The 115343-nt window shown below is 36.2% G+C and carries 108 protein-coding genes and 1 pseudogene (1 of these 109 running past the window's edge); 1 reads left to right on the top strand and 108 read right to left on the bottom strand.

All coding sequences use genetic code 11. The features are described from left to right. From GGQ92_RS01460 to GGQ92_RS01365, 21 genes and pseudogenes are all read right to left on the bottom strand, one after another. Positions 1 to 200, bottom strand: the beginning of a protein-coding gene (locus GGQ92_RS01460) for a UvrD-helicase domain-containing protein (RefSeq protein WP_184243836.1). It extends 2992 nt beyond the left edge of the window; the window shows 200 of its 3192 coding nt (coding positions 1-200); it begins with the start codon at positions 198 to 200; its stop codon lies beyond the left edge, outside the window. Next, a complete protein-coding gene (locus tag GGQ92_RS01455; RefSeq protein WP_184243834.1) occupies positions 193 to 3189 on the bottom strand; it encodes a PD-(D/E)XK nuclease family protein in 2997 nt (998 codons plus the stop codon). Before GGQ92_RS01455 ends, GGQ92_RS01460 begins: the two co-directional genes overlap by 8 nt. Positions 3190 to 3452: 263 nt before the next feature. Beyond that, a complete protein-coding gene (locus GGQ92_RS01450; RefSeq protein ID WP_184243832.1) occupies positions 3453 to 4310 on the bottom strand; it encodes a replication-relaxation family protein in 858 nt (285 codons plus the stop codon). Next, positions 4307 to 4784 (bottom strand): annotated as a pseudogene (locus GGQ92_RS16325) (IS4 family transposase); the annotation flags it as partial. The pseudogene GGQ92_RS16325 and the gene GGQ92_RS01450, both read right to left, overlap by 4 nt. A gap of 291 nt (positions 4785 to 5075) precedes the next feature. Next, entirely contained in the window at positions 5076 to 6356 is a 1281-nt protein-coding gene (locus GGQ92_RS01445; protein ID WP_184243830.1) for an McrC family protein, read from the bottom strand. Between the two features lie 6 nt (positions 6357 to 6362). Beyond that, the gene (locus tag GGQ92_RS01440) at positions 6363 to 8669 is read right to left on the bottom strand and encodes an AAA family ATPase (RefSeq protein ID WP_184243828.1); all 2307 of its coding nucleotides are present in this window, start codon (positions 8667 to 8669) and stop codon (positions 6363 to 6365) included. Between the two features lie 567 nt (positions 8670 to 9236). Beyond that, positions 9237 to 10568 carry a type I glutamate--ammonia ligase gene (gene glnA, locus GGQ92_RS01435; protein ID WP_184243826.1) on the bottom strand — a complete coding sequence of 444 codons (1332 nt, stop codon included), beginning with the start codon at positions 10566 to 10568 and terminating at the stop codon, positions 9237 to 9239. A 256-nt stretch (positions 10569 to 10824) separates the two neighbouring features. Continuing rightward, a complete protein-coding gene (locus GGQ92_RS01430; protein ID WP_184243824.1) occupies positions 10825 to 12054 on the bottom strand; it encodes a methionine gamma-lyase family protein in 1230 nt (409 codons plus the stop codon). Next, positions 12023 to 13294 (bottom strand): GTPase HflX, encoded by a 1272-nt coding sequence (hflX, locus tag GGQ92_RS01425; protein ID WP_343068755.1) that lies wholly within the window; start codon positions 13292 to 13294, stop codon positions 12023 to 12025. The genes GGQ92_RS01430 and hflX overlap by 32 nt, the downstream gene beginning before the upstream one ends. A 137-nt stretch (positions 13295 to 13431) precedes the next feature. Next, a complete protein-coding gene (hfq, locus tag GGQ92_RS01420; RefSeq protein WP_184243822.1) occupies positions 13432 to 13656 on the bottom strand; it encodes an RNA chaperone Hfq in 225 nt (74 codons plus the stop codon). A 37-nt stretch (positions 13657 to 13693) separates the two neighbouring features. Beyond that, positions 13694 to 14629 (bottom strand): tRNA (adenosine(37)-N6)-dimethylallyltransferase MiaA, encoded by a 936-nt coding sequence (gene miaA / locus GGQ92_RS01415; protein ID WP_184243820.1) that lies wholly within the window; start codon positions 14627 to 14629, stop codon positions 13694 to 13696. 44 nt (positions 14630 to 14673) lie between these two features. Further along, positions 14674 to 16512: a DNA mismatch repair endonuclease MutL gene (mutL, locus tag GGQ92_RS01410; protein WP_184243818.1), complete on the bottom strand. Its 1839-nt coding sequence runs from the start codon at positions 16510 to 16512 to the stop codon at positions 14674 to 14676. A gap of 5 nt (positions 16513 to 16517) precedes the next feature. After that, positions 16518 to 19124, bottom strand: coding sequence for a DNA mismatch repair protein MutS (mutS, locus tag GGQ92_RS01405; protein ID WP_221437188.1), 2607 nt, complete (start codon positions 19122 to 19124; stop codon positions 16518 to 16520). A 247-nt stretch (positions 19125 to 19371) separates the two neighbouring features. After that, on the bottom strand, positions 19372 to 19929 hold the full coding sequence (gene cotE, locus GGQ92_RS01400) for an outer spore coat protein CotE (RefSeq protein WP_184243816.1): 558 nt from the start codon (positions 19927 to 19929) through the stop codon (positions 19372 to 19374). Positions 19930 to 20155: 226 nt separating this feature from the next. Then, positions 20156 to 20578 (bottom strand): YlbF/YmcA family competence regulator, encoded by a 423-nt coding sequence (locus GGQ92_RS01395; protein ID WP_184243814.1) that lies wholly within the window; start codon positions 20576 to 20578, stop codon positions 20156 to 20158. Then, positions 20579 to 22156 carry a tRNA (N6-isopentenyl adenosine(37)-C2)-methylthiotransferase MiaB gene (gene miaB / locus GGQ92_RS01390; RefSeq protein ID WP_184243812.1) on the bottom strand — a complete coding sequence of 526 codons (1578 nt, stop codon included), beginning with the start codon at positions 22154 to 22156 and terminating at the stop codon, positions 20579 to 20581. It abuts the gene before it with no gap. A gap of 74 nt (positions 22157 to 22230) precedes the next feature. Continuing rightward, the gene (locus GGQ92_RS01385) at positions 22231 to 23148 is read right to left on the bottom strand and encodes a dipeptidase (protein ID WP_184243810.1); all 918 of its coding nucleotides are present in this window, start codon (positions 23146 to 23148) and stop codon (positions 22231 to 22233) included. A gap of 92 nt (positions 23149 to 23240) precedes the next feature. Continuing rightward, complete coding sequence (locus tag GGQ92_RS01380; protein WP_184243808.1) at positions 23241 to 23501, bottom strand: stage V sporulation protein S; 261 nt, start codon at positions 23499 to 23501, stop codon at positions 23241 to 23243. A gap of 121 nt (positions 23502 to 23622) precedes the next feature. Beyond that, positions 23623 to 24420 (bottom strand): TIGR00282 family metallophosphoesterase, encoded by a 798-nt coding sequence (locus GGQ92_RS01375; RefSeq protein WP_184243806.1) that lies wholly within the window; start codon positions 24418 to 24420, stop codon positions 23623 to 23625. Positions 24421 to 24633: 213 nt separating this feature from the next. Next, the gene (rny, locus tag GGQ92_RS01370; protein ID WP_184243804.1) at positions 24634 to 26196 is read right to left on the bottom strand and encodes a ribonuclease Y; all 1563 of its coding nucleotides are present in this window, start codon (positions 26194 to 26196) and stop codon (positions 24634 to 24636) included. 245 nt (positions 26197 to 26441) lie between these two features. Next, the gene (locus GGQ92_RS01365; RefSeq protein WP_184243802.1) at positions 26442 to 26873 is read right to left on the bottom strand and encodes an RrF2 family transcriptional regulator; all 432 of its coding nucleotides are present in this window, start codon (positions 26871 to 26873) and stop codon (positions 26442 to 26444) included. Between the two features lie 163 nt (positions 26874 to 27036). Here GGQ92_RS01365 and hmpA point away from each other — a divergent pair, with 163 nt between their 5' ends. Continuing rightward, a complete protein-coding gene (hmpA, locus tag GGQ92_RS01360) occupies positions 27037 to 28254 on the top strand; it encodes an NO-inducible flavohemoprotein (protein WP_184243799.1) in 1218 nt (405 codons plus the stop codon). Positions 28255 to 28334: 80 nt separating this feature from the next. On the opposite strand, the gene recA is transcribed toward hmpA, so the two are convergent. From recA to rplS, 87 genes are all read right to left on the bottom strand, one after another. Further along, positions 28335 to 29378, bottom strand: coding sequence for a recombinase RecA (gene recA / locus GGQ92_RS01355; protein WP_184243797.1), 1044 nt, complete (start codon positions 29376 to 29378; stop codon positions 28335 to 28337). A gap of 250 nt (positions 29379 to 29628) precedes the next feature. After that, positions 29629 to 30876, bottom strand: coding sequence for a competence/damage-inducible protein A (locus GGQ92_RS01350; protein ID WP_184243795.1), 1248 nt, complete (start codon positions 30874 to 30876; stop codon positions 29629 to 29631). Next, positions 30873 to 31457, bottom strand: coding sequence for a CDP-diacylglycerol--glycerol-3-phosphate 3-phosphatidyltransferase (gene pgsA / locus GGQ92_RS01345; RefSeq protein ID WP_184243793.1), 585 nt, complete (start codon positions 31455 to 31457; stop codon positions 30873 to 30875). The genes GGQ92_RS01350 and pgsA overlap by 4 nt, the downstream gene beginning before the upstream one ends. Before the next feature lie 33 nt (positions 31458 to 31490). Continuing rightward, on the bottom strand, positions 31491 to 32393 hold the full coding sequence (locus GGQ92_RS01340; RefSeq protein ID WP_184243791.1) for a helix-turn-helix domain-containing protein: 903 nt from the start codon (positions 32391 to 32393) through the stop codon (positions 31491 to 31493). Positions 32394 to 32747: 354 nt separating this feature from the next. Continuing rightward, positions 32748 to 33005 (bottom strand): DUF3243 domain-containing protein, encoded by a 258-nt coding sequence (locus GGQ92_RS01335; RefSeq protein ID WP_184243789.1) that lies wholly within the window; start codon positions 33003 to 33005, stop codon positions 32748 to 32750. A gap of 116 nt (positions 33006 to 33121) precedes the next feature. Next, complete coding sequence (gene ymfI / locus GGQ92_RS01330; protein WP_184243787.1) at positions 33122 to 33841, bottom strand: elongation factor P 5-aminopentanone reductase; 720 nt, start codon at positions 33839 to 33841, stop codon at positions 33122 to 33124. Positions 33842 to 33856: 15 nt separating this feature from the next. After that, positions 33857 to 35134 (bottom strand): EF-P 5-aminopentanol modification-associated protein YfmH, encoded by a 1278-nt coding sequence (gene yfmH, locus GGQ92_RS01325; protein WP_184243785.1) that lies wholly within the window; start codon positions 35132 to 35134, stop codon positions 33857 to 33859. Beyond that, entirely contained in the window at positions 35124 to 36410 is a 1287-nt protein-coding gene (yfmF, locus tag GGQ92_RS01320; RefSeq protein ID WP_184243782.1) for an EF-P 5-aminopentanol modification-associated protein YfmF, read from the bottom strand. The genes yfmH and yfmF overlap by 11 nt, the downstream gene beginning before the upstream one ends. Before the next feature lie 175 nt (positions 36411 to 36585). Beyond that, on the bottom strand, positions 36586 to 37308 hold the full coding sequence (locus tag GGQ92_RS01315; protein ID WP_184243780.1) for a GntR family transcriptional regulator: 723 nt from the start codon (positions 37306 to 37308) through the stop codon (positions 36586 to 36588). Between the two features lie 153 nt (positions 37309 to 37461). Then, positions 37462 to 39762 carry a DNA translocase FtsK gene (locus GGQ92_RS01310; RefSeq protein ID WP_184243778.1) on the bottom strand — a complete coding sequence of 767 codons (2301 nt, stop codon included), beginning with the start codon at positions 39760 to 39762 and terminating at the stop codon, positions 37462 to 37464. Positions 39763 to 39904: 142 nt separating this feature from the next. Continuing rightward, positions 39905 to 40117 carry a YlzJ-like family protein gene (locus GGQ92_RS01305; RefSeq protein ID WP_184243776.1) on the bottom strand — a complete coding sequence of 71 codons (213 nt, stop codon included), beginning with the start codon at positions 40115 to 40117 and terminating at the stop codon, positions 39905 to 39907. Next, complete coding sequence (locus GGQ92_RS01300) at positions 40114 to 40842, bottom strand: ClpP family protease (RefSeq protein WP_184243774.1); 729 nt, start codon at positions 40840 to 40842, stop codon at positions 40114 to 40116. Before GGQ92_RS01300 ends, GGQ92_RS01305 begins: the two co-directional genes overlap by 4 nt. A gap of 161 nt (positions 40843 to 41003) precedes the next feature. Further along, entirely contained in the window at positions 41004 to 41879 is an 876-nt protein-coding gene (gene dapA / locus GGQ92_RS01295) for a 4-hydroxy-tetrahydrodipicolinate synthase (protein ID WP_184243772.1), read from the bottom strand. Positions 41880 to 41986: 107 nt separating this feature from the next. Beyond that, positions 41987 to 43201 (bottom strand): aspartate kinase, encoded by a 1215-nt coding sequence (gene dapG / locus GGQ92_RS01290; protein WP_184243770.1) that lies wholly within the window; start codon positions 43199 to 43201, stop codon positions 41987 to 41989. 11 nt (positions 43202 to 43212) lie between these two features. Beyond that, positions 43213 to 44265: an aspartate-semialdehyde dehydrogenase gene (asd, locus tag GGQ92_RS01285; RefSeq protein ID WP_184243767.1), complete on the bottom strand. Its 1053-nt coding sequence runs from the start codon at positions 44263 to 44265 to the stop codon at positions 43213 to 43215. 97 nt (positions 44266 to 44362) lie between these two features. After that, positions 44363 to 44947: a dipicolinate synthase subunit B gene (locus tag GGQ92_RS01280; RefSeq protein WP_184243765.1), complete on the bottom strand. Its 585-nt coding sequence runs from the start codon at positions 44945 to 44947 to the stop codon at positions 44363 to 44365. A 73-nt stretch (positions 44948 to 45020) separates the two neighbouring features. Further along, a complete protein-coding gene (gene dpaA, locus GGQ92_RS01275; RefSeq protein WP_184243763.1) occupies positions 45021 to 45893 on the bottom strand; it encodes a dipicolinic acid synthetase subunit A in 873 nt (290 codons plus the stop codon). Between the two features lie 302 nt (positions 45894 to 46195). Beyond that, complete coding sequence (locus tag GGQ92_RS01270) at positions 46196 to 46435, bottom strand: YlmC/YmxH family sporulation protein (RefSeq protein ID WP_184243761.1); 240 nt, start codon at positions 46433 to 46435, stop codon at positions 46196 to 46198. 10 nt (positions 46436 to 46445) lie between these two features. Beyond that, positions 46446 to 47669 (bottom strand): insulinase family protein, encoded by a 1224-nt coding sequence (locus tag GGQ92_RS16505; protein ID WP_184243759.1) that lies wholly within the window; start codon positions 47667 to 47669, stop codon positions 46446 to 46448. 166 nt (positions 47670 to 47835) lie between these two features. Continuing rightward, on the bottom strand, positions 47836 to 49941 hold the full coding sequence (gene pnp / locus GGQ92_RS01260) for a polyribonucleotide nucleotidyltransferase (protein ID WP_184243757.1): 2106 nt from the start codon (positions 49939 to 49941) through the stop codon (positions 47836 to 47838). A gap of 282 nt (positions 49942 to 50223) precedes the next feature. Continuing rightward, on the bottom strand, positions 50224 to 50493 hold the full coding sequence (gene rpsO, locus GGQ92_RS01255) for a 30S ribosomal protein S15 (protein ID WP_184243755.1): 270 nt from the start codon (positions 50491 to 50493) through the stop codon (positions 50224 to 50226). Positions 50494 to 50639: 146 nt separating this feature from the next. Continuing rightward, a complete protein-coding gene (locus tag GGQ92_RS01250) occupies positions 50640 to 51590 on the bottom strand; it encodes a bifunctional riboflavin kinase/FAD synthetase (protein ID WP_184243753.1) in 951 nt (316 codons plus the stop codon). 100 nt (positions 51591 to 51690) lie between these two features. After that, positions 51691 to 52587: a tRNA pseudouridine(55) synthase TruB gene (gene truB / locus GGQ92_RS01245; RefSeq protein WP_184243751.1), complete on the bottom strand. Its 897-nt coding sequence runs from the start codon at positions 52585 to 52587 to the stop codon at positions 51691 to 51693. A 162-nt stretch (positions 52588 to 52749) separates the two neighbouring features. After that, on the bottom strand, positions 52750 to 53106 hold the full coding sequence (gene rbfA / locus GGQ92_RS01240) for a 30S ribosome-binding factor RbfA (protein WP_184243748.1): 357 nt from the start codon (positions 53104 to 53106) through the stop codon (positions 52750 to 52752). A gap of 35 nt (positions 53107 to 53141) precedes the next feature. Continuing rightward, positions 53142 to 53420: a DUF503 domain-containing protein gene (locus GGQ92_RS01235; RefSeq protein ID WP_184243746.1), complete on the bottom strand. Its 279-nt coding sequence runs from the start codon at positions 53418 to 53420 to the stop codon at positions 53142 to 53144. Next, entirely contained in the window at positions 53420 to 55513 is a 2094-nt protein-coding gene (gene infB / locus GGQ92_RS01230; RefSeq protein WP_184243744.1) for a translation initiation factor IF-2, read from the bottom strand. The genes GGQ92_RS01235 and infB overlap by 1 nt, the downstream gene beginning before the upstream one ends. Positions 55514 to 55517: 4 nt before the next feature. Further along, the gene (locus GGQ92_RS01225; RefSeq protein ID WP_184243742.1) at positions 55518 to 55832 is read right to left on the bottom strand and encodes a YlxQ family RNA-binding protein; all 315 of its coding nucleotides are present in this window, start codon (positions 55830 to 55832) and stop codon (positions 55518 to 55520) included. After that, on the bottom strand, positions 55832 to 56101 hold the full coding sequence (gene rnpM, locus GGQ92_RS01220; RefSeq protein WP_184243739.1) for an RNase P modulator RnpM: 270 nt from the start codon (positions 56099 to 56101) through the stop codon (positions 55832 to 55834). The genes GGQ92_RS01225 and rnpM overlap by 1 nt, the downstream gene beginning before the upstream one ends. Positions 56102 to 56117: 16 nt before the next feature. Next, positions 56118 to 57260: a transcription termination factor NusA gene (gene nusA, locus GGQ92_RS01215; RefSeq protein ID WP_184243737.1), complete on the bottom strand. Its 1143-nt coding sequence runs from the start codon at positions 57258 to 57260 to the stop codon at positions 56118 to 56120. Between the two features lie 14 nt (positions 57261 to 57274). Then, positions 57275 to 57745 (bottom strand): ribosome maturation factor RimP, encoded by a 471-nt coding sequence (gene rimP / locus GGQ92_RS01210; RefSeq protein WP_184243735.1) that lies wholly within the window; start codon positions 57743 to 57745, stop codon positions 57275 to 57277. A 375-nt stretch (positions 57746 to 58120) separates the two neighbouring features. Further along, on the bottom strand, positions 58121 to 62404 hold the full coding sequence (locus GGQ92_RS01205) for a PolC-type DNA polymerase III (protein ID WP_184243733.1): 4284 nt from the start codon (positions 62402 to 62404) through the stop codon (positions 58121 to 58123). 92 nt (positions 62405 to 62496) lie between these two features. Next, on the bottom strand, positions 62497 to 64194 hold the full coding sequence (locus tag GGQ92_RS01200) for a proline--tRNA ligase (RefSeq protein WP_184243731.1): 1698 nt from the start codon (positions 64192 to 64194) through the stop codon (positions 62497 to 62499). Between the two features lie 15 nt (positions 64195 to 64209). Continuing rightward, a complete protein-coding gene (rseP, locus tag GGQ92_RS01195; protein ID WP_184243729.1) occupies positions 64210 to 65466 on the bottom strand; it encodes an RIP metalloprotease RseP in 1257 nt (418 codons plus the stop codon). Between the two features lie 17 nt (positions 65467 to 65483). Then, positions 65484 to 66632, bottom strand: coding sequence for a 1-deoxy-D-xylulose-5-phosphate reductoisomerase (dxr, locus tag GGQ92_RS01190; protein WP_184243727.1), 1149 nt, complete (start codon positions 66630 to 66632; stop codon positions 65484 to 65486). A gap of 24 nt (positions 66633 to 66656) precedes the next feature. Continuing rightward, positions 66657 to 67433 carry a phosphatidate cytidylyltransferase gene (locus GGQ92_RS01185; protein WP_184243724.1) on the bottom strand — a complete coding sequence of 259 codons (777 nt, stop codon included), beginning with the start codon at positions 67431 to 67433 and terminating at the stop codon, positions 66657 to 66659. A gap of 13 nt (positions 67434 to 67446) precedes the next feature. Further along, complete coding sequence (uppS, locus tag GGQ92_RS01180; protein ID WP_184243723.1) at positions 67447 to 68211, bottom strand: undecaprenyl pyrophosphate synthase; 765 nt, start codon at positions 68209 to 68211, stop codon at positions 67447 to 67449. Between the two features lie 100 nt (positions 68212 to 68311). Continuing rightward, positions 68312 to 68869 carry a ribosome recycling factor gene (frr, locus tag GGQ92_RS01175; protein WP_184243721.1) on the bottom strand — a complete coding sequence of 186 codons (558 nt, stop codon included), beginning with the start codon at positions 68867 to 68869 and terminating at the stop codon, positions 68312 to 68314. Continuing rightward, positions 68869 to 69594 carry a UMP kinase gene (pyrH, locus tag GGQ92_RS01170; protein ID WP_184243719.1) on the bottom strand — a complete coding sequence of 242 codons (726 nt, stop codon included), beginning with the start codon at positions 69592 to 69594 and terminating at the stop codon, positions 68869 to 68871. The genes frr and pyrH overlap by 1 nt, the downstream gene beginning before the upstream one ends. Before the next feature lie 204 nt (positions 69595 to 69798). Further along, positions 69799 to 70686, bottom strand: a complete 888-nt coding sequence (gene tsf, locus GGQ92_RS01165; RefSeq protein ID WP_184243717.1) for a translation elongation factor Ts — start codon at positions 70684 to 70686, stop codon at positions 69799 to 69801. Between the two features lie 168 nt (positions 70687 to 70854). Next, positions 70855 to 71625 carry a 30S ribosomal protein S2 gene (gene rpsB / locus GGQ92_RS01160; protein ID WP_184243715.1) on the bottom strand — a complete coding sequence of 257 codons (771 nt, stop codon included), beginning with the start codon at positions 71623 to 71625 and terminating at the stop codon, positions 70855 to 70857. Positions 71626 to 71765: 140 nt separating this feature from the next. Then, positions 71766 to 72302 carry a DUF6115 domain-containing protein gene (locus GGQ92_RS01155; RefSeq protein ID WP_184243713.1) on the bottom strand — a complete coding sequence of 179 codons (537 nt, stop codon included), beginning with the start codon at positions 72300 to 72302 and terminating at the stop codon, positions 71766 to 71768. A 127-nt stretch (positions 72303 to 72429) separates the two neighbouring features. Continuing rightward, positions 72430 to 73806, bottom strand: coding sequence for a FapA family protein (locus GGQ92_RS01150; protein WP_184243711.1), 1377 nt, complete (start codon positions 73804 to 73806; stop codon positions 72430 to 72432). Then, a complete protein-coding gene (locus GGQ92_RS01145) occupies positions 73806 to 74594 on the bottom strand; it encodes a FliA/WhiG family RNA polymerase sigma factor (RefSeq protein ID WP_184243709.1) in 789 nt (262 codons plus the stop codon). Before GGQ92_RS01145 ends, GGQ92_RS01150 begins: the two co-directional genes overlap by 1 nt. A gap of 15 nt (positions 74595 to 74609) precedes the next feature. Continuing rightward, a complete protein-coding gene (locus GGQ92_RS01140) occupies positions 74610 to 75101 on the bottom strand; it encodes a chemotaxis protein CheD (protein WP_184243707.1) in 492 nt (163 codons plus the stop codon). Continuing rightward, positions 75098 to 75715 carry a chemotaxis protein CheC gene (locus GGQ92_RS01135; protein WP_184243705.1) on the bottom strand — a complete coding sequence of 206 codons (618 nt, stop codon included), beginning with the start codon at positions 75713 to 75715 and terminating at the stop codon, positions 75098 to 75100. The genes GGQ92_RS01140 and GGQ92_RS01135 overlap by 4 nt, the downstream gene beginning before the upstream one ends. Next, positions 75708 to 76175: a chemotaxis protein CheW gene (locus GGQ92_RS01130; RefSeq protein ID WP_184243703.1), complete on the bottom strand. Its 468-nt coding sequence runs from the start codon at positions 76173 to 76175 to the stop codon at positions 75708 to 75710. The genes GGQ92_RS01135 and GGQ92_RS01130 overlap by 8 nt, the downstream gene beginning before the upstream one ends. A 14-nt stretch (positions 76176 to 76189) precedes the next feature. Next, complete coding sequence (locus GGQ92_RS01125) at positions 76190 to 78226, bottom strand: chemotaxis protein CheA (protein ID WP_184243701.1); 2037 nt, start codon at positions 78224 to 78226, stop codon at positions 76190 to 76192. Positions 78227 to 78237: 11 nt separating this feature from the next. Beyond that, on the bottom strand, positions 78238 to 79278 hold the full coding sequence (locus GGQ92_RS01120; protein ID WP_184243699.1) for a protein-glutamate methylesterase/protein-glutamine glutaminase: 1041 nt from the start codon (positions 79276 to 79278) through the stop codon (positions 78238 to 78240). A gap of 5 nt (positions 79279 to 79283) precedes the next feature. Next, the gene (locus tag GGQ92_RS01115; protein WP_184243697.1) at positions 79284 to 80141 is read right to left on the bottom strand and encodes a MinD/ParA family protein; all 858 of its coding nucleotides are present in this window, start codon (positions 80139 to 80141) and stop codon (positions 79284 to 79286) included. Next, the gene (flhF, locus tag GGQ92_RS01110; protein ID WP_184243695.1) at positions 80134 to 81264 is read right to left on the bottom strand and encodes a flagellar biosynthesis GTPase FlhF; all 1131 of its coding nucleotides are present in this window, start codon (positions 81262 to 81264) and stop codon (positions 80134 to 80136) included. The genes GGQ92_RS01115 and flhF overlap by 8 nt, the downstream gene beginning before the upstream one ends. Then, positions 81261 to 83294, bottom strand: coding sequence for a flagellar biosynthesis protein FlhA (gene flhA / locus GGQ92_RS01105; RefSeq protein ID WP_184243693.1), 2034 nt, complete (start codon positions 83292 to 83294; stop codon positions 81261 to 81263). The genes flhF and flhA overlap by 4 nt, the downstream gene beginning before the upstream one ends. Positions 83295 to 83413: 119 nt before the next feature. Then, complete coding sequence (gene flhB, locus GGQ92_RS01100) at positions 83414 to 84493, bottom strand: flagellar biosynthesis protein FlhB (protein ID WP_184243691.1); 1080 nt, start codon at positions 84491 to 84493, stop codon at positions 83414 to 83416. 1 nt (position 84494) lies between these two features. Continuing rightward, positions 84495 to 85265, bottom strand: a complete 771-nt coding sequence (gene fliR / locus GGQ92_RS01095; protein ID WP_184243689.1) for a flagellar biosynthetic protein FliR — start codon at positions 85263 to 85265, stop codon at positions 84495 to 84497. 1 nt (position 85266) lies between these two features. Next, positions 85267 to 85536, bottom strand: coding sequence for a flagellar biosynthesis protein FliQ (gene fliQ / locus GGQ92_RS01090; RefSeq protein ID WP_184243687.1), 270 nt, complete (start codon positions 85534 to 85536; stop codon positions 85267 to 85269). Between the two features lie 77 nt (positions 85537 to 85613). Beyond that, positions 85614 to 86288 carry a flagellar type III secretion system pore protein FliP gene (gene fliP / locus GGQ92_RS01085; protein ID WP_184243685.1) on the bottom strand — a complete coding sequence of 225 codons (675 nt, stop codon included), beginning with the start codon at positions 86286 to 86288 and terminating at the stop codon, positions 85614 to 85616. Then, complete coding sequence (locus GGQ92_RS01080; RefSeq protein WP_184243683.1) at positions 86285 to 86917, bottom strand: flagellar biosynthetic protein FliO; 633 nt, start codon at positions 86915 to 86917, stop codon at positions 86285 to 86287. The genes fliP and GGQ92_RS01080 overlap by 4 nt, the downstream gene beginning before the upstream one ends. Beyond that, positions 86889 to 87251: a response regulator gene (locus GGQ92_RS01075; RefSeq protein WP_184243681.1), complete on the bottom strand. Its 363-nt coding sequence runs from the start codon at positions 87249 to 87251 to the stop codon at positions 86889 to 86891. The genes GGQ92_RS01080 and GGQ92_RS01075 overlap by 29 nt, the downstream gene beginning before the upstream one ends. A 27-nt stretch (positions 87252 to 87278) precedes the next feature. Continuing rightward, on the bottom strand, positions 87279 to 88481 hold the full coding sequence (gene fliY / locus GGQ92_RS01070) for a flagellar motor switch phosphatase FliY (protein ID WP_184243679.1): 1203 nt from the start codon (positions 88479 to 88481) through the stop codon (positions 87279 to 87281). Then, positions 88471 to 89478 (bottom strand): flagellar motor switch protein FliM, encoded by a 1008-nt coding sequence (gene fliM / locus GGQ92_RS01065; protein ID WP_184243677.1) that lies wholly within the window; start codon positions 89476 to 89478, stop codon positions 88471 to 88473. The genes fliY and fliM overlap by 11 nt, the downstream gene beginning before the upstream one ends. Positions 89479 to 89504: 26 nt before the next feature. Further along, positions 89505 to 89918 carry a flagellar basal body-associated FliL family protein gene (locus GGQ92_RS01060; protein ID WP_184243675.1) on the bottom strand — a complete coding sequence of 138 codons (414 nt, stop codon included), beginning with the start codon at positions 89916 to 89918 and terminating at the stop codon, positions 89505 to 89507. A gap of 395 nt (positions 89919 to 90313) precedes the next feature. Next, the gene (gene flgG / locus GGQ92_RS01055) at positions 90314 to 91240 is read right to left on the bottom strand and encodes a flagellar basal body rod protein FlgG (RefSeq protein ID WP_184243672.1); all 927 of its coding nucleotides are present in this window, start codon (positions 91238 to 91240) and stop codon (positions 90314 to 90316) included. A gap of 85 nt (positions 91241 to 91325) precedes the next feature. Beyond that, positions 91326 to 91691 (bottom strand): TIGR02530 family flagellar biosynthesis protein, encoded by a 366-nt coding sequence (locus GGQ92_RS01050; RefSeq protein ID WP_184243670.1) that lies wholly within the window; start codon positions 91689 to 91691, stop codon positions 91326 to 91328. Positions 91692 to 91711: 20 nt separating this feature from the next. Further along, positions 91712 to 92155, bottom strand: coding sequence for a flagellar hook assembly protein FlgD (gene flgD / locus GGQ92_RS01045; protein ID WP_184243668.1), 444 nt, complete (start codon positions 92153 to 92155; stop codon positions 91712 to 91714). Between the two features lie 9 nt (positions 92156 to 92164). Next, positions 92165 to 93469 carry a flagellar hook-length control protein FliK gene (locus GGQ92_RS01040; protein WP_184243666.1) on the bottom strand — a complete coding sequence of 435 codons (1305 nt, stop codon included), beginning with the start codon at positions 93467 to 93469 and terminating at the stop codon, positions 92165 to 92167. A gap of 32 nt (positions 93470 to 93501) precedes the next feature. After that, on the bottom strand, positions 93502 to 94086 hold the full coding sequence (locus GGQ92_RS01035) for a MotE family protein (protein ID WP_184243664.1): 585 nt from the start codon (positions 94084 to 94086) through the stop codon (positions 93502 to 93504). Between the two features lie 4 nt (positions 94087 to 94090). Beyond that, entirely contained in the window at positions 94091 to 94537 is a 447-nt protein-coding gene (fliJ, locus tag GGQ92_RS01030; protein WP_184243662.1) for a flagellar export protein FliJ, read from the bottom strand. After that, on the bottom strand, positions 94538 to 95854 hold the full coding sequence (gene fliI, locus GGQ92_RS01025; protein ID WP_184243660.1) for a flagellar protein export ATPase FliI: 1317 nt from the start codon (positions 95852 to 95854) through the stop codon (positions 94538 to 94540). After that, positions 95823 to 96599, bottom strand: a complete 777-nt coding sequence (gene fliH / locus GGQ92_RS01020) for a flagellar assembly protein FliH (RefSeq protein WP_184243658.1) — start codon at positions 96597 to 96599, stop codon at positions 95823 to 95825. Before fliH ends, fliI begins: the two co-directional genes overlap by 32 nt. Then, the gene (fliG, locus tag GGQ92_RS01015; RefSeq protein ID WP_184243656.1) at positions 96592 to 97602 is read right to left on the bottom strand and encodes a flagellar motor switch protein FliG; all 1011 of its coding nucleotides are present in this window, start codon (positions 97600 to 97602) and stop codon (positions 96592 to 96594) included. Before fliG ends, fliH begins: the two co-directional genes overlap by 8 nt. 14 nt (positions 97603 to 97616) lie before the next feature. Next, positions 97617 to 99212, bottom strand: coding sequence for a flagellar basal-body MS-ring/collar protein FliF (gene fliF, locus GGQ92_RS01010; RefSeq protein ID WP_184243654.1), 1596 nt, complete (start codon positions 99210 to 99212; stop codon positions 97617 to 97619). Positions 99213 to 99252: 40 nt separating this feature from the next. Then, positions 99253 to 99564, bottom strand: coding sequence for a flagellar hook-basal body complex protein FliE (gene fliE, locus GGQ92_RS01005; RefSeq protein WP_184243651.1), 312 nt, complete (start codon positions 99562 to 99564; stop codon positions 99253 to 99255). A 19-nt stretch (positions 99565 to 99583) separates the two neighbouring features. Beyond that, positions 99584 to 100039: a flagellar basal body rod protein FlgC gene (flgC, locus tag GGQ92_RS01000; RefSeq protein ID WP_184243649.1), complete on the bottom strand. Its 456-nt coding sequence runs from the start codon at positions 100037 to 100039 to the stop codon at positions 99584 to 99586. Between the two features lie 2 nt (positions 100040 to 100041). Then, positions 100042 to 100434 carry a flagellar basal body rod protein FlgB gene (flgB, locus tag GGQ92_RS00995; RefSeq protein ID WP_184243647.1) on the bottom strand — a complete coding sequence of 131 codons (393 nt, stop codon included), beginning with the start codon at positions 100432 to 100434 and terminating at the stop codon, positions 100042 to 100044. A 496-nt stretch (positions 100435 to 100930) separates the two neighbouring features. Further along, positions 100931 to 101707: a GTP-sensing pleiotropic transcriptional regulator CodY gene (gene codY, locus GGQ92_RS00990; protein ID WP_184243645.1), complete on the bottom strand. Its 777-nt coding sequence runs from the start codon at positions 101705 to 101707 to the stop codon at positions 100931 to 100933. Positions 101708 to 101724: 17 nt separating this feature from the next. Further along, positions 101725 to 103110, bottom strand: a complete 1386-nt coding sequence (hslU, locus tag GGQ92_RS00985) for an ATP-dependent protease ATPase subunit HslU (RefSeq protein WP_184243643.1) — start codon at positions 103108 to 103110, stop codon at positions 101725 to 101727. An 18-nt stretch (positions 103111 to 103128) separates the two neighbouring features. Further along, entirely contained in the window at positions 103129 to 103671 is a 543-nt protein-coding gene (gene hslV / locus GGQ92_RS00980; RefSeq protein WP_184243641.1) for an ATP-dependent protease subunit HslV, read from the bottom strand. Continuing rightward, the gene (gene xerC / locus GGQ92_RS00975) at positions 103672 to 104589 is read right to left on the bottom strand and encodes a tyrosine recombinase XerC (protein ID WP_184243639.1); all 918 of its coding nucleotides are present in this window, start codon (positions 104587 to 104589) and stop codon (positions 103672 to 103674) included. A gap of 303 nt (positions 104590 to 104892) precedes the next feature. Next, complete coding sequence (gene topA / locus GGQ92_RS00970) at positions 104893 to 106968, bottom strand: type I DNA topoisomerase (RefSeq protein ID WP_184243637.1); 2076 nt, start codon at positions 106966 to 106968, stop codon at positions 104893 to 104895. Positions 106969 to 107101: 133 nt separating this feature from the next. Beyond that, positions 107102 to 107989: a DNA-processing protein DprA gene (gene dprA, locus GGQ92_RS00965; RefSeq protein WP_184243635.1), complete on the bottom strand. Its 888-nt coding sequence runs from the start codon at positions 107987 to 107989 to the stop codon at positions 107102 to 107104. A 68-nt stretch (positions 107990 to 108057) separates the two neighbouring features. Continuing rightward, positions 108058 to 108960 carry a succinate--CoA ligase subunit alpha gene (sucD, locus tag GGQ92_RS00960; RefSeq protein ID WP_184243633.1) on the bottom strand — a complete coding sequence of 301 codons (903 nt, stop codon included), beginning with the start codon at positions 108958 to 108960 and terminating at the stop codon, positions 108058 to 108060. Positions 108961 to 108997: 37 nt separating this feature from the next. Next, entirely contained in the window at positions 108998 to 110164 is a 1167-nt protein-coding gene (sucC, locus tag GGQ92_RS00955) for an ADP-forming succinate--CoA ligase subunit beta (protein ID WP_184243631.1), read from the bottom strand. Positions 110165 to 110277: 113 nt separating this feature from the next. Next, positions 110278 to 110559 (bottom strand): EscU/YscU/HrcU family type III secretion system export apparatus switch protein, encoded by a 282-nt coding sequence (locus GGQ92_RS00950; RefSeq protein WP_184243629.1) that lies wholly within the window; start codon positions 110557 to 110559, stop codon positions 110278 to 110280. Continuing rightward, positions 110556 to 112295, bottom strand: coding sequence for a hypothetical protein (locus GGQ92_RS00945; protein ID WP_184243627.1), 1740 nt, complete (start codon positions 112293 to 112295; stop codon positions 110556 to 110558). The genes GGQ92_RS00950 and GGQ92_RS00945 overlap by 4 nt, the downstream gene beginning before the upstream one ends. A gap of 16 nt (positions 112296 to 112311) precedes the next feature. Continuing rightward, positions 112312 to 113073 (bottom strand): ribonuclease HII, encoded by a 762-nt coding sequence (locus GGQ92_RS00940; protein WP_184243625.1) that lies wholly within the window; start codon positions 113071 to 113073, stop codon positions 112312 to 112314. A 62-nt stretch (positions 113074 to 113135) separates the two neighbouring features. Beyond that, a complete protein-coding gene (gene ylqF, locus GGQ92_RS00935; RefSeq protein WP_184243623.1) occupies positions 113136 to 113990 on the bottom strand; it encodes a ribosome biogenesis GTPase YlqF in 855 nt (284 codons plus the stop codon). Between the two features lie 26 nt (positions 113991 to 114016). Further along, on the bottom strand, positions 114017 to 114577 hold the full coding sequence (lepB, locus tag GGQ92_RS00930) for a signal peptidase I (protein ID WP_184243620.1): 561 nt from the start codon (positions 114575 to 114577) through the stop codon (positions 114017 to 114019). Between the two features lie 291 nt (positions 114578 to 114868). Continuing rightward, positions 114869 to 115210, bottom strand: a complete 342-nt coding sequence (gene rplS, locus GGQ92_RS00925; protein WP_184243618.1) for a 50S ribosomal protein L19 — start codon at positions 115208 to 115210, stop codon at positions 114869 to 114871. Between the last annotated feature and the right edge of the window lie 133 nt (positions 115211 to 115343).

Raw genomic sequence — 115343 nt, 5'->3', positions numbered from 1 at the left:
AATTCATCGGCTGCTTTTCTCGTAAATGTGATAGCAACGATTTTCTCAATAGGGCAAGTACCTGAATAGATTAAGTTAACCATTCGCCCCACTAAACTTGTTGTTTTACCAGAGCCTGCACCCGCTTCTATTAAAAAATTCGTAGTAAGATTATTCTTTATTTTATCGCGTGCTTCTTGATCAACAATTGATTTACTCATAGGCCCTTACCCCCTTAAATTTTTGTACTCCTTCTGCAAGACTATCCATTTGTTTTTGTTTCAAGGTCTCTTGTGGATAAAGTTCTCGACGACAAACTGCTTTGAAATCACAAAACGTACAGTCATCCGCATTATCTGTCATGGAAAAATGTCCATGCTTAATGACATCAATCAATTTCTCTAAAATATCAAGTCCATTAGTCCTTAGCACATTATCCTGATTTCGAACATATCTTTCTCCTAATCCTTTCACACTTGGAAAGTAGTAGGAACTTTCTTTCACTGTTCCCGCCTCTAGTTTTAAATGCTCTTCAATGGCTAATGCATAGATAAAATGCTGCAGCTGTCTTCCTCCACGGAATTGATTCTTATCATGGTAGTTATAAGTACTACCTGTTTTATAATCAATAATGTGAAAATGTCCATCGTTGGACTGATCCACTCGATCAACGATTCCCCTTACTTGGATTGTTTCTCCTGCTGGCAAAGTAATTGTTGCTGGTTCAGCTCCATTCAATCCAAAAGCATGTTCAAAGTATTTTGCTTGATAGCCTTCTGAATAACTCTCCTCTTCCTTTAAGAAAATTCGACAGCATTGATAGATATCGTTCATTTCTCTTTCCAACACCCGCTCACTAGGAGGTGGTTGAATCGCTTTTTGTTCATCTATTTTTTTCTTTGCAATAGTCAAGATAGTTTCCAGGTGTTTCTTATAAGTAGGCTTTTCGCCATCCAATGTTTTATAATAAGATTCAAAAATGCTATGAAGCAAACTACCTCTTGTAGGTGCATCTAACCATGAATAAGGGTCAAACTCTGTTTCTTCAATTGGTTTTAATTTCAAGATGTTTTCTAGAAAATACGAATATGGACATGTTGCCAATCTTTCTAATCTCCCAGAAGAAAGTACTAGCTTTTCATTTTGTCGAGGATCAAAGAGATCTCTGTCAATATTGACCTTTCCATCAAAATGTGTAAATTCACCTTCTGTTCTTGCTTCTTCAGCCTCTTCACCGAACACTAAGTTTTGATAGGAATTTAATAGTTCCTGTTCTAAGCGAATATTTGCATCTTTTTCTAACAACTGATTCCAGTAATCTTTCGCCTCAAACGTAGCCGGTGATGTCAGCGGAGACTCTAGCTTTGCTAATTCTTCAAAATCAGCGTTAGGATTTTCCGTTATCATTCGATATCCTTGCAGAAAGATATGTGCAGGATTGACAGTTCGATTATCGTTAATAGAAAAAGTACAATAACTAAAAAAAACGTTTCCTTGCGTTTGCGCTAACAACTGTAGCATCGCAAATAAATTGTTAGTGCTATTCTCCTGAAGTATTGGCATAAATCCATTAAGCTGTTTTCTTTCTTTATCTAATATAAGTGGATCTTCGTTTGATTCGCCTGGAAATGCATGATTGTCGAGTCCAACAATAAAAACATTTTTACGATTATGATAGATTCCATTATAATAGGAACCAACATGTAAATAACCTGGTTTTGGTCCTGACTTATGAACCCGTAGCATGAAGAGGAGTTCTCTTACCTTTTGAAACGCTTCAAACGGACGTAACGTTTCATTGGCATATGGGAAGATGGCTTCCATTTCTTCGATGAGCTCTGCCTTAGCAAGCTCATCTAGGATGGAAGTAGTTTTGGCGTGCTTTTTGACCATAGTAGATATACCTTGTAAAATGTCTTGATAGTTTAACTCTGAACCTACTATTGGTAGACTTCTAAATAATCTTTGAAACCACGTTTTAAGCCAAGTTATATCATTAACCTGTTTTTGATAATATTCCTGTAGTTCTTCGTTTTCAGCTTTTATTTGTTTTTGTTGCATTTGAATCTTCAATTGTTCCAACTGGCGACTATATCGAGATTGGCTCCATCCAACCTTAGCATCGCGAAGATACTTGGAGATTTTACTTTTGGAAGGTGCTTCTTCTGGCAGTTCTATTAACCCTTCATTCATCATTTCAATAAAGGTTCGAACATTGTAGTCTTCCTTCAACCATTTGATTAATCCTGCAACTAATCTACCTGGCTGACTATAAAGAATCGACAGACCGTCTTCAAAAGTAACTGGAATTTGATATTTTTCCGATAGCTGATAAATAGTCGTTATATACGGTTCCGCTTTCGGATAAAAAATGACGGTATCATCCAGCGCAGCCTCCGATTGCTTGATTTGTTGCAACACTTGCTTTATCTCTACTTCTTCTGTTTTTGCTGTAAATAATGTAATGTTAGGCTTTTTAGGAAGCTCCTCTACATGATATAAATAACTAAATGCGGTTGGCGCACTCCATTCGATCGAACGTAAATCCTTTTCCTCGTGTTCTGGAATAGAAACACCGTAAACAGCCGGTAACGGGAGCTTGAATACATTTTTTGATAAAAATTGCTGCAGGAAATCATGTGATAATTGGGTTAACGTAAGGTTGGATTGCATAATAAATACAGCATTGTTTTGCGGTCGAGCTAGGTTACTTGCTTCACGAAACAAATGAGCTTTATCCATGAATTGATACTGTCTCAGAGCCTCTTCATAGCGATTCATGATTCGTTGGAAGTCATCTGCTTTTTCTGAAGAAATAAATGCTTCTTTCTTTAGGGTGTCTTTTGTATAACCAGCAAGTCGCAATTGAGAGATACTTTGATGAATACTACTACTAAAAGATGGAGTCACTTCTAAGTCTAGAAAATAAGAAAGTTCTTTATTTTCATTCAAATCTTTAAGTATATGATAAATAAATTGCGTCCCAATGGACTGTTCTATGAGTGGTAATACATGATTAGATTTTTGGTTCATGACATCTACAGCTAAATTGTGCACTGTATTCGTTTTTAACTGAATCACATGACCATACTCATTTACATATGCCTGTTTAATCTCTTGGCCAATTGAATGAGTATCGACTATTAGTATTTTTTCTTTTAACGGATATTCTTTACAAATGTTGTGAAGTTTATCTATTAACGCGTTCATAATACCGCCTCCTTGCAATTTTCTTCAGAATGAACATATTAGACTCTCTTTTATATTTGGGTTATATCACTCAGGTCTATTATACTATCTATATCGACTTAATTTCATTGAATTATGCATTAAATAGTAACTTATTTTTCCAATCTATTATTTCGAACGCAAAAAAGCTATAGTACATTACATACTAAAGCTTCACTATTGCCTCTTCTAAGTTTCTTTAATATTTTCTGTAATATTAAGTTTTTCCCACTTCCCAAATGGTCCTAAGTTTGCCTCAGGGAATTCCACACCATAGTGAAAAAATGCCATATGCCAAAAGACAATTCAGTATCAGTCTCATATACAGCACAGTGTGGTAAATCCTCTACATTCGGTATCTCAGTGGTTGTCCATAAAATTGGAACAAAGTGTTTTACGACTAAATTTTTATGTGTATCAAATTTTAACCAATGTAATATCCTATCATACCGAACCCTACCTTCATCAGCAGGACGATTAGCAGCCCAAAATGCCACAGCTCCTTCTACTCCCATAAATGTATCCTTGTATGGGAAATCACTTGAGTCTTTCATGTTATAAACAGAGTTATCGGAGTCTATTTGCACAGCAAACTTTCCAGTAAGTTCCTCACTATAATAATAGTCTTTAATAAACGAAGTTAAATCACTAATTGAAGTAACGTACAAATCTATAGAACGAACATAATCACCCATTGTTTCAAGCCAACTATCTATAATAGTTTGTGTTCTTCTCTTATTCCATGAAGACTCTAAGACAAAAAGAATAGTTTTAGGAATTCTATCCTGCTGTTCTTTCTGTTTAAGATGATCAAAATAACTAAAATAGCCTCTAAATTTTTCTTTCAGCATACTACTACTTTCAGTTGCACGATCTGCTTCTATGGAAACAATTTTATCGTTAATAAACAACTCTGCGTCTGGCCTATATTTCGATTTCTTACCCTCTTGAACCTGCCATACTACAGCAGCATATCTATTATCTCTCCATTTAATATCATCTTTAATTGTGCTGTTAAAAGTATTAACATGAACATAAGTTTCTGCTAATAAAGTGTGAAGATAAAGGAATTTTTTTGATGGTGGTTTTATTAACTGACTCAACTTTCGCAGTCTAAAACTGGCATGATACCTTGATATAGTTAGGCAAACCCGCAATCCATTGTTGTAGTTGATTATTTATTATTTTTTTGAATTTTTTGTTGGTTGTTTTAGGGTATCTTTAAGAAGCTCGATCAATTGCTGTAGTGCCACAGCCCAATCAAGTTCATTTATTTCATCGCACAACTCAAAAAACATACCACCTAAAGTCCGGTCATCGGTACTGCACCAATTTTGCCATGAAAGAACGATATATCTTGTAAATACAATAGTTGTATGACTGATAAGTGCATCATACGAACGGCTCTGAAACTCTTTTTCTAGCTTTAAAAGGGACTTCGTTGTTTTGAAAAAGACTTCAATGTCCCCGCGCATACCATAGATACGAATGATTTCTTGATCACTCAGGGTGCAATCCGTACTCAGAATGACAAGCCAATCACTTTTCTTATTTCTATTACGTACGAAAACAATCTTACAAAGTATATAATACTAATATCCATGTGTAATAAATGTGTAAAATTATTTCAAATCTAACCTTTTTAAGCCTTTTTCCCGCAAAACAAAAAACACCTACAAACATTGATGTATCAACATTTGCGAGTGTTATATCGTTTCTTAATTTAAATCGTTGTTACCTTAATAAAAGTGACAGGCACCACCTGTGGAAAAATGTAAATTTGAAGTGCCTGACGCTTTGAACCTGAGGCAATATCATATTAACCACTCGCTAGTTCGCTTAGCTTAAGAGGAAGAGATCCTGGAAAATCATTCCTGTCCCCATGCCCCACCCTCTCTCACTATTCTCCCGAGCTCGTCTGCTCCAAGTCCTTCTTCATGGATATACATTTGAACGACTGTAATTTTGACTTCACAATCTCCCATCACTGGTATCTGATATTCGGCAATTGGATTTTTCATTGTATGATGGCCTTTGAACTTCGGATAGATTAGATACACTTGGCTACAATTATACCTAGCCGCATATGTGACCATTTGATATAAGTCCGCTTCTCGAACCGTTACTTCACTGCCTTGAAAAGGGTTCTTATATTTTGCATCTACAATGACCTTAATTTGACCATTATTTGAAACTGTTATATCTGGTTTCAAGCGATAGCCGACATTAGGAACAAGGTCTTTTTGTGGGGCCTCTTTTCTTACGCTCCATCCTTCTAAACGATCAAAATGACCCTTGAAGGCAGTAAAAACGGTATGCTCAAACAATTTATGGACTGGCACAAGGAAAGTTAATGTAGTCGGATCTCCCTTCATCATTCCAGGCTGTCGTTTCAACACAAAAGCCTTTGCTAATTCTACAATTGGTTTATAAGACTCATTTAATCGATTGAACCGCACCTTTTTGAAAGTATGCTCCGACAACCAAATCATCTGAACATCTTCTAAGTAAATAAGCCCCTTCTTCAACAAAAACTTATTTTCTTTCCGCTTTGTTACCTTTAATAAGTGGGTAATAACTGTTTTAATAATTTGATTTATGATTGTATTTTTCGTAAAGTGATTGTATTCGACTACATGGGTATGAAGTAAGCCATGACTTGCTTTAATACTTTCGTTGAATAAAATTTTCCCTTTTATTAGCCCAGATTTCTCTATTATACTTTCATAATTCCGATGAACATTGCAGTTATATAAAGCAAGAAACCTCTTGATAAAGATTGAAATAAATATTTCCAAGATGTCACTATCGAAGTTTGCTACTGTCTGAGCATCAGGTATTTCTTTTACATTTATAAACCCAGAGTAAAATAACATGCGAAATAGTAATGCAATTGATTCTTTCTGTTCCTGCTTTTCATCCATTATACTCGTATATTGATATACTTTTGGTAGTGTCTGAATCTGAAGGTTTTTTGTTGCTACAAAGCCAACATAGTGCTTCATGAGTAGTTTATTATCTGCTCTAAACAGCAAGTTTTGTTTGCCCCACAGCGGTTCTAATGACAGTAATTCTTCCACTTCACTTCCCGATAGCTCCACATTGGAATATCTGTCTTCAAAAATAGTAATCATTCGCTTGCTATACATACGATTTTAGGACCCTTCATAAATGTTAACGAGAGCTTGTTCAAATTCTGACGGTTCATCTCCTGATCTACGATGATTTAAAAAGTGGATACTTCCTGTGTCATTAAAAAATGATGTCCCTACTAATTGCTTAATCGTATCGTAGTCATTGTAAAAATACTCACTGATCAAAGGTAAAACCTTGTAATACCACGTAAAAAATAAATCATCCACTGTTATCACACCCATGAAATAAGAATGACCAATTCGGTGGTCCCGGTCCAATAGTTCAGTAATATCTCCATTAACTGCATCTAGTAATTTGCCTAAGTGAACAGCGCCTACTTTCAACGCTACATCCAGATGCGCTTTCGAAAAAACATTACTGTCCGGTTCAAGCTCCACAAAACTAAAGCGCCTTCTTAGTGCAGTATCTAGCATGGCAATCGAACGATCAGCAGTATTCATCGTGCCAATAAGGTATAAATTACTAGGAAGCTTAAATGGTTTATTGGAATATGGTAGAGTGATTGACAGTGTTTCCCGCTTATCTTTTTCGATTAAAGTAATCAATTCTCCAAAAATCTCAGAAATATTACCGCGATTAATTTCGTCAATAACTAAATAATAAGGACGGTCTTTTGGCTCTTCCTGCTCTACCTCATTGTTAGACTCCACGAGCACCTGCACATCGGATATATCAAGGCGATTAAGCTCATAGACTGTTTTCATCGTTAAGTTTACTTGACCATTTTGTTCGTAAATGGAAACGGGTTCTTCAAATTCTTTAAGCCAAACTACATCCCGAGTATGGTGGTAATTCATGTTTGGGTTAAACTTGTATTTACTTTTAATAACACCAACATCACGTATGGTTGTCGGACTATCATAAATAAGAACAATGTCGCCCTCTTTCATTTCATTGACCAAGTTATTTAGACTATTCGCATCATTACTTGGATTAGGTGCATCGTCCCCACGCTCCGCTTTAAATTTTTCGAAAAAGTCTTGTTTTGCAAAACCTTTGCTTAAGTCCTTGCCATAAATCCACCCTACAGCAATAATGTTATTTTGTTTGCATTGTTCGTAAATATGAGACTCATCTCTTTGCCCTAAGGAAACCTTCCAAATTCGTGATCCTTCATTTATTAAACCGACATTACTATTATTTCGGAGGCTTTGTGTTGAGGCTGTTTCAACGATTCTTTTCAGTATGCCGCTCTCCACTTTATATTGGAGTACTTGTTGATCCGTATCTTCCTCCAACACCTGTGGTCGTATTCCTTCAATAAATTCTTCATACGAATAGGATTGGTGGAACGTAATAAACTTCACACGTTTTTCTTTCTCGATCTCATTAAATGATTTAAATGCTCCAAATTGATTTTGCTCAAAGGCCTCGATAATTCGATGCGTCGCATAAGTTTTACCCGTGCCTGGTGGTCCATACAAGATAAGATTGGGATTAAAATTCAATAGTTTTGCGTAGAGTTGGTAGTCTTCTAATTCAGCAATGATGTTTTCTTCATCAATCTCATCATCGCCTTGTTGCGGATCATCAGGATCTTGTTGATTCGTACGATTATTTCTTTTCCGCCCGACGAGAACACTATCGTAGAAGCTTACTGGATTACTCACAACAAAGTAACCGTCTTGCTCTAATCCTGAGATAACTTTTTCTAAATAATTTTTCTTTCGCATTGATTCTTCTTTCGCAAACGTATGTAATTCTTTCAACGTATATCGTTCTGCTGGAGCATTTTTCTCTTCATAGATTCTCTTCAATGGACGATACTGATGAAAAGCACCATCCTTGTATACTTTGATATTCGTAATTTTCAGTCCAGCGGTTTTATCAATGGAAACCACAATATCATGGTCTTTTAAAAAAGTGAGTTCATGATCAGAATAGGCTATGTATATATTTCGTTCGTTTTCAAAGCGAAAGTCTCTGATCTCTGGTGCATCTTCATTAATAGTTATTTCAAAAAAGCCACAACCGATCGTTGGCTTTGCGATTTTGTTTAATAAGTTAAGATCAAGATCAAAGTAAGGATATTTAATGAATTGCAAATAAGGGACTGGCTCTTTAAAAGAACGAACTTCATCAAAAATGACTACTTCATTACTTTCTTTATTTATGTTATTAGGGACTTCGCCATATCTGCTGACCTGCCACAATCCAATAACCTTTGTGTTCACAATAGGAAATACATAGTCTCCTAGCTCAATGCCACCATACCATGAATTCCCTTTAGGTCCAGCTGCATAAAACTTCTTTTCAATTTGATCTGGCTTTGCTTTATCGAATTTCCCAAAAAAGACTCCCGACATTACCTTACACTCCTGTCATATATGTAATAGTTTCAATTTATTTAGAGGTTCAGGGACAATGTTCCTGTCCGAGGCCACTGAAAAAATACCCTTATTTTCTTCATTGACACTTTGTAATTCCTTCTTTCTTTTCAGACTTATAAATCTCCCTCTATTATACTTACTTAATATAATTTTACCATTTCTTATGACCGAAGACTCACTACAATCTGAATAATCAGAGTGAAAATATCGTTTAAAATCAATAGATATTCACTATTCTCTCAGGAAGACCTTGTGTAAAAAATGTGTAAAATTATTTCAAATTTAACCTTTTAAAGCCTTTTTCCCGCAAAACAAAAACACCTACAAACATTGATGTATCAAATTTGTGAGTGTTTTATCGTTTTTAACTCGTTTTAACCTAAAGCTACCGGTGGTCGGGGTCGAGCTATATCTACATAGCTTCATTATAAATTAATAATAATTGTAGTGAATTGCGGCATTAACATTGATTGCATTCATCAACTTAAAATATTCCCACAAAAACAAACCCCTCAACACTCATTGTGTCAAGGGGTTAAATAATTAAAACATTTGCATATACTGTTCTCTTTCCCATGGGTGCACTTGTGTGCGGAACATATCCCATTCTATTTCTTTTGATTCGATAAAGTTTTTGACAATGTGTTCTCCTAAAGCTTCCTGTATCACTTTATCTTTCTTGAGTTCTTCTAACGCATCTTTTAATGTCGCTGGTAATTCAATGATACCATTTTCTCTTCGTTCTTTTTTATCCATTTCATATACATTACAATCTACCCCAGTTGGTGGTTGTAATTTACTTTTAATGCCACTTAGTCCCGCTGCTAATAAAACAGACAGTGCCATATAAGGATTAGCAGATGGATCTACACTTCGTACTTCTACTCGGGTACTTAATCCTCGTGAATTTGGAACACGGATTAATGGACTTCTATTTGTACCAGACCATGCCACATAACTTGGTGCCTCGTAGCCTGGAACTAAGCGCTTATAAGAGTTAACGATTGGATTTGTGATGGCAGTAAATCCAAGTGCATGCTCTAAAATTCCTGCAATAAAATGGTAGGCTGTTTCACTTAGTTGTAATGGACCATTCTCGTCTAAAAACACATTTTGATTGTCTTTAAAAAGAGACATATTACAATGCATCCCTGATCCGTTCACACCAAACAACGGTTTTGGCATAAACGTTGCGTGCAAGCCGTGTTTTCTAGCAATCGTTTTTACTACTAATTTAAATGTTTGGATATCATCCGCATGTTTCACAGCATCCGAATATTTAAAATCAATCTCATGTTGACCAGGAGCTCCTTCATGGTGAGATGCTTCTATTTCAAATCCCATTTCTTCTAGCTCTAAAACAATATCTCTTCGGCAATTTTCGCCTAAATCCGTTGGCGCTAAGTCAAAATAGCCACCCTTATCGTTCAGCTCAAGTGAAGGCTCTCCTCTTTCATCAAGTTTAAAAAGGAAAAATTCTGGTTCTGTACCAATATTAAATGCATCGTACCCCATATCTTTCGCTATTTTAAGATTCTTTTTTAAATTATAACGAGGACATCCTTCAAATGGAGTTCCATCTGGCTTATAAATATCACAAATAAAACGAGCTACTCTACCTTTTTCACTTGTCCATGGAAAAATTACAAACGTATCTAAGTCTGGAGATAGCTTCATATCTGATTCTTCAATTCTTACAAAACCTTGTATAGATGAACCATCAAATACCATTTCATTATCAAGTGCCTTATCTAACTGACTTAAGGGAATTTCAACGTTCTTAATCGTACCTAATAAATCTGTAAACTGTAATCGAATAAATTTTACATTTTCTTCTTCAATAATCTTTTTAATATTGTCCCTTGTATACCCCATGCCTTTAAACGCTCCTTCTGTCTAGAATGAAAGAATACAGTATTCTTTCTGCCATATGAAGTTTTCCCTATTTTTAAGAGTTCAAACAGGCACTTATATAGCTTCACCTAAAAAAATAGTTTGAAATTCTTTAAAACTGAACCACGACCCTATTTTTCTATAAAATAATTATACAAGAGCATTTACCTCTGTCAATAAATGTTAGGAATAAAATATATATTTGTTTGAGATATATTTTATCGAATGTACGAATAATTTATTCGATCGTTCTGATCGCTTGGATAGCATTTGTTACCGCGATTTTTACATGCTGGTACGTTAATCCACCTTGCACAAAGGCAGTATAAGGCGGACGAATAGGGCCATCAGCCGTTAATTCTAAGCTTGCACCTTGAATAAATGTCCCAGCCGCCATAATGACTTCATCTTCATATCCAGGCATTGGTGCTGGATATGGTAAAACGTGTGAGTTAATTGGTGAATACTTTTGGATTTCCTGGCAAAATGCAATCATTTCTTCTGCTGAATGGAAATTAACGGACTGAATCAAATCGGTACGAAAATCGTTATATTTCGGAGAAGTTTGGAATCCCATTTCTTCGAGATAGGCAGATGTAAAGATAGCTCCCTTTAAAGCTTCACTTACGACATGTGGTGCTAAAAATATACCCTGATACATTTCCTGTAGCATTCCGATACTTGCACCAATTTCCTTACCTATCCCTGGTGCTGTTAAGTGATAGGATGCAAGTTCAACAAGTTTATTCTTCCCTACAATATAGCCTCCAGATCTCGCTATTCCCCCACCTGGATTCTTAATAAGTGAACCTGCTATTATATCTGCACCAATATCTGTTGGTTCATATGCTTCTACAAATTCACCGTAGCAATTATCGACAAAAATAATAATATCTTTGTTCCAACTTTTTATTGTTCGTATGATTTCCTCCATTTCATGTATTGTTATAGAAGGTCGTTCATCATAGCCTTTGGAACGTTGGATAGCGATTACCTTTGTTTTTTCCGACATTTTTGCTTTTACTGCATCCAAATCAACCTTTTCATTATGTAAAGGAATGCTTTGATAAAGCACTCCAAAATCAGTAAGAGAGCCAGGCGAATGACTCCTTGCTCCGATTACTTGCGTTAGTGTATCGTATGGTTCACCAGTTATATACATAAGCTCATCACCGGGACGTAACACGCCAAATAACGCAATGGTTATCGCATGTGTACCTGATACGATTTGAGGACGTACAAGCGCGTCCTCAGCCCCAAATATAGAAGCATATACGCGTTCAAGCTTATCCCTACCATAATCATCATATCCATAACCAGTTGTCGGGTTAAAATCACTATCGCTTACCGAGTGGTCACGAAATGCCTGTAAAACTTTCTCTTGGTTCAATTTTTCTATCTCTGAAATATTATTAAAAATAGGTTCAAGCTTCTTCTCAATATTGATCGTTGTCATACTGTTTGTCATTCTTTTGATACTCCTTTATTACCTTCATGATGTCATGGGTAGGATTTACATATCCAATCACATCATAACCTTTTTTATCTTCCTCATAGTAAACTTCTTCTACTAGAGATTTTTTCTTCAGTAACGATAAGTTATTTGCTCTTTCATCCGGGATAAAGGTATGATACTTGTCCCATTGTTCCTTAACCATTATACATGTTTTGTCTAAAATTTCTTTAATCGAGCTTTCGCTTAGTGCGCTTACAAGCAAGTAAGGTACTGAATGTGGCAAGAAGCTATCTTCGCTAATTAAATCCTTTTTATTATATAACGTGATTAATGGGATATTTTCGGCATTTAACTCTTTTAGCTGACGATAAACCGTTTCCTCATGGTCTTCTTTATTTGGCGCAGATAAATCTACAACATGGTAAATAAGATCTGCTTCTTGTACTTCCTCAAGAGTTGATTTAAAAGCAGCAATTAATCCAGTTGGAAGGTCTTGTATAAATCCAACGGTATCTGTAATAATCACTTCTAATCCAGTTGGAAGACGTAGCTGTCTTGTTAATGGATCTAACGTTGCAAAAAGCTTATCCTCTTGCAGTGAGTCACTAGCTGTTAAATGGTTAAACAATGTAGATTTTCCCGCATTTGTATAACCTACGATAGCAATTTGAAAAGTATTTGTTTTCTCCCTATAAGAACGATGTTGTTTACGTCTGTTAACAATCACTTTTAGGCGTTTCTCAATATCATTAATCCTTCTAAGTATATGTCTTCGGTCTGATTCAAGTTTTGTTTCACCAGGACCTCTTGTACCGATACCTCCACCTAAACGAGATAATTCTAACCCTTGTCCCTGTAACCTTGGGAGCATGTAATTATACTGCGCTAACTCGACTTGGAGTTGTCCTTCTTTCGTCTGAGCACGTGCAGCAAATATATCTAATATTAATTGACTTCGGTCAATAACACGAACACCTAGTTCATCCTGTAAATTTCGTATTTGCGTTCCAGATAGCTCCTCATTAGCAATAATGAGATCTATTTCCTCTAAATCATGTTCTTCCTTTATACTCTCTAATTTACCTTTACCTAGATACGTAGCACGGTGTGGTGAAGTTCTTTTTTGCACAATTTCCTGTATTACTTCTCCTCCCGCAGTTGTAACTAAGGACTTTAACTCATCTAACGAATAATAAAAGTGAGCTTCTTTCTGTTTATCATTAAGTACGGCAAGTACTAATACTTTTTCGATTTGAATCCCATCCTTTTTAAAAATCTGGCGTTTTCATTATTTTCAACATTCTTCATTTATTTATGTTAGCATTCTAATTTAATCGTCCAAATAAAAAAAAGCGCTACGTCTAGCATAGCGCCATTAGTATTCTCTTATTACTCTTTTTCGATCGTTATATTTTTTGACGGAACGAAGGTAGAGATTGCATGCTTAAAGATTAACTGTTGTTTTCCCTCAGAATCAAGAAGAACAGTGAAGTTATCAAATGCTTTTATTACTCCTCGCAATTGAAATCCGTTCGTGAGAAAAACAGTAACCGGTACACGTTCTTTTCTTAGTTGGTTTAGGTACTGATCTTGAATATTTACTGATTGGGACATGGCAAATCCTCCTCTATTTTCTCTATAGTTAATAATTCTATTTTTCTTTTAAGAATCCTGCCAAATCATGCAAAATATTTTGAAAAACATTATCTTTTTCTGTTGGAAGCATTGAATACCAATGAACAGGAAGTTTATTTTTAAACCAAGTGAATTGGCGTTTCGCATATCTCCTTGAATTTCTCTTCAACAATTCTACGGTTTCTTCTAAACTCTGTTCCCCTCTGAAATAAGGAATAAACTCTTTATAACCGATTGCTTTCATTGCTTGAGCATTTTCGTTCGTATTATTAAGTAATCCTTCTACTTCATCGAGCAAGCCTTGCTCCATCATTAAGTCGATACGTTGGTTAATCCTATCATACAATAAGACACGGTCCATTTCTAAACCAATGAGAAAAGCATCAAATTGCATTTCATTGGATTGTTTCTTTTGATATTCAGACAATGTAAGACCAGTCTGTTCGTAAACTTCTAATGCACGTATTAATCTTCTTGTATTATTCGGATGAATTTTTTGCGCTTGCTCGGGATCAACCTCTTTTAATCGTTTATAAACATGATTCACACCATATTTCTCAAGCTCTTGCTCAATTTTCTCTTGTATAGCTTCATCCCGCTGTTGCTTAGAAAATTGATAATCATAAAGAACCGATTGAATATACAATCCTGTTCCTCCAACTAAAATTGGCAATTTTCCTCTTGAAGAAATTGAACGTATAGCTGCTTGTACATCCTTTTGGAATTGCGCAACAGAATAATCCTCATTTGGTGATAATATATCGATTAAATGATGAGGGATGCCCTTTTTTTCTTCCTCTGTAATTTTTGCTGTCCCAATATCCATACCCCTGTATATTTGCATGGAATCTCCGCTAATCACTTCTCCATTATATTTTTCAGCAATTTCAATCGAGAGTGCAGTTTTCCCCACAGCAGTCGGTCCAACAATTACGACTAACTTTTCCTTCATAACTTCACATCCAAGTTGCTATATTACTCTTTTCTATCATATCATTACATAACTCTTTTGAACATTTTTTCCATTTCATACTGAGAAAAATGAATGATAATTGGTCTTCCATGCGGACAGGTAAACGGCTCCTTACAATCTCTTAAATGATCTAATAAAACTTGCATATCCTGTTTATCCAAATAATGATTCGCTTTAATCGATCGCTTACAAGACATTAGGATGGCAGCTTCTTCTCTCAATTTATGAATATTAATCGACTGATCTTTAATTAACTGATCTACCATATCTCGTATCATTTCATTCTCCTCACCTTGTGGGAACCATTGAGGATGAGAACGAACAATATACGTATTTTGGCCAAATAATTCGAAAAATAACCCTACTTGTTCCAATTCCTCTTTAAATTGCTCAATCAGTAAACTTTCTTGTTGAGTAAATTCAAAAGTTAGAGGAACAAGTAGTTCCTGCAACTCATTGGTAACTTCACCAATTTTCTCTCGATAAAATTCATACTTAATACGTTCTTGGGCTGCATGTTGGTCAATAATGTATAAGCCTTCCTCATTTTGAGCCATAATATACGTTCCGTGATGTTGCCCAATTACCTCTAATTCCGGAACACGTTGTTTCTCTGAAGTCATAGTTGTTGTAGTTTCTTCCACTGTTGAAATAGGTTGACTATCCATTTGGCTGTTGTTCTCCTGAAGAGGTGGTGCCACTAATGCATCGTTACTTGAGGATTTCTCGTCAGCCCGCTCATTTGTAACTGAGTTGTTTTCAGGTGAGTTCGTTTCGTACTGATGAATTCGATCCGAATCTCGTCTAGTTTCAAATTCAAATTTTGGCTGAATACTCTTTTCTCTAATATACTTCGGCTCTGTACCAGAAGGAATTAATATTTCTTGATGCAGTCTATTTTTTATCATCTCTTCAATTGCTTGTAGTAGTTCTTTTTCTTTACTAAAGCGCACCTCTAATTTAGTTGGATGGACATTGACATCGACTAGAAATGGATCCATCTCGATATTGAGTATGACGATCGGCTGCCTACCAATCGGTAAAAATGTATGATAACCAGCTTCGATGGCTTTTGCGATACGAATACTTCTTACATACCGCCCATTAATTATCGTAGTGATATATCCTCTAGACGCACGATTCATTTCCGGCCTTGCAATATAACCATCTATTTTGTAGTCTAGTGTGCTTGTCTCGATTGGAATCATTTGTTTGGCAACAGACATTCCATATACCGCACTTGCTATCGATAGAAGTCCACCTTTACCAGTCGTTTGAAATAACTTTTTCCCATTATGATGTAACTCAAAACGAGTTCTTGGATGAGAGAAGGCCATACGATTGATAATATCAGTTATATGACCTAGCTCAGTATGAACTGTTTTTAAGTATTTAAGTCGCGCTGGTGTATTATAGAACAAATTCTCCACTAGAATGTCTGTACCCTTTCTAGCATCCGTTCGACTCTCTGAAAGAACCGAGCCGCCTTCTTGGATAATCGTTATTCCTGCTTCTTCACCAGTAGAAGTTTTTATGGTCATTTTGCTTACGGAAGCAATACTCGGTAAAGCTTCTCCACGAAATCCTAGTGTACGCACATGAAAAAGGTCGTTTTCGCTTCTAATTTTACTTGTCGCGTGTCGCAAAAATACACGTTTTACTTGTTCGTGTGGAATTCCAGTTCCATTGTCAATCACTCGGATAGATTGTAATCCTGCTTCACTAATTTCGACTTTAATGTTCGTGCTACCAGCATCAATACTGTTTTCTACTAATTCCTTTACAACAGAAGCTGGGCGTTCAACTACTTCACCTGCTGCTATTTTATTAGCTAAGTGTGGTGGTAATTCCATTATATCCATTTCTATCACCCTTTTTTCTTAGCTTGTTTGTTTAATTCATAGAGACAATTTAATGCCTGCATTGGAGTCATTTCTAATATATCGAGATTTGAAATTGTTTTAATAATTTCACTCTCTTTTTGATTACTTGATGGCAGATTTTCTTTATTATCGACAAAAAAGGTTAGTTGCTCAGCATCCACTTGCTCGACCGATTTCGGATCAGCTTTTGTTTCTGTTGGAGGATCATTTTTAGAGCTTCCATTTTCTAATCTTTCGAGAATGATAGAGGCACGTTGTATTAAATCCTCTGGAAGTCCAGCTAATTCCGCAACATGAATCCCATAGCTTTCGTCTGCCGCTCCTTCACGTACTTGGTGAAGAAACACTACTTTACCATTAATCTTTTCTGCTCGAACATGGATGTTTTTTAACCTACTCAACGTTTTTTCTAAACTAGTTAACTCATGATAATGTGTAGAAAAAATCGTCTTGCACCCTATATGTTCATGAATATGTTCGATTATTGCTTGAGCTAACGCCATACCATCATATGTGCTCGTCCCTCTACCTAGTTCATCAAATAATATCAGACTGTTTTTTGTAGCATGAGAAATAGCATTATTTGCTTCTAACATTTCGACCATAAATGTACTCTGACCAGAGACTAAATCGTCTGCTGCACCAATTCGGGTAAATATTTGGTCAACAATTGACAGTTTTGCCTTTTTAGCTGGAACGAAGCAACCAATCTGCCCCATTAAAACGGTTAAAGCTAGCTGCCTCATATACGTACTTTTACCAGACATATTTGGTCCTGTAATTAATAGAATTGGTTGTTTATTATCCATTTCTATTGTATTTGGAACAAACTCTTGGCTATCCATAACTTTTTCTATAACAGGATGGCGACTTTCTTCCAAATATAACGTATCGTTATTTGAAAAAGTTGGCCGAACGTAATCATTTTCCTCACTTACCGTTGCAAAACTTTGAAGTACGTCTATCTCACTAATGATACTTGCTAAATTTTGTACATAAGGAATAAATCGTTTCGTCTGTTCGCGAATGTCCAAAAATAATTGATACTCAAGATCGATCATGTTATTTTCAGCCTCAAGTATAATTGTTTCCTTTTCTTTCAGTTCCTCTGTAATAAAACGTTCTGCGTTAGTTAGTGTTTGTTTACGCTCATACCTTCCCTCAGGAACTAGGTGCAAATTTGCCTTTGTAATTTCGATATAATAACCAAACACTTTGTTAAAACCAATCTTTAATGAACGAATATTTGTAGCTTCTCGCTCTTTTTGTTCTAAATTCGCAATCCATTTCTTTCCGTTAGTAGATGCATCTCGATACGTATCCAGTTCCTTATTGTAACCACTCTTTATAATATTTCCTTCTGTAATTGAGACAGGCGGATCATCCATGATACTTCTTTCTAGTAAATCTAATAATTCTGGTAAAGGATTGATTTGTTTCGATAACTCTTGAATTTCTTTTTTGGAAAATTGCATCAATAACTGTTTGATAATTGGAATCTTTTGCAAAGAATTTTTTAACTGTATAAGGTCTCTTGCATTGACGTTTCCAAATGCTACACGACCAGTGAGTCGCTCTAAATCATATATAGATTGTAACGCCTCTCTAATTTCTTGACGTTGCATAAAATCTTCATAGAAACCTTCTGTCTTCTCTAATCGACTTTCAATTGACTCCTTAGATAATAAAGGACGTTCTAGCCATTTCTTTAACTTTCTCGCTCCCATTGCTGTAACTGTCCGGTCTAACACCCAGAGTAAGCTACCGTATTTTTCCTTTCTCATAAAGGAAGAAGTGATTTCTAGATTTCTTTTCGAGAACATATCTAAAAGCATATATTCATTTAATTCGATATATTGCGCATTCTTTAGATGCTCAATTGTTCTTTTCTGTGTCGTATGAATGTAATCGTATAATATCATGCATGTATGACGAAGCGCTTTGTCCTCAATCTCTTCTAGAAAGGAATTAGGTACTGTTGACAGTTTAGATGCATCTACAAGAGAGACGGTAATCTTCATTTTATCTTGTAATTCTTTTATATATGCTTCATTAAATCCACTCTCAACAACTACTTCTTTAATCGGTCTATTATAAATTTCACTTAAAACTCCATTCCATCCCCTAGTAATCCTCATTACGGATGTTTCTCCGGTAGACATATCGGTATATGCAAAAGCAAAATAATCATTTTCCACATAGTGAATCGAGGCTAAATAATTATTTTCTGTATCTTGCAGCATTGTACCTTCCATAACGGTTCCTGGGGTAATCAGCTGAATGACTTCCCGCTTTACTACGCCCTTAGCTGTTTTAGGGTCCTCGACCTGTTCACAAATAGCTACTTTGTAACCACGTTCAACTAACGTCTTTATGTAATTTTCTGCGGAGTGATACGGTACTCCACACATAGGAATACGATCTTTAGATCCTCCATCACGACTCGTTAACGTGATTTCCAGTTCTCGTGCTGCTCTTTGTGCGTCTTCAAAAAATAACTCGTAAAAGTCACCTAATCTAAAAAATAAAAAACAGTCTTGATACTCTGCCTTTATTTTTAAATATTGTTGAATCATTGGCGTGTAACCCATTATATTTCCCCCAACATCGTTCGAATTCTTGTTCTATTATAGCACAGAATCGACAAAATACGTTATCCTTCTGCAGGAAGTAGGGGTTGAAAAAGCTAGATAATTAAAGTATTCCCTTATACTTTCTACTATGTTTTTCTAGATGTATGTAATCCCTTGAATAATTCCATGAGAGAATTTAACATACCATAGAATCCTTTATTTTTGTTCAAAAAAATACAGTGTGGATTTGGCCACACTGTATCGATTAATCATCCTCATTTAGAAAGTCTGTATCGAGTTCATCGAATTCTTCGTCACTTATTTCTAAATCCCATTCTTCATCATCATGTACTTTTCCTTTCGGATCTACCTTCACTACTACTTTTGTCTCTCCTATTACTTCTACTAAAAATTCTCTCTCTACTTCAACTTTTACTTTATTTCCTTTTTCCGCAATGCTACATTCTAGACAATTTGGTTGTTGTATGACTTTGGCATGAACATAAGCTTCGTCACCAATATTGTTCTTATCCCTTATCGTAAGTGGTACTTTATCACAATATTCTACTGTTTCGGATACAACCTCTGTTTTGGAGTTATCATTAAATGCGTACCAAACATTCACATCATATTTACCATGTATCTCCACTTTATCTTTTCCAGCTAATTTAGCATGGTAATGATGATTGATTATCCAGCATCCTAAAATGCTGGAGGGACGATGGTCAGCTGTTATTGTGTTCGTATCCTTTGTGAATTTTCTTCCTTTTCCTGTAACAGCTTTTGTGATAATTTCACGATATTGCTGATCAAGAAATGACATAGGCTCATAACCTCCCTCTCGTTTCTTCTCCATCATATGCAAGATATTCACCTAGAGTGCTTGTTGTTTATTTTTTAAATAGGCACTCTTAGATTCTAATTTATCCTATGCATATGCCCAGGGAGGTGTGTATTCCGTTTAGTGGACTTTTATAGAAAAAAACTCCGAATGGTACCGACAGAATATCGGTCATTCAGAGTCATGTAAATCCAATCAGATCGTATGCTTAGTTAGAGAAGGTTTGTTGTCTTTTAGATCCTGTTTCTCCATGTAAAACATTACCACCTGTAGAGCGAATAATTTCATTTGTTATTTCACGAGCAATTGTATTACTTACTAGCTGTAATAAATCATTAATAACTACTTGTGAATCTTTAAATTCTTGTACAATTGGAATTTCATCGATTTCCTTCTGTAAACGGTCAAGTTCAGCTTCAACTTTTTTAAGTGCTTCTTCTTTACCATAAGCTTGGAAATTAACTGCTTGTTTTTGTAGAGCTTTTATCTTTTTAATATTGGCTTGTACTTTTTGATTTTCATTTAACTTTGCTTCTAATTGCTTAAAGCGATCTATTTCTTCCATATTAGCCATCATATCAGCTAATTTATGTGCTTTTTCTAATACTTCTGCTTTTGTATATTTTGCCATTTAATTCACCTCAACTGCCGCTTCAACCAATTCCCCGTCTAGCGTCCATGTTTTTGCGTTTACTATTTTCACTTCTACTATTTGCCCAATTACTGACTTAGGTGCTCGAAAGTTTACTAATTTACTTTTCTCTGTATAACCGGAGAGTACATCAGGATCCTTTTTACTTTCCCCTTCGACTAGTACCTTGACGGTTTTACCAACATAGTTCTTCATAGATTCTGCTGATTTTTCATTAACTAATTTGTTTAGTCGTTGTAATCGTTCTTTCTTTTCTTCCATTGACACATTGTCTTCCCATCTTGCTGAAGGTGTCCCTTCACGTGGAGAGTAAATATACGTGTAGGCAGCTTCAAAACCAACTTCTTCTACTAAAGATAATGTTTCCTGGAATTGCTCTTCTGTTTCATTTGGAAATCCAACGATAATATCTGTCGTTAATGTAACATTCGGGATCGCTGCTCTAATCTTTCTTACTAATTCTAGGTAATCCTCCCGTGTATATCGACGAGCCATGACACGTAAAATATCTGAGCTACCAGACTGAACTGGTAAGTGGATATGATCTACTAAATTGCCACCCTTAGCTAATACTTCGATTAAATGATCATCAAAATCTCTTGGGTGTGAAGTTGTAAATCGAATTCTAGGTATATCAATTTTACGTAATTCATCCATAAGATCACCTAGTCGATAATCTATATCCAAGTCTTTACCATATGCATTTACATTTTGGCCAAGTAGAGTAATTTCTTTATACCCTTGGGCTGCTAAATGACGAACTTCTTGAATAATATCTTCCGGAAGTCTACTTCTTTCCTTACCTCGTGTATATGGAACTATACAGTACGTACAGAACTTATCGCAACCATACATAATGTTTACCCATGCTTTTATTTTACCTTTTCGTGCTTTCGGGAGATTTTCAATGATATCTCCTTCTTTGGACCATACTTCTACTACCATTTCTTTAGAGAACTGGGCTTCACTAACTAAGTTTGGTAAACGGTGAATATTGTGCGTACCGAAAATTAAATCGATATGTGGATGCTTTTTCAATATACGATTTACAACAGATTCTTCCTGCGACATACATCCACAAACACCAAGAATTAGGTCTGGCTTTTCCAACTTTAATGGTTTCAAGTGACCGATTTCTCCGAATACTTTATTTTCCGCATTCTCCCGAATCGCGCACGTATTTAGTAAAATAATATCTGCTTCTTCGGTGACTTCTGTTGGCGCATAACCCATTTGCATTAAAATACCTGCCATCACTTCTGTATCATGTGCGTTCATTTGACAACCATATGTACGAATTAGGAATTTCTTCCCTTGTCCAAGCCCTCTAAATTCTTCAGCTATATCAAAATCATAATGAATATCTACATCTTTCTTTCTACGACTTCTAGCCTTTTTTAAATCAGGCACTTCATATGTAGTTTGGAAGTATTTAGAGATTAATTCATCACTAGACATATTTTTTAGGCGATCTAGATTTTCATCCACTTCGGATTTTACGTCCGATGAATGAGTAGTAGTAATTTGTTCGGATTCTAGACGCTGTTTTTCGTTCATTATTTGTACTCCTTTCAAGTCAGCAAACTTCTTCATCTATTATAGGGGATTTTATATAGAATTACAAAGACCAATTACGAAGGGAACGTACGAAGGAAATTCTCAAAACAAATTTTGTCCACAATTTCTTTATTAAAATTTCTCTCCAATTCATTTACGACTAGAGACACTTTATCTATTGTCGGAACTTCTCTTATAAGATAATCTGTTCCGTCAAAATCGGACCCTAATACGATGTGATTTTCTGCACCATATTCAATTAAATAACGTATATGCTCGATTAAATCTTCTAATGTTGCATAATCTTTTAACGTTAAAAAATCTGTTACGTACGTGACCCCTATCAATCCATTCTTTTTTATTATCTGATCAATTTGATATTTTCGTAAATTTCGAGTATGTGGAGTAATAGGATATACGTTAGAATGTGATGCGATTGGATAAATAGCTTGGTTGATAACATCGTCAAACCCTTTCAAGGAAATATGGGACAGATCTACCCATATGCTTTGCTCATTTAGATAGCTAACTACCGAATGACCAAATCTAGAAAGACCTCTATTTTCTGGCTCTAATATTCCATCAACCACCTTATTTCGGTAGTTCCAAGATAAACCTACCATGCGCACTCCTATGCTCACTAATTTCTTAAGTTTTGTTATATCTTCTCCAATACAATCTAATCCTTCAAGCGTAAGCATTGCTCCACGCTCGTTTTCCTTTAGATCCAAGATATCTGTTTTAGTTACAATTTGGCGTATATTTGAATGAGGTTTCAGAATTTCTTCATAAAAAAGTTGAGCCATCTCAAGTGCAACTCTAAATTTCTCCTGTTGTGGTACTTCAGAGGGCACGAAAATAGCAAAACATTGTACCTTAACATTACTTTGCATCCATCTTTCGTAATTTACAGCCAAATAAGGATCATTCCGAAACGAAGCTCCGTTAGACCACATTTTATAAAGAGCATCACAGTGACAATCAATTAACATGAACTCACTCTTTCTTTTTAAGATTCAACAAGTAAATACATGAAAAGATAGAAAAACCTGCTTGTATAAACAAACAGGTAGTGATTCTGCTATTATCTAGGCTCTACTATTAATTTAATAGCAGTACGTTCTTCATTATCAATCATGATATCTGTAAATGCTGGAACACAAATGAGATCTACACCACTTGGAGCTACGAAACCTCGAGAAATAGCGACGGCTTTTATCGCTTGATTCAGTGCACCCGCACCAATAGCTTGTATCTCTGCTGAACCTCGTTCACGTAGTACGTTTGCAAGTGCGCCTGCTACAGAATTTGGATTTGATTTAGCTGAAACTTTTAATATATCCATTCCTGGTACCTCCTTCAATTGCTATTGTCATTCCCACTTTAACTATATTCAATAATATGAAAGATATTCCTATTTATTAGTACGGGGAAGAAGGTGTTAACCAAGAAATGTATTCACTAAATTAGTCTAACAAAGGCTTATCGTCATTAATAAGAATTCGAGTAATTTTTATTGCTTTTCCAGTTTCGGGATTCACGTCAAATAGGACTCCACTTAATTGATTTCTTCCTTCTTTAGGGACTTCAAAACGTACTGGTAATCCAGTCATAAACTTTTTCAATACAGCTTCTCGTTCCATTCCTAAAATACCATCATATGGTCCTGTCATCCCTGAATCCGTAATATAGGCAGTACCTTTTGGTAAAATTCGTTCATCCGCCGTTTGAACATGGGTATGCGTCCCGACAACTACACTGACTTTTCCATCTAGATACCAGCCTAACGCTTGTTTTTCACTAGTAGCTTCTGCATGGAAATCTAAAAAAATAAGATTCGTCCGTTTTTTCGCTTGTGCTATGAGCTCGTCAGCTATTCTGAAAGGATCGTCTACAGGTTGCATAAACGTTCTTCCTAAAAGGTTAATGACCGCAATTTCTTGTTGATTCGATTTGATATAGACAATATCATTCCCAGGTGTCTCTGGCGGTAAATTTCCCGGTCGCACCATATATTTGGCATCATCAATAAAGGAAAAGATTTCGCGTTTGTCCCATGTGTGGTTACCCATTGTAATAGCTTGGGCACCCCACTCAAGTAAATTCTTGTAAATTTTTTCGGTAATACCCTTGCCGGCTGCCGCATTCTCTCCGTTAATAATAGTAATTGCTGGGTTATACTTTTGTTTTAGTTTGGGTAAATAGTATTGGACCATATCTCTTCCGGGTGATCCAACAACATCTCCAATAAATAAAATCCGCATTGGTTCCTACCTTTCTATGTTAGCTATTCATAGTTTTACATACTGAATTGCAAATGTCAAAAAGACTAAATAACTGGAATCAACTACATAATCCATTGATTTTAAACTGCAAATTCAATTTTTAGATGGAACATAAAAAAGCTCCAATCATTCATTCTTAACGATTGGAGCCTTTTTGCTTTTCATTTAATTCGAAAGAATCTATCTGAATTCTTATTTTGCATATTCGACAGATCTTGTTTCTCTTATAACTGTTACTTTTATATGACCTGGGTAGTCTAATTCTTCCTCTATTCGCTTACGGATATCTCTTGCTACCTTAGATGATTCAGCATCATCAATTTCATCAGGTTTAACAATAATACGAACTTCTCTACCTGCTTGGATAGCGAATGATTTTTCAACTCCACTAAACGATTCTGAAATCTCCTCAAGCTTTTCTAGACGTTTAATGTAGTTTTCTAATGTTTCGCTTCTTGCACCTGGTCGGGCAGCAGATAATGCATCCGCAGCTGCAACAATAACGGAAAGAACTGAAGTTGGTTCCTCATCACCATGGTGAGAGGCAATAGCATTAATGACGACTTCATTTTCTTTGTATTTAATTGCTAATTCTTTACCAATCTCAACATGACTACCTTCTACCTCATGATCTATTGCTTTACCTATGTCATGAAGTAGACCCGCTCTACGAGCAAGTGTAACGTCTTCGCCAAGCTCAGCAGCTAACAGTCCGGATAAGTAGGCTACTTCTGTAGAGTGCTTTAATACATTCTGACCGTAGCTTGTCCGATATTTTAATCTTCCTAGAATCTTAATCAAGTCTGGATGAAGACCATGAACACCCATTTCGAAAGTTACTTGCTCGCCAAACTCTCGAATATGTTCATCTACTTCTTTCCTTGATTTATCTACCATTTCTTCTATTCTGGCAGGGTGTATTCGTCCATCTTGCACCAATTTCTCTAAAGCTATTCTAGCAATTTCACGACGAATAGGATCAAAACCAGATAGAATGACAGCTTCAGGTGTATCATCTATGATGAGATCAATACCAGTCAATGTCTCCAATGTTCGAATATTTCTTCCTTCCCTACCTATGATACGACCCTTCATTTCATCATTAGGCAGGTTTACAACGGAAACAGTAGTTTCAGCTACATGGTCGGCAGCACAACGTTGAAGAGCAAGTGATAAAATACCCTTTGCTTTCTTATCAGCTTCTTCCTTCGCACGGTTTTCAGCTTCTTTAATCATTAGTGCCGTTTCATGTGATAGCTCTTCCTCTACACGTTGTAGAATAATCTGTTTAGCCTGTTCGGTAGTTAAACCGGATATCCGCTCCAATTCTGCCTGTTGCTCGCTTAACAATACTCCAACTTTGCTTTCCATTTCTTCAATTTGTTGTTGTTTTTCTGTAAGCGAACTTTCCTTTTTCTCTAACGATTGTTCTCGTTTATCGAGATTTTGGTCTTTTCGATTGAGATTCTCTTCCTTTTGCAGGAGTCGAGTTTCAAGTTTCTGAATTTCTGATCGGCGTTCACGAAGCTCTTGGTCCATTTGTTGACGAAGCTGATGATTTTCATCCTTCGCTTCCAACAATGCTTCCTTTTTCGCTACTTCTGCATTTTTATTGCCTTCTTCTACGATTTGTTTTGCTAACTCTTCCGCACTCGAAATTTTCTTCTCTGCAATATTTTTACGAATCAGATAACCAACAACAATACCGACAAATGTAAGCAAAATGGAGATGATAACTAACCAGATTGTTTCCATATCTTCACCTCCTCTTGCTATGAACTTGTACCCCTTAACAGTCGGCATTTACATGAACATAATTAATTAGTTGAGTTGTATAAAAAAATTATACATATTAATTCTAAACATCCTTACAATTATTGTCAAGGTAAGATGCATCATCGTTTGAGAATTTACCATGGTTTTATGTATAATATTTTGTTTAATAGAAAAACATAAATGATCTCCTCGATTTATTATATTATTTCATATAATTATACGATTTACATATTTCTAAACAAATCTTCCCAGTCCTCTTTATTAACAATCAAATCTTTTAACGTATATTGATCTAGTACCGTCAAAAAAGCTTGAGTAGCATCAGCTAATATAGATCTAAGAGAACATGAAGGAGTTAAAATACAGCGGTTTACTTCACAATTAAAACATTCTACTAAATAAAAATCGTTCTCCATCAGGCGGATAACTTCTCCTAAATTGATATCTTCTGGGTTCTTATGGAGCCGAATTCCCCCATTCCTACCTCTAGTAGTTTCGATATAATCATGCTTACTTAGCTGATGGACTACCTTTCTTATATGTTCTGCAGATATAAAAAAAGATTCGGAGATTTCTTTAATACTTACTTTGTCTTCTGAAGAAGCTGTGTAAATTAATACTCTTAAGGCATAGTCTGTATATTTTTTTAGCCGCATGCACATCCCTCACTTAAGCCTATCATACTCAAAATTAATTGGTACCGCCACAATTTAGTAAAGAAATTGTCAAAGAATGCTCATATTACCTTATTGAAAACGATTAACTTTAACAGGTAAAATTAAAGGTGTATATAGAATACATCTTTAAGGAGTGATTTATTTGTCAACTGCTACTTTACTTGATGAACAAACAATACGAATAGTAAAAAGTACTGTCCCTGTCTTGGAAGAACACGGAGCAGAAATTACAAAACATTTTTATCAACTTTTATTTCGAAACCATCCAGAACTCAAAAACATTTTTAATCAATCGAATCAGAGAAAAGGTAAGCAACCTCAAGCGTTGGCTAATGCCGTATATGCGGCTGCAGCTAATATTGATAATTTAGAAGCAATCCTATCCGTAGTGAAACAAATTGGCCATAAGCATCGTAGTTTAAATATCCAACCTGAGCATTATCCAATTGTAGGAGAAAACCTTTTAAAAGCAATGAAAGAAGTTCTTGGAGATGCAGCGACGGATGATATAATTGACGCTTGGGCGAAAGCTTATGGAGTAATTGCAGACGTGTTTATTAGTATCGAGAAAGAAATGTACGAAAAAACAAAACTAGAGACTGGAAATTGGATAGGCTATCGAGATTTTCATGTAGTCAATAAGGTACAAGAAAGTGATGTAATTACTTCTTTTTATTTAAAACCAACAGACGGGGGAATATTACCTGACTACCAACCAGGCCAATATATTACAGTGAAAGTGAATATCCCTGGGGTTCCTTATACTTGTCAGCGACATTATAGTCTATCGAATAAACCAAATTCTGAATTCCTTCGTATCAGTGTTAAAAGAGAAGATAGCAAAGATGGCAATCCACATGGTGTTGTTTCTACCTTTTTACATGAACAAGTACATGTTGGCGATCAATTATCGTTAAGTGCTCCTGCAGGATATTTTATTGTTGATGAATCGACTAAACCTCTTGTTTTGATAAGTGGGGGTGTAGGGATTACACCGTTAACAAGCATGCTTGAATATGCAGTGGAGCAGCAACCAGAACGCGAGATTTATTTTATACATGCTGCACAAAATGAATCGGTCCATGGTTTAAAAGACATTATTCATGAAATTGCATCAAATAATAAGAATGTGCATTATTTCATAGTATATGAACAAACAAAGCATCCTCAATTGTGTGATAAAGTGGGGTATATCGATTTACCATGGCTTCAATCTATACTACCTACAAACGATGCATCCTTCTTTTTCTGTGGCCCTGAAGGGTTTATGAGAGCAATCAATAAGTCGTTGCTAAAGTGGAATGTACAACCTGACAATATTCATTATGAGTTCTTTGGACCACAAGGAACGTTAGATTAAGAATAATAAAAATGTTTCTTCTATGAATGTAATAAAAAACGGCTTTAACTATTCGTTAAAGCCGTTTGTTCGTTCATTTATTAATCTATCGGAAAAGCTTCTTGTTCTTCGACGCTACTATCTTCTTTTTTTTCAGACTCATCCATTCCGTAATGATCTCTAATTGCTTCATAGATTTCAGTAGCTATTTCTGGATTTTCACGTAGGAATAGTTTTGCATTCTCACGGCCTTGCCCTAGCTTCTCATTATTGTAGGAATACCATGCTCCACTTTTAACTACAATATCTAAATCAGCACCGATATCGAGGATTTCACCTTCTCGAGAAATACCTTCGCCATACATGATGTCAACTTCCGCTTGTTTAAAAGGTGGTGCCACTTTATTCTTAACCACTTTTACTTTTGTACGGTTACCGACCATTTCATTTCCTATTTTTAATGTTTCTGCTCTTCTTACTTCTAACCGAACTGAAGAGTAAAATTTCAATGCACGACCACCTGGCGTTGTTTCCGGATTTCCGAACATGATGCCGACCTTTTCACGAATTTGGTTAATAAATATCGCGATTGTTTTTGACTTATTAATCGCACCAGATAATTTCCTTAAAGCTTGAGACATAAGACGCGCTTGTAGACCAACGTGCGCATCTCCCATCTCCCCTTCAATCTCGGCTTTAGGAACGAGCGCTGCAACAGAGTCAATAACTAGTATATCAACGGCACCACTACGTACTAGTGCTTCCGCAATTTCTAAAGCTTGTTCTCCTGTATCTGGCTGAGATAGTAACAGTTCATCGACATTAACCCCTAAATTCTTAGCGTAAACAGGATCCAATGCATGCTCTGCATCAATAAACGCTGCTTGACCACCTGCACGCTGCGCTTCCGCAATAGCATGCAAGGAAACAGTAGTTTTACCTGATGATTCTGGTCCATAGATTTCAACGATTCTACCTCGTGGATATCCTCCTATACCAAGTGCAACATCAAGAGCAACAGAGCCACTAGGAACAGTAGCCATTTTCTGTTGAGCTTGTTCTCCTAGTTTCATAATGGAACCTTTTCCGAATTGCTTTTCAATTTGTTTTAACGCCATATCTAAGGCTTGTTTACGATCACTCAAAATGATTCCTCCTTCAAATTCCTAGTTATATCATACAATCTTTTTTCATAGATTACAAGCAAAAAGTCGAATGAATGTTCGTTATTTTTTAACTTTTAATTACCAATTTTAAGTTATTCTCTCTCTATAACTATATTCCCTAAAAACAGCATCAATAAGTCATATTTTGCAAGCGAAATATCCTATTTGCTGAATTAAAAAAGATAGTAACTCTGTCATTGAAAGTTACTACCTTTTCATTATTACAAATTCACTTGTTAAGATGCTTATATAGTAATTCTAAGCCCTTTTTAACGGTTCGTTGTATAATCGCACTACGATTTCCTTGGAATACAAATTTCTCTGTGATAGCTTTACCATTAATTTTATCATAGATGCAAATAAATACTGTACCGTGTGACTGATTTTCAATCACACTTCCGGCAACGCCTGTAAAGCTAATCCCTATATCGGACCCATAGAGGCTCGCTACTTGTTTAGCCATATGTATCGCACATTCCTTACTTACAGTCCCATACTCATCGATTATACTTGAATCTACCTGCAGAACATTCTCTTTAGCTTGCTCGTGATAAACAACAGCACCGCCTTTAAAAACTTTAGAGGCACCATCATTTTGAACGATTTCTGCACTGAATGCTCCTCCGGTGAGGCTTTCTGCACTAGCCAAAGTTAATTGTTGATTCAATAATAGTTCATACACTCGTTGACGAATTGTCATCTCATTGTATCCATATAAAAATTCACCAACTCGCGCTATAACTTTATCTTCTATTTGGTCAAACATAGTGTTAGCTTCGGCTTCCGTTTTCGCTTTTGCGGTTAACCTTAGAGAAACTTCCCCTTCGACCGCCAGAGGAGCAATCGTAGGGTTCGTCTGTTCGTGAATAATATCTTTAAGTTCATGCTCAATTTGTGCTTCACCAATACCAATAAAGCGAAGTACACGAGAGTAAATGCTATCCTCTAACATGTTTTTTTTCTTAAAATAAGGTAGAATCTGTTCTTCGGTCAAAGCTTTCATTTCGCGAGGTACGCCAGGCATAAAAATCCATATACGATCGTCATAGTCTACTAAAATTCCTGGCGCTATTCCTACTGGGTTTTTAAAAACAGTTGAACCTTCAAAAACAGCTGCTTGTTTTCGATTGTTCGGTGTCATTTCTAAATTCCTTTTTCGAAAGTAGGCTTCGATGTCTTTCATCGTTTGTTCATCTTCTATTATTTTTATCCCAGATATTTCTTGGAAAGCTTCTCTTGTTAAATCGTCGTCTGTCGGTCCTAATCCACCTGTTACAAAGATAATGTTTGACCTGTGATGAGCAATTTCAAATACATCTTTCACACGGTTAAGATTATCTCCTACCACTTGGTGATAGTATACAGATATGCCGTTGTCAGCCAACTTTTCAGACACCCAAGCAACATTCGTGTTAACGATTTGTCCGAGTAAAAGCTCCGTACCTACCGTAATGACTTCTGCCTTCCACTCTTTCATTTTTTAGAGTCCTCCGTCATTACATGCCAGTTTTTAACGAAATATTCTACACCAGATACAATCGTGAATAAAAGTGCAATATACAATAAGATGTCTGCAACAGGGATGCCCATATTTTCAAATGGGATATTTTCTAACAACAATGCTAAAATCGCTAGAATTTGGAATAATGTTTTCCACTTTCCTAAATTTCCTGCTGCAAGAACAATTCCTTCACCTGCTGCTACTAGTCGAAGGCCTGTTACAGCAAATTCCCTACTAATTATAATGATAATCACCCAAGCGGGTGCTAGCTCCATGGCTACTAACAAAATAAAAGCCGCCGAAACGAGTAGTTTATCTGCCATAGGATCTAAAAATTTCCCTAGGTTTGTCACCAAGTTATACTTTCTTGCATAGTAACCATCTAACCAATCTGTAGCAGAAGCAAATGCAAAGATAAGCAATGCAATTACTTGTGCAACAGGAAGAGCTGTTCCAGCTATTTCCCAACTCCCCCAATCAAACGGATAGGATAATAACAGGATGAATATTGGTATCAATAAAATTCTTGATACAGTTATTTTATTTGGTAAATTCATATCTTATAGAAGTCTCCTCTCAAACCTAACAACTTACTCTTCATCTGTCGTTGTTTCAATTGTTATCCATGCCTCCTGCACGGAGTTAGGCGCAATCTCTTCTGAGAGTTCTAATGGTACGCCATTAATGTTATAGCTCATAAACTGTGGTTGAGCAAATTTAACATATATTTCAGTTTCACCAGTAATGTCCAATTCCAGCGGACTGTCTTCATCTGTTAACACTTGGTGCACAAAACTTTCATCCGAATCGTTATAGACTTCTAACCAACTTTCTTCACTTGAAAAAGTTAGAATTATTTTTTCTTCGGTCGATTCAACCGTATATCGAGATTCGTTATTGGAGTATTCATAGCTAGTAACCTCCGTTACTGGTTCAGTCTCCTCTGTTTGTTCGTCAACTTCTTCTTCCTCATTATCATTTGTTTCTGTTTCGTCTTCTTCCGTAGGCTCTGGAGCACGTTCTGGAGGTGGTAATTGAACAGATTCCCCACCAGTATTATTATTAGCTTCATTATCCGTTACTGGATTATCGTCGTTGGAGAAAAAACCTTGTTGAAAAAGCCAAATAAATACTAATAAGCCTATGATTAATAATACTACGATGACAGTAGGTAAAAAAGAAAAAATCACAGGAGTCTTTGTTGATGTTTTATTTCTTCTGCTACTCTTAACTCTTGAGATATTAGTTGGTTCCTCCTTTTCAAAAGGGAGAGCATGTTCATATTCATTCATTAATTCATTATAATCTAACCCTAATACATTCGAATACTCTTTAATAAATGCTCTTACATAAAACGATCCAGGCATTACATGAAATCTTTCTTTCTCTATAGCTTCAAGATATCTTATTTGTATCTTTGTTTGCTTTTGAATATCATCAAGCGACATATTTCTCAATTCTCGTTCTTGTTTCAAGCGCTCTCCAATTCCCATATATTAACACCATCCATCAAAAATTCTTTCCTAAATAATCCATAATGTTCTATGTTTATCATATCTTAAAACATTCATAATGAAAAGTCGAATAGTTACGAAAATTGTTTAAAATATACAAAAAAATCATGAAGGAAGGAACATATAAAAATTATTAATTACAAAACCTCGCACAATACAGTAAAGCTGTAATATAACTTTCGGCTTTTGTTTATTAAAATTCTTTTGTCCCGACCTTTATCAGATAAACGAATCTTTTATTCCTTTACCCTTGTATTCACGCTTTTAGTCATTTGTACCGTATAAGAAATACCCTATTTAACGATGTTAAATAGGGCATTTCTTTAAAAGGTGTTATTTTGTTCCTTCGTTTTGCACCATTTTAACCATAATATTTGCTATTGCATGCCTTTCCTTATCATCCGCGTTGTTCCATAGATCACGTAATACTTTTTCTTCTTCGTTCTTCGCGTCTACATTTGATGCAAGATAGTTCCCTACATCATAAGCTATTTCAGAAACAGCCTGATTGCTTATTCCATTATTCTGTGCTTCATTTAGTCGCTCACCTAAAAAGTTTTTCCATGAATCAAAGTTATCTAAAACAGACATTTTCACATTCCCTCCTTTAACGGCATGCATTAGTTAGCATGCGAAAAAGAGAAAATATTATACATCATGTAAAGTAGCATATAAAAGTAAAATTAACCATTTACTTTTACCGAATCTTAGTACCAAGCACCATTAACTCGAATTATCTCACCATTTACATAGCTCGCTTTATCGGATAAAAGGAAAGACACGACGTTAGCTACTTCATCAGCACGACCACTTCTTTGCATTGGTATGTCGTCCTCTATGGCACGATAGTCCTCTTTTGTTAAATGAGCGTTCATCTTGGTAGCTATTAGTCCAGGACTTACCCCATTCACATAGATACCGCTTGGTGCAACTTCTTTCGCGAGTGCTTTAATAAAAGAATTCTGACTACCTTTAACTGCAGAATAAGCTACTTCACAACTAGCGCCGACTTCACCCCAAATTGACGTAATAAATAGAATATGCCCCATTTTTTTACGAACCATATTTGGTAGGATATATTTTATGATTTTCCAAGGAGCAGTTACATGTAAATGGATAAGCTTTTCCATACTAATATCATCCATATCTTGAAAAAGTCCATACGCTGCATTTCCACTTGCAAATACGATATGGTCGATATCTCGTGGGATAACGTCAAGAAATGCTTGAAGTCCCTGCAAACACCTCAAGTCCGCTTGATAGCTGTTAACGATTTGTCTAGAATAAGGGCCTTTTATCAATTCATTTATTGAATCCACGTTTGAATGATAATGTAAATGGAGTAAATGTCCCTCTCTTAGTAAATTTTCTGAAATGCCTTTACCAATTTCTCCACTTGCCCCTATAACCAATGTTGTTTTCCCCATGATTACACCCTACCATTATTTCACAAAGCATACAGATAACTGATTTTCATCTATCCAATGATTTGTGAACTCTATATATTCCTCAAATGTTAACTGTTCTAACAATTCGGCTGTTTCAAAAAAGTCAATATCCATTAATTGATAATGACTATACTGATTCGCGATAAATTCTAAAGAGTTCATTGCTCGCAGGAGTTGACCAAATTTTTTCCGTTTTATTCGCTCAAAGCTTTTTTCATCCATAGGATTGCTAGAAAATTGTAGAAGCTCTTCTTTTATCCTGTTAGCAAGCTCATCTGGTTGTTGACTGTTACCACCTATAATCGAGAATCCAAAGTTCTCTTCCAATGACGTTTCGCTACTGAATGATTGGTCGATTAAACCTTCTTCATATAGACGCTCGTATGCTTCACCGCTTTTAGAAAATAGATAATCTAATGTTATGTCGATCATCCATTCACGCTTAGCAAAAGCCTCCTTATTTGTAGGGATATCTTTTTCTTTTATACCTACTAATGCTTTCGGAATACTTACAGGCATTTCAATAACTAATTCTTTTTGAGCAACTCCTGATGGCTCCTCAGGAAATCCTCTTTTTACCTCATCCATTGGTGTGAACTCTTTATTTGCTTGATTTTCACGGACTTGTTTTATAATGGCCTCTGGTTCTACATTTCCAACGATACATAATACCATATTACTTGGATGATAAAAGGTGTTGTAACACGTGTATAAATCTTCTTTTGTTATTTTATTAATGGACTCGACCGTTCCAGCGATATCTATACGAATTGGATGGTTGGCAAACATACTTTTTATCGTTCCAAAGAAAGCTCTCCAATCTGGCTGGTCATCATACATCTTAATCTCTTGTGCAATGATTCCTTTTTCTTTCTCTACAGACTCATCGGAGAAATAAGGATCTTGAACGAAGTCAATTAAGGTTGTTAAATTCTTTTCTACATTAGAAGTAGATGAGAATAGATATGCTGTTTTTGTAAAGGAGGTAAAAGCATTCGAGGATGCTCCTTGTTTAGAAAAATCTTGAAAAACATCTCGATCTTCCTTCTCAAACAGTTTGTGTTCTAAAAAATGAGCTATTCCATCTGGGACCTTCACCATATCCTGTTGATTAATAGGCACAAATTGTTGATCGATGGAACCATACTTCGTCGAGAAGATAGCATATGTTTTAGCCATCTCTTTTTTCGGGATAACGTAAACCCTTAAGCCGTTACTCATCTCTTCCGAGTAGATGGTCTCTTGGAATTGCCTAAATAGCTTAGTTTCCACTGTCAGCATCCTCCTTTGAAGTTAATAAATACACGATTTCTTGATTTATTTTTTTAGCAACTGTCATGACTTCATCTTTTGTTACTTGCTTAATTTTTTTGATTAACGTTTCTGGAGTAACATCTGATTTTGCTATAACTCGCTGATAATTTAATTCAATGATACCTTGTGGATGGTCCATTGTTTCTTTCAGTTGATTGATCGTCATCTCTTTCGTTTCTTCTAGGTGCTCTTCCGTAAAATCACCTTGCACCATTTGCTCCATTTGGTCATTAATTATTTCCTTAGCCAAGTCATATTGCTCTGGAGCAATCCCGCTAAATACGAACATTAATCCCTTATGGCTTTCGATACGGGACGCTGCATAATAAGCAAGACTATGTTTTTCTCGAACATTTAGAAATAACTTGGAGCTTGGAAAACCGCCAAAAATTCCATTGAAAACATGCAAAGCTGCATAGTCAGAATCATCATACGTTATATTCGTACGATATCCAAAATGGAGCTTTGCTTGAGTAATATCGTCTCTTTCGACCAACTCTAGAGGTTTTGCACTTTTTGGTGTTACTAAAGGTTTCGTCAATTCTGGCTGTTTTCTATCTGTCGATAATTTTTTAAGTTTATCTTCAATTGGGAGATCCTCAATATCACCAGAAACAAAGATGTCTAAATAATCCTCTTTTAAAAGCTTTTGATAGTATTCATATAAATTTTCTGGTGTGATAGTTTCCAAATCCTCTTCATATCCGTGAATACGTAAACCATATGGCTCATCTTTACACATTTCTTCGATCATTCTTGTGTTAGCTAAGCTCATTTTATCTTCATGAAGTGCTTCCATCTTATTTTTTAATGTTATTTTCTCGCGTGCAACTATTTTAGAATCGAAACCATTATTCTCTACCTTAGGTTCGTACAGTATTTCACTTAGTAATGAAATGGCCTCGTCTAAAAGAGATTCCTCCGTTTGAATGTATTTTTCGTTTGGAATTTCCATTCGTATCGTTAGAACCGCTTGTTCTCCTTTTTTACTTGAGTCAATTGATAGCACGGCGCCATATATTTCATCAAGCTTTCCTCTAAGCTTTAAGGCAGTAGGAAAGCTCTTCGTTCCCTGCTGAATAACGTAAGGAAGAAGTGCCCGTTTTGTTACATCCTCTCGTGTAAGAGATGTAGCAAACTTTAATGAAATATGGATTGTCTTAAACTTCTTAGTATGTAACAAGTGAATATTGCAACCATCTTCTTTAATTACCTGTTCTGTAATCGAAGTCATCATCATACCTTCTTTCCTATACAAAATGTGTCTCATCTATCTTACCATATATTACATTATTTTATGCTTGAAAAGTTCAGTCAGCTTTAAACGACTTATTTAGGATAGTTAATGAAATAGAATAAAACTTGGCAAAATAATTTTTGCCAAGTTTTATATTAATACGGTGCTCTATTCACTCAGTATGTCGTTTTCGTAATACATAAAAACTAAAGACATCCGCTCGGAAAAAATTAGCAGAATATAGAACAGGTTCATTCTCTTTTGTGAAATGCATTTGTTTAAGTAGTAGTAAGGCTTGATCTGGATCGCTATTTAGCATGGGTGATATTTCCTCATGATAAGCGATTGGTTCAATATGCGCTACTGCGTAATCTATTTCTTTTTTAGCATATGTTTTTAATGCTGTAAAAATAGACTCAGTATTATGGATTAATTCTAGCGGCATGATCCGGTGATCAACACGATCAATACAATAAACAACCGGTTCACCATCCGCAGTACGAAGTCGTTCTAATTGGGTAAATTGTTCAATGTCTAGAGGTGCAAAACGTTTTCTATCCTGGTCTGTCGGCCTTGTCAATTCTGCACTTATATATTGAACACCAGGTGTCTTTCCAGATTGCTGAATCATTTCTGTTACACTTCCAAGCTGTTCAATACCCGATGAAAGAATTGGTTTTGAATGGACAAAATACCCCACTCCAGGCCTGTACAATAATATGTCTTCTTGAACTAAAAATTGGATAGCATCTCGTACTGCAGATCGCTCCAATCCTAGCTCCCTAGAAAGTTCGTAATCACTGGGCAGTCTTTCTCTCTCTTTATAATGACCTTCTTCAATCCGTTTTTTTAAAAATTGTATTGCCTTTTGATTCAAATTATCAAAATAGACCATCTTTTTCCCCCAACTTAACAAATTGCGTCCATTTTCGTTTCCCCTATATTTATTTTCGCTTGAGTCTAGTGAATGTTTCAGCTCTGAGATTTCTTAAACACAAATATATCACGTATAAACCGATTATTAAAGAAAAAAATGTACGGTTCGTCATTAGCCATTATTTGTGAGCTGTTCCTCACTACCAACTAATACGGTTCTTGGCTTCGATCCTTCGTATGGACCAACAATACCTCTTTGTTCCATAGCATCGATTAATCTTGCCGCTCGTGTATAACCTATTCGGAAACGACGCTGAAGCATCGACACACTAGCAGTTTGCATTTCAATGATCATTTGAACTGCCTCTTCAAATAATTCATCCTCCACCTCGTCCATTTGCTCTGTTACTTCTTCCGGAATCATATCCTCTTGATAGTTTGCTTTTTGTTGTTCAATACAGTGATCTACAACTCTTTCGACTTCTTCGTCTGATAGAAACGCTCCTTGGATTCTAACAGGTTTAGATAAGCCAACTGGTAAAAATAACATATCGCCACGACCTAGTAGTTTTTCAGCACCGCCAGTATCCAGTATCGTTCTTGAATCGGTTTGTGAAGATACACTGAAAGCAATTCTTGATGGAATATTGGCTTTAATCACACCGGTAATGACATCAACAGAAGGCCGTTGTGTAGCAATAATAAGGTGAATTCCAGCTGCTCTTGCCATTTGTGCAAGACGAGTGATGGCATCTTCCACATCACTTGACGCCACCATCATTAAATCTGCAAGTTCATCTACAATTACGACAACATAAGGAAGAAGTGGCTGTTCCTCTTCTTCTTCATTATTTATCCTTGTAATATAATTATTATATCCTTCAATGTTTCGTGTCCCAGTTTCCGAAAAGAGATCATATCTTCTTTCCATTTCAGCAACTACTTTTTGTAGTGCACGTGATGCTTTTTTCGGGTCTGTTACTACAGGAGTTAAAAGGTGTGGAATACCGTTATAAACGTTCAACTCAACTTTCTTTGGATCAATCATCATGAGTTTCACTTCATGTGGTTTAGTTCGCATTAGAATACTTGTGATAATTCCATTAATACAAACACTTTTACCGCTTCCTGTCGCTCCTGCCACTAATAAATGGGGCATTTTATTAAGCTCGCCAACAACTGAATCACCGGATATATCTTTACCTAATGCGAAAGCAAGTTTATTTTTCGTTTGGCTTTTAGCATCAAGAACTTCCCGTAAGGTAACTAATGCTGTTTCTTCATTAGGTACTTCAATACCAACTGCAGACTTCCCTGGAATTGGGGCTTCGATTCGAATATCCTTTGCCGCTAAAGCTAAGGCTAAATCATCATGTAGATTTACAATCCTACTTACTTTTACACCCGCTTCAGGATATACTTCAAATTTTGTAACAGATGGTCCTACGTGTACTTTTGTAACTCTGGCCTTAACACCGAAACTATGAAATGTAGATTCTAACTTTTTCACAACTCTTTGAATAGATGCTCGGTCCTTTTTATTTGCAGACGATTTTGGCATTAGTAATAAATCGATCGGAGGTAATTCGTAATCGACATTTTCCATTTCTGTCATTGGTAGATTACCTTCTGTTTCGTCTGTATGATCTTCCTCATCGGTTACCTCCTGCTCATCAGTAGGCTCAGTGTTATTAGTAGAATATGAATCTTCTACAATAACTGGTTCGATAGGTTCATCTATTATAGCTTCATCTATGCTATCCTGTTCCTGTGCATAACTTATCGATGGTAATTCGTCTGGTTGAGCTTGCTTTTCCTCTTCTTTTCGCAGTTTCGCCTCTTTTCTCCATTCCTTATAAGAAGCATTTAGTTTCTGAAACAAACTTTTAAGCTTTTTACCCGTTTTCACAAGTAAATCAGAAGCTGATAGATTACTCATGATTAGAATACCTATGATAAATAAGAAGAAGGCTGTAATTTTCGCACCAATATCAGAAAATAAGAAAAAAGCAATGGCGTATAAAATAGCTCCTAACATTCCCCCACCAAGATAGCTAGCATTTCTTTCATTATCTAGAAATTCCTGATAGAATTGAAACGTTTGCTTTAAGATAGGTGGATAAGATTCTGCTTGAGCATATGCAGACTGGAACAGTTGACTATGCGTTAAGAGAAGTAAACCAATTATAATTAAGTACGTTCCTATCCATTTTTTATTATACATATGTGGCCATTTTCTTTTTATAATTAGATACATACCGACTAAAAATAATACAATCGGAATAATAAAATACCAATATCCTAGAAAGAATCGGAAAATAGCTTCTAGCACTTTCGATACTGCACCATTTTTAATAATGTCAGCACCACTTCCAAATATCGCCAAAAACACCAAGGCTAGTCCAATTAATTCAAGCTTTAATTGGGCTTTTAACGTGCCTTTTTTCTTTCTTTTCTTCTTTTTCTTTGCCACTGTTTGTTTCACCACTTTCTTACGACAACCATTTATAATAACAACACTAAACGAAACACCCTTGTCATGACAACAAGGGTATTTATCCGAAAGAATGTTCTATGCTATTATATCATAGATATATCTATTACAAAAACCTTGTTTACATTGGTTGGCGAATAATATTCCCGGGTGAAAAGCAATCTTGCAAGTAGTCATTTGGATCTGTTGATAATAATTGTATCAATCGATAGTTCCCATCTGACATTTTTTCTGCATAACACGGTTTATCTTGGTAAGTGATTACCATATACTGCTCATGATTAATCTCGCTTTGGTAAATATCTTCTTGACTTAAGGGTGTATAGAGAATCATTGAACAAACTCCTCTGTACCATATACTTGGTCGATTAACTCATTCAATTTCACCATAGCGTTACTTATCCCACCAACTTCATCAATCAAGCCATACTTCACTGCGTCCTCACCTACTACGTTTGTACCTATATCTCGGGTCAGATTGCCTTTTTCAAACATAAGCTCCTTAAACTTTTCTGCGCTTACATTGGAATGGGATGTGACAAATTGAATCACTCGCTCTTGCATCTTATCAATGTACTCGAATGTTTGTGGTACACCAATCACTAAACCAGTTAGTCGAACGGGATGGATCGTCATTGTAGCGGATGGTGCAATAAACGAATAGTCTGTTGCGACAGCAATTGGAACACCTATAGAGTGCCCACCTCCAAGAACGATGGAGACGGTTGGTTTGGATAAAGAGGCAATCATCTCTGCTAGAGCTAAGCCTGCTTCTACATCTCCACCTACCGTATTTAACACTACGATTAAACCTTCAATTTTCGGATTTTGCTCAATAGCTACAATTTGAGGAATTAGATGCTCATATTTTGTTGTCTTATTTTGTGGTGGAAGCTGCACATGACCTTCCACTTGTCCAATTATAGATAATACGTGAATGTTGGAATCAGGTGCTTGCGGGACATTAGTTTGGCCTAATTGTTGTATTTTCTCAACTAGTGAAGAAGGTACGGACTTTTCCTTCTCATTTTCTGTTTCTTTTGTATTTTTATCTGCCATCATCATTACCCCTTTTCTTTTTATCCAATCTTTTTTTAGTATGGGCAATGACAATAGAATCATACTTTATCTTTTTTGAATAAGTACCTTTGAGATCATAAAAAAAAACTCCCTTAAGAAGCTTTACGAAGCCTCTTAAAAAGGAGTTTTGGTTGATCTGATTACTTACTATAGTTATTTAACGCATGATGTAACAGCGATTGTTCTTCGTTTGTTAATGGAACAAGGGGTAAACGTACAGAACCCACTTGTAAATTATTACGTTCCAGTGCTGCTTTTACTGGAGCTGGTGAAGGAGCCATAAACAGCGCTTTAACAAGAGGAATAATCTTCCGATGTAATGCTGCTGCTTCTTCTATGCTACCAGCGTTAAATAAGTCCACCATCTTTTTCATATCATTACCAATTATATGGGACGCTACAGAAACTACACCTTTACTGCCAATGGATAGAAGTGGGAGTGTTAAACTATCATCACCACTATAAACAGAGAAGTTATCATCCGTAGCCTCAATAATTGCTGCCACACCATCTAAATCGCCAGTAGAATCTTTGATGGATACAATATTGTCTATTTCAGCTAGTTGAACAACCGTATCAGTATCCATTTTAACTACTGAACGGCTAGGTATATTATATAGCATAATCGGAAGTTGAGTATTTTGTGCAATTGTCTCAAAATGTCGCAGTAACCCTAATTGGTTCGGTTTATTATAATATGGTGTTACGAGTAGTGTACCATCTACACCGACAGCCTCTGCTGCTTTGGTAAATTCGATGGTTTCTTGCGTATTATTACTTCCAGTTCCTGCTATGACTGGGACACGTCCGTCTACTGTTTGAACAACGTGCTCAAATAATTGGATTTTTTCCTCAGGCGTTAATGTCGGGGATTCACCGGTAGTACCAGCAACCACAAGGCCGTCTGTTCCATTCTCTAGTAAATACTCAATTAATTCCGTCGTACGAAATAAATCAAGCTGATTATCTTCATTAAAAGGTGTTACCATTGCTGTAATAACCTTGCCGAAATCCATATCAATCACCCATTTCCTCAGCAAACTTTACAAGTCCATTCATCCTCTAGCATTGCATAGTAAATAAATGAAAGAGGACAAATTGGACCCGTAGTTCTTCTAAAATATTAGCCATCTAACTGAAAAGCTTCATGAAGAGCATTAATTGCAACCTCTAAAAATCGTTCCTCAATCAGTACCCAAATCGTTCGATGACTATCTGCTGATTGTAAAATAGGAATCGATTTTTCGGACAATGTTTGAACAATTTTAGATGTTACCCCTGGCACACCAGACATCCCAGCTCCAACAAGCGATAATTTAGCACACTTTTGTGTAAAATACGGCTCAATATTTAATTGATCGAATACGCCTCTAGCAAGTATTTCATCTCGTTCAAAAATAGTAAAGACGATACTTTTAGGAGAAATGTTGATAAAATCAACAGAAATACCCGCTTCTGCCATTGCTTTAAATACTGTCACTTGAAGTTCGCGTGGATTCGTAACATTTTGTATCTTAATTTGCGTAATCGGACTAACATAGGCAATACCTGTCACTAATCGATCTTTAACATCGGAAGTCTCATCTAGTTCATTAATGGATGCAATCAAAGTTCCAGGGTCTTTGGAGCGCGTAGATCTTACCCTAATAGGTATATTTGCTTGCATGGCTATTTCTACAGCTCTAGGGTGGATAACTTTTGCGCCTTGGTAAGCGAGATTGCATATTTCTGTATAAGAGATTGTATCCAATTTCTTTGCACTAGAGACAACACTTGGATCTGCAGTCATAATACCTGTTACATCTGTAAAAATTTCTACAAATTCCGCATGTAGAGCTGCAGCTAAAGCAGTAGCGGAGGTATCACTTCCTCCTCTACCAATTGTCGTTACTTCGTTGTTCTCGGTTCTACCTTGGAATCCTGGTACTACTATCACTTGATGCGAATGTAGTAAAGACAATAAATAATTTGTTTTGACAGTTTTTATTTGTGCGTTAGTAAAGTCGCTTGTTGTTATGATACCTGCTTCTGAACCAGTAATGGCCATTGCCTCTATGCTCTGTTCCTTCAATTCATTAGAAAAAACGAGGGAAGACAATGTTTCTCCACAAGATAGTAATAAATCTTTCTCTTTATTAGAGAGATAAGAATTATGCTGTCCAACAAGTGCTAATAAGGAGTCAGTGGCGTAGGGTTCCGGATATCTTCCCATTGCCGAAACCACCACGACTACCTTATAGCCTTTGTCGATACTATCTTTTACATGACCGATTGCATGTATTCGTGATTCTTTATCTCGGACGGAAGTACCGCCGAATTTTTGAACCATTATTTTCATCTTCGCACCTCTTACTTTTGAAGCCAGTTGTTTTGAACTGTAGATTCAGCAATTTGAACAGAGTTCCACGCTGCACCTTTTAATAAATTATCAGACACAATCCAGAGGTGGAAACCTTTATCGTTATCTAGATCTTTACGCACACGTCCAACAAATACGTCACTCTTTCCTTCTGCTGAAAGAGGTGTTGGGTAAATTTGGTTTTCTGGATCATCTTGTAGAACGATACCAGGTGCAGAGTTTAATATTTCTTTTACGTCTGCAGCTGATAGGCCCGCTTCCTCTACTTCTACATAAACACTCTCTGCATGAGAAGTGAAGAAAGGAAGTCTTACGCAAGTTGCAGCTACTTTCAATGTTTCGTCATGTAAAATTTTCTTTGTTTCATTAATCATTTTCATTTCTTCAAAAGTATAACCATTTTCTTGGAAAACATCAATTTGTGGAAGTGCATTAAACGCGATCGGGTAATGCTCTTTTTCACCAGAAACCGGTAAAATGTTACATTCCATATCTTGACCATTTAGAACTGCCTTCGATTGTTCTCGTAATTCGTCAATAGCTTCATTTCCTGCACCAGATACTGCTTGGTACGTTGATACAACTACTCTTGATAAGCCATATTTCTCTTTAAGAGCATTCAACGCTACAACCATTTGAATCGTCGAACAGTTTGGATTAGCAATAATCCCTTTATGATTTTGGATATCTGTTGCGTTTACTTCTGGAACTACTAAAGGTACTTCCGGATCCATACGGTATGCACTCGTATTATCAATAACTACAGCACCTCTTTTAACAGCTTCAGGAGCCAATTTTTTAGATACAGATCCACCTGCTGAAAATAATGCAATATCTATTCCTTCAAAGCTCTCTGGCTTTGCTTCTTGTACAGTATACGTTTTGCCTTGAAATTCAATCTCAGTTCCTGCCGAACGTTTCGATGATAATAAAAGTAACTGATTGATTGGAAATTGTTTTTTGTCTAAAGTTTCTAATAGTTTCTCCCCTACTGCTCCCGTAGCACCTACGATTGCAACATTATATTTCTGTAATGACGTCATGCGTTAATTTCTCCTTCCAATACTACTTATTTTTTAGTTATCCTTTATATTTTAACACATACTTGTAGTTACTTTCATTATTTCATCATATTTCGGCTTATCTTGCAACAAGAACTGGCTGAATTTGCTTAAATTCCAATGCATGCTCAATTGTTTTATCAATTTGCGTCATATCTGCTACAAGTGAGTTCGGCTTTTTATAAGGATCATCCTGGCCGTACGGGACAAAGAATATATTTTTGGTCGCCATTAATCGCATCAAGTTAACACCATTGAGTCCTAATGCATCATTAGTAGATATCGCCAAAACAACTGGACTACCATTCCGAATTGTTGCCTTGCTAGCCATTAATACGGCGCTATCTGTAATAGCATTAGCTAATCTGCTCATTGTATTACCTGTTAATGGAGCAATCACCATACAATCAAGTGGCTCAATAGGCCCGAGCGGTTCCGCATCTACAATCGTAGAGATAGGTTCTCTTCCAGTTAGCTCTCTCACTCTTTGCATATGGTCCGCTGCCTTACCAAATTTACTATCCGTTTCTTTAAATGTATAAGAAACTACTGGCACTATCTCTGCACCTAATTCAATCAATTTCTCCATCTCTGGAAAAACCGCTTCATACGTACAATGTGATCCTGTTAACCCGAAACCAATCTTCTTTCCTTTTAAACTCAATGCAATTCCTCCTCAGCTTTTATCATCTATCTGGGGTAATGCCTAGTATATGAAAAGAAAAGAAGTTGGTGCATCATTGTATTAAATCGGCGATACAACCTGCGATAATTACGCCTGCAGTTTTCGGTGCTACCATACCTGGAAGCCCTAGAGCATGAATTGCTTCAATCGCTCTAGCTTTTGCGTATTCAAAGTCTACTCCACCTGGTTTAGAAGCCAAGTCTATAATCAATGCTTGATTGTTAAGATACTGTAGTATCTCTTCCCCTATAACAGGATGTGGTATCGTATTAATTAGAATATCGCAGTTAGTTACCTGATCATTTACATTGTCTAAGAGCAACGTTTCATAACCTCTTTCAAATGCTCTTGCTAATTCCTTCCTGTCACGACTGACAACTGTGATGTTTGCTCCTAAACCATGAAAACTGTTTGCAGTTGTCTCACCGACCCGTCCAAAACCAAATACAAAAACATTGGAATGATGAATGGTTATATCTGTATTTTGAATAGCTAACATAATTGTTCCCTCTGCAGTAGGAATCGAATTATAAATTGCTACATCATCTCTAGACATTAATTCTATTAACTGTAACCCAGCTTTCTTACAGTAATCCTTTAGTAATTGATTTGCAATTCCTGTGAAAACAATACAATCATTCGGTAAATTGAGAAACCAGTCCTCTGTCAACTGAATTGTATGCGTGGAAAACATGGTCTCAATTTTGCCATTCTCGTCAATACCCGTTATTGGCAGGACAACAGCTGATAAATCATCTATTTGTAAACGGTCCAAAGTTGTTTGCTTCACAGCTGTGTAACTTTGCTCCACTTTATCAAATCCTAAAATAACGATATCTATATAATCACGCTCATTTAATGCATGTATTAAAGGTAAATATCTTGCATCTCCTCCAATAATCGCAATTTTCTTCCCTTGCTCCATTATTTCACCCCACAAAGAATGTGTCTGTAAATAACTTACTAACCTATCATATGACATTAGACTACGAAAGTGAGTAGGCATAAGTTGGTTTTGTACCATTAAAATCTTTTTCTACATCGTTTTACTATTCTATGTAAGTACCGATTTTCCCTTTCTCAGGTATATGATAAAAAAGCTTGGTAAGCATTTCTTCTCCCCTTGTAAACAAGAGTTAGAATCATACTATCCAAGCTTTTAATATGAAGGAAACACAAGAAAATTCAATCGAGTTTCTATCTTTCTACTTTCTCAAGAGAAACAATTTAACCCTTAGTGGTTTCGACAATAATCATATCTTCTCCAATTTTTTTAATTTGGTTCCAATCAATTCTTGCAGAGTTTTCACCTTTACGAAATCCGAACATTCCGATTTGTGGAATGGTAAAAGCTAAAATTTCGCCTGTTTTCTCATCGATTTCTAAATCTGTTTGTCCAAGCATACCTAACCGTGTACCAGTTGAAAGGTCAATTAATTCTTTATGACTTAAATCTTGAAAGCGCACAGTATCTCCCTCACTTTTCAGGTAAGATGATAGCCTTTGCCGGCTCTTGTTCACTTATTCTAGCAATCATTCTCTCCAAATCTTCTCGTGTTACCTGCTCTATATACTCCAATTCTTCATTAACAGATAATACATTTCCATATAACCATTCATTACTTGCATTTCTACTCATCTTACTCGTCGTACCTTCTAATCCTAATAGAAGCAATCCTTTTAACTGCTCTTTACTTCTGTTGAGCTCAGCATCCGACACTCCGTCAATACTCATCTCTTTGATAATAGATAATATTTGGTCTTCAGCTTTATCTATCATGGCATATGATGTCCCCGCATATATCGTAAGAAGACCACTATCTTCATAACTATTATGGAAGGAGTAGATGGAATAAGCCATACCTTGTTTCTCTCTTATTTCTTGGAACAGCCTTGAGCTCATGCCTCCTCCTAATAGGTTATTCATCATCACCATGGAATAATAATCTTTATCCTTTGAGGATAGACCTTCAAAACCAAATGCTAGATGCGCCTGTTCAATTGCTTTTTCTTCTGAATACATACCTTGGTGGAAAATTGGTTGTTGTAAAGTAAGAGACGGAATTGTCGATTTACTTTCTAAATGCATGAAATGCTGACTAACTTCTTCCAAAAAATCACTGTTTGCATTTCCTGCAATAGAAATTACAATGTTATGTGGAACATAGTATTTTTCCATATAGTGGAGCAAATCGTCTCTTGTAATAGCTTCTATATTTTCCTCATTTCCTAATATTGGTTGTGCTAGTGGATGGTCTCTAAAACTAATGGCAGAAAGATAATCATGTATAATATCGTCTGGTATATCGTTTGTCATATGTATTTCTTCCAGGATTACTTTTTTCTCTCGTTCTAATTCTACTGGATCGAACAACGAATCAAGTACCATATCTGCTAATATGTCCATAGCAATAGATTGATGGGTATCTAATACCTTCGCATATAAACATGTATATTCTTTACTTGTAAAGGCATTTACTTCTCCACCAATTGCATCAAAAGCTTCTGCGATATCTTGCGCATTTCGTTTTGTCGTCCCTTTAAATAGCATATGTTCGATAAAATGAGATATACCGTTTTCTTCTTTCGTTTCAAATCTTGAACCAGTTTTGATCCAAATACCAATCGTTACGGAACGAACAGTAGGAATCTCTTCTAAAATAATACGTAAACCGTTGTCTAATGTTTTTCGTTGAATCACGTAGTTCCCTCCAAATTACCTATAACATGTCAGTACAAATCTCAAACTTGCCCTATCCAAATAAGTTAGGTTGCTTGAGTCAACTGTGTATATAGTCTGTATATACGTTTTCTCTTAAAATTAAAAAAGAAACTGGCTATCCAGCTTCTTTTATCGAAAGAATTACTTACTCACTTTTCTTCTGTTCTGCTAATACAGCTTTTCGAGAAAGATTAACTCTACCTTGTCGATCAATTTCTTTTACTTTTACCATTATTTGATCACCAATTTTAACAACATCCTCAACCTTACCTACTCGTTCTTCTGCAAGTTCAGAAATGTGAACAAGTCCTTCTTTTCCTTTAAACAATTCTACAAAAGCGCCAAATTTTTCGATTCGTTTAACAGTTCCTAAATACATCTGACCTGCTTCCACTTCACGGACTAAATCTTCGATAATTTTTTGAGCTTTTTTGTTCATTTCCATTTCAGGTGAAGATATGAAGATATGACCATCTTGCTCAATATCGATTTTTACGCCAGTTTCATCGATAATTTGATTAATTTGCTTACCACTTGGCCCAATAACATCACGGATTTTGTCTGGATTAATAGACATCGTAAGAATCTTAGGCGCGTAATGAGAAAGCTCCTCACGTGGTTGTTGAATCGTTTCTAACATATGTGATAATATATGCATTCTTCCGGTCCTAGCCTGCATTAAAGCTTCTTCTAAGATTTCCCTTGATAGACCATCGATTTTAATATCCATTTGCAATGCCGTTACACCATTTTCAGTTCCAGCAACTTTAAAGTCCATATCACCTAAGAAATCTTCCATTCCTTGGATATCTGTTAAGATGGTATAGTCATCACCTGATTTAACAAGACCCATTGCAATTCCAGCTACAGGTGCTTTAATAGGTACCCCTGCATCCATCATCGCTAATGTACTCGCACAAATACTTGCTTGTGAAGTAGAACCATTTGATTCTAACACTTCTGAAACAAGTCTTATTGTATATGGAAAATCACTTTCGTTTGGTATAACTACTTCTAAAGCACGCTCTCCTAATGCACCATGTCCGATTTCTCTACGACCAGGACCTCTAATTGGGCCTGTCTCACCTACACTAAAAGAAGGGAAGTTGTAATGGTGCATAAATCGTTTGGATTCTTCTGTATCCAATCCGTCTAAAATTTGAACATCTCCTAATGCGCCTAATGTACAAATGCTTAATGCTTGAGTTTGACCGCGTGTGAATAGGCCAGAACCATGTGTTCTTGGTAGAACACCAACTCGTGATGATAATGGTCGAACTTTATCAGGCTTACGACCATCTGGACGAATTTTTTCTTTCGTAATGAGACGACGAACTTCCTCTTTAACGATTACGTCTAATATATTTTCAACTTGTTTAATATCGGTATCTTCTGTCTCTTGTTCCTCATAGCTAGCTATAACATCTTTTTTCACTTCGTTAATTGCTTCTTCTCTAGCATGTTTTTCTTGTACTTGAATAGCTTTTACTAAAGCCTCTTTTGCTTTAGCTTCTACTTCTTCAACAAGAGAAGGTTCTAATTCGAATAATTGTACTTCCATTTTTTCTGGTTGAAGTGCTGCAACAATTTCTTCCTGGAAGGCAACTAATCGCTTAATTTCTTCATGGCCATACATAATTGCTTCTAGCATAACTTCTTCAGAAACTTCTTTTGCTCCAGCTTCAACCATGTTAATAGCATCTTTTGTTCCTGCTACAGTTAAATCAATATCACTTTTTTCTCGTTGCTCTAGTGATGGATTTATAATGAATTTTCCATCTACTCTTCCAACTACTACTCCTGCAATCGGGCCACTGAAAGGTATGTCAGAAATGGAAAGTGCAATTGAGGAACCAATCATAGCAGCAATTTCAGAGTTTAGATTTTGATCTACACTCATTACAGTACTGATTACTTGCACTTCGTTACGAAAGCCATCTGGGAAAAGCGGGCGGATAGGACGATCAATTAAACGAGAAGCCAATATTGCTTTTTCACTCGGTCTTCCTTCACGCTTAATAAAACCACCTGGGATTTTACCAACCGCATATAGACGCTCTTCATAATTCACCGTTAATGGAAAGAACGGTAAATCTTTTGGCTCTTTAGATGCTGTAGCTGTAGAAAGAACAGCCGTATCACCATAATAAATCATACATGCGCCATTCGCCTGTTTCGCCAATTCACCTATCTCCACACGAAATGACTGTCCATTTATTTCCGTTGTAAAAATTTTCTTTTCATCTACCATATTTACTTGTACTCCTCTCGAAAACAACCATATCAGTTGATTCTTCTGCATCTATTTTAGCATGTAAATGCAGCTTATGTAACTAATTCTATCACTCGAATAGATAAGTAATTAAATAAGGGACCTTTCCTTTACTTAAACACACATTAGGAATCGGCAAAGATATCTCTATGAATGATGTTCCCTATCAGTATTTACTAAAAACTATGTATTTATAAATGGTTTTACTAATTTATATTTTCATACAGAAAAAGCGGGATAATTCCCGCTTTTTCTAAAGTATTATCTACGTAGACCTAATTTTCCAATCAAGTCACGGTAACGTGTAACATCTTTATCACGAAGGTAGTTAAGTAAATGACGACGTCTACCTACCATTTTTAAAAGTCCACGACGTGAATGGTGATCCTTTTTGTGTTCACGTAAATGATTATTCAAATTGTTGATTTCCTCAGTAAGGACAGCGATTTGAACTTCTGGAGATCCAGTATCATTCTCATGAGTTTTGAATTCATTAATTAGTTCATTTTTACGCTCTTTTGTGATTGCCATCCTTTTCACCTCCTAAAAATTTGTAAAACCCCTATCCCCTAGCAATCGTCGGAGACTCGTAATGCCAAGCGGACGGTTTTTCCTTTATTAGATTACACGTAATTCGTTAAAATTGCAAGTATATTATAATTAAGAGAATAAAAATATCACTTACTACCTATATTTTTAAAAAATTCACGAGTTTGTCTTTCGTCTTCTTCTAATTGCTCAATTAGCGCATCTACACTTGTGAATTTAACTTCATCCCTCATATATTTCTTCCAATATACATGTATTGGCTTACCGTATATGTCATCTTGAAATTCAAAAAGATTGACTTCAATTCTTATAATGTTTTTATCATCTTTGAAAGTAGGGTTATAACCAATACTAGCCATCCCTTTATAAAACTCTTCATTCACTTTAACTTCAACAGCATAGATCCCTATTTTTGGAATGATATAATCATTGTTTTGGTTAATATTCGCAGTTGGATAGCCAATCTCTCGCCCACGTTTATCGCCATGAACGACTTCTCCTACTGTTTCATATGGTCTTCCGAGTAATCGCTCAACTTCTTGTAAATCTCCATGTGCTAAGCATTCGCGAATACGAGTTGAGCTAATTTTCTCGTTCTCTTGGTCTTGCTTCGAAATTACATCGTAACGTATGTTTTTTGGAAGGTAATCAGAAATATTATTCATATTCCCTGCTCCCTTATGACCAAACGTAAAGTCAAATCCTGCAACAATATGTACAATATTTAACCGATCTATAAATTGATCCAGAAATTGATTAGGTAGAAGCTTGGATAGCTCCTTATCAAATCGAACAATGTATAAAATATCAACACCTAGTTGTTCCATTAAAGCTATTTTGTGATCCAATGGTGTAATATATTGGACATCTGTTTTATCCTTTTGCAATACAACCGATGGATGAGGGTCAAAAAACATAACAGAAGAATATATATTTTGCTTTTTAGCGATGTCTACTGCTTTACGTATTACCGTTTGATGGCCTAAATGGACCCCATCGAAAAAACCAATCGCCGCTACAGATTCTGGTTGTGTTTCTTTTGTTAATGTGTGAGGATGATGCAAAGATACAACTTTCATCCACTCACCTCCTCGATTAGTGTGTGAAGACTTATTTTATCACTTATTATACATTAGTAGATCGCATTTTTATTAGCTAAAGACTCTACTTAGTGCGCATTTAAGTAAAAACTCTTACCGGTTTAATCTCTTCTTGATTTTCATGATATTCATAGATGGCTAACAGTTCGCCCTGATGTTCGACTCGAAATTTTGGTGTAATTAAGCGTCGAGCAGGTATCCTTAACTTCTGTCCAAACGATACTCTCTGCTTCATTTCTTCATCAACGGATAAAACATCTAAGTGGGATACTCCTGTAACCAATGGAAGCACATGTTTTGGTATGTCTTCTATGTCCATTGTTAACAAAGTATCAAGTGGTATAGTATCTTCTCGCTCAAAATAACCACTCTTCGTTCGGATAAGTTTTTTCATGTGAGCAGGATATCCAAGAACTGCTCCTATATCTTTACATAATGTACGAATATAGGTACCTTTGGAGCACTCCACTTCGAAAGTAATCGTTTGTTGTTGAGTATTTTCATCGTAGTTAGTTTCGATAAAATTTATAGTATGTATACGAATCGTACGTTTTGGTCTTTCTACTTCTATATTTTGACGCGCATATTCATATAACTTTTTACCGTTTACTTTTACTGCTGAATAGAGAGGAACAACTTGTTCTACCTCACCTTCAAAATCAGCGATTACCTCTTTAATTTTTTCTTTATTCAATGGTTGCTTTACCTCTTTGGTCTCAATTGTTACCCCTGTTTGATCTTCTGTATCAGTTGCCTTTCCTAGACAGAGGGTTGCTTTATACATTTTATCCGTATCCGTTAGAAATGGCACAATCTTGGTACCTTTTCCTAAACAGAGAGGTAAAACACCTTCTACTTCTGGGTCAAGCGTTCCAGTATGCCCAACTTTTTTCATTCGTAAATGTTTTCTAACTTTAAAAACACAATCGTGTGAAGTCATACCAATTGGTTTCCAGATTGGAAGAATACCATCCATTACTAATCCCTCTCTTTACGTAGCTAGACATTAAGAAAAGCGCAGGCTCCTCGGTCATCCCTGACAAGCGCATGAGCTTGAAATAGACTCTTCATCAGAATTTTCTATTTCCTTATACTATTAGAAAACCCTTGTTTCCGAAGAAGACAAGGGTTTTCCAATCTATTCGCCATCTGTTTTATCATTCAGCTGTCTTAGAAGGGTTTCGATCCGGTTACCTTGCTCTATTGATTCATCCATATCAAAAGAAAGCTCTGGTGTCTTGCGAAGTCTAATTCGCTTGCCAATTTCCGAACGAATAAATCCCTTTGCTTTCGCTAAACCAATCAGTGTATCCTGACGCTCTTCTTCATTTCCGAGCACTGAAATATATATCTTTGCCTGTTGTAAATCGCCTGTTACTTCAACATCCGTAATCGTAACAAATCCAACGCGTGGATCTTTTATTTTACGAGTGATGATATCGCCAAGCTCTTTTTTCATTTGTTCTGCTACACGATGTGCTCTCAATTGACTCAACAGTCTTCACCTCTTATTTAGGTAACGATTGCTGCTCATCGTTCCTCTATATGTGTAAGCGTTCGTTCTACTTCTGTAAACGTGTCGATTCGTTCAATAATTTGGTCGATTACTTTTCGACTTATTTCTAAAGATTGAGATATGGTTACAATCCCAATTTTTGACCGTTGCCACAAATCTTGATAATCAATCTCTGCAAAGGCAATGTTCCAATCCTTCTTTAATTGATTTCTTAATCTGGCTAAAACCGATCTTTTGTCCTTTAGGGAGTGACAATCATAGAGAAAGATTTCAATCTCCGCATAAATAATCATTATGCTTTAATTTCCTCCATAATATAGGCTTCGATTATGTCGCCTTCCTTAATATCGTTGTAGTTTTTAATAGTAATACCACATTCATAGTTCTGTGCTACTTCTTTTACATCATCCTTAAAACGTCTCAACGTATCAAGTTCTCCTTCATAAATAACAACACCATCACGGATAAGTCGAATTCCTGAATCTCGTGTAATTTTACCATCTGTTACATAAGAACCAGCAATTGTACCAATTTTAGAAACTTTAAATATTTCCCTTACTTCCACTTGACCAATAACTTTTTCTTCATACTCTGGATCCAGCATACCTTTCATCGCTGCTTCCATTTCTTCGATTGCCTTATAAATGATTCGGTGTAAACGGATATCTACTTTTTCAGATTCTGCAACCTTTTTGGCATTTGCGTCAGGTCTCACATTATACCCAATGACAATTGCGTTAGAGGCAGATGCAAGAATGATATCTGATTCTTTAATTGCTCCAACACCAGTATGAATAATATTGATTTTGACACCTTCTACATCTATTTTCTTAAGAGAAGCCGCTAGTGCCTCAACAGATCCTTGTACATCTGCTTTAATAATTACATTAATATCCTTAATTTCACCTTGTTTAATTTGGTCAAATAAGTCATCAAGGCTTACACGTGATTGATCTCCACGCTTTACCTCAATCTCTCTTTGCTCGCGCATTTCACCAATTTGACGCGCCTTCTTTTCATCGGAGAATACGACAAATTGATCTCCAGCTGAAGGAACGTCATTCAACCCTGTAATTTCCACTGGTGTACATGGTCCAGCTGAGTCAATACGTTGTCCTGTATCATTAACCATAGCTCGTACACGACCGAACGTATTACCTACTACAATCGGATCTCCGATTTTCAATGTACCATTTTGTACGAGTAGGGACGTTACAGAACCGCGTCCTTTGTCTAACTGAGCATCAATAACCGTACCATTTGCACGTCGATTTGGATTTGCTTTTAACTCCTCTACTTCTGCGACAAGGAGAATCATCTCTAAAAGATCGTCAATTCCTTCACCTTTTAACGCTGATAAAGGTACAAAAATCGTATCGCCACCCCAGTCTTCTGGAATAAGCTCATATTCAGTTAATTCTTGCATAACACGGTCTGGATTAGCTGCTTCTTTATCAATTTTGTTTACAGCAACAATAATTGGAACTTCAGCTGCTTTAGCATGGTTAATAGCTTCTACTGTTTGTGGCATCACACCATCATCTGCTGCTACTACAAGGATTGCAATATCAGTGATTTGCGCACCTCTTGAACGCATACTAGTAAACGCCGCGTGACCTGGTGTATCTAAGAAAGTAATCTTCTTATCATTCGTTTCTACTTGATAGGCACCAATATGCTGAGTAATTCCACCAGCCTCTACATCGGTTACCTTGGATTGACGAATAGAGTCTAGCAATGTTGTTTTCCCATGGTCAACGTGTCCCATAATAGTAACTACAGGTGGTCTCTCTTGAAGCTTTTCTTCATCATCTTCTTCAATATATGCGCTTAAATCCGCTTCATCTACTTCTATTTCAATTTCCACTTCCACATTATAATCAGAACAAATTAGTTCAATCGTATCGTCTTCTAATGTCTCATTTTTAGTTGCCATAACTCCAAGAGCCATTAATTTTTTAATAATTTCAGTCGTTTCTAATCTAAGCTTCTCGGCTAGTTGACCTACAGTTAACGTACCAGAGTACGTTATCTTTGCTGGAATAGAAGGAACAATTGCTTTCTTCTCTTCTTTATTATGTTGCTTAGATTTTTTATGATTATCCGTTCGATTCTTTTGTTTTGACTTATGTTGGTTATTTCTGTGATTACTTGATTGATTATTTCTTTGCTGATTCGTATTCTGATTTTGTTTTTTTGCAGGTGTTGGCTTGTTTTCTTTTTTTGTTTCTGGTTTGTAAACCCCATCCAACTTACTGATCGTATCTGCAGATATAACGGACATGTGATTTTTCACTGGAATATTTAATTCTTGTAATTTTGTTACGATTTCTTTACTTGTTTTGTTAACTTCTTTGGCGTATTCATATACTCGTATTTTTGACATACGTTCACCCCCGATTAGTTTCTCCAAGTAGTGCATTTAATTTCTTAGCAAAACCGCTGTCTTGAATCGAAATTGCAACACGACTTGATTTTCCCACAGCATGTGACAACGTATCACGGTCATCAGCAAACACATATGGAATCTGATAATATTTACATTTATCCGTTAACTTTTTCTTTGTTTGTGGACCAATATCCTTAGCAAGTATGACAAGTTTGGATTGGCCATGTTGAATATCTTTAATGATTTGTTCCTCTCCAAATACACACTTTCCCGCACGATTAGCAAGGCCTAATAAATTTAGATAGCTTCCTGTCATTATTGGTCACCAACTAAAGTTCGAAGCTCATCATATACATGATCTTCTATTTTTATATCTAAGTGTCTTTCTAAAATATTCGTTTGTTGTGCTTTATTTATGACTTCCAAATCTTTGGATAAATAAGCACCACGGCCATTTTTCTTACCTGTCGGGTCTGCAAAAACTTCTCCTTCTTTTGTTTTCACAACCCTAATTAATTGCTTTTTTGGAAACATTTCTTCCGTTACAATACATTTTCTTAAAGGCACTTTTCTTTGTTTTGGCATATGACACAACCTCCCCCTACTTAAATAGATCCTCATCCATTTCTTCGTAAGACGAATCATAGTCCAAATTTTCTTCGATTTCTAATCGTCCTTCTTTTTCATCCGTATCCGATAGTAGACCTTCTTCCATTGCTTCTGTTTCACTTTTGATGTCTATTTTCCATCCTGTCAGTTTCGCTGCAAGTCTAGCATTTTGGCCACGTTTTCCAATCGCTAATGAAAGTTGATAATCCGGAACAATAACCGTTGTCGCTTTATCCTCTTCGTGTACTAGAACTTTCACGACCTTAGATGGGCTTAAAGCATTGGATACATAAACAACCGGATCTTCTGACCATTCCACAATATCAATTTTTTCGCCTTTTAATTCGTCTACAATTGCTTGAACTCTTTGGCCTTTTTGCCCTACACATGAGCCTACCGGATCTACTTCTTCGTCTCTCGCATAAACAGATATTTTAGAACGATCTCCAGCTTCCCTTGCGACGGATTTCACTTCAACTGTCCCATCATAAATTTCAGGAACTTCCATTTCGAATAATCGTTTTAATAATCCTGGATGAGTTCTGGAGACAAAGACATTAGGTCCTTTGCTTGTATTCTCTACTTTAGTAACGTAGACCTTTAGCCTATCGTGAACTTCATATTGTTCTGTTGGCATAATCTCAGTCTGAGGTAGCTTTGCCTCTATTTTACCTAAGTTAATGTATACGAAACGATTATCCATTCGCTGAATCGTACCATTCATAATATCTTCTTCACGATCTACATATTCATTATATATAATACTACGTTCCGCCTCGCGCACACGTTGCGTAACTACTTGCTTAGCTGCTTGAGCTGCAATTCTACCAAAATCCCTTGGGGTTACTTCTTCTTCCACAACATCATCAATCTCGTAAGACTGTGATAATTTCCTAGCATCTTCTAAGGAAATGTGTTGTTGAGAATCTTCTACTTCTTCTACTACTTTCTTTTGAGAGAAGACTCGCATAGATCCACTTTCTTCGTTTAAGTCAACACGAACGTTCGCAGCAGATTTAAAATTCTTTTTATAAGCCGAAATCAGCGCTGCTTCCAAAGCTTCTATAAGTATTTCTTTATCAATACCTTTTTCCTTTTCCAAATAATCCATCGCCTGAAACAATTCTTTGCTCAACAGTTTTTCCCCCTTCAATCAAACGTTACGGCTAGATGCGCTTTCGCGACTTTAGCAAAAGGTATTTCAACTTCCTTTTCTTTTGTCTTATCCTTGTAGGTTAAATAAATAGTGTCGTTTTCAAACTCTTTTATCGTTCCAGTAAATTCCTTCTCTCCACTAATTGGTTCAAATGATTTAATATAGACATATGAACCTACATGTGCCTGGAAATCTTCTTTCTTTTTCAAAGGTCTCTCTACTCCTGGTGAAGAAACTTCTAAGAAATATGCTTCAGTAATTGGGTCAGCTTCATCTAATTTTTCAGATAATTGTTCAGAAACTTTACTACATTCTTCAATGTCTACACCACCAGCCTTGTCAATATAAACACGAAGAAAGGAGTTTGCTCCCTCTTTCTCAAAAACAATATCAACAAGTTCTAAATCCATTTTCGTTAGGATGGGTGTAACTAGTTCTTCTGTATGTTTCGTAATTTTTGACATAAAGAACCTCCTATCTTTCAAATCAAACAATATGAATAATCACTTTTGTTAACACGAGATAGTCTACTGTTTAAGGACCAGCTTAGATTTAAGTACATGTAGAAAACATAATGAATCCTGCTGGCATTTTTTCCAATTCTTTTATGTTATCTTTCCCATTAAATAGGAATGATACTCATAATTTGTCGAAAGTAGTTACTATGATAAATCCCTTGCCAAAAAGGCAAGGGATACACTGTGCTCGCATTTAAATAAAGCAAGAAGAAAGAGTGGGTATTCCCCACTCTTTCAACCGCATCCATAACATTCTTAATAGAATATAGCATGACTAGGAAAAAAATGCAACTATTTCCCTTGTTACGGTGCATAATTAACTTAGAAAAGAGATAGTTGATTCTCCTCTTCCATGCCCTCTAGACTACCATGTCCATCTAAATATTCTAGGACAGTCTTGGAAATTCTACTACGTTCTCTTAAATCTTGCTTGGAAAGAAACTCACCTTCTTCTCTAGCCTTTACGATATTTAATGCAGCATTGGTTCCTAAACCATCGATAGCATTAAAAGGTGGAATTAACGAATCACCGTCCACTATAAAATCAGTAGCGGATGATCGATATAAATCTACTTTTTGAAATTTAAAGCCACGTTCGTTCATTTCTAAAGAAAGCTCTAAAACGGTTAGTAAGTTTTTTTCCTTTGGTGAAGCATCGTTACCTTTTTCGTTTATTTCTTTAATTCTATTTCGAATAGCATCTGAACCTTTAACCATTGTATCTAACTCAAAATCGTCAGCTCTTACAGAAAAGTATGCCGCATAGAAAAATATGGGATGATGGACTTTAAAGTAAGCAATACGAATTGCCATCAAAACATACGCAGCCGCGTGTGCTTTCGGGAACATGTACTTAATTTTTTTACATGATTCAATATACCAATTTGGTACACCGTTCTTTTTCATTTCTTCTTCCCATTCTGGTTGAAGTCCTTTACCTTTACGGACGGATTCCATAATTTTAAATGCAAGCGAAGCTTCTAAGCCCTGATGCATTAGGTAAACCATAATATCATCACGACAACCAATTACGTCTGGTAACTTACATATTCCGTCATTAATTAGTTCTTGAGCGTTCCCCAACCATACATCCGTTCCGTGGCTAAGCCCAGAAATGATCACAAGTTCAGCGAACGTTTTTGGTTTCGTATCCTCTAACATTTGACGAACGAAACGAGTTCCGAATTCCGGCACCCCTAATGTCCCTGTTTTACACATGATTTGTTCTGAGGTTACTCCAAGAACTTCTGGACTAGAGAAAATCTTCATTACTTCCTCGTCATCTGTTGGAATTGTTTGTGGATCAATTCCGCTTAAGTCTTGAAGCATTCGGATTACGGTCGGATCATCATGTCCAAGTATATCTAGTTTTAATAAGTTTTCATCAATTGAATGGAAATCAAAATGAGTTGTAAGCCATTCAGAATTTCTGTCATCTGCAGGGTACTGAATTGGCGTAAAATCATATATTTCCTTATCTTCAGGTACGACGATAATACCTCCAGGATGCTGACCAGTTGTTCTTTTAGCACCGGTACAACCTTGGACTAGTCGGTCCACTTCAGCTTGTTTTAAGGTTAAATTATTGTCTCCTGCATATCCTTTAACATAACCATAAGCTGTCTTTTCTGCTACTGTACCTATTGTTCCTGCACGGAATACTTTATCTTCTCCAAATAGAACCTTCGTGTAGTTATGCGCGCGTGGCTGATACTCTCCAGAAAAGTTAAGATCAATATCCGGCACCTTGTCCCCTTTAAATCCGAGGAATGTTTCAAAAGGAATATCCTGACCATCCTTTTTATAAGCGGTCTGACATTTCGGACAATCTTTATCTGGTAAATCAAAACCACTACCTACAGATCCATCATTGAAAAACTCACTATGTTTACAATTCGGACAAACATAATGAGGTGGTAGTGGGTTAACCTCTGTAATTTCCGTAAACGTGGCAATTAGAGAAGAACCAACAGATCCACGTGATCCAACTAGGTAACCGTCATCTAACGATTTCTTAACTAACTTTTGCGATATTAAATAAATAACTGCAAACCCATGACCAATAATACTTTTTAGTTCTTTCTCCATACGTTCTTCCACAAGTTGAGGTAACTCTTCCCCGTATACTGATTGAGCAAATTGATAGCTTAAATCTCTAATCTCCTGTTCAGCTCCATCAATAGTAGGTGTATAGAGGTCTTCCTTAACAGGCTTTACCTCTTCAATTTGATCTGCTAATTGGTTCGTATTTGCGATTACAATTTCTCTCGCTTTTTCTTTACCTAAAAAGTGAAATTTCTCTAGCATATCGTTTGTTGTATGGAAAAACGTATTAGGTAATGTTTGGCGACTTAACGGATTTGCATTTTGAGAATTAATCAAGATTTTTCGATAGATGATATCCGTTCGTTCTAGGTGATGCACATTGCCAGTTGCTACACATGGTTTGCCCAATTTATCAGCCAGCTCGACTAGATTTCGTATAATTTCATATAGTTGTGCCTCATTCTGAACAAGTTCTCTATCCATTAAATGAACATAATTTTCAGGTGGCTGTACTTCTATATAGTCATAGAAACGTGCTTTTTCTTCCGCTTGCTCTTTAGATTTTTGCATCATCGTTTCAAAAACTTCACCTTTATCACAAGCTGTACCTACAAGAATACCTTCTCGATATTGCTTTAATTTAGATCTCGGCACCCTGGGAACTCGGTAAAAATAATCGATGTGCGACATAGAGATAAGCTTATAAATATTCTTAATTCCTATATCGTTTACTGCTAGTAACGTAGCATGATATGGTCTAGATCTCTGATAGGCATTCTTTTCACCAGCATGTTCATTTAATTCTACATGGTTGTTGATACCACGTTCATACGCCATATTCATCAATTTCCATAATAAATAGCCTGTCGCTTCAGCATCATAAATAGCTCGGTGGTGCTGGGTGAGTTCGATATCAAGTCTTTTACATAATGTGTTCAATCGATGGTTCTTTAATTCTGGAAGTAAGAATCTTGCTAACTCTAATGTATCTATTACGGGGTTCTTAGCTTCAGATAAACCGATTTTTTTAAATCCTGTATTGATAAAGCCCATATCAAATTCAGCATTATGCGCTACGAGAATATCATCTGCCATCCACTCATGAAAATCTCTTAAAACTTCTTCCACTTCAGGGGCATTTTCTACCATATCATCCGTTATACCTGTTAAGTTAATCGTTGTTTCTGATAATGGGTGATGTGGGTTGGCGAATGATTCGAACCTATCAATAATTTCACCGTCTTTAATTTTGACAGCTGCTAGTTCGATAATCGTGTCGTAAATAGCAGATAAACCTGTAGTTTCCACATCAAAGACCACATAGGTTGCATCTTTCAAACTACGATCGATTTCGTTATACGCAATAGGTACCCCATCATCTACTAAGTTAATTTCAACACCATAAATAACTTTAATTCCATGTTTCTTCGCAGCAGAATACGCTTCTGGAAAGGCTTGAGCAACGGCATGATCCGTTATCGCTATTGCTTTATGTCCCCAAGCTACCGCTTGCTCGATTAATTTTGAAGCAGAAACAACAGAATCCATTTGGCTCATTAGCGTATGGGTATGAAGCTCTACACGCTTTTCTCCATCGGCACCAATATCCTCACGGAAAGTAGATGGCACTTCTTGAATATCTCTTGCCATCATCGTTAATTCATTACTGAAATTGTCGGTTTGTATCGTACCTTTAACTTTTACCCACATGCCTTTCTTCAGCTGACTAAATTTCTCCTCGTCTTGTTCCCCTTTGGAGAAAATTTTAATAAGAAAGGAATCTGTATAATCTGTAATTTTGAATATTAACAATTGTCTTCCTGAACGAAGCTCTCTAATTTCCGCATCAAAAACATAACCTTGAAATACAATACTACGCTCTTCCTCTGTGATCATTTGCATTTCTATCGGTTCTTCTTTAATCGGATAGCCAATCTGAAGAGGTTCTTGTGTATTAACACCCTCTTTTTGGAGTTTTTCCATTTGTTTAAAAGCTTCTTGAACTTTTTGATGATCTTCTTCTTTTTTCATCTGCTCAAATTTTTGAATTTCTTCATGTTGTTCTTCAATGTTAATTGTAATTTTTTTCGGATGTAAGCCTACTTTCTGACAAAAGCTTTGATACTTACCTTGTAGCTCTTTAGAAAATGTTTCCGCTTCTATCGCATTCCCTACAGTTAACATAATATTATTATCGTCATCTAAATAAGCTGCCTTCGTGAGACTCATAAATTTAGGTGATTCCATTTTCAGTTCTGATACGAAAATTTCCCAATAACCGTGCCATTCATCGTCCTTCTCAATATAGTCTTGGACATTCATTTGCCATGAAACTTTAGCAATCGCTGAAAAAGCATTCGTTATTTTCATAGCGAACAGCTGATAAATTTCTGCAGGGAGTCGTTCATGTAAGGTTATATGAAATACCCATTTTCCTTCGTTACGGTATATTTCTAATTTATCTAAGATTGCATCATTAAAATACATTTTTTGAACAGACTCAGGTAATTCTATTTGCTTTAGAAGCAATTCGAGTTTTTCTTTCTTTGTAATAGACATTATACGTTCTCCTCTTCCTTCAATATTTTGATAGAAAGGGAATTCCCTTGTCTAATTGGCTGACAAGGGAATCGGTTTTCATCGTTTTTCACCTAGGCAAAAAATCGTTCTAGGTACTCTGTTAAATCAGTGATGTTCAACTCAAGTTGTTCACCGTTTTCTCGTAGCTTACATTCTACAATTCCTTCTGAAGCTCGTTTACCTACAGTTATGCGTATTGGTAATCCAATTAGTTCACTGTCTGCAAATTTAACACCTGGTCTTTCGGTACGATCATCATACAATACTTCATATCCTTGGTCTGAGAGTTGATTGTATAACTGTTCCGCTAATTCGGCTTGGTCCTCTTTCTTAGGATTTATCGCCACTAAGTGAACATCGAACGGTGTTACAGATTTCGGCCATTGGATACCTTTATCATCATGAAATTGCTCAACAATAGCAGCAACTACACGAGATACCCCAATCCCATAACAACCCATTGTCATTGTTTGCTGTTTTCCCTGCTCATCTAAATAGGATGCACCTAATTTTTCTGCGTAAAGCTTGCCTAATTTAAACACATGACCTACTTCAATACCCTGTGCAAATTTAATCGTACCTTGTCCATCTGGTGATGGGTCACCTTCTTGAATAAAACGGACATCTGCATATTGTGACACTTTAAAATCTCGATCCGGATTCACATTAATATAATGCTTGTCATTTTCATTAGCGCCACAATAGCTGTTCACCATTGCTTGCACAGCTGTATCTGCAATTATTTCGATATTCTCTACACCTACCGGACCTAATGATCCAAAGTCTGCGCCTAAATGTTCCTTTGCTTCTTCTGGCGTAGCTAGCTCTACCTCTGAAGCTTGGTATATATTTTTTAATTTAATATCATTTATTTCATGGTCTCCACGACATAATACGAGTACATAAGCATCGTCTATTTTAAATAATAAAGACTTTATTCCTTTTTCAATAGGAAGTGAAAGAAAGTTTGCAACTTCCTCCATTGTTTTTTGCCCTGGAGTATCAACTTCTTCTCTTTCTTGTATTTCTTCGTCTGATTTTTCGTATGTTACAGATACGGGCGCCATTTCGATATTTGCAGCAAAATTGGAGCGATCAGAATAAGCAATCGTATCTTCACCTATATCGGAAAGAGCCATGAATTCGTGCGTATCTTTTCCTCCCATAGCTCCAGAGTCTGCGATAACAGCACGGAAATTAAGACCTAATCGACTAAAGATATTTGTATATGCTTGGAATACTCTATCATATACTTCGTCAAGGCTCTCTTTAGATGTGTGGAACGAATAGGCATCCTTCATAATAAATTCTCGACCGCGTAGTAGACCAAACCGTGGTCTCTTCTCATCTCTAAACTTAGTCTGGATTTGATAAACGTTTAATGGCAATTTCTTATATGACTTTACTTCATCGCGGACAATGCTAGTAATAATCTCTTCATGTGTCGCTCCTAGCGCAAATTCACGGTCATGTCTGTCGTTCAGTCTCATAAGTTCTGAACCATACGTATACCATCTTCCCGTATCTTTCCAAAGTTCAGATGGTTGAAGTGCTGGCATTAGCATCTCAAAAAATCCTGCTTTCTCCATTTCATCTCTTACAATCGCTTCAACCTTTTTTATCACTTTATTACCTAATGGTAGGTAACTATATACGCCGGAAGCTATCTGTCTCATATAACCTGCTCTAAGAAGCAACTGATGACTCTTAATCTCTGCATCAGACGGTATTTCTTTTAATGTTGGAATCATTGTTTGACTATGTCTCAATTACTTTCACCTCGATTACAAAAATAAACGCTGAATATCATTCCACGTAACGACTAGCATTAAAAGCATCAGTAAAGCAAAACCTATAAAATGTACGACTCCTTCTTTTTGTGGATCAATTGGTTTACCACGAAGAGCCTCTAGACCTACAAATAATAATCTACCACCGTCTAAGGCAGGTAGTGGTAATAGATTGATAATTCCTAAATTCACACTTAATGCTGCTGTCCATGTCAAGAAGTTTAAAAAGCCTGTTTTCACAATTTGATCCGTAGCATCATATATTCCGACAGGACCTGATAACATATCAATCGAAAACTGACCTGTAACAAGTTTACCTAGATTCGTTAATATTAGTGTAGCCCATGTATACGTTTGTTCGAAACTATGAGGAATACTTTTAGCTACAGACTTTTCTAATGCTAAAGTTACACCCACTTGACCTACCGTGCCATCTTCATATTCCATACTAGCTGGAACTACATCTAATTGTAGTGTTTCATCATTTCGTTCAACTGTCATACTGATTTGTTCATCAGGTTTGCTTTGTACAATTTGTTGGAATTCGTTCCATTCGTTAATAGGTGTATCTTCGATAGATAACACTTTATCACCTGGTTGGAATCCTGCTTCTTCAGCAGGACTGTCAGCTACAACATTTCCTATTATAACATCTTCAACAGGTACCCCTTGAACAAGTCCTAAAATAAAGAATAGAACAATCGTTAAAACAAAATTCATAGCTGGACCAGCAAATAATTGAAGCGCTCGTTGACTTTTAGTTTTAGAAGAAAACTGACGGTGATAGGGTGCTATTTGCGTGCGGTTCTCATCCATGATAAAGTCTGCTTTTTCGTCGACTTCGAAGACATATTTTGTTTCTTCGTTGATTTCATATCCCTCAATTATAAGTTGATGGTCTAAATCAATCTTCTCAACTTCAACAACTAGTGCATCAGGATGTCTTGATTTGTTATTCACAATAATTTCTTTCACTTTGCCATTTGGATGGAAAGTCAATCCTATATGTTGACCCGGTTGAATTTCGATAATTTCTGGGTCTTCACCAGCAACTCGGACATAACCACCCATCGGCAATAATCGAACCGTATATAATGTTTCGTTTTTCTTTGTTGCAAATATTTTTGGGCCAAATCCGATAGCAAATTCACGGACAAGCATGCCTGTCTTCTTTGCTACAATGAAATGACCAAATTCATGTACAAAGACAAGTAAACCAAACATTAATATAAAGGCTATAATTGTAACCATTCACTAGCACCCCTTACTTATAAGTAATCTTGGAAAATTTCTTTTCTTACTTCACTATCTATTAATTCAATCATTTCCAAGTTTGGATTGTCCACCTTATGATGCAAATTCATCGCACGCTCAATAACTTTTTCTATATCTAAGAAAGAAATCTTACCTTTTAAAAACAGAGCGACAGCTGCTTCATTAGCTGCATTTAAAACAGTAGGTAATGAGCCGCCTTCTTTTCCTGCTCTATATGCGTATGTCAGGCAAGGAAATCGTTGCTCGTCCATTTTTTCGAAATGGAGTTTACCTATCTCGGTTAATTGAAGAGCCTTGGAACGATTTAAGGAATATCGATCTGGGTACGTTAAAGCATATTGAATAGGTATGCGCATGTCAGGAGTCCCGAGTTGAGCAATAATACTATGATCCACATATTCTACCATTGAATGAATAATACTTTCTCTATGTAGTATTACCTCAATATTTTCGTAGGGGATACCAAAAAGCCAGTGTGCTTCAATAACCTCTAATCCTTTATTCATCATGGTTGCAGAATCAACAGTTATTTTTGCGCCCATACTCCAGTTTGGATGATTTAGAGCGTCTTCTACTGTTACACCTTCTAATTCTTCTCTAGACTTGTCCCGAAAGCTTCCACCTGATGCAGTTAAAATTATTTTTTGTACTTGGTTTTTTTTCTCGCCATTTAGAGCTTGATAAATAGCCGAGTGCTCGCTGTCTACGGGTAACAAAGGAACGCCTGCTTGATTAGCAGCTTCCATTACTAGATGTCCAGCAGTCACCAACGTTTCCTTATTAGCAAACGCTATCTGCTTTTTATACTCAATTGCTGTTAATGTCGCACGTAATCCAACACTTCCCATAACAGCATTCACTACTATATCAACTGTTGGATCTGCAGATATTTCACTTAATGCCTCTTTACCGGAAATAATTTTTACAGGCTCATCTAATTGTTCTTTTAATAATTGGTATACACGATCGTTTTTTACTGCTACAATCTTTGGTTTACATTGTTTAATAATACGTAATGCTTCCTCAACATTCTCACCAAAAGACATAGCGTATAATTCAAATTTATCTGAATGCTGGCTGATTACATCGACTGTTTGTTTTCCGATAGAACCAGTAGCACCTAATAAAGCAACAGATTTCATGATAATACGCCCCATTAATATATTTTATGTAATAAATTGAATAACATGTAACATTGGGAAAACAAATAACCAACTATCGAATCGATCTAGTATGCCACCATGTCCTGGCAGAAGTTTCCCTGAATCTTTCACATTATAGTATCTTTTAATTGCAGACTCTACTAAATCCCCAATTTGGGCAAAAATAGACGCGGCTATCGTTACAAATAACACTACAATAATCGAAGAGTGTACTGGGAAAAAGTAATTGAACACAATTGCAATTACAGCTGCAAGAAAAATGCCACCAACAGCACCTTCTATTGTCTTATTAGGACTAATTTCGGGCCAAAGCTTTCTCTTTCCAAATGCTCTTCCGAAAAAATACGCACCTGTATCTGTGGATAGTATCACGAGAATTGCATAAAAAATATAAACGAGGCCTGCCTCTCTCGTTTCCATAAAATAATAAAACCCTAAACCGACATATATTGCTGAAAGGATAAGAAAACCACAATCTTCAAATGTAAATTTGTTTTTCAATAAAACAGTATATGCCAATAATAGGAGGATGAATAACATAAACAATTCAAAACGGTGCTCCATTAATAAAATATCTTTCGGGATTAACAGAGACCATAGCAATAAGAGGGATAATCCTGTTGGCACCCAATAAGAAGTAATCTTACGCATACGTAGAATCTCAATTAACCCTAGCGTTCCAATAATGTACATAATGATTTGGAATGGTAATCCTCCGATAAACACAAATGGAAAAAAGAAAAGGATAGCTATAATTGCAGTTATTATCCTAATCAACATAAATATTCACACCCTATATACCGCCAAAACGGCGTTTTCGTTGTTGGTAGTCGAGAAGTGCTTCTTTGAATTCTTCTGCACTAAAGTCGGGCCATAATGTATCCGTAAACCATAGCTCCGAGTATGCTGACTGCCATAATAAATAGTTACTTAAACGAAGTTCACCACTCGTTCGAATTAATAAATCAGGATCGACTAAGCTAGATGTCGATAAATAATCTCCAAAAAGAGATTCATTAATATCTTCAACAGATATTTTTTGCTGAAGAACATCTTCACTAATTGTTTTAACAGCCTCTATAATCTCGTTACGGCCGCCATAGTTAATTGCTATATTTAGTATAAGACCGTTATTATTCTTCGTTGCATCTTTCGCGCTTTGTATCGATTTTTGTGTATGCTTTGGCAATTTTTCGATATTACCAATAGTTCTAACTTGTACATTTTCTTCGATCAGTTCCGGTAGATAATTATGAAAGAAATCTGTTGGTAAACGCATAAGATACTCTACTTCTGCCGATGGACGCTTCCAATTTTCCGTAGAAAAAGCATATAAGGTTAAAATTTCAACCCGATAACTGTTTGCAACCCGCACAATTCGCTTTACATTATCCATACCTTCCTTATGACCAGCAACTCGTGGCAATCCTTTCTTCTTTGCCCATCTTCCGTTACCATCCATAATTATTCCTATATGTTTGGGAATGTTATGTATAACATTATCGTTCTCTTGGAAATCACTATTCTTTTTACGGAATGGAAGCTTCATCAAAAACATGTTATGTCCTCCAATAAATTGAACTTATTACGTTAAAGTTAAAAACCCTCTCATAAAAAGAGGGTTAGCTTGCTTAATCATTATTCTACCTTTTTTTTGATTAAACTTCCATAATTTCTTGTTCTTTTTCTTTTGTTAATTGATCGATATCATTAATAAACTTATCCGTTTGTGTTTGTACATCATCCTGATAGCCACGGAGTTCATCCTCTGTGATATCACCATTTTTCTCTGCTTTTTTCAATTGATCGTTAGCGTCACGACGGACATTTCTAATTTGAATCTTCGCTTCCTCAGCGAATTTACCAACTACTTTCACCAAATCTTTACGTCTTTCTTCTGTTAATGGTGGAATACTAATTCGGATAACATTACCATCATTCGAAGGAGTTAGACCAAGATCAGCCTTTTGAATCGCTTTTTCCATATCACCTAATGCTGTTTTATCAAATGGTGAAATAAGTAGTAAGCGTGCTTCTGGTACTGAAACGGATGCTAATTGGTTTAATGGTGTAAGTGCACCATAGTATTCCACTTGTACACTATCTAAAAGTGCAGGGTTAGCACGTCCAGCTCGAACGGTAGCTAAATTTCTACTATAAGCTTTTACTGCTTGAGACATTTTATCTTTCAATTCATTCATTACTTCTACTGTCATTATTTATTCCCCCTAATTAAGGTTCCAATATTTTCGCCTGTTACTGCTTTATGAATATTGCCTTCTTCTGAAATAGAGAAAACTAGTAATGGTATATTATTATCCATACAAAGTGATGATGCTGTAGAGTCCATAACACCTAGACCTTCATTTAAAATATCCAAGTAAGATAATTGATCGTATTTTGTTGCTGTTTTATCCAGTTTTGGATCGGCAGTATATACACCATCGACGTTATTTTTCGCCATTAATATTACATCTGCTTCAATTTCTGCTGCACGCAAAGCTGCGGTTGTATCCGTTGAGAAGTAAGGATTTCCCGTTCCTGCGGCAAAGATGACAACTCGTTTCTTTTCTAGATGGCGAATCGCTTTTCTTCGAATATAAGGCTCGGCAACTTGTCGCATTTCAATTGACGTTTGAACTCGAGTAGGTATGCCCATATTTTCTAGGCTGTCCTGTAGAGCAAGTGAATTCATAACCGTAGCTAGCATTCCCATATAATCTGCGTTAGCTCGGTCCATTCCCATCTCACTGCCAACGATTCCACGCCAAATGTTACCGCCACCTACTACAACAGCAACTTCTACATCTAATTCTACCACATCTTTCACTTGTTTAGCGATAGACTGTATCACTGTTGGATCAATTCCGTATCCTGCCTCGCCACTTAATGCTTCGCCACTTAATTTTAATACTATTCTTTTAAAGTTAGCAGTAGACATAATTACCCTCCATATATGTAAGTAGTATTTTTCTATAGCTTGTATCGTATGAAGTCTGTATTACATTGGAATACTCTTTACTTTAAATAATCCCGTCACACTTTAGTAGTGAACGGGATTATTACGTGAGTAGCTAGCATAACAGCCCTACCTGAAGATTTACATAACGATCAACAGATAAGTTTCTATGGAGAAATAATTCCGTTACTGCTTTTTCACTTGGCTCATAACTTCTTCAGCGAAATTATCTTCGCGTTTTTCGATACCTTCACCTACTTCATAACGTACAAATCCTTTTACAGTAGCGTTATGTTTAGCAGCAACTTGTTTTACTTTTTGATCTGGATCTTTAACAAAGCTCTGATCTAGTAAGCAAATTTCTTCAAAGAATTTGTTTAAGCGACCTTCCACCATCTTTTCAACAATATTCTCTGGTTTACCTTCATTTAATGCTTGTGTTTTTAATACTTCTCTTTCTTTTGCCACTTCTTCTTCGGAAACAGCATCACGTGATAAGTATTTTGGATTAACTGCAGCGATGTGCATAGCAATATCTTTAGCAACATCCGCGTCTGTAGTACCTTCAAGTACAGCTAGAACACCTATTCTACCACCCATGTGCAGGTAATTACCAAACACATCGTTATCTGTTTTCGTGAAAATTTGGAAACGACGTAGGGAAAGTTTTTCACCAATCTGAGCGATTTTACTGTTAATAAACTCTTCCACTGTTTCATCATTGCCTTTGAATTTCTGGCTTAATGCTTCTTCTACAGTACTTGGTTTCTCTGCTAAAAGATGTGCTGCCAAGTCTTTTAAAAGTTCTTGGAATTGATCATTTTTAGTAACGAAGTCTGTTTCACAGTTGACTTCAATAAGAACCGCTTCGTTTCCGTTAACTTCTACAAATGCAGATCCTTCAGCAGCGATTCTATCGGCTTTCTTAGCAGCTTTAGAAATACCTTTTTCTCTTAAGTAATCAATCGCTTTATCAATATTACCATCTGTTTCTTGAAGTGCCTTCTTACAATCCATCATTCCAGCACCAGTTTTTTCACGTAATTCTTTTACCATTTTTGCTGTAACCGCCATTTAAAAATTCCTCCTTATGATCTTCTATGAAAGGTAACTACCTATGAGCCTAGTAATAGATCGTATAACTCTCACATATAATAATGGAGTAGTTTAACTTGTCTTAAGACTATGCTTCTTAAAAAGAGGTGATAAAAGGTTCCCCTCTTATCACCTCCAACCTTTTGTTTACTCATTAGTTGTTTCAGTAGCAGTTTCTTGTTCTTCTGAGTCTTGGTTTTCTTCAGGTTTTTCAGCAGGAACTTCTTCCATCTCTTCGCCTTGCTTTACTTCTAAAATAGCATCTGCCATTTTACCTGTTAAAAGTTTAACAGCACGAATTGCATCATCGTTAGCTGGAATTACGTAATCAATTTCATCAGGATCACAGTTTGTATCAACAATTCCCACGATTGGGATATTAAGCTTACGAGCTTCAGCTACAGCGATTCGCTCTTTACGAGGATCGATAACAAATAATGCATCTGGAAGTCTTTCCATATCTTTAATACCGCCTAAAAATTTAACAAGACGATCTTTTTCTTTTAATAAGCCTACAACTTCTTTTTTAGGTAATACTTCGAACGTACCGTCTTCTTCCATTCTTTCGATTTCTTTTAAACGATTAATACGTTTACGGATTGTTTCGAAGTTAGTTAATGTACCACCTAACCAACGTTGGTTAATATAGTACATACCAGAACGGATTGCTTCGTCTTTTACAGACTCTTGTGCCTGTTTTTTAGTACCTACGAACAATACAGTTCCACCGTTTTGAGCTAATTCTTTTACGAAGCTATATGCTTCTTCTACTTTTTTCACAGTTTTTTGAAGATCAATAATATAAATACCATTTCTCTCTGTGAAAATATACTTTTTCATTTTTGGATTCCAGCGGCGTGTTTGATGTCCAAAATGTACACCCGCTTCTAATAGTTGCTTCATTGAAATGACAGCCATGTTTATTTCCTCCTGTTTGGTTTATTTCCTCCATTTGATTCATTGGGCTAAAGGACTTTTATAAGCACCACTTTATCCCTCCACAAACGTGTGTATTTAACACCTAAAACAATATAACATACAGAGTAACGACAATCAAGCTATTTCCTCTGGTTTTGTTGAATTTTCACAATTAATTCTACCTCTGTTTTACCCATGTCGAGCTTTTTAGCAATTTCGTCCGTTGTTTCTCCTTGCGAATATAAGTGTAAAATCTTAGCTTCCTTGGATGACTCGAAAGCTACTTCTTCTGAAGAGATGGATTCTTCTAGCAAAGATTTAAAGGCCGGTTTACTGCTTGTTTGTTCCTGCTTTACATGACTTCTGACATTAGGTAACGAGGAAGGTTGTGTTTCTGCTTTATCTAAATCTATTTCAGCTTTCTGATTATCCGAACTCTTCTCCTGTTTCTGGGGAGTTTTTACGTCTTCACGAGTTTTGATTTTTTCAACTCTTTTAATAAATGCTTCGTTTTCTTGTTTCATTTCTTGCAAGAACAAGCTAAGTTTTTCTTCGACATTTACCTGATTGTTGCCAGTACCATTCTCATATGCGTCTACTTTATTTTTTAGCTGTATGATAATCCTAAATAATAGGAAATGAATCAAGAAACTTATTGTTAGTAGTAAATAAATCATATAATACCTTCTTAATTTTAGTTTTTAGTTCCTATATACATATAACTTGAAATACATCTTGAAATTTCAGTTATTCCCTAACTATTATTATATTACAACCATAGTAATTATACAAAAAGAGACCAGATCATAATGTCTGATCATCATGGATTGATCGAATTATTATTTCATTTTGATCGAGTACTGCAATAACACTGTTATATTCACGGCTTAACACGCGCTTATATTTTCCAAAATGTAATTCTACATTTTCAAATGCGTTTCCACGGACAATGAGTTTTGTGTCAGCTAAATTGCCGATATCACTTTGATAGTGTTCCAACTCAACTTCTAAGTCAGCAAGCTGTTGGGAAATTTTATTAATCATCTCTTTTTGTTTTACTAACATTGCCTCTTCTTTCGGTTGCAAGCCTAGGGTGTTTTTCTTTTGTTGTAAGCGCTGCCCAAAAATGGCAAGTTTTTGTCTATTCTCTCTCCAGCTCTCTAATTGTTTATGTATGGCATTCGCCTTTTCCAGTTTCTTTTTGTGTGCTCCGAATACAACTTCGGTTTTCGTACTAGCGACATTACCGATATTCTTAACGTCTACAATATTTCCTGTAGATGTAGAGCCACCAATAATACTACCATTCTCACAAATCACTCCATTTTGAGCAATACAGGTAGAGTGCATGATCGCTTTCTTAACACGTATACGCTGACCTGCCTCTACATAAGATTGGTTAATATAACCCGTTTCAATATCTCCCTTTGCAGTAACATAACCCTTTTCCATTCCAGCAATACCCTCTGAAACGAATATATTACCGTTTGATTCCAATTTAGAAGCCTCAACTGTACCGTAGATTGTAATATCTCCATCTGCTTTTACCTCAAAGCCACTCGGTACATCTCCTTTTATAACTACAGAGCCGATAAAGTTAATATTACCTGTGGATAAGGACAAGTCATCATTAACTTCATAGACCGGAAAAACATGGATGCTATTATCTAAGTAGGATACCTGACCATTTAAAGTAGAAGTGAACGTTCCTATTTCTTCATGATAGGCAACATTTTTTCCCGCTTTAATATTTACCCTTTTACCAGGCTTTGCTTTTAGCGTATTGCCAAGTATATTCCTACCATCCGTTCCATTAGTTGGCGGTATGATTTCTCCAAGTAATTCTCCCGTTGTAACTACGGGAATCACTGTTACATCTCTAAAGCTTGATTTTTCGTCAACGGAAACCATAGATGGCACATTTATTTTCCTAATAAACTTACCGTTCTCACCATTAACTGGCGGCGTTCCCTCTGCAATTAATACTTTATGATTACTAGCTAGATCTTCACGCCAGTCTTCTTGCTGCCATTCTTTAAGACCATGTACAATATTTAATTTTTCAATTTCTACTTCAATTGCTTCTTGATCTAATTCAAAGGCACTCTCCGGATCGATTAGAACTAATTCCGCCTTCATACCATTTTCCCCAATGATAATTTTAAAATTCTGCTCCCCCATCACTCCGCCCCGCTTTTCAACGTATTTTCTTGCGCCATGATTTGCCGAACTTTAGAAATGGATTGCTTATGAATTTGAGAGATTCTTGATGTTGTTAAGCCTAGTATGTTGCCTATTTCAGTAAACGTGAGCTCTTTATCATAAAACAGGCTTAATACTAGTTGTTCTTTCTCTTTTAGTTGTTTAATTGCCTGAATAAGGTATGCATAGTTTTCTTTCTTTAACAATTCCTTCTCTGGAGTAATATCTTGGTCATCTCTAATAAGATTACCGATACCATCATTATTTTCATCATTTAATTGATTACTTTGCTCATCAATAGAAAGTAGATTCGCAAAAAAACTATCTTTTTGTGCTTCCATAACTTCGTTCTCTTCCAGTTGAGCATGCTCAGCAATTTCTTTAATACTAACTTCTCGCTGATATTTTTGTTCTAAATCTTCTTGTGCTCGGTCTATTTTTTTAATCTTCTCACGTGTTGATCTTGGAAGCCAATCTTCTTTTCGTAATCCATCTAAAATAGCACCCTTAATTCGAATAGAAGCATACGTATCAAATTTCAAGTCTCTTGAAGAATCAAATTTCAATAGCGCATCGTATAATCCATATAAGCCCAGACTTTTAATGTCTTCTCTATCTACAGATTTTGGTAAGGTTGGAATGATTCGTTGCACGTGGTAATGAACTAAATACATATACGCTTCTAGTAATTCATTCGCATTATCTTCATTCTGATTCTTATTCCAGTTGTCCCATAAAGTAGTTTCATATGCAATTTCTTTTACCACTCGAATCACCTCACTCTATATGATGGTTGTATTTCCTCTTACAGTCCGAATTTCCAATTGACTCTCTTCGATATTAAATTCAATCGTTCTACCTTGGTTTCCCCCTACATCTTGTGCAATAAGAGGGATTTGATGGAGCTGTAATCGTTCTGTAACTGCTATTATATTTCGCTCGCCGATTTTAAGAAAATTACTTTCTGTTTGGAAAGAAAACATATGAGCGCCACCAGCAATTTTTGCTTTTAAGCTCGATTTTCTTACTCCTTTATCCAATAATTCACGAATCATCTGGTCTAATGCAGAATCCGCGTATTTTAGGATGTTTTGATTTTCGCGATTGGATGCTTCGGAATCTGGCAACATAACATGTGCAAGACCTGCAATTTCATGATTATAAATTACAACGCCCACACAAGATCCTAGACCTAATGTTTTAAGTTTGTTAGGAGCTTCTGTTACTTTCATATCTGCAATTCCAACTTTTACAACTGTAGATGTAATCGTCATTTTCCCTCTACTCCTAAGGCACTAAATATTGTTTCAAAGGAGGTTGGATCTGGTAATAGAAAAAAATGCCCCTTTATTGACTCTGTTGTATTCTCTTCATCTTCGATCATCGTATCAATAACAATCGCATAGTCACTTTCTTTAGAAATCTCAATTAATCCCTGCATTAATATCGCACCTGCCATATCCACTGTTAAGCTTGGCACGGAAGGAAACATATTAATGGCTGTAAATTCAGAGAGAGCAGATAAATACGAACCTGATAAGATATTTCCTATTTCAGCAATAGCGGATAAAGCCATTTCATGGTCTCTTATGTCCTCTTTCATATCAGGGATTAGCTGGTTTGCTAGAATTTGTGCCTGATTCGGTTGCAATACGAAAAACATACTACCTGGAAGTGAACCTTGAATACGGAGAAACACGCTGACAATTTCTTCCTCTGGCCCTCCTACATAATCCATTAACTCATTAAACTCTACGATCTTTATATCAGGAATACTCATGTTAATTTTCTTATTCAGTAACGTTGAAAGTGCAGTAGCTGCATTCCCCGCACCAATATTCCCTACTTCTTTTAAAACGTCTAAATGTTTCTGTGTAAACTTAATCATCTTGATCTCTTTCTATTTGATAATTATCATGACTTAGTGTTCTTTCTAAGTTTAGTAGCATTAGCAATCTATTTCCTACTTTAGCAACCCCGTCAATGTAATCAATATCCTTAGTTCCGATAACTTTAGGATTTGGTTCAATAGCTTCATTTGGAATATTCACTACGTCATAAGCAGCATCCACAATGAAACCGACATTGAATGACTCCATTTCAGCAATAATAATTCTTGTACTATCATTATGTTCCTTAGGAGATAGTCCAAACCGCTCTCTTAAATCTATGATAGGAGTTATTACCCCTCGTAAATTAATTACACCTTTTATAAAGGAAGTCGTTTTAGGTACTCTAGTTATTTGCTGAATTCTTTCAATACCACCTATAAACTCAACCGGTATTGCATATTCCTCATTTTCCAGCTCAACAACGATAGACTGTATAAATCCCTGTTCGTTATCCATATTTCCCCTCCTCACTAATTAATCAATGCGTTTGTGTCGATAATAAGTGCAACTTGACCATCGCCTAAAATAGTAGCACCTGATATTGCAAATACCTCACCTAAGTAATCACCGAGAGACTTAAGAACTATTTCTTGTTGACCAATGAATGTATCTACAATTAATCCAGCCATTTTATCACCTTTTCGAATAATAACTATGGATAGGAATTCATCTTCGTCACTTGCCTCTGGCACATTGAACACTTCTTTTAGAGAGATAAGTGGGACTACTTTTCCTCTAAAATCAATAACTTGTTTATTATGTGCGTTATATATTTCAGAACGTGGTATAACCGCTGTCTCTATAATAGAAGATAGTGGGACCGCATATTTTTCATCCCCAACCTCAACCAATAGCACTGTAATTATAGATAGTGTCAGTGGTAATTGAACAGAGAAAGTAGACCCTGCACCTTCTTCGGACGAAATACTAATTGATCCACCAAGTGATTCGATAGTATTTTTCACTACATCTAAACCGACACCGCGTCCTGATATATCCGAGATTTGCTCTGCTGTAGAAAATCCGCTAGCCATCATAAGCTGATATACCTCTTTATCGGATAATGCTTGTCCTTCTTCTTCTGTAACGATATGATTGGCAATAGCTTTTTTCAGAATATTTTCTCTCTTGATACCTGCGCCATCATCTGATATTTCAATAAACACATGATTCCCACTATGATAAGCTTTCAATGTGAGGTTCCCTTCCTCTGGCTTACCGTTGGCTTTTCTTACTTCAGGCATTTCAATACCATGATCTAATCCATTTCGGATTAAATGAACTAGTGGGTCACCTATTTCATCAATAACCGTACGATCCAACTCAGTCTCAGCACCGATTATCTCTAAGTTGATTTTTTTACCTAAATCTTTCGATAGCTGTCTTACCATTCTAGGAAATCTATTAAACACTTGTTCGATTGGAACCATACGCATATTCAAAATAAGAGTCTGCAAATCGCCAGTTATACGTGTCATTCTTTCTACGGTTTCGTTTAGTTCACTATGATTTAATTCACCTGATATTTGTTCTAATCGACCACGATCAATAACGAGCTCCTCAAATAAGTTCATTAGACCGTCAAGTCTGTTAATGTTGACACGAATTGTTTTGGTAACAACATTCTTCTTTTGCTTATTTTTCTCATCATCAGATGATTGTGCTTCGTTATTAGTTGTGACCTCATTTGTCGACGTAGATTTTTCTTCTCCCATTTCATTGTTGGCTTTTTTTGTTTGAATCGTATAGGAGCGAACATCGATATGTTCAATCTCTGAAACTTTTAAAATTCTCTTTTCTATGTTTTCTGGACTCTCTTGAGATATTAATAGAACATGGAAAGATAACTCAAAGTTCTCTTCTTCTAAATCCTGAATCGTCGGGTCAGCTTTGACTACTTCACCAATTTGTTCAAGAACTTCAAAAACCATATAAACCCGAGCTGCTTTTAGTAAACAATTTTCGTTTAAAGAAACCTTTACTTCATACGTATGGAAGCTTTTTTCATAAGCTTGTTCCAATACGGTTAACTCAAATTCGTTTAACGCATGGAAATGATTTTCTCCTGCTAAACTTGGCTCCGTAGTAGGTAACTGTTCCGTTTTGTCTGAAACTGATTTGGTTTCTTCACCGTTTTCAATAACATTTAGTTGCTCTATAACATCTATTACATCTTTCGCACCGTTCCCGCCTTCAGCAATATCAACTACCATATCCTCTAAATGGTCGACTGCGGAGAACAACACATCAATAATATGTGTATGTATTTTAAGTTGATCGTTACGGATAGCGTCTAGTATATTCTCCATTTTATGGGTAAGATTTGCTAAATCATTAAAGCCCATCGTTGCTGCCATTCCTTTAAGTGTATGTGCTGAGCGGAAAATTTCACTAATAGTATCAAGATTTTCAGAGTCATTTTCTAGTATTAACAATTGATCGTTCAGCGACTGTAGATGCTCTTTACTTTCTTCAATAAACACATCTAAATATTCATTATTTTGCATTGGAGACACCTCTAATTCATAAATTTTTGAGTAAGAACATTGCTAATCTCGCTTATATCAACCACATAATCAACAAGGCCTGTTTTTTCTGCTGCTTGGGGCATACCATAAACGATGCAGCTTTCTTTTGATTGAGAAATAGCAATCGTCCTTGGGTGTTTTCTCTTTAGCAATTCAATCCCGCTAGCACCGTCGCTACCCATGCCAGTTAGCATGACTGAAACTGGGAGACATTCTCTTAATTCGGCCGCTGAATTAAATAACAAATTTACGGATGGTTTATGCCCTTTAACTGGCTGATCATCAGTTACACGTGCAATATATTTATTCTGCCTTTCTTCTATTAAAAAATGTTGCCCTCCAGGCGCAATGTACGCAATACCTGGCTTGAGCTCTTCAAGGTGAGTTACTTCTCGTACTTCTATTTCTGCAAGGCGATTAAGTCTTTCTGCTAAAGACTTAGTAAAGCCTTTAGGCATATGTTGAACAATGGCGATCGGAGCTGGAAAGTCCTTTGGTAGTTTTGTTAAAACTTCTTGAAGTGCACTTGGTCCACCTGTTGAAGAACCAATTAAAACAATCTTCTTTTTAGCTTTCACTGGCTTAAGTACACCAATTTCTTGCCTTTTTTTATCTTTTTTCGGTTTTATTCGTGCAAGACTAGCTGCTTCAACTTTTCGAATAATCTCTGCCGATATCTCTTCAATATCTAAAGAAATCGATCCAGAAGGTTTTGCAATGAAATCAACTGCACCATTGCTCATTGCTTCCATTGTTTTATCTGCTCCTGCTTTAGTAAGACTAGAAAGCATAACCACAGGAGTAGGTTGGTGCTTCATAATATCTCGGAGAGTTGCTATTCCATCTTTAATTGGCATTTCAATATCAAGTGTTATAACATCTGGTTTTAATTCCGTTACTTTTTTTAAAGCATCTTCGCCATTTCTAGCAGTTGAAATAACTTCTAAGTTACTAGATTTACTTAAAATGTCTGAAATCATCTTCCTCATAAATGCTGAATCATCCACAACCAGTACTTTTTTTGTAGTCATGATGTCTACCTCTCTTTTAGAAACTTTCTCAGCCTTGTTAGAAAGCTGGAAGAAGAAGGCTTTTCCGTAGAATCATTAGCGCCAAGGAATTGCTTTGCTATCGTTTGGATAGCGATACTTGCTTTAGACTTTGGTTGATGAAGCAAAAAGGGTTTCTGTTCCATTACCGCTTGTCTAACAGCAGAGTCTTCTGGGACCACCCCTAATGGATATATGGGTGATTTAAGGAAGTGTTGAACCGCCTTAGTAATACGATTCATTATATCCATGCCATTCTTTTGGTTCGATGCACGATTAATCACAAGGTTTAATGGGAGCACCTTCTGCTTTAAAATGTGTTTCATCATAGAGTAAGCATCCGTGATTGCGGTAGGCTCTGTCGTTGTTAATACGATACACTCATCAGACGCTAATATAAATTGAATCGAGTCGTTTGTAACTCCTGCACCCATATCAAAAATAATATAATCATAGTCTTCAAAAACCGTTTCTAATTCTTTTAAAAAATGGTTTGTTTGGTCTTTTTCTAAGCGGAAAATTTGGTCTAGTCCTCTTCCCCCAGATAAATAATAGAGGGTATTTGGACCTGATTCTATCATATCATATATTGAATGGTTTTTATCTAATAAATCGACAATTGAATACCGGGAGGTTTTTCCTATTAATATATCGATATTTCCCATCCCAATATCGAGATCGAACAACAAAACTTTTTTCTTCTGCTCAATTAACGCTAGTGAGAAGTTAATCGCAAAATTAGATTTACCCACGCCACCTTTCCCACTAACGATAGCAATAGTCTTAGCCTGTTTCTTAGCTGTCCCGTTCATTTGCGCTCTTAATTTCGCTGCTTGATCAGTCATTTTCCTCACCAATAATTAAATTTGTAATATCGTCTACAGAAGCCTCTTTTAAATCTTCAGGAACATCTTGACCATTTGTCAAAAACGCAATGCCTAATTGTGATTTTAAACATAGGCTTAGCATCGCACCATAAGAGTTCGTTTCGTCTAATTTCGTTAAAATAAATTGATGGATAGGGACATTTTTAAATTTATCATAAATATCTTCTACGTCGCGCCTCTTTGCTGTCATTGATAGAACGAGATAGGTTGTTGCATCTTTACTTAGGTCAATCAGTTTGTTCAATTCATGAATGTACTTTTGTTCTCTGAAATTACGTCCAGCTGTATCGACAAAAATGTGATCTTTATCTGTGAATTTTTCTTTTGCCTTATTATAATCGTCCAGATTGTACGCAACCTCAATTGGTACATTTAAGATTTTGGCATATGTTTTGAGTTGGTCAATAGCGGCAATTCGGTAAGTATCAGTTGTAATAAAGGCTACCTTTTTGCCTTCCTTTAGAACACAATGTGCCGCTAGCTTAGCAAGAGTCGTTGTTTTACCTACACCAGTTGGACCTACTAAATGAATGACTTTATTATGGAAAGCCATGCCTCCAAATGGTGAAATGTTTTGTAGCTTTTGTTGGATTTGGAGGCGGAGTGCATCTCGTATTTCTACTTCATCCCATTCTTGAGGTGTTTCACGTTCTGCTATGGTAAGCAACATTTCATTCACTAAATCTTCATCCATATCTTTTTCAACTAATTCTTTATAAATAGATTGAAAAGCAAGTGGAAGTTGCGAATGAGCATTAACAGAATGTTCCATCCATTTTTTCATTTGCCGTAACTCATCCAAAATTTTACTTTCGTCATTAGCAGGCTGAATTCGACTTGGATACTTTTGTTCCACTGGCGTCCGAATTGGTTGTCTTGACTCTCTAATAATTGGTTGCTCTTTTGCAATAGGCTTATCAATTGCAGCTAATACTTCAATCTTTCTTTTTTTAAAAAGACCTAAGAAACCACCTTCATGAACAACTTTGGAGTTCAGAATAACAGCATCTTGTCCAAGTTCTTTCCGAACCAACTGCATTACTTCAGGCATCGTATTACCTTTATACTTTTTTACCTTCATACCATATTCACCACCCCAACACTCTCCATTTCAGCGGTAGGTTCTACCTCGTTATAAGAGATAACAATGACTTGAGGAAAATAACGTTCTAACAGTTGTTTTACATACATGCGAATTGTTGGTGAACAGAGAATTATTGGTTGCTCTTCTCGCATCGATAATGCTTCTACATTTTGTGTTACAGAGTGTAGAATTTGCTGCTGGCGTTCCGGATCCATTGCCAAATAACTACCGTGTTCTGTTTGCTGAATATGTTCACTTATTGTTTTTTCAACCTCAGGACTAATTGTAATTACTGTAAGTTGAGGTTTACCTTGTAATAAATCATTCGTAATCTGGAAGGATAGGGCTTGACGTACATATTCCGTAAGCAAATCAATGTCCGTCGTAAGTTTTGCAAAATCAGCAAGCGTTTCGAAAATAACTGGAAGGTTTTTAATTGATACATGTTCTTTTAATAATTTTGCAAGAACTTTTTGGATATCCCCTATGCTTAGTGGTTCAGGTGTAACTTCATCCACAAGAATAGGATTGGATTCCTTCAAGTGATCGATTAGCTGTTGTGTCTCTTGTCTACCTAATAATTGGTGAGCATGTCGCTTAATGATTTCCGTTAAATGAGTAGAAACAACAGAAGTTGGATCTACTACTGTATAACCTAAAAGCTGTGCCTCATCTTTAACCTCTTCTGTTACCCACTTAGCTGGTAAACCAAAAGCCGGTTCTTGTGTATCTATTCCTTCTAACTCATCATCTTCCATGCCAGGACTCATCGCTAGGAAATGATCGAGTAAAAGTTCACCCTTATCTATTTCATTCCCCTTAATCTTTATTCTATACTCATTCGGATTAAGTTGAATATTATCTCTAATTCTTACAACAGGTATAACTAAGCCCAATTCTATTGCTAACTGTCTCCTAATCATGATAACCCGATCAAGTAAATCTCCACCTTGATTTGTATCTGCCAAAGGAATTAGACCATAGCCAAATTCAAATTCTATAGGATCCAAATTTATCAAGTTTACTACATTTTCCTGTGTCTTCATTTCTTCCGACTCTGTTGCATCTATTTCTTCTTGTGTTGGTAATTCTTCTTCCTTCGATTTCTGTGTTAGCAAGTATGCAGAAAGAATTAATACCCCACCAATAACTGCTGTGAGTAGAAAATTAATTGGTGTTAAGCCTAATAGTATAATCGTCCCACCTGCAATGTACAACATTGTTGGGAATCTTAATAATTGCTTTGTAACATCGGAGCTTAAATTACCCTCTGAAGCTACTCGTGTAACAACAATCCCCGTTGCAGTCGAAATTAATAATGCTGGTATTTGACTAACAAGGCCGTCCCCCACTGTAAGTCGGGTAAATGTGTCGACAGCTTCACCAAAGCCCAGATCCATTTGGACCATACCAATAATCAAACCAAAAACAATATTAATTAGTACGATAATAATTCCAGCAATAGCGTCCCCTTTAACGAATTTACTCGCTCCATCCATTGCACCATAAAAGTCCGCTTCATTCTCAACTTTTTCTCGTCGATCTTTGGCCTGTTGCTCGTTAATCATTCCTGCGTTCAAATCGGCATCAATACTCATTTGTTTTCCCGGCATTGCATCTAAAGTAAATCGTGCTGCTACCTCTGAAACACGTTCACTCCCTTTTGTGATTACAATAAATTGAATAATAATTAATATAATAAATACTACAAAACCAACTAACGCATTATCGCCAATCACAAAAGACCCAAAAGTAGCAACTACGCCTCCAGCATCTGCTTCTGATAAAATTGATCGAGTAGTCGAAACATTTAGCCCTAGCCTAAATAACGTTAATAGTAATAATAACGAAGGAAAGACGGAAAATTCCAAAGCATCTTTCATGTTCATAGAAACTAAAATGACAATTAATGCTAGAGAAATGTTTACCAATATAAGAACACTGAGTAGCCATCCTGGTAATGGAATAACTAACATAATAATAATTAAAATAACTCCAAATAATACTGAAAGATCTCTAGCACGCATTACTTCATCTCCTTAACACAATTAACGAAAAAATTGGCTAGCTGCGTAAATGTAAATAGTGAGAATACATTTTTCACTATGTTAAGAAATTAGCATTTTCAAAGAAAAGTAGTTTTTTATTACTGTTTCTTCTGGATGCGATACACATAAGCTAAAATCTCTGCTACAGCTTGGAAAAATTCTTCACCAATCATATCTCCAATTTCCAATTTGCTATAAAGCGCTCTTGCCAACGGTCTGTTTTCTACGGTCATTACCTTGTTTGCTGTAGCAATTTCTTTAATTTTGAGAGCAACCGAGTCGACACCTTTTGCCACAATATACGGTGCATCTGCCTTCTCTTCATCATATTTAATTGCAACTGCGTAGTGAGTTGGGTTCGTAATAATAACATCTGCATTTGGCACTTCGCTCATCATTCGTTGCATTGCCATCATTCTTTGTCTTTCTTTTATTTTCGATTTAATGAGTGGATCCCCTTCGATGCTTTTATGCTCATCTTTAAGATCTTGCTTTGACATCCGATTTTGCTTTTCAAAATCATATTTTTGGTATGCATAGTCAAACACCGCTATAATTCCTAAGGCTAGTGATGCAGCAAGTCCCATTTGGATTGTCATTGTACTGAAAAAAGCAATAGCACCATCTAAAGGTTTACTTGCAAGCATAAAAATCTCATCTTTATTTATCCAAAGAATCGTAAATGTTACAGCTCCAATAATGCTAATTTTGAAGATTGACTTGAATAATTCCACAATTGCACGTAACGAAAAGATACGTTTTGCTCCTTTAATTGGATCAATTCTTTCCAGCTTAGCTTTCAATGGCTCTGTAGTAAATAAAAATCCAAATTGCATTAGATTTGCTACAAGGCCGGCTATAAAAGCTGCCACCATGATTGGAGCTAAAACTATCGTAATCTGTAACCCAATATCCATCATTACAGTAAAGAAGGAATCTTTCGTAACCGATAAATGAATGTATTCTGTAAAAGATTTCTCTAGCAACTGAGTAAAAGATGATTTCAAGAATCCACCTGTAACGAATAAAACAAGAAAAATCAGAAAAAACATAAAGGCTGTATTAACATCTTGACTCTTGACTACTTGTCCTTTTTTACGTACATCTTGTCTCTTTTTCGGTGTCGCTTTTTCTGTTTTCTCACCAGCAAAATATTGTAAATCTAGTTGAAGTCTCACATTAAGCACCACCAAGCAAGTGAATTAAAGCTTGCATCATTTCAAGAATATATTGAAAGAGCTGCTTCACTATCAATGTATAGAAAGGAATAAATAGTAAAAGCATAACAAATGCTACGAATATTTTTAAGGGCAATCCGACAACAAATACGTTTAGTTGCGGAACTGTTCGAGCAATAAGACCAAGTGCTACGTCAACTAAAAATAAGGAACCTACAATTGGTATCGCTAGTTGAAATGCAATTAAAAACGACTGCGCAAAACCTACTATAATTAACTCGGGACTTTCTAAAGATATAAATTGATCTAACGAGATAATATCAAAACTGTACAATAAGCCATGAATTAATAAATGATGTCCATCAACCATTAATAAAAATAGAATAGCTATTATATATAAATATTGACCTGTTATTGGACTCTGTGCTCCTGTTTGTGGATCAATAACATTCGCAATTGCAAAACCCATCTGGAAATCAATAAATCCTCCAGCTACTTGAATCGCAGCCATTATCATATAGGCAAATAACCCAAGTAAAAGACCAACTAATGCTTCTTTACCAATTAGTAGGATATATTGTTGGTCAAACATTAAATCAGGTATATCGATTGTATAAAAAGAGATCCAAGCTAGAAAGAATCCTATTCCAATTTTTAAGGTATTCGGTATGTTACGATAAGAAAAAATCGGTACTGTTGCAAAAAAAGCTAGTATTCTCACTAAAATTAACAAAAACCCTGGTAACGTGTTAATATCGATAACGTTAGCCATTCTATCTCACAAACTGATTCATTTGTTGAAATATTTCAGCTGTAAAGTTAACCATTGTAGTTAACATCCAAGGTCCAAAAATGACAACCCCAACTAAAACGGCAACTATCTTAGGAATAAATGCTAAAGTCTGTTCTTGAATTTGGGTTGTTGCTTGGAAAATACTAACTAAAAGACCTACTGCCAAAGCTAATAATAGGAGAGGTCCTACTATAATCAGAAGGGTAAATATTCCTTTTTCTGCAATCGAAATAACAAATTCGCCATTCATCTATAAAAACTCCTCATCTCATATAAAGGCTTTCGAAAGATTTCAATATAGAAACATACGGACAAATCATTATGTTTTTATAGTGGTAAGAAACCATCGAGCAATGAATGCGAGATTAAATACCAGCCATCTACTAAAACAAATAATAATATTTTAAAAGGTAGAGATATCATTACAGGAGGAAGCATCATCATCCCCATTGACATTAGGACGCTGGCAACCGCCATATCTATAATTAGAAAAGGAATAAAAATCATAAAGCCCATCTGAAATGCAGTCTTCATTTCACTTATAGCAAAAGCTGGTATAAGTGCTGTTAAAGGTATATCTTGAATACTTTCAGGTCTATCCATATTTCCATAATTCATAAATAATTGTAAGTCTTTCTCTCGTGTATGCTTGGACATAAATTCTTTCAAAGGGATACTTGCATTATCATAAGCTTCTTCTAACGTAATTTCTTCTTCAAATAAAGGTTGCAATGCCTGTTCGTTAATTTCACTAAAAGTTGGTGCCATAATAAAAAATGTCATAAATAGAGCTAGTCCAATTAACAACTGGTTTGGCGGCATTTGTTGTGTTGCAAGTGATGTTCGCACGAAGGATAAAACAATAATTATTCGTGTGAAGCTTGTCATTAAGATAAGGATACTTGGTGCAATAGACAACACCGTTAACAACAATAAGAGTCTAACTGTCATAGAGATATTACCGGGATCAGAGCCTGTAAAAGCATCAATCAAAAAAATCATTTGTTAAACTTCTTCTCTAGTTTTTCTAATATTTTACTTCTGCTAGCTTTCATTGATTTAAGCTCCTTATTTAATAATTGATCCACACCACTCCATGTAGAGTTATTCGGTGTATTTTGTTCCATCTCCCTATGATCTGCTTCTAATTGTTCAATCGTATCTTCATCCGTAATTTCAGTTAGTAATTCTACATTTTCGCCGACACCAATAAGAAAATATTGTTTCCCTACATTGATAATTTGAACTTGTTTATTTTGACCTACTGGAACTCCACCTACGTTAGAAATGACTTTATTCTGATTGGAGAAACCAGTCTTACGTTTTGCCCATTTTGCAATAAAATAAATTAGTCCTATGACGACTCCTAGACCAAGTACGATACGAAACAGACTGTCTAGAAAACTTGGACTATCTGCATCTGTTGTTTCTACTGCTGGACTATGTGGTTCTTCTGTTTGAGGAATTTCTGTTTCTTCATTTTGCTCTTCAAACATCCTATCCACTGTTTCAGCTAGTACTGGTTCACTAAAAGCTCCAAAACTTATGAATATAGTAAGCAGTATAATCCCTTTAAAAAAATGTGCGATGATGATCACCTCATTAGCTGAAAACTTTAGAAATTGCTTCAATTACACGGTCAGCTTGGAATGGTTTAACAATAAAATCTTTTGCTCCAGCTTGGATAGCATCTATTACCATAGCCTGTTGTCCCATTGCTGAACACATAATGATAACCGAGTTACTGTCCAAAGCTTTAATCTCTTTTAATGCCTCAATTCCATCTTTTTCAGGCATCGTAATATCCATTGTTACGAGATCAGGTTGTAATTCTTTATACTTCTCAACTGCTTGATTGCCATTCTCTGCTTCGCCTACTACTTCGTATCCATTCTTCGTTAGTATATCTTTAATCATCATTCGCATAAATGCTGCATCATCTACAATAAGTACTCTCTTTGACATATTACCAATCCTCTCTTTATCTGTTCTCTATTTTAGTTGTTTTAATCTAGCTTCTTGACTTAATATATCTGTCACTCTAACTCCAAAATTCTCTTCAATAACGACAACTTCACCTTTAGCGATTAGCTTATGGTTAATAAGAATGTCAACAGGTTCTCCTGCAAGCTTATCTAATTCCACCACAGATCCTGGAGATAATTCTAAAATTTCTTGTACTGATTTCTTTTGTCGTCCTAACTCGACTGTAACTTGAAGTGGTATATCTAACAGTAGATTAAGATTTCGTTGGCTACCTTCTGTTAACTTCACATCTTCGAATTCGGTAAACGCTGCTTCATGCACTTGTTTATTTGCCACCTCTTCCCCCATTTGTTTAGGCTTTCTGTTAGAGGAGTGTTGCATGCTGCTAGTTGCTTCGATACTGGTTGTCGTTTCTGGCTCTGTATTAACAGCAGAAGCCTCTTCCATTAATTGTGAAAATTCATCTTGTAGATTTTCTTCTTCTAATGTTTCTACGGTATTTGTCTCCACTACTGGTTCTGTTGACGTTGCACCTTGTAGTAGCTGATCAACTAAATCCTTCGCAAAAGAAATAGGTAACAGTTGCATGATTTTCGAATCGATTAATGTACCAATTTTCAATTGGAACGATACTTTAATAAGAACATCATCATTTGGTGTTAACTCGTGTGTTTCTTCTTCATTTATTTTAATCACGGCAATAGAAGGCGGAGATATATCAACTTTCTTATCGAACACAGATGACATACTAGTCGCTGCTGTACCCATCATTTGATTCATTGCTTCTTGTACAGCACTTAAGCTTATGTCGTTAAGTTCCGTATTCTCAATTTCACCTGTTCCACCGAGCATCAAATCAGCAATAATTGCAGCATCCTTTGATTCCAAGATGAACAGATTGGTTCCACTTAACCCCTCGGTATAAGAGACCGTTAGACCTACATAAGGTACCGGAAACTTTTCTTCCAACTCCCCTTTACGGATTACGGTAATAGACGGTGTTGTAATTTCTACTTTTTGATTTAATAATGTTGCTAATGATGTTGCTGAACTTCCAAATGATATATTACCTATTTCACCTAAAGCATCCATTTCAATACTTGTTAATGTTTCGTCAAAGGAAGGTTTTTCCTCTGTATCATCAAGATTGTTTGTTCCGTTTAATAGTGCATCTATCTCGTCTTGAGATAACATTCCATCATTTGTCATTCTGTTCCCCTCCTTCTTCCAACACATCTAAAACCTGAACAGCTATTTTTTCTTTCTTTTTACCCGGCTGAACAGTAAATTTAGGCTCTTCCTCTACAAGCATTTTTAAAGGCTCGTCAATCTGTTGTTCAAGTACTATTATATCTTCTTTTCTTAAGTGAAGTAAGTCCTCTACACTAATAAAAGATTCTCCGAGTTGTACCGATATATCTAAATTTGCTTTCTTAATATGATTAGATATTAAGGCTACCTCTTCAGGTTTTCGCTCTTTCGTTTTCTCATTTTGCATCCAGTAATGTACCGATAATCTTGGAATGATTGACTCTAGTACAACGTGTGGAATACAAATGTTAATCATCCCACTACTTTCTCCAACGGTAGTATCTAAGGAGACGACAACGACTGTTTCGTTTGGTGATACCAACTGAAGAAACTGTGGATTCACCTCAAACTCTTCGAGATGCGGATCCATGTTAATAACTGAGCTCCAAGCTTCTGTTAGGTTACCAATAATACCTTTTTCAAACAGTTGTGACATTAAGGTTGTTTCGATTTCGGTTAAGTTTTCTATTTTATTTAAACTAGCGCCTCTACCACCAAGTAATCTATCTAACATGGCATAAGCTATATTTGGATTAATCTCAAAAATTATTCTTCCTTCTAATGGTTCCACGCTATAAACATTCAATATTGTCATTGCAGGAACTGATCGTATAAATTCCTCATATGGAATTTGATCAACGGATGCTACGGATATATTGACATAAGATCGCAACTGACCAGAAAAGTATGTGGATAATAATCTTGCAAAATTATCATGTATTCTGGATATACTTCTTATCTGATCTTTAGAAAAACGTAATGCTCTCTTAAAATCGTAAACCCTGACTTTCTTATCCTCTTCTTCCTCTTTCAGTTGGTCTGCATCCATTTCTCCAGAAGAAAGTGCAGATAACAAGGCGTCTATCTCGTTTTGCGACAACACATCTTCTGCCATTTTCCCACCTCCTTGCAGGAGAATACCTATTGTATCACTTTATTTACTATTAATACGTCAAGTATTTCACCGTTTTCCATCTCTAGATTCATTGCATCTTTCATTGATGTTTCAATTTCCTCTAAATTTGATTGAAAGTCTCCTTCAGTCAAATGTATAGATTGTTTAATAAACTCATTTTTCACTTGAAATTCTCGTTGGATTAACTCTTCTGTTGCTTTTTTACTGTCTGTAAAGAATTGAAATTGAATGAGTACATAACTATTATCTTTTAAGTCAGTTTTAATTTCTTCTGTTGTATACGAGAATTGCACTGCCTTTTCTATTGGTAAATCTCCTTCCGCTTTGTCTTCCTTAAGCAGAAAATAAAGAGTAGCAGCACCAGCTATGGTAATAATAATTATCAAAGTAATTAATATTTTGAATAATTTTCGATTCATTAAGTCCACCTATTTCATCTCATTATGGAAAGGATTGTCGTTTCTTTACCGTATAATCATTACACGCATATCAGAATATAGTAGAGGTCGAGACAAAAGCATTTCTATAATACAAAAAGCCGAATGTTTTTATTAAAGCTTTGTCAAAATACTTCGCTTTCCGCAGGCAACGCCTCAACTAATTACAAAAGTTCTAATAAACTTTTAGGACATTCGGCTATTACCGCAACGTCATGTTGCAACGCCGAACTGAATTACATCCTGTAATCCCTCGGCTGTTGCTTTTCCTGCAGGAGTCTTGTATTTTGACCCAGCCTTTTTAGTATCATTTCTCTATTATTCGGAGTTTGTAATTAGCATTTTTGTTTTGTCACAGCCTCTATCTACTAGTATTCTTATCGTTTTAAGTTAACGAGTTCTTGTAATATTTCATCAGATGTCGTGATGATTCTAGTATTTGCCTGGAATCCTCTTTGAGCAGTAATCATTTCTGTAAATTCTTCTGCTAAATCTACGTTAGACATTTCTAATGCGCCAGCGATAATACTTGCTGTTCCTTCAGATTCTGGAGCGAATAAGAATGTCATATCGCCTGGAAAACCATCGCCATCTACATCATCTTCATTTGTAATTTGTTCCATACGGCCTGCGTTTACAGTGTTTTGGAACATATTTGCTCCAACTTTGCTTAGTCCTTCATTATTAGAAAATTTAGCAAGCATAATTTGGCCAGCTTGTAATGTTTCACCATTTTCAATATAGTTCACAATACCATTACCTTGGATACTGAAGCTGTCTGCTGTTGAAGGAAGTTGAATTCTTCCATAAACATTGTCTGTGGCTCCATTTCCATCTGTATCCGTTCTACCAAGTAGATACTCTCCATTTGCGTTAACAATAAATCCATCGTTATCTAGGTAGAAGTTCCCCGCACGCGAGTACGTGATGTTAGTATCACCTAAGTTAACCCCACTTGCTGGGTTTCCGCCATTGTAAACAATCTCTGTAGCTAAGACGAACATTCCGTCTCCTTCTAACTGCAAGTCTAACGGTCTGTTTGTAGTTTGTCTGTTACCTTGAACATGAATGTTATCTATTGTTCCGATTTGAACACCGGTTCCAACTTGCGATGGGTTAATTCCCCCACGTAATGCAGTTGGCTCACTAGCACCTCTTACAGGTTGACTCATCATATCTTGAAAAGTAATTCTACCTTTTTTAAAACCTGCAGTATTTACGTTAGCGATATTATTTCCAATAACATCTAATTTCGTCTGAAAAGCTTTCATTCCTGAAACGCCTGCATACATTGATCTTAACATTTATTTCCTCTCCTTTTTCCTTATTAGTAATGTGTTTCGCCACGTCAATCGGTCAGTGGCGCTTAGCTTCCCTAACTGGGTCCAGCTAATCTTCTAAAATAATCGTTCCATTAATACCTGTGAAAATCTTACTTTGCAATTCTGATTTCTCCATTGCGGTAATGACTAACTTATTTTTGACACTTACTATAAAAGCTGCATCCTTTGTAAGTACTAAGGAATCTTCGACGCCTTTTTTTGCTGCTTCATCGATTTTTGCTTCCATCAAGCGTAATATATTTTTTGCTAAATAAATATTTCGTTCTGCCATTCTTTCCTTAGCGTGTTTACTTAATTGAAGTCTCTCATTATGTTGTAAAATCTCTTGGAAGTTAGACTCCGTTCGGTTTGTCTGAGTGGGCTTATGGATGGGAAGCTTAGGATAATGAAGAGCATGAATGTTATTATTCATTTCCCTACTCCTTGCCAGCTTTAGTCTTCCGAGATTTTCAAGATTTCATCTGTGTAGATCTTTTTACCATTATCTAATTCCATAACAGCGTACCCTTTGTTTTCTGAAACTGCAGATACCTTTGCAATTTCTTTCTCTAATGGTTGTACTAACTCACCAGTGTCTTCATTAAAGCGATAATATTCTACTTGCTTACCTATCAAGTGACTATATTGGATTACTGGTGATATGTTTTGATTTGCGACAAATTTTTCAAACGAGCTAGATAAATTCATCATTTGTTCTAAAGATGAAAAGTTGGCCATTTGTGATATAAATTCTTTATCTTCCATCGGGTTCAACGGATCCTGATTTTGTAATTGTGCCATTAATATTTTCAAAAATTCATCTTTACCTAATTGACTAGAGCCACTTCTAGTCGTTTGAGAGTTTCTTAAGTATAATGAAGGGTCTATTGATGTCACCTTTATCACCTACACTTTCTGGTCCATTAACACTTCTTCAAAGCTTAAACCTTCTTCTTCTTCCGCTTCTCTATCTTGTGCTAATTGTTCTTCATGTTGTTGATCATCTTTTTGGGTATCTTCATTTGCCTCATCTTGGAACTTTTCAAGATTAGTAGAGAATAATGAATCTTGTTTTTCAACAGCTACTTGATGTGGAGAAAATAAATGCTTTAATTGGTGCATGTTTCTATCCAATAACTCTTTCGCCGCTTGCGACTGAACAATCATTCGAACTGTCATTTCTCCATTTACCTCTGTTAACCTCACAACCATTTCACCTAAATGTTCTGGATTCAATCGAATTGACAATTGATTCATTCCGTTACGCAACGATAAGAATTTACTATCGATTAAAATTTGTCGAAGTTCATTTACTAGTTGTCTTTCTAATGAATTACCTTCTGTCTGCTGCATGTGAATGACATACTGCGCTAGCTTAGGTTGCGATGTTTGGGTCAATGTACTGGATACATCTTGTCTCTCCACTTGTACGCCGGTTAACTCTTGATTTTGCATTGCATGTCGAATCCATTTTTCTAAATCTGATACTGTTATCGGCTTAGGATATTGGGTTTGTAAAGCTTCTCTTCTTTGAAAGTTTTCAACAAGTTGTAACCAAAGCTTGCTTTTAGCAGGATCCATATTACTAGCTTCTAAGAAAGCTTGAACGGACGAATGATTCATTGACGACCATTCTTTTAACATACTTAAAAGTTGTTTCATATCTTTGTATGTGCCGTTATTCATGGTGATTTTATCCATGAGAACTTTTATTTCCTGTAACATGGCTAATGATTGTTGGTTAACTATTTCCTCAGTACTTGAAGTTTGCCCTGCTTTGATAGATTCTTCCGCATCGGCAAGACTAGATAGAATATCTTCTTGACCATCCAAGATAGCTAAATTATTATCTTCCGATGTCACATACTGTAGTAAATCTTGTAGATCAGCTGCATTTAGCTCGTTTCCTAGTATAAAGAATCGATTTTGCTCTAAACCATTTTCTCCTGATAGAATTTCCAAACTTTCTAACATTTCAGCCACTGTAAGTTTGCCTTCTTCTAGCATTGTAATCAGGTTTTGCTTCCATTCTTCTGAGGTAGGAGAATTTTTTGTTTCTTTAGGTTCAATACCTTCTGAATGATTGGTCAGTTTACTATCTAGTAAATAAGAAAACTTATTTCCCGCTAAGACATTCTGTAAACTTCCAGTGTTGCTTACTGTTTTTCTAATAGAAGGCATTTCTGTATTTGTCGGAAAGATATTTAGCATTCTTCGCACACCTCCTTTCTATAGAATAATCTTTATTCAGCCATCTGGTTTATGTAGGTAGCAGCTACCTCAGGCTCCATTTCAGCAAATATTCCAGCTACTGTTTTTTCATTTAATTGCTCAAGTATTTCAATCACTAATTCATTGTTCATATTTTCAAGAATCGGTGCAGCTTCTTTAGCTTTCATTTCCGTAAATGACTGAATTAATTTCTTATTCGTTACTTTTATCTCTGCTTCGGAATCTATCTCACTATCCCTATTCTCTAACCTAGCTACAAGAGTATCAATTTCTGCTTGAAGCTTCTCAATTGTACTGTCTTTAGATGCTGACTCACTAGTTGCAGCTTCAAGCTTATCTTCTAGTTCTGCTATAGTGGTTTCTTTACTTTCAATTTGGTGCTCAAATAGTTCTTCCTCGTCAGTTGTTATCCATTCGTTCACAATCGGTACTTTATTGAGTGTTTCTTTAGTTGTTCCTACCACATCAACCCCAATGATGGTAAGTATGACCGTTAAAACGATTAGTGCAAAAAATAGAGGAACAACAATTACAATTAACCATTGAAATACGCCTGGTTTTTTATCTGTTGCAATTTCTTTTGGATTGGCTGCCATGTTTTCACCTATCCTTATTGTCAATGTATTGCCTTAATGAAATTTCATCTAGGAAGAGCTGTTCTTTTTTTTCTTCCACTTTTTTTATTTCCAGCTCTTTTTTTGTAATTAGCTTTTCGATCTTTTTGACATCAATATGGTGCTCCGTTAGATTTGACAACCTTTCATTCATTGCCATTCTAGCTTTTTCCACTCTCGCTTGTTCTGCAATGATTGTCGGTCTAATACTTTGTAAATAGTTGCCTAAATACCTTAAATCATCCACATTGACTTTATTTGAAAGCGACGCAGCATATTTTGATTCCATCGTTTCCTTCTTTTTCAATAATTCATAGAGGTTTTTAGCATGTTTTTCAAAGTGAAATACAGCATCTCGATATTGAAATTCAGCACGATCTTTATCCTGTTCCTTGACGGTAAGTACTTTTGCTAAGCCGTTTATCGTCTTCAATTACATCCTACTCCCTTTAATGATTCCTAAAAGCTGCTCAAACGCTTGCTCTTTGTCGGAAGATTCATCCGTTGCTTGTTTCAGAAATTCCATCAATTGCGGATGGAGTCTGATTGCTTCGTCGACAATAGGATTTGTGCCATTTTTATAAGCGCCTATTTGAATTAATTCTTCATTTTCTTGATAAGACGCTAGTATTGCTCTTGCTTTTTGTACCACGTTTAACTCTTCCTCAGGTAGGATGTCATTCATCACCCTACTCACGGAAGCTAGAATATTAATGGCAGGGAATTGTCCCTTTTCTGCTAAACTTCTATCTAATATAAAGTGACCGTCCAATACTCCACGTACAGTATCAGCAATCGGCTCGTTAAAATCGTCACCATCAACTAACACCGTATAAAATGCCGTTATCGAACCTTTAGATGACTGGCCTGTTCGTTCTAGTAGAGAAGGTAATAAGGCAAATACAGATGGCGTATAACCTTTTGTTGTAGGGGGTTCCCCGATAGCTAAACCAATCTCACGTTGTGCCATTGCAACCCTAGTTACAGAATCCATCATTAAATTGACCTCATACCCTTGATCACGAAAATACTCGCTAATCGCTGTTGCAGTAAATGCTCCTTTAATACGCATAAGAGGAGACTGATCAGAAGTAGCAACTACTACAATCGATTTTTTTAAACCTTCTTCACCTAAATCACGTTCAATAAATTCTTTTAGCTCTCGACCACGCTCCCCGATAAGTCCGATAACATTTATGTCTGCGGAACTGTTTCGAGCTATCATTCCAAGCAGTGTACTTTTACCTACACCACTTCCAGCAAAAATCCCAACACGTTGTCCTTTTCCAACTGTCAGCATCGTATCAATCGCAGTAACACCTATTTGCAAAGGCTGCTCGATACGTGGTCGATCTAACGGATTGGGTGGTGCTTGGGTTGTAGAATAAGGTTTCATTCCTTTTGGTAAATTGGAACCATCTAAAAGTTCGCCTGTCGCGTCGACTACTTTTCCAATCAGCCCTCGACCAACCTTTATGTGCAATGAATCCTTTGTAGCCTCTACTAGACAACCTGCTGAAATGTTTTGGATTGTCGAATATGGCATCAATAAGACTTTTTCATCATGGAAACCTATCACTTCTGCCATAATCTTTTTCTTACTATCTTTCAAATGAATGTAACAAACTTCACCTATGCTTGCTTCCGGTCCTTTAGATTCAATAAGAAGACCAACCACACGATTGACTTTCCCATATCTTTTGTACGTGTCTACTTGGTTAATCTCTTCCAGTATCCTCTCTACGTTCACGGATGATCTCCTCCATGACTTGCGATAAATGATTTCTGATCTCTTCTAGTTGCGTATCCACAGATGCTTCTAATCTCCCGGCAGGACTTTCCACGTATACTTGATACTCTTGTAATTCACTATCAGGATAAATAGATAATTCTGCTTGGCCTTGTAGTATTTCCCTTAGTTCATCCTGGTGTTCTAGTAAATAACTGTAGTCTTTACTAGAAGCATAGACAGAAATCGATGGAAATTTTTTAACATAATCTATCGCTTCTTTCACAATGCCAATATACTTAGTTTTATCTTCACCTAATGATTGATAAATAACTTTTTCCGCTGCATGCATAGCAATTTGGAGAACAACCTCATCGCTCTGCTCAATTTTCTTTTTGACGTCATCGTTTGCATGTTCTATTAATGTTTTCGCTTCATCAATTAAGTGTGAATATTGTTCAAGACTATCTCGTTTTCCTTGTTCAAAACCTTGTTGATAGCCTTGTTGTTGAGCTTCTTGTATCAATTGTTCTTTTTCACTTTGCCATTCTTCTCGCAACATAAGAATTTCATTTTCTGCTTTTTTTCGTCTCTCTGTCATTTGTTGGTTTAATGCTTCAAGCTCTTTACTTTTTTCGGCTATTTTTTCAGTTAACGTTTGATACGTTTCTTCTTCCGTACTATCTATAGGTAAATCAGAAATTTTTTCGAAAGGTTTTACTTTGATTGTTTTCTTAGGTAAAGCTGAGGAACGAAGATTAGACAATGATATCATCTCCTCCACCTCTAGCTATGATGATTTCACCAATCTCTTCCAATCTACGAATAACAGAAACAATTCGCGTTTGGGCTTCCTCGACATCTCTTAATCGTACAGGACCCATAAATTCCATTTCTTCTTTGAATGTTTCAGACATACGTGCAGACATATTTTTAAAGACAACATCCTTCACGTCGTCACTAGATACTTTAAGTGCAAGCTGCAAGTCTTCCTGATCGACTTCTCGAATAACACGCTGTATTGCACGGTTGTCCAATGTAACAATATCCTCGAATACAAACATTCTTTTCTTAATTTCATCTGCTAAATCTGGATCGTCCATCTCTAAACTATCTAATATCGTACGCTCTGTACTTCTATCCACGCCATTTAATACATCTACAACAGCTTGAATACCACCAGTTTGCGTATAATCGTGCGTTACCGTAGCTGACAGTTTTCTCTCCAACATTTGCTCAACTTCTTCAATAATTTCCGGTGAAGTAGAATCCATTAATGCAATTCGTCGGGCAATATCTGCCTGCATTTCCTCAGGCAACTCTGATAAAATTTGAGCGGACTGCTCTGCATCTAAATACGATAAAACAAGCGCGATCGTTTGCGGATGCTCTGTCTGAATAAAATTAATAATTTGTGCTGGATCTGCTTTTCTTGCAAAATCAAATGGTTTAACTTGCAATGAGGAAGTTAGTCGATTTAATATATCATTCGCTTTTTCTTCACCAAGTGCTTTTTCCAATACTGTTTTTGCATAAGAGATACCACCCTGTGATATATAATCTTGCGCTAAGGCAATTTCATGAAATTGTTCTAATATTTCTTCCTTTTCTTCCGCATTCACTTTGTTTACGGAAGATATCTCAAGGGTGAGACTATCAATTTCTTCAGGTGTTAAATGTTTATATATATTGGCAGATACTTCCGGTCCTAAAGAAATTAAGAGTATCGCAGCCTTCTGCTTACCTGTAAGCTGTTGTTTACGAGCCACTAATCCTCACCCCCTTACTCTTCTGAAATCCAACTACGTAATAATTTTGCAAACTCTTCTGGTTTTTCCGAAGCATACTGTTCTAATTGCTTACGACGTTTAGCCGCATCCGTATCTTCTTGAATCGACAAGGCCGGAATTTCTTCCTCAGTAAGCATTTCAGAGCTAACTTCCTCGTACTCTTCCTCAACTTTCTTACGTCTACGAAGCATAAGAATTAGGATAGCTATAATAACAATAAGTGCTGCTCCAACGATATAAACCCAAACTGGGATGGTAGGAGTAGGTGATGTAGTCCCCAATCCTGCTCGTTCCGTAAATGGTTGAAAAACAATTGAAGTATTATTTGCTGGATTCACTTCTCCATATGTCGGGTCAACAGAAGTAGACACAATAGAATCTAGTATTGACGCTACAGCCTCTTCCACTTCTAATTGTTCTTGAGCAGTAAGTGGAACTGTTTCGCCATCTTCATCTACTTTCGTATTATCAATAGCAACTTGAATTCCTAAATCTCTAATTTTATAAGGACTTTCTACAATATCTCGTTGAATTCTATTAAACTCATTATTAACAGACTCTTTGACTAATTCGTAATCCCCAACCGCTCCATCCGCACCTGCTGGATAGTTTGCGATATCTCCTTCGCCAGTTCCAACTTCCCCGTCAACTGGGCGCTGCCCTGTAAAGGATTCTGTAATTGTTTCGATACTTACCGGTAAAGATTCTGTATCTTCATCCACTTGCTCTACTAGCTGTTCCACTCGATTTTCTTGAGTGAAATCAATATCGGATGTTGCAGATACTGCTACTTTATCTAAACCAATCATGGCACCTAGCATTTTTTGAACTCGCCGTTCTATATCTTTCTCAAAATCTCGTTTAATCGTCTGTTGAGATTCATAGGTATTACCGTTTGCCATGCTATTTTGATTATTTTGGTCAAAAAACTCAACATATTGGTTCATGATGACGATATTATCAGTAGAGAGGTTAGGTATCGATTTTGAAACTAAGTGATAGAGTGCATTTACTTTATTTTGATCGAATGCATAACCTGGTTCTGTCTCTAAAACGATTGCCGCAGAAGAATCCTGTTGTTCGTCACTGACAAACAAGGTTTCTTTGGGAATATTTAGATTAACCGTAGCTGATTTAATCCCCTCTATTTGGGAAATTAGATTAGCAAGCTCTGTTTGCATAGCATCTAACTTCATTACGTCAAATTCGTTCTCTGTAACTCCCCAGGAGCTATTCTCTGCAAAAAAGGAATAGTCAATTCTACCACTATCCGGTATACCTTTAGCAGCCAAGTCAACAAGTAATGTATCTGCAGCACTACTTGGCACACGTACAGCAGTACCATTATTTGTAATCTCATATTTCGTGCCTGTAGCATCAAGTTCAGTCTTTATCTGTCCAGCTTCTTGAACAGACAAATCTTCATAAAGTGTCACCATGTTATCATTTGAAACAGATAATACACTAATGAGTAAAATGACGAGAGCAATAGCTGCAACACCCGAAATTAATAATATTTTTTGTTTTTTTGACATTTGTCTGAAAAACTCTGTACTTTTTTCTTTATATCGAATGATTTTCTCTTTCATTTTAAGCCCCCAGGAGTCTATTACTTACTGCGTCTTGAGGTTAAACTTGCATACGCATAACTTCATTGTAGGCGTCAAGTGCTTTCCTCTGGATTTGAACAGCTGTGTCCAACATGATGCTAGCTTTTTGTGCAGTAATCGTTACGTCATGTAAATCCGTTATTTTGCCTGTTGCTAATCCTTCTGTCTTTTTATCAGACTCTACTTGACTAGCATTTAAAGTTTCAATCGCATTCTTTAATGTCGAAGCAAATTCTTGTGTAGGTGCCTTTTGTTGTAAGTCGTTTGTCTTATGAATTTGATTAACAGGTTTTAATGTTGTTAATGGTTGGATAAAATTCGTTTGAACCATCGCTTCCTACCTCTCTAGTTTATTTTCCAATTTCTAAAGCTTTCATTAGCATTGATTTAGAAGCATTGATAGATGTAACGTTTGCTTCGTATGACCTTGTAGCACTCATTAAATCTACCATTTCCTTTAAAGGATCCACATTTGGTAATTGAACATATCCTTCTTCATTTGCATCTGGGTGGTTTGGCTGATAGACAAGCCTAAATGGACTATCATCTTCTGCTATTTGTGATACTCTCACCCCACCACCAACTTTTTTCTCATTTGTAATGGCGTTTTGTAACATATGAGAAAAGCTTTTATCCTTTTCTCCAAATACTGCTATTTTCCTACGATATGGCTCATATTCACCATTCTCATTGATAGTCGCTCTTGTTGTTTCAGCATTTGCAATGTTGGAAGATACAATATCCATCCTCATTCTCTGAGCTGTTAGACCACTTGCGCTAACATTAAATGAATGGAATATAGACATGGTTATTGACCTCCTTTAATCACTTTTTGTAAACTGTTAAATTTCCCATTAATTCTATCAACTAAAGCATGATAATAAATTTGATTTTTCGCTAATTCAGACATCTCTTTATCTACATCGACATTATTACCATTATGATTGTACGTAGTCGAATTACTCGTCTTAATACTGACATTCGACTCATTATCTCCGAACGATACATGCTTAGGATGGGTCTTTTTAGCCTGAAAATCTGTAGATAGATGTGATTGTAATGCATCTTTAAATTCTACTTTCTTCGCTTTATAACCTGGTGTATCAATGTTTGCTAAGTTATTAGCAATAGTTTTATTTTTTGTTGAAGCATAATGTAATGAATTCTCTAATTTAGATATCGTGCCGCTAAAAAATGACATTCTTACCACCCCTATTTCCCTATTAACAGACAAAAAACCAATCTCTCCACGATTATTGTAAGCTAAATTTCCGATGCTGTCTATCACTATTCGTCATATTCTTACAAAAGTCTATGATTTTTTTGGATAATTAGGTATTTAGACCAATTAAAGCAGATGGTATACTTTCATAGGTAGTGAGTCTTTTGAACTACATTAAACTTAAACATCTATTTTTAAACCTATCATTCGTTAGGCTTTTCCCGATATTACTTCTTTTTAACTAAAAAAGGTACAGCATTTTAATTACTAGCAGCCACTTATTAACTTTGAAATTTTAGTTCTTTTACCATATAAAAATATTCAGGGACTCTAATGTTGTTAGTCACTTCCTGTATTCTTCTTAAAATTACTTCGATAAAACCGATATCTAATAAAAAAACCGAATGAATTAGGAGAAATGGAAACTCCTAATTCATTCGGTTACTATTGATGGATTATTTATTTAGTAACGTGATTATTTTCTACTTTCTAATTCCTTCATGAATTTCTCATTAAGAACCTTAATATACGTTCCTTTCATTCCTAAGGACCTTGATTCAATAACACCAGCACTCTCCAGCTTACGAAGAGCATTAACAATAACAGACCTAGTAATCCCTACACGATCAGCCACTTTACTTGCAACAAGTAAACCTTCATCTCCATCTAATTCGTCAAAGATGTGCTCAATTGCTTCCAACTCACTATAGGATAAAGAATTCATTGCCATTTGAACGACAGCTGTACTACGTGCTTCCATTTCAATTTCATTCGTTTTTTCATATAATATTTCCATTCCGACAACAGTTGCTCCATACTCGGCTAAGATTAAATCATCTTCTTCAAATTTTTCAGCTACTCTACTCAAAATTAAGGTTCCAAGACGTTGACCACTACCAAGAATAGGTACAATAGTAGTGAGTCCTTCTTTAAATAAATCCTTATTTTCAACTGGGAACGCTGTATATTCACTCTCAATCGACAAGTTAATTGTTGTTTCACGTATTGTAAATAAATTATCTGTATAGGTTTCCGGAAACTGTCTTTCCTCAAGCATCCGTTTCATACGTGGGTTTTCAATTTGTTGATTAATCGCAAATCCGAGTAACTTCCCTTTGCGACTCACTATAAATATGTTTGCATCTATTACATCACGTAATGTTTTTGACATTTCAGTAAAATCGACAGAGCTTCCTTTTGTCTTTTGAAGCAGTGAATTGATTTTTCTTGTTCGCGTTAATAATTCATGCATTATCCGCACCACCAATCTTATAATATAAACTGACTTAAATCTTTGTTTTTTGCTATGGATTGGAGCTTATCATTTACATATTGCGCGGTAATTTCTATATTACCAACACCGATATCAGACGCCTCATAAGATAGCTCTTCTAAAAGTTTTTCTAAAATCGTATGTAGTCTTCTTGCTCCTATATTATCTGTATCTCCATTAACTTCATACGCTATTTCAGCAATACGTCGTATGGCATCTTCTCTGAAACTAATTGTAATACCTTCTGTCTCGATTAATGCTTTATATTGCTTTAATAGAGCATTGGACGGCTCTTTTAAAATACGTTCGAAGTCTTCTATTTTAAGTTTTTCTAATTCAACTCGAATTGGGAACCTTCCCTGTAGTTCTGGTATTAAATCTGCTGGTTTTGCAACATGAAAAGCACCTGCAGCAATAAAAAGCATATGATCTGTTTTAACAGGACCATACTTTGTATTAATTGTGGAACCTTCAACGATCGGTAGAATGTCTCTTTGCACACCTTCTCTAGATACATTGGCACTTTGCTCTGTTTTCATTGCAATTTTATCCATTTCATCAATGAAGATGATTCCCATCTGCTCTGCATTTTCTACAGCTTGTTGGATAATTGCATCCATGTCTAATAATTTTTGAGCTTCTTGGTCTGTCAATATTTTCCTGGCTTCTCTAACGGTTACTTTTCTTTTTTTCTTCTTCTTCGGAAACAATTGCCCTAATGAATCCTGCATATTGAATCCCATTTGCTCTAATCCAGATCCATTTAACATATCGAACATAGAAGTATTTTGTTCTTCTACTTCAACTGTTACTAGATGATCTTCTAGTTCACCTAGTTCTAACAGCTTTTTCATTTGATTTCGTTTTAATTGGACATCTTCATTCTCTTCCGGTTCTTTATGCTGCTTTGCTTGATTTGGATTTAAAAAGGCCTCGAATGGATTGTTTGTTGGTTTCTCTACTTTTGAAGGAACTAATAGTTTTACTAATTGTTTATTTGCCTGCTGTTCCGCTCGGTCTCTGACACGTTCGATCTCTGTCTCTTTTACCATCCGAATGGAGTTCTCTACCAAATCACGGACCATGGACTCCACATCTCTACCAACATAGCCTACTTCCGTGTATTTCGTTGCTTCTATCTTAATAAAAGGTGCACCAGTTAATTTAGCTAAACGACGAGCGATTTCTGTTTTCCCAACCCCTGTTGGACCAATCATTAAAATATTCTTTGGAACGATTTCATTTTTTAACTCTTCTGGCAATTGCATTCTTCTATATCTATTTCTGAGAGCAATGGCTACAGCTTTTTTAGCTTCCTCCTGACCTATAATATATTCACTTAATTGCTGAACAATTTGTTTAGGTGTTAAGTCCATCGCCATTTATGAATTCCTTCCTTTCTACAATTCCTCTAAAACTAGTTGGTCATTTGTAAATACACATATTTCTCCAGCAACTTCTAATGCTGCCTTTGCGATTTCGCGTGCGGATAGTTGTGACGCATACTGCTTCAGAGCACGACCTGCACTTAAAGCATAATTTCCTCCAGAGCCAATTGCGAGTATTCCATCATCAGGCTCTATAACCTCACCTGTCCCAGAAACGAGAAGCAACGTATCTTTATTCATTACGATTAGCATTGCTTCAAGTTTACGTAAATATTTATCATTACGCCAAGATTTTGCCAATTCCACTGCAGCTCTTGATAAATTGCCATCATGCGCTTCCAGTTTACTTTCAAAATTTTCATATAAGGTAAAAGCATCTGCAACAGATCCTGCAAAGCCAGCTAAAACTTTACCATGATATAATTTTCTTACCTTTTTGGCTGTGTGCTTCATAACAACTTGATTACCAAGAGTGACTTGACCGTCTCCACACATTGCTGCCTGGCCATTATGGTGAATGGCAAAAATAGTTGTAGCATGAAACTCTGAAGACATCTACGATTCCCCCCTGTTTTTTGTAATCTGTGCACGTGGATGTGCTGAACGGTATATTTGACTTAATCTATCTTTTGTAACATGTGTATAGATTTGTGTAGTGGATAGCTTAGAATGACCAAGAAGTTCTTGCACGGAACGAAGATCAGCCCCATTATTCAGCAAATGTGTTGCGAAAGTATGACGAAGCTTATGTGGATAAATATTTTGTGTCATACATGCATCATCCACCATTTTATTTAAGATATAGCGAACACCTCTGGACGTTAAAGGTTTGCCGTTCTGGTTTACAAGTAAAAAATTATGTTCGTCTGATTTCTTCATGAGCAGCTCTCTGCCATCCTCTATGTACATCTTTAAAATGTCGGCAGCTTTTTTCCCAAAAGGGACATACCTTTCTTTATTTCCTTTACCTATTACATATAAGGTATCTAAATAAAAGTCTATATCTTCTATTTTAATTTGTATTAGCTCAGTTACTCGCAAGCCGCAAGCATAGAGCAACTCGACAATTACTTGATTTCTCTGTCCCAAAGGAACGGTCAAATCCGAAATTTCGAATAAAGGTTGGAGCTCATCTTCATACAAGAACTCGGGTAAAGCTTGTTCGGCTTTTGGTAATTGAACTTGTTTAAATGGATTATATTCAATAATTGATTCTCGCATAAGAAAATGATAAAAGCTCCTTAAACTAGAAAGATGTCTAGTAACAGAACTTCTGGAGAGACCATCTTGGTAGAGAAGGGTTAAATAGTGTCTAATGATTCCATAATTCACTTCTTGCCAATTCATGACGTTTTCAGATTGTAGAAAGGACTGAAAATGATCGATATCGTCGCGATATGCGTTTATTGTCATCTTGGAGGCGTTCTTTTCAATTTGCATATATTCGATAAATTCAGATATATTCTTTTCCATTTGCCACCTCGACTACTCTTTTATGCTTTTACGTTTATTATTCCCTACTTTTACATTATGGAAACGGAAAACACTTTATTATTCAGAATAGAAAGAAAATAATCATTTCTAAACAAAAACTCTTACTCGCCTTAGTTGTCCCTTTTATATCTTATCACTTTCAACTAAAGATTTTAAACAACTACCCTCACTATCAGGCAAAATTATTTACGTATGTTCACTTATGCACATTTAGACTCAAAAAAACTTCCCGGATAGAACGTTTTTGGAATATATCCAATTTTGTTCATACCGGGGAGGAAGTTACTGCATATTTTCTTTATAGTCACACGATGGACATTGTACTTGTGATTTGCTTTTTGCTTTCTTTTCTACAAGCATTGTCTCACATTTCGGACAGTTCCTACCTGTTGGTTTATCCCACGAAATAAATTCACATTCTGGATATTGGTCACAACCATAGAATACTCGACGTTTCTTTGTTTTACGTTCAACTACATTCCCTTTTTTACATTTAGGGCATGTTACACCGATTTCTTTTAGGATTGGCTTTGTATTTCTGCAATCTGGAAAATTAGAGCAAGCTAAAAATTTTCCATACCTACCCATTTTATAAACCATTTCATGACCACATTTTTCACAATCTTCCCCAGCAGGCTCATCTTTTATTTCAATTTTCTGCATTTCGTTTTCTGCTGTTTGTAGTCGTTTATCGAATCCTTGATAAAATTGATCAATTATTTCGATCCATTCTCGATTACCATCTTCTATGGAGTCTAAATCACCTTCCATTTTGACGGTAAATTCGACATTGATAATTTCTGGGAAGAATTCCTCTAGTAAACTTGTAACAATTTCCCCAAGCTCAGTAGGTACAAACTTTCGGTTATCTAGTGCTACATAGCCTCTTCGTTGAATTGTATCTAGTGTCGGTGCATAAGTGGATGGTCGACCGATACCTTTTTCTTCTAATGTTTTTACTAATCGGGCTTCTGTATAACGTGGAGGTGGTTGCGTAAAGTGTTGGTTTGGTGTGATCTCTTTAGCACTTACTGTAGAACCTTCCTCTAACGCTGGTAACCATTTGTCTTTTTTCTTCTGTTCATCGTCTGAACCTTCAATGTATACTGTCATAAAACCTTTAAATTTTATTTTAGATCCGACAGAACGAAACTCTATTCCTTCATTTTTCAATGTAACTGTCATCGTGTCCATCACTGCTGGCGCCATTTGACTTGCTACAAATCGTTCCCATATTAACTTATACAACCTGAACTGGTCTCGAGATAATATAGATTTGATAGACTCTGGGTCTCTTAACACACCAGTAGGACGGATGGCTTCGTGAGCGTCTTGACTACTATCATTTTGTTTAGATTTACGAAAAGGCCCAATGTATTCTTTCCCATATTTATTCTCGATATAAGAATGTGCCTGTTTTTTTGCTGTATCGGAAACCCTAGTAGAATCCGTTCGCATATACGTAATAAGACCCGTAATTCCACCCTCTTTACGTCCGAGGTCAATACCTTCGTATAGTTGCTGAGCAATCATCATTGTCTTTCTTGCTCTAAAGTTAAGCTTTCTTGCTGCCTCTTGCTGTAACGAAGATGTCGTAAACGGAAGTGCTGGATTACGTTTTCTTTCTGTTTTCTTTACTTTATCAACCGTGAATTTGTTCCCTTTTAGTTGCTTTAGAATTTCATCTACTTCTTGCTTATTCTTTAATTCTTTCTTTTTACCATTGATTCCGTAAAAACTACCATCAAAGCTCTGTTTTCCTTGTTCGAATATTGATTCGATTGACCAATATTCCTCAGGCTTAAAAGCTTTGATTTCATTTTCTCTGTCGATAATTAATTTTACAGCAACAGATTGAACTCTTCCTGCGCTAAGTCCTTTCTTTACTTTCTTCCAAAGTAATGGACTTATATTGTATCCCACTAACCGATCTAGGATTCTTCTCGCCTGTTGAGCGTCTACTAAATCCATGTTAATTTTACGTGGGTTTTTAAACGATTCTTTGATTGCATCCTTTGTTATTTCATTAAACACTACTCGGCATTCCGAATTTAAATCGATATCTAGAATGTGAGCTAGATGCCATGCTATTGCTTCCCCTTCGCGATCCGGGTCAGCTGCTAGATATATTTTATTCGCTTTTTTTGCTGCTGATTTTAATTCCTTAATTAACGGCCCTTTTCCACGTATCGTAATATATTTAGGTTCATAGTTGTTTTCCACGTTAACCCCGGTCTGACTCTTAGGTAAATCGCGAACGTGACCCATTGAGGCTGTTACTTTGTATTTTTTTCCTAAATATCGTTCTATTGTCTTCGCCTTGGCTGGCGACTCAACAATGACTAAATTTTCCGCCATAAAAAACCCTCCATGAGGCAATCTCAAACTAATCCGTTTTTTCATTCGCTTCATTTATAGAATAAATCTTCCCTATTATTAAATACTTTCCTCCAGTTTGTCAAACATTCTAGTTAACGTTTGCAAGTATTTCTCACGATTTTCTAGTAGTTTGTTGCCATTCTGCCAAAATATCATCTGCTGAAGTAATGAGTTTTGCACCCTCTTTTATCAATTGATGACAACCTTCACTTGTTTTAGCCAAAATCGATCCAGGTACAGCAAACACTTCTTTACCTTGATCTAAAGCTTGATCTACTGTAATCATCGTTCCACTCTTTTGTTTTGCTTCAATTACTAATGTAGCAAACCCTAAGCCACTAATAATACGATTTCTCTCAGGAAAGTAATATTTCTCCGGTTTGGTATGAGGTGGGTATTCTGAAAGCACTAAATGATTGGTTGATAATTGATGAAATAGTGAGGTATTTTCTTTAGGATAGACATGTTGGAAGCCACTTCCTAATACTGCTATAGTGGTATGACCTTCATCTATTGCTATCTTATGAGCCATTGAATCAACACCTTTTGCCATTCCACTGACAATGCACCATTTGCTCCGTACAATTGGAGTTAATAGTTTCTTCATTACACGAGTAGCTTCCATAGATGGGTATCTAGTACCGACAACACTTAAGTTTGGGGACGTTTGGAATAAAGAAGGATTACCTAAATAGTAAATAACTAGTGGAGGGTCTGGAATATGACGGAGTGACTGGGGATAGCTCTTATCAAATATTGTAATAAAGGGATACGTTAAGCTTTCTTCATATAATTGACGCTTGAATGTAGTATTTTCGATTCGTTGTCTAATTGCTGTCACCTGTTTTGTATCTAAAGTTAAGGTATCCGTCCATTCTAATTCTTTCCAATCTAGGAAATCCGTTAAGTGAGGATCATTTTCTAAAATTTGACTGATACGTTTCCTTGTCATAAAAGGTAGGCGAGATAATAATAGTAGTCGCCAACTCTTTTGTTCCAATTTTTATCATCCTTTCGTTTCAAAAAAGGGGAAAGACAGCTTGATAGATGCCCTTCCCTTAAGATTAATTAATGAGTTTTACATTTTTCATAGAGACCTTTATCTTTTAATACACCAATAACGGTTTCTCCCATAACAGATGGAGTTTCAGCAACTTCGATCCCACATTCATTCATAACTCTAATCTTTTCTTCTGCTGTACCTTTTCCACCTGAAATAATAGCACCTGCATGCCCCATACGTTTTCCTGGAGGTGCAGTTCTACCGCCGATAAAACCAATAACTGGCTTTGTCATATTTTCTTTCACCCATTCAGCAGCTTCTTCTTCAGCTGTTCCACCGATTTCACCAATCATCATAACAGCTTCTGTTTCAGGGTCTTCATTAAATGCTTTCAGTACATCGATAAAGTCTGTCCCATTCACAGGGTCCCCACCAATTCCTACTGCAGAGGATTGACCAAAACCAGCCTCAGATAACTGATGTACTGCTTCATAAGTTAATGTTCCAGAACGAGAAACTACCCCTATATGACCCTTTTTATGAATGTAGCCTGGCATAATACCAATCTTACACTCCTCAGGTGTAATAACGCCTGGACAGTTAGGACCAATCAATCGAGTCTTTTTCCCTTCCATGTAACGTTTTACTTTAACCATATCCATTACAGGAATATGTTCTGTTATACAGATAACAAGGTCCATGTCTGCATCAACCGCTTCCATAATAGCATCTGCTGCAAATGGAGCTGGTACATAAATAACGGATGCATTTGCTCCTGTTTGATCAACTGCTTCTTTTACTGTATTAAATACAGGTACACCTTCTACTTCTGTACCGCCTTTTTTAGGTGTTACACCTGCTACGATTTTCGTACCATATTCTAACATTTGCTTTGTGTGAAACAATGCAGTAGAACCTGTAATTCCTTGTACAAGTACTTTCGTATCTTTATTAATAAACACACTCATTATTTAACATCCTCCCTTTGTCGTTCTGCGCATTCTATTATTCTTGTTCAACTAGCGCTACAATTTTTTGTGCACCATCTGCCATAGATTCAGCTGGCGTAATATTCAAGCCTGAATCAGCAAGGATTTTTTTACCAGCATCTACATTCGTACCTTCTAAGCGCACAACTAAAGGAATGGTTAACCCTACTTCTTTTGTTGCTTGTACTACACCTTCCGCAATAACATCACATTTCATTATTCCACCGAAAATATTAACGAATATACCTTTTACATTCTTATCAGACAAAATAATTTTAAAGGCTTCCGTAACTTTCTCTGCTGTAGCTCCGCCCCCAACATCTAAAAAGTTAGCCGGTTCGCCATTATAATGCTTAATAATATCCATAGTAGCCATTGCTAGTCCAGCACCATTAACCATACAGCCAATGTTACCATCTAACGCAATATAGCTTAAATCAAATTTCGATGCTTCAATTTCCTTTTCATCTTCTTCGTCTAAATCACGGTATTCAACGATGTCTTTCTGACGGAAAAGAGCATTGTCATCAAAGTTTAATTTTGCGTCTAACGCTAATACTTCGCCATCTCCTGTAGTTACTAACGGGTTTATCTCTGCAATAGAACAATCTTTATCAACAAACGCTTGATATAGACCCATCATAAACTTCACTGCTTTTGAAAGAGACTCTTCTGGAATATTAATATTAAATGCTAGTCTTCTTGCTTGGTAAGGTAGTAATCCTGTTACTGGGTCGATTTCTTCTTTAAAAATCTTCTCCGGATTTTGTTCTGCTACCTCTTCAATTTCCGTTCCACCTTCTTCTGAGCCCATCATTGTTACTCGAGATGACGAACGGTCTAGCACTAGGCCGATATAGTATTCTTTCTGAATGTCACAGCCTTCTTCTATTAGTAATCGCTTCACTTCTTTTCCTTCTGGTCCAGTTTGATGCGTCACTAATGTTTTCCCTAGTATTTCATCCGCATATGTACGTACTTCCTCTAAATTCTTTGCGATTTTAACACCGCCAGCTTTCCCTCTTCCACCTGCGTGGATTTGCGCTTTAACAACGGTTACATTTGAACCAAGCTTTTTCGCTGCATTTACGGCTTCATCTACAGTAAACGCAACTTTTCCATTTGGAACAGTAACACCATAGCTACGCAATATCTCCTTGCCTTGATACTCATGAATATTCATCTTTCATCCTCCCATCAAAAAATCACTGCAATCTCATTGTATATAAAACTAGCTATGATTGTCTACAAAATACTACATACGCTTTCATAATTGAGTTTTTCAAAGTTTCGTAGTTATTTTCCTGCTTGTTGATCGACTTTATAAATATATGCAAATACTTCCGCAACTAATTGATATAACTCTTCCGGAATCGTTTCATTGATATTTAGTTCAGACAATAATTGAACAAGCGTAGGATCTGATTGGATTGGTATGTTGTTCTCTTTTGCTTTTTGAATAATCTTATCCGCTACATACCCTTGTCCTTGTGCGGTTAATTTCGGTGCTTGATTGGTATTTGGATCATAAGACAATGCTGCTGCTCTTTTTCGTGTTATTTCATTATCATTCCTCATACTCTCCAATCAAATCCTTTCTGCTGTTCTGTATGCCCTGTATCACCATTTGGTTGAATGCTGTTACTCTTTTCATTCGATAGTGGTTTCCAATGAATTGCGGATAAGTGGTAGTCTAAATTTTCTAATTGCTGTTCTAAATTCGATTTCCATTTATGTGCGAATGCTTGCGCCTCGTATTCTTGGTTGTTGAATATTGTTATCGTAACAACTCGTTTCTGAACACCTAACGTTATTATCGTTTCCCCGATATTTGCTAAATTTAAATCAAACAATATGCGACAATAATTTGGGTCGAGCTCTCCATCTTTCTTTTTCTTCCCTTGGAATTCAAGTGTCATATCCTCTTCTAATCCAAAACTTCCACCTGGTATTTGAAAAGAATGTGTTAGATAAGCTCCATCCTGAACAGTTGCGTTAGAAATTTGCGCTCCGGTAATCCAATGAACGAGTTGTTCCATACGTTGAGCAACGGTATCTGGCACTTGAGGAATATGAAGCATAAGAGCCTGCTTTAATGATAAAACCTCTTGTCTTGTAGTCATTTGAAGAAGTTGATTTTCATCTGTTAATCCACTAGATTGAGTGAACTGGTGGACGTGTTGTAAAAATCGTTCTGTTATGGGTAACTTTTGAGAATGTTCCATTCCTTCTAATTGCAAAACAAGCAAACGAAGTAGCTTCGTAGTCTCTTGTGGAAGCTGTTGATCAAGCGTTGTTTTTATTAAATTCAAGGCTGATTTAACAGATTGTTGGTCGGAACCGGATACTTGATCAAAGGTTTGCTTTAATTCACTATCGGCTCTAAGTAACAATTTTTGCGTTAACGGGTGTTGCTCTAATACTCTCCATTCACCATTCGGAATTGGTTGCTGATTCTCTGCTCTGCCAGCTAACTTGTTATACAGTAATTGTAATGAATGCAACTCACTTTTCGAACCTGATAGCTGCAAAGTTATTTGCTGTAAAAGTCTGTTTTTCAAAGTAATAAATTCTTGATTCCCAGGCTGTTGAATGATACTTCTAATTTGGTTCATTGAGGATCCTGTTATTTCCTCAAGTACAGGAGCTAATACGCCTTGATGTTTGTTTAAAAAGGCTTGTAAGACAGATTGTCTCCCCTCGGAAGTACCTTTTGTATATAAGGAAAGTTGAGAGCGTAAATCAACCATCTCAGGTATATTGCTTTTAGAAAGTTGTTCCTGTAACATGCCTACTAAATGACTAAAAGACTGTGAACGATTCGTCCGTATGCTTAAGAATGTATCGGTTGTTAAAGGTAATCCTTTTTCTAACATATGGAAAGCAATATCACGATGAGAAGAACTATTGCCATGCTGTTTTAGTAAGGATTGAATGCTTTCTAATTGGTGCTTCGTAAATGAAAGATTTCGCGCAACTATTTCACGAAGAATAGCATCCGTCTCCTTACTCTGATTAATACCAAGGAACTTTGCAATTTCCGTAGATGGTGTTTCATTTGAGATTGTCGCTAACTTTTTTAGCTGGGGCTTTTGCTCACCAGAAACTACTTGAAATAAATATGTTTGATTAGCTTGTAAAGCTGTGTCTAGTTGTGCAAAGAGTGACATATTACCTATTTGTATTTGGGCATGCTGGTTAGCAAAAAATTTAATCGCTCTTCCTGTAACTAATTGGCCAGGCTGAAGTGTTATTTTTTGACTTACCGTTTGCCGAATGTCTCCTCTCGTTATCTGAGCTGGTATATGTACCATCTTTCTCCTACTCCTTTTAGATGGATTTAAGAAAGGTTTTGCGATGATGCTCTGTAATTCCATGCTTCTTAATCGCCTGAATGTGCGCAGCTGTTCCGTATCCACTATTTTTATCAAATTGATATACGGGGTATCTCTCACCTAAACGTCTCATCCATTGATCTCTTTCTACTTTTGCTAACACGCTAGCTGCGGCGATCGAAATACTTTTTTCATCACCTTTTATAATGGATTGTTGTGGTACTTTTAGTGTTGGTAGATGTACTGCATCAATAAGAGCTATATCTATATTAGGTAAATCATTAAGACTGTTCAACATCGCTTGTTTGGAAGCCTCTAGTATATTTAGCTGATCAATTACGTCTACCTCGATAAATTGAATACTATAACTGATTGCATTATCTTTAATATAAGTGGCAAACTCTTCCCGTTTTTTAACGGACAGCTTTTTAGAGTCGTTAAGTCCAGGCAAATAGAAGTTAGCTGGTAGGACAACTGCAGCTGCCACTACTGGTCCAGCAAGTGGTCCTCTCCCTACTTCATCACAACCTGCAATCCATTTATATCCTTGTTGTCGATAATGATTTTCATGAAGGAGCATTTCAGCAAATTTCTGCTTTAGTGCGTGTTGCCTTTCCATTTCTCTTTCGTATCTAACTAGCAGTTGTTGAACTCCTTTACGATGATCAGCTTTCCAATCTTCTAACCAATCATCTTGTACATTCCCTCTATTTAATAGCTCTTTAATCTCTTGAATCGTCCATTTTTTTTCCTTCATGTTTGTTACTCCGTTTCTATATATATCGGATCAATTATTCATAATTGTAATCTTTCGTGCAATTAATTTGAAGCAGGTTTTTCTAAAGTGACTTTACCTAGCTTTCCGCTTCTTAAGTCTTGTAAGATGACGTCCGCTGTTTTACTTATATTTACTTTACCACCTGATTCTAGACAGCCTCTTCGCCGTCCAATATGTTGAAAAATCTCCCACATATCATCCTCACTCGTATCATCCAATTGGTATCGATCTTTAAGAAGCTGTGGATATTCGTCTTTTAAATAATTAATCGCATATGCTGCAATATCATCTAATGATAAAATTTCATCCCGAATTGTTCCGATAGCTGCTAGTCGATAGCCTATTTCCTGGTCTTCAAATTTAGGCCATAAAATTCCTGGCGTATCCATTAGCTCAAAATCTTTTTTTACTTTTATCCATTGCTGTTGTTTTGTTACCCCTGGTCTATCTCCTGTTTTAGCTATTTTTTTACTAGCCATACGATTAATCAAAGTGGATTTACCAACATTCGGAATACCGATAATCATTGCTCTAGCAGGGCGAGGTCTTATGCCTTTTCGACGCATTCTTTCTAATTTTACATCTCCTAATTGTTTTGCTGTTTCGATAACTTTCTGAAGATCTTTCCGATTATTGACATCCATCGAAATCGCTGTAATACCCTGTCTCTCAAATTCATGAAGCCATTTTTCTGTTAACGTTGGATCCGCTAAATCACGTTTCATCAATACAACCATTTTTAACTTTTCATTTAGTACTTGATGTATTAATGGATTTTGAGAAGATAATGGTGCTCGGGCATCTACTAATTCTATAACAAAATCCACTAGCTTTAGTTTTTCTTGCACTTCCCTTTTGGCTTTCGCCATATGGCCTGGGAACCACTGTATAGTCATTCAACATTCCTCCACGATCTGTGTATTTATTTTATTAATCCGAATTCGTTAAGTGGCCAATAGGTAAAACGAGCAATACCAGTAATTTGATTTGTCGGAATATAACCAAGTCGCCGACTATCCGTGGAATTTGGTCGGTTATCTCCTAATACAAAAACATGTCCATCTGGTACCTTATTATAGCCACCTGGAATATCCTCTAATAATGTAAAATTAGTCGTATACCTTGCATTAAGAGGAAGCTGGTCCTTGACGGAAGTAATAAAAGGCTCATCTACTTGTTTGTTGTTTACATATAATATATCGTCCTTATATTCAATCGTTTCGCCGGGTAGACCGATGATACGTTTAATATAATTTTTTCTAGATGTTGTATGGAATACAACAATATCAAACCGCTCAGGTTCCTTGAACAATAAGCTAATCTTATCGACAATAATTCGATCATCATTCATTAATGTTGGTTGCATAGATGGGCCCTCTACAATTAATGGATTAAACGTAAACATACGAACAATTAATAGTATTAATAGTAGGATAATAATTAATTTCAGCCAATCCGTCCAACTTCTTTTTTTGGAAGTCATACTAGTATAAATCCTTTCTATCTGTAAATAACAACTCTTAACGAATAGGTAGTTATTATCTATTATAACTCACTTTTTAAAATCGAACGATTCTTACACTAAAATTAACGTTCCACGAGGGAAACGATTATCTTGAAAGCTTAATAAAAGATAAACTTGCGATTGAAGACGTATATTCTGTAAAATAATTAAATTATTAAGTATGCGTATAGCTTTATCTGTAATGATTGGTTGCTTTTCCATAAGAAAAAGGAGCCTGACATAGCAAGCTCCTTTTTACAATCTGTTTTCTTAACGTTCTTTAATACGGGCAGCTTTACCACGTAGTTCACGTAGATAATAAAGCTTCGCACGACGTACTTTACCACGGCGAGTAACTTCGATTTTGTCTACTCGTGGCGAATGCACAGGGAATGTTCTTTCAACCCCTACACCGTAAGAAATTTTACGCACAGTGAAAGTTTCACTAATACCGCCGTTTTGACGTTTAATGACAACTCCTTCAAATACCTGAATACGCTCACGAGTACCTTCCACTACTTTTACGTGGACTTTTACGTTATCTCCAGCGCGAAATTCTGGTAAATCTGTACGAAGTTGATCTTTTGTAATTTCTTCAAGTAATTTTTGCATTCTGTTACAACTCCTTCCAAACCAATGCTCTTAACGTTCATGACATTAGCGGAACATCGTTTAATGAGCACTAAGCTTTCACATTAGCACAAATAAAAATATAGCATAAAGAGTAGTAATATTCAACTACTAG

It is taken from the genome of Gracilibacillus halotolerans, assembly GCF_014206945.1.
GTDB classification, from domain to species: Bacteria; Bacillota; Bacilli; order Bacillales; family Amphibacillaceae; genus Gracilibacillus; species Gracilibacillus halotolerans.
The sequence above is the reverse complement of the archived record's forward strand: the minus strand, read 5'-3'. Positions and strand labels throughout refer to the sequence as shown.

Excerpts from the sequence above, each read along its gene's own strand:
- GGQ92_RS01455 (WP_184243834.1), bottom strand. The coding sequence starts at position 3,189 with ATGAACGCGTTAATAGATAAACTTCACAACATTTGTAAAGAATATCCG.
- GGQ92_RS01445 (WP_184243830.1), bottom strand. The coding sequence starts at position 6,356 with ATGTATAGCAAGCGAATGATTACTATTTTTGAAGACAGATATTCCAAT.
- GGQ92_RS01440 (WP_184243828.1), bottom strand. The coding sequence starts at position 8,669 with ATGTCGGGAGTCTTTTTTGGGAAATTCGATAAAGCAAAGCCAGATCAA.
- glnA (WP_184243826.1), bottom strand. The coding sequence starts at position 10,568 with ATGGGGTATACAAGGGACAATATTAAAAAGATTATTGAAGAAGAAAAT.
- GGQ92_RS01430 (WP_184243824.1), bottom strand. The coding sequence starts at position 12,054 with ATGACAAACAGTATGACAACGATCAATATTGAGAAGAAGCTTGAACCT.
- hfq (WP_184243822.1), bottom strand. The coding sequence starts at position 13,656 with ATGTCCCAATCAGTAAATATTCAAGATCAGTACCTAAACCAACTAAGA.
- miaA (WP_184243820.1), bottom strand. The coding sequence starts at position 14,629 with ATGAAGGAAAAGTTAGTCGTAATTGTTGGACCGACTGCTGTGGGGAAA.
- mutL (WP_184243818.1), bottom strand. The coding sequence starts at position 16,512 with ATGGATATAATGGAATTACCACCACACTTAGCTAATAAAATAGCAGCA.
- mutS (WP_221437188.1), bottom strand. The coding sequence starts at position 19,124 with ATGGGTTACACGCCAATGATTCAACAATATTTAAAAATAAAGGCAGAG.
- cotE (WP_184243816.1), bottom strand. The coding sequence starts at position 19,929 with ATGTCATTTCTTGATCAGCAATATCGTGAAATTATCACAAAAGCTGTT.
- GGQ92_RS01395 (WP_184243814.1), bottom strand. The coding sequence starts at position 20,578 with ATGGCAAAATATACAAAAGCAGAAGTATTAGAAAAAGCACATAAATTA.
- miaB (WP_184243812.1), bottom strand. The coding sequence starts at position 22,156 with ATGAACGAAAAACAGCGTCTAGAATCCGAACAAATTACTACTACTCAT.
- GGQ92_RS01385 (WP_184243810.1), bottom strand. The coding sequence starts at position 23,148 with ATGTTAATTGATTGTCACTGTGATGCTCTTTATAAAATGTGGTCTAAC.
- GGQ92_RS01380 (WP_184243808.1), bottom strand. The coding sequence starts at position 23,501 with ATGGATATATTAAAAGTTTCAGCTAAATCAAATCCAAATTCTGTAGCA.
- GGQ92_RS01375 (WP_184243806.1), bottom strand. The coding sequence starts at position 24,420 with ATGCGGATTTTATTTATTGGAGATGTTGTTGGATCACCCGGAAGAGAT.
- rny (WP_184243804.1), bottom strand. The coding sequence starts at position 26,196 with ATGGAAACAATCTGGTTAGTTATCATCTCCATTTTGCTTACATTTGTC.
- GGQ92_RS01365 (WP_184243802.1), bottom strand. The coding sequence starts at position 26,873 with ATGCGGCTAAAAAAATATACAGACTATGCCTTAAGAGTATTAATTTAC.
- GGQ92_RS01350 (WP_184243795.1), bottom strand. The coding sequence starts at position 30,876 with ATGAAAGAGTGGAAGGCAGAAGTCATTACGGTAGGTACGGAGCTTTTA.
- pgsA (WP_184243793.1), bottom strand. The coding sequence starts at position 31,457 with ATGAATTTACCAAATAAAATAACTGTATCAAGAATTTTATTGATACCA.
- GGQ92_RS01340 (WP_184243791.1), bottom strand. The coding sequence starts at position 32,393 with ATGGGAATTGGAGAGCGCTTGAAACAAGAACGAGAATTGAGAAATATG.
- GGQ92_RS01335 (WP_184243789.1), bottom strand. The coding sequence starts at position 33,005 with ATGTCTGTTTTAGATAACTTTGATTCATGGAAAAACTTTTTAGGTGAG.
- ymfI (WP_184243787.1), bottom strand. The coding sequence starts at position 33,841 with ATGGGGAAAACAACATTGGTTATAGGGGCAAGTGGAGAAATTGGTAAA.
- yfmF (WP_184243782.1), bottom strand. The coding sequence starts at position 36,410 with ATGACTTCGATTACAGAACAGGTAATTAAAGAAGATGGTTGCAATATT.
- GGQ92_RS01315 (WP_184243780.1), bottom strand. The coding sequence starts at position 37,308 with ATGGTCTATTTTGATAATTTGAATCAAAAGGCAATACAATTTTTAAAA.
- GGQ92_RS01305 (WP_184243776.1), bottom strand. The coding sequence starts at position 40,117 with ATGATTCTCTATACACCCTTAAGTCAAGAAGATATTTACCAAAGCGAG.
- GGQ92_RS01300 (WP_184243774.1), bottom strand. The coding sequence starts at position 40,842 with ATGGCAGATAAAAATACAAAAGAAACAGAAAATGAGAAGGAAAAGTCC.
- dapA (WP_184243772.1), bottom strand. The coding sequence starts at position 41,879 with ATGGATTTCGGCAAGGTTATTACAGCAATGGTAACACCTTTTAATGAA.
- dapG (WP_184243770.1), bottom strand. The coding sequence starts at position 43,201 with ATGAAAATAATGGTTCAAAAATTCGGCGGTACTTCCGTCCGAGATAAA.
- asd (WP_184243767.1), bottom strand. The coding sequence starts at position 44,265 with ATGACGTCATTACAGAAATATAATGTTGCAATCGTAGGTGCTACGGGA.
- dpaA (WP_184243763.1), bottom strand. The coding sequence starts at position 45,893 with ATGGAGCAAGGGAAGAAAATTGCGATTATTGGAGGAGATGCAAGATAT.
- pnp (WP_184243757.1), bottom strand. The coding sequence starts at position 49,941 with ATGGTAGATGAAAAGAAAATTTTTACAACGGAAATAAATGGACAGTCA.
- rpsO (WP_184243755.1), bottom strand. The coding sequence starts at position 50,493 with ATGGCAATCACAAAAGAGCGTAAAAATGAACTAATTAATGAATTCAAA.
- GGQ92_RS01250 (WP_184243753.1), bottom strand. The coding sequence starts at position 51,590 with ATGAAAGTTGTATCTTTGCATCATCCTCACACATTAACAAAAGAAACA.
- truB (WP_184243751.1), bottom strand. The coding sequence starts at position 52,587 with ATGGATGGTATTCTTCCAATCTGGAAACCAATTGGTATGACTTCACAC.
- GGQ92_RS01235 (WP_184243746.1), bottom strand. The coding sequence starts at position 53,420 with ATGATTATTTATGCGGAGATTGAAATCTTTCTCTATGATTGTCACTCC.
- infB (WP_184243744.1), bottom strand. The coding sequence starts at position 55,513 with ATGTCAAAAATACGAGTATATGAATACGCCAAAGAAGTTAACAAAACA.
- GGQ92_RS01225 (WP_184243742.1), bottom strand. The coding sequence starts at position 55,832 with ATGACAGGAAGCTATCTAAATTTATTAGGCCTTGCTAATCGTGCGGGA.
- rnpM (WP_184243739.1), bottom strand. The coding sequence starts at position 56,101 with ATGCCAAAACAAAGAAAAGTGCCTTTAAGAAAATGTATTGTAACGGAA.
- rimP (WP_184243735.1), bottom strand. The coding sequence starts at position 57,745 with ATGTCAAAAATTACGAAACATACAGAAGAACTAGTTACACCCATCCTA.
- GGQ92_RS01205 (WP_184243733.1), bottom strand. The coding sequence starts at position 62,404 with ATGTCTATTACAAAGAAAGAAAAACTCGAATTGCTTCTAAAGCAAATA.
- rseP (WP_184243729.1), bottom strand. The coding sequence starts at position 65,466 with ATGGTTACAATTATAGCCTTTATATTAATGTTTGGTTTACTTGTCTTT.
- dxr (WP_184243727.1), bottom strand. The coding sequence starts at position 66,632 with ATGAAATCTGTTGCTTTATTAGGTGCTACTGGTTCTATCGGAAAACAA.
- GGQ92_RS01185 (WP_184243724.1), bottom strand. The coding sequence starts at position 67,433 with ATGTTGATTAGGATAATAACTGCAATTATAGCTATCCTTTTCTTTTTT.
- uppS (WP_184243723.1), bottom strand. The coding sequence starts at position 68,211 with ATGTTTTTGATGAAGCTTCCATTCCGTAAAAAGAATAGTGATTTCCAA.
- frr (WP_184243721.1), bottom strand. The coding sequence starts at position 68,869 with ATGACAGTAGAAGTAATGAATGAATTGAAAGATAAAATGTCTCAAGCA.
- pyrH (WP_184243719.1), bottom strand. The coding sequence starts at position 69,594 with ATGTCTACTGCTAACTTTAAAAGAATAGTATTAAAATTAAGTGGCGAA.
- tsf (WP_184243717.1), bottom strand. The coding sequence starts at position 70,686 with ATGGCGGTTACAGCAAAAATGGTAAAAGAATTACGTGAAAAAACTGGT.
- rpsB (WP_184243715.1), bottom strand. The coding sequence starts at position 71,625 with ATGGCTGTCATTTCAATGAAGCAACTATTAGAAGCGGGTGTACATTTT.
- GGQ92_RS01155 (WP_184243713.1), bottom strand. The coding sequence starts at position 72,302 with ATGATTTATTTACTACTAACAATAAGTTTCTTGATTCATTTCCTATTA.
- GGQ92_RS01150 (WP_184243711.1), bottom strand. The coding sequence starts at position 73,806 with ATGGGGGAGCAGAATTTTAAAATTATCATTGGGGAAAATGGTATGAAG.
- GGQ92_RS01140 (WP_184243707.1), bottom strand. The coding sequence starts at position 75,101 with ATGACGATTACATCTACAGTTGTAAAAGTTGGAATTGCAGATATGAAA.
- GGQ92_RS01135 (WP_184243705.1), bottom strand. The coding sequence starts at position 75,715 with ATGATTAAGTTTACACAGAAACATTTAGACGTTTTAAAAGAAGTAGGG.
- GGQ92_RS01130 (WP_184243703.1), bottom strand. The coding sequence starts at position 76,175 with ATGGATAACGAACAGGGATTTATACAGTCTATCGTTGTTGAGCTGGAA.
- GGQ92_RS01125 (WP_184243701.1), bottom strand. The coding sequence starts at position 78,226 with ATGCAAAATAATGAATATTTAGATGTGTTTATTGAAGAAAGTAAAGAG.
- GGQ92_RS01120 (WP_184243699.1), bottom strand. The coding sequence starts at position 79,278 with ATGACTACAAAAAAAGTACTGGTTGTGGATGATTCAGCATTTATGAGG.
- GGQ92_RS01115 (WP_184243697.1), bottom strand. The coding sequence starts at position 80,141 with ATGACTGATCAAGCAGCGAAATTAAGAGCGCAAATGAACGGGACAGCT.
- flhF (WP_184243695.1), bottom strand. The coding sequence starts at position 81,264 with ATGAAGGTAAAAAAGTATAAAGGTAATACGATGCCTGAAGTAATGCAG.
- flhA (WP_184243693.1), bottom strand. The coding sequence starts at position 83,294 with ATGCGTGCTAGAGATCTTTCAGTATTATTTGGAGTTATTTTAATTATT.
- fliR (WP_184243689.1), bottom strand. The coding sequence starts at position 85,265 with ATGGCTAACGTTATCGATATTAACACGTTACCAGGGTTTTTGTTAATT.
- fliQ (WP_184243687.1), bottom strand. The coding sequence starts at position 85,536 with ATGAATGGCGAATTTGTTATTTCGATTGCAGAAAAAGGAATATTTACC.
- fliP (WP_184243685.1), bottom strand. The coding sequence starts at position 86,288 with ATGATTTTTTTGATTGATGCTTTTACAGGCTCTGATCCCGGTAATATC.
- GGQ92_RS01075 (WP_184243681.1), bottom strand. The coding sequence starts at position 87,251 with ATGTCAAAGAGAGTACTTATTGTAGATGATGCAGCATTTATGCGAATG.
- fliY (WP_184243679.1), bottom strand. The coding sequence starts at position 88,481 with ATGACAAATGATGGAATGTTATCTCAAGACGAGATAGATGCACTATTA.
- fliM (WP_184243677.1), bottom strand. The coding sequence starts at position 89,478 with ATGGCAGAAGATGTGTTGTCGCAAAACGAGATAGACGCCTTGTTATCT.
- GGQ92_RS01060 (WP_184243675.1), bottom strand. The coding sequence starts at position 89,918 with ATGAATCGAAAATTATTCAAAATATTAATTACTTTGATAATTATTATT.
- flgG (WP_184243672.1), bottom strand. The coding sequence starts at position 91,240 with ATGTTAAGATCAATGTATGCAGGCGTTTCAGGAATGAAAGCTTTTCAG.
- GGQ92_RS01050 (WP_184243670.1), bottom strand. The coding sequence starts at position 91,691 with ATGAATAATAACATTCATGCTCTTCATTATCCTAAGCTTCCCATCCAT.
- GGQ92_RS01040 (WP_184243666.1), bottom strand. The coding sequence starts at position 93,469 with ATGCTAAATATCTTTCCGACAAATACAGAAATGCCTTCTATTAGAAAA.
- GGQ92_RS01035 (WP_184243664.1), bottom strand. The coding sequence starts at position 94,086 with ATGGCAGCCAATCCAAAAGAAATTGCAACAGATAAAAAACCAGGCGTA.
- fliF (WP_184243654.1), bottom strand. The coding sequence starts at position 99,212 with ATGAAAGAGAAAATCATTCGATATAAAGAAAAAAGTACAGAGTTTTTC.
- fliE (WP_184243651.1), bottom strand. The coding sequence starts at position 99,564 with ATGGTTCAAACGAATTTTATCCAACCATTAACAACATTAAAACCTGTT.
- flgC (WP_184243649.1), bottom strand. The coding sequence starts at position 100,039 with ATGTCTATATTCCATTCATTTAATGTTAGCGCAAGTGGTCTAACAGCT.
- flgB (WP_184243647.1), bottom strand. The coding sequence starts at position 100,434 with ATGTCATTTTTTAGCGGCACGATATCTAAATTAGAGAATTCATTACAT.
- codY (WP_184243645.1), bottom strand. The coding sequence starts at position 101,707 with ATGCATGAATTATTAACGCGAACAAGAAAAATCAATTCACTGCTTCAA.
- hslU (WP_184243643.1), bottom strand. The coding sequence starts at position 103,110 with ATGGCGATGGACTTAACACCTAAACAAATTGTTCAGCAATTAAGTGAA.
- hslV (WP_184243641.1), bottom strand. The coding sequence starts at position 103,671 with ATGTCTTCAGAGTTTCATGCTACAACTATTTTTGCCATTCACCATAAT.
- xerC (WP_184243639.1), bottom strand. The coding sequence starts at position 104,589 with ATGGAAAAGAATATATCTGAATTTATCGAATATATGCAAATTGAAAAG.
- topA (WP_184243637.1), bottom strand. The coding sequence starts at position 106,968 with ATGGCGGAAAATTTAGTCATTGTTGAGTCGCCAGCCAAGGCGAAGACA.
- sucD (WP_184243633.1), bottom strand. The coding sequence starts at position 108,960 with ATGAGTGTGTTTATTAATAAAGATACGAAAGTACTTGTACAAGGAATT.
- sucC (WP_184243631.1), bottom strand. The coding sequence starts at position 110,164 with ATGAATATTCATGAGTATCAAGGCAAGGAGATATTGCGTAGCTATGGT.
- GGQ92_RS00950 (WP_184243629.1), bottom strand. The coding sequence starts at position 110,559 with ATGAGGAATGATAATGAAATAACACGAAAAAGAGCAGCAGCATTGTCT.
- GGQ92_RS00945 (WP_184243627.1), bottom strand. The coding sequence starts at position 112,295 with ATGGTACATATACCAGCTCAGATAACGAGAGGAGACATTCGGCAAACG.
- GGQ92_RS00940 (WP_184243625.1), bottom strand. The coding sequence starts at position 113,073 with ATGAAGGAAAAAAAATGGACGATTCAAGAGATTAAAGAGCTATTAAAT.
- ylqF (WP_184243623.1), bottom strand. The coding sequence starts at position 113,990 with ATGACTATACAGTGGTTCCCAGGCCATATGGCGAAAGCCAAAAGGGAA.
- lepB (WP_184243620.1), bottom strand. The coding sequence starts at position 114,577 with ATGACTTCCAAAAAAAGAAGTTGGACGGATTGGCTGAAATTAATTATT.
- rplS (WP_184243618.1), bottom strand. The coding sequence starts at position 115,210 with ATGCAAAAATTACTTGAAGAAATTACAAAAGATCAACTTCGTACAGAT.